The 115,343-nt window shown below is 56.4% G+C and carries 78 protein-coding genes and 1 tRNA gene (2 of these 79 running past the window's edge); 44 read left to right on the top strand and 35 right to left on the bottom strand.

Annotated elements, in window-relative coordinates:
• Positions 1 to 23 carry the beginning of a polysaccharide biosynthesis/export family protein gene (locus ACR0JA_RS10800; protein WP_480573993.1) on the bottom strand. The gene continues 577 nt to the left of window position 1, outside the view, so only the first 23 of its 600 coding nucleotides appear in the window; it begins with the start codon at positions 21 to 23; its stop codon lies beyond the left edge, outside the window.
• Between the two features lie 578 nt (positions 24 to 601).
• Positions 602 to 1,474 (bottom strand): hypothetical protein, encoded by an 873-nt coding sequence (locus ACR0JA_RS10795; RefSeq protein WP_480573990.1) that lies wholly within the window; start codon positions 1,472 to 1,474, stop codon positions 602 to 604.
• A 618-nt stretch (positions 1,475 to 2,092) separates the two neighbouring features.
• On the opposite strand from ACR0JA_RS10795, the gene ACR0JA_RS10790 reads away from it, so the two are divergent.
• The 6 genes from ACR0JA_RS10790 (at position 2,093) to ACR0JA_RS10765 (ending at position 10,190) form a co-directional block, all read left to right on the top strand.
• Complete coding sequence (locus tag ACR0JA_RS10790) at positions 2,093 to 3,103, top strand: NAD-dependent epimerase/dehydratase family protein (protein WP_480573987.1); 1,011 nt, start codon at positions 2,093 to 2,095, stop codon at positions 3,101 to 3,103.
• Positions 3,100 to 4,359: a glycosyltransferase gene (locus ACR0JA_RS10785; protein ID WP_480573984.1), complete on the top strand. Its 1,260-nt coding sequence runs from the start codon at positions 3,100 to 3,102 to the stop codon at positions 4,357 to 4,359. The genes ACR0JA_RS10790 and ACR0JA_RS10785 overlap by 4 nt, the downstream gene beginning before the upstream one ends.
• Positions 4,346 to 5,338, top strand: a complete 993-nt coding sequence (locus tag ACR0JA_RS10780; RefSeq protein WP_480573982.1) for a glycosyltransferase family 2 protein — start codon at positions 4,346 to 4,348, stop codon at positions 5,336 to 5,338. Before ACR0JA_RS10785 ends, ACR0JA_RS10780 begins: the two co-directional genes overlap by 14 nt.
• Before the next feature lie 17 nt (positions 5,339 to 5,355).
• Positions 5,356 to 7,464 carry an NAD-dependent epimerase/dehydratase family protein gene (locus ACR0JA_RS10775; protein ID WP_480573979.1) on the top strand — a complete coding sequence of 703 codons (2,109 nt, stop codon included), beginning with the start codon at positions 5,356 to 5,358 and terminating at the stop codon, positions 7,462 to 7,464.
• Between the two features lie 43 nt (positions 7,465 to 7,507).
• On the top strand, positions 7,508 to 8,905 hold the full coding sequence (locus ACR0JA_RS10770) for an oligosaccharide flippase family protein (RefSeq protein ID WP_480573976.1): 1,398 nt from the start codon (positions 7,508 to 7,510) through the stop codon (positions 8,903 to 8,905).
• A gap of 67 nt (positions 8,906 to 8,972) precedes the next feature.
• Positions 8,973 to 10,190 carry a glycosyltransferase family 4 protein gene (locus tag ACR0JA_RS10765; RefSeq protein ID WP_480573973.1) on the top strand — a complete coding sequence of 406 codons (1,218 nt, stop codon included), beginning with the start codon at positions 8,973 to 8,975 and terminating at the stop codon, positions 10,188 to 10,190.
• Positions 10,191 to 10,198: 8 nt separating this feature from the next.
• Here the strand turns inward: ACR0JA_RS10765 and ACR0JA_RS10760 are convergent, their stop codons facing one another.
• From ACR0JA_RS10760 to ACR0JA_RS10740, 5 genes are read right to left on the bottom strand one after another with little or no spacing between them, the layout of a single operon-like run.
• Positions 10,199 to 10,972, bottom strand: coding sequence for an SDR family oxidoreductase (locus tag ACR0JA_RS10760; RefSeq protein WP_480573970.1), 774 nt, complete (start codon positions 10,970 to 10,972; stop codon positions 10,199 to 10,201).
• On the bottom strand, positions 10,965 to 12,566 hold the full coding sequence (locus tag ACR0JA_RS10755; RefSeq protein ID WP_480573967.1) for a GMC oxidoreductase: 1,602 nt from the start codon (positions 12,564 to 12,566) through the stop codon (positions 10,965 to 10,967). The genes ACR0JA_RS10760 and ACR0JA_RS10755 overlap by 8 nt, the downstream gene beginning before the upstream one ends.
• Entirely contained in the window at positions 12,566 to 14,578 is a 2,013-nt protein-coding gene (locus ACR0JA_RS10750) for an acyltransferase family protein (RefSeq protein ID WP_480573964.1), read from the bottom strand. Before ACR0JA_RS10750 ends, ACR0JA_RS10755 begins: the two co-directional genes overlap by 1 nt.
• 40 nt (positions 14,579 to 14,618) lie before the next feature.
• The gene (locus ACR0JA_RS10745; protein WP_480573961.1) at positions 14,619 to 15,443 is read right to left on the bottom strand and encodes a glycosyltransferase family 2 protein; all 825 of its coding nucleotides are present in this window, start codon (positions 15,441 to 15,443) and stop codon (positions 14,619 to 14,621) included.
• Positions 15,444 to 15,447: 4 nt separating this feature from the next.
• A complete protein-coding gene (locus tag ACR0JA_RS10740) occupies positions 15,448 to 16,581 on the bottom strand; it encodes a Gfo/Idh/MocA family protein (protein WP_480573959.1) in 1,134 nt (377 codons plus the stop codon).
• 392 nt (positions 16,582 to 16,973) lie between these two features.
• On the opposite strand from ACR0JA_RS10740, the gene ACR0JA_RS10735 reads away from it, so the two are divergent.
• Positions 16,974 to 17,813 carry a 2OG-Fe(II) oxygenase gene (locus ACR0JA_RS10735; protein WP_480573956.1) on the top strand — a complete coding sequence of 280 codons (840 nt, stop codon included), beginning with the start codon at positions 16,974 to 16,976 and terminating at the stop codon, positions 17,811 to 17,813.
• A 23-nt stretch (positions 17,814 to 17,836) separates the two neighbouring features.
• Positions 17,837 to 18,373 carry a serine acetyltransferase gene (locus ACR0JA_RS10730; protein WP_480573953.1) on the top strand — a complete coding sequence of 179 codons (537 nt, stop codon included), beginning with the start codon at positions 17,837 to 17,839 and terminating at the stop codon, positions 18,371 to 18,373.
• A gap of 21 nt (positions 18,374 to 18,394) precedes the next feature.
• Here ACR0JA_RS10730 and ACR0JA_RS10725 read toward each other — a convergent pair whose 3' ends face one another.
• From ACR0JA_RS10725 to ACR0JA_RS10700, 6 genes are all read right to left on the bottom strand, one after another.
• Positions 18,395 to 19,876 (bottom strand): hypothetical protein, encoded by a 1,482-nt coding sequence (locus ACR0JA_RS10725; RefSeq protein WP_480573950.1) that lies wholly within the window; start codon positions 19,874 to 19,876, stop codon positions 18,395 to 18,397.
• Positions 19,877 to 20,047: 171 nt separating this feature from the next.
• A complete protein-coding gene (locus ACR0JA_RS10720; protein WP_480573947.1) occupies positions 20,048 to 20,998 on the bottom strand; it encodes a hypothetical protein in 951 nt (316 codons plus the stop codon).
• Between the two features lie 160 nt (positions 20,999 to 21,158).
• Complete coding sequence (locus tag ACR0JA_RS10715) at positions 21,159 to 25,778, bottom strand: MupA/Atu3671 family FMN-dependent luciferase-like monooxygenase (protein ID WP_480573944.1); 4,620 nt, start codon at positions 25,776 to 25,778, stop codon at positions 21,159 to 21,161.
• Positions 25,779 to 25,780: 2 nt separating this feature from the next.
• The gene (locus tag ACR0JA_RS10710) at positions 25,781 to 26,791 is read right to left on the bottom strand and encodes a glycosyltransferase family 2 protein (RefSeq protein WP_480573941.1); all 1,011 of its coding nucleotides are present in this window, start codon (positions 26,789 to 26,791) and stop codon (positions 25,781 to 25,783) included.
• 2 nt (positions 26,792 to 26,793) lie between these two features.
• A complete protein-coding gene (locus tag ACR0JA_RS10705) occupies positions 26,794 to 33,237 on the bottom strand; it encodes a type I polyketide synthase (protein ID WP_480573938.1) in 6,444 nt (2,147 codons plus the stop codon).
• A gap of 429 nt (positions 33,238 to 33,666) precedes the next feature.
• Positions 33,667 to 34,359: a sugar transferase gene (locus ACR0JA_RS10700; RefSeq protein WP_480573935.1), complete on the bottom strand. Its 693-nt coding sequence runs from the start codon at positions 34,357 to 34,359 to the stop codon at positions 33,667 to 33,669.
• Positions 34,360 to 35,157: 798 nt separating this feature from the next.
• On the opposite strand from ACR0JA_RS10700, the gene ACR0JA_RS10695 reads away from it, so the two are divergent.
• Positions 35,158 to 36,156, top strand: a complete 999-nt coding sequence (locus tag ACR0JA_RS10695) for a hypothetical protein (protein WP_480573933.1) — start codon at positions 35,158 to 35,160, stop codon at positions 36,154 to 36,156.
• 201 nt (positions 36,157 to 36,357) lie between these two features.
• On the top strand, positions 36,358 to 37,419 hold the full coding sequence (locus ACR0JA_RS10690; protein ID WP_480573931.1) for a DegT/DnrJ/EryC1/StrS family aminotransferase: 1,062 nt from the start codon (positions 36,358 to 36,360) through the stop codon (positions 37,417 to 37,419).
• A gap of 116 nt (positions 37,420 to 37,535) precedes the next feature.
• Here the strand turns inward: ACR0JA_RS10690 and ACR0JA_RS10685 are convergent, their stop codons facing one another.
• From ACR0JA_RS10685 to rfbC, 5 genes are all read right to left on the bottom strand, one after another.
• A complete protein-coding gene (locus ACR0JA_RS10685; RefSeq protein WP_480573929.1) occupies positions 37,536 to 38,138 on the bottom strand; it encodes a glycosyltransferase in 603 nt (200 codons plus the stop codon).
• Positions 38,139 to 38,845: 707 nt separating this feature from the next.
• The gene (gene rfbA / locus ACR0JA_RS10680; protein WP_480573926.1) at positions 38,846 to 39,712 is read right to left on the bottom strand and encodes a glucose-1-phosphate thymidylyltransferase RfbA; all 867 of its coding nucleotides are present in this window, start codon (positions 39,710 to 39,712) and stop codon (positions 38,846 to 38,848) included.
• 19 nt (positions 39,713 to 39,731) lie between these two features.
• Positions 39,732 to 40,595: a dTDP-4-dehydrorhamnose reductase gene (gene rfbD, locus ACR0JA_RS10675; protein WP_480573923.1), complete on the bottom strand. Its 864-nt coding sequence runs from the start codon at positions 40,593 to 40,595 to the stop codon at positions 39,732 to 39,734.
• Entirely contained in the window at positions 40,592 to 41,632 is a 1,041-nt protein-coding gene (gene rfbB / locus ACR0JA_RS10670; RefSeq protein ID WP_480573920.1) for a dTDP-glucose 4,6-dehydratase, read from the bottom strand. The genes rfbD and rfbB overlap by 4 nt, the downstream gene beginning before the upstream one ends.
• Positions 41,629 to 42,198, bottom strand: a complete 570-nt coding sequence (gene rfbC / locus ACR0JA_RS10665) for a dTDP-4-dehydrorhamnose 3,5-epimerase (protein ID WP_480573917.1) — start codon at positions 42,196 to 42,198, stop codon at positions 41,629 to 41,631. The genes rfbB and rfbC overlap by 4 nt, the downstream gene beginning before the upstream one ends.
• 790 nt (positions 42,199 to 42,988) lie before the next feature.
• On the opposite strand from rfbC, the gene ACR0JA_RS10660 reads away from it, so the two are divergent.
• From ACR0JA_RS10660 to ACR0JA_RS10635, 6 genes are all read left to right on the top strand, one after another.
• Complete coding sequence (locus tag ACR0JA_RS10660; RefSeq protein ID WP_480573914.1) at positions 42,989 to 43,606, top strand: TetR/AcrR family transcriptional regulator; 618 nt, start codon at positions 42,989 to 42,991, stop codon at positions 43,604 to 43,606.
• Between the two features lie 261 nt (positions 43,607 to 43,867).
• Positions 43,868 to 45,286: a UbiA family prenyltransferase gene (locus tag ACR0JA_RS10655; RefSeq protein ID WP_480573911.1), complete on the top strand. Its 1,419-nt coding sequence runs from the start codon at positions 43,868 to 43,870 to the stop codon at positions 45,284 to 45,286.
• The gene (locus tag ACR0JA_RS10650) at positions 45,283 to 45,705 is read left to right on the top strand and encodes a GtrA family protein (RefSeq protein WP_480573908.1); all 423 of its coding nucleotides are present in this window, start codon (positions 45,283 to 45,285) and stop codon (positions 45,703 to 45,705) included. The genes ACR0JA_RS10655 and ACR0JA_RS10650 overlap by 4 nt, the downstream gene beginning before the upstream one ends.
• Positions 45,702 to 47,027: an FAD-binding oxidoreductase gene (locus ACR0JA_RS10645; protein WP_480573905.1), complete on the top strand. Its 1,326-nt coding sequence runs from the start codon at positions 45,702 to 45,704 to the stop codon at positions 47,025 to 47,027. The genes ACR0JA_RS10650 and ACR0JA_RS10645 overlap by 4 nt, the downstream gene beginning before the upstream one ends.
• Positions 47,024 to 47,761 (top strand): SDR family oxidoreductase, encoded by a 738-nt coding sequence (locus tag ACR0JA_RS10640; protein WP_480573902.1) that lies wholly within the window; start codon positions 47,024 to 47,026, stop codon positions 47,759 to 47,761. The genes ACR0JA_RS10645 and ACR0JA_RS10640 overlap by 4 nt, the downstream gene beginning before the upstream one ends.
• Before the next feature lie 257 nt (positions 47,762 to 48,018).
• Entirely contained in the window at positions 48,019 to 49,563 is a 1,545-nt protein-coding gene (locus tag ACR0JA_RS10635) for a hypothetical protein (protein WP_480573899.1), read from the top strand.
• A 61-nt stretch (positions 49,564 to 49,624) separates the two neighbouring features.
• Here the strand turns inward: ACR0JA_RS10635 and ACR0JA_RS10630 are convergent.
• Positions 49,625 to 49,709: transfer RNA gene (locus ACR0JA_RS10630), tRNA-Leu, on the bottom strand.
• 675 nt (positions 49,710 to 50,384) lie between these two features.
• Between ACR0JA_RS10630 and ACR0JA_RS10625 the strand changes: the two genes are divergently transcribed.
• From ACR0JA_RS10625 to ACR0JA_RS10570, 12 genes are all read left to right on the top strand, one after another.
• The gene (locus tag ACR0JA_RS10625) at positions 50,385 to 50,867 is read left to right on the top strand and encodes a hypothetical protein (protein ID WP_480573896.1); all 483 of its coding nucleotides are present in this window, start codon (positions 50,385 to 50,387) and stop codon (positions 50,865 to 50,867) included.
• 2 nt (positions 50,868 to 50,869) lie between these two features.
• Positions 50,870 to 52,882 carry a dynamin family protein gene (locus tag ACR0JA_RS10620; RefSeq protein ID WP_480573893.1) on the top strand — a complete coding sequence of 671 codons (2,013 nt, stop codon included), beginning with the start codon at positions 50,870 to 50,872 and terminating at the stop codon, positions 52,880 to 52,882.
• An 8-nt stretch (positions 52,883 to 52,890) separates the two neighbouring features.
• A complete protein-coding gene (locus ACR0JA_RS10615; RefSeq protein ID WP_480573890.1) occupies positions 52,891 to 54,510 on the top strand; it encodes a dynamin family protein in 1,620 nt (539 codons plus the stop codon).
• Positions 54,511 to 54,565: 55 nt separating this feature from the next.
• Positions 54,566 to 54,967: a hypothetical protein gene (locus ACR0JA_RS10610; protein ID WP_480573887.1), complete on the top strand. Its 402-nt coding sequence runs from the start codon at positions 54,566 to 54,568 to the stop codon at positions 54,965 to 54,967.
• Positions 54,968 to 54,990: 23 nt separating this feature from the next.
• Positions 54,991 to 55,824: a hypothetical protein gene (locus tag ACR0JA_RS10605; RefSeq protein WP_480573884.1), complete on the top strand. Its 834-nt coding sequence runs from the start codon at positions 54,991 to 54,993 to the stop codon at positions 55,822 to 55,824.
• A gap of 69 nt (positions 55,825 to 55,893) precedes the next feature.
• Complete coding sequence (locus ACR0JA_RS10600) at positions 55,894 to 57,936, top strand: dynamin family protein (RefSeq protein WP_480573881.1); 2,043 nt, start codon at positions 55,894 to 55,896, stop codon at positions 57,934 to 57,936.
• A complete protein-coding gene (locus tag ACR0JA_RS10595) occupies positions 57,933 to 59,228 on the top strand; it encodes a dynamin family protein (protein WP_480573878.1) in 1,296 nt (431 codons plus the stop codon). Before ACR0JA_RS10600 ends, ACR0JA_RS10595 begins: the two co-directional genes overlap by 4 nt.
• Before the next feature lie 339 nt (positions 59,229 to 59,567).
• Complete coding sequence (locus ACR0JA_RS10590) at positions 59,568 to 61,736, top strand: protein kinase domain-containing protein (protein ID WP_480573875.1); 2,169 nt, start codon at positions 59,568 to 59,570, stop codon at positions 61,734 to 61,736.
• Between the two features lie 203 nt (positions 61,737 to 61,939).
• The gene (locus tag ACR0JA_RS10585) at positions 61,940 to 63,055 is read left to right on the top strand and encodes an FHA domain-containing protein (protein ID WP_480573872.1); all 1,116 of its coding nucleotides are present in this window, start codon (positions 61,940 to 61,942) and stop codon (positions 63,053 to 63,055) included.
• Positions 63,055 to 63,834 (top strand): PP2C family protein-serine/threonine phosphatase, encoded by a 780-nt coding sequence (locus tag ACR0JA_RS10580; protein ID WP_480573869.1) that lies wholly within the window; start codon positions 63,055 to 63,057, stop codon positions 63,832 to 63,834. Before ACR0JA_RS10585 ends, ACR0JA_RS10580 begins: the two co-directional genes overlap by 1 nt.
• Positions 63,835 to 63,857: 23 nt before the next feature.
• On the top strand, positions 63,858 to 65,120 hold the full coding sequence (locus tag ACR0JA_RS10575) for a substrate-binding periplasmic protein (RefSeq protein WP_480573866.1): 1,263 nt from the start codon (positions 63,858 to 63,860) through the stop codon (positions 65,118 to 65,120).
• A 44-nt stretch (positions 65,121 to 65,164) separates the two neighbouring features.
• Positions 65,165 to 66,271, top strand: a complete 1,107-nt coding sequence (locus ACR0JA_RS10570) for a peptidoglycan-binding protein LysM (protein WP_480573863.1) — start codon at positions 65,165 to 65,167, stop codon at positions 66,269 to 66,271.
• Positions 66,272 to 66,641: 370 nt separating this feature from the next.
• On the opposite strand, the gene ACR0JA_RS10565 is transcribed toward ACR0JA_RS10570, so the two are convergent.
• The 5 genes from ACR0JA_RS10565 to ACR0JA_RS10545 form a co-directional block, all read right to left on the bottom strand.
• Entirely contained in the window at positions 66,642 to 68,855 is a 2,214-nt protein-coding gene (locus tag ACR0JA_RS10565) for an NADP-dependent isocitrate dehydrogenase (RefSeq protein WP_480573860.1), read from the bottom strand.
• Between the two features lie 232 nt (positions 68,856 to 69,087).
• Positions 69,088 to 70,206, bottom strand: coding sequence for a tetratricopeptide repeat protein (locus ACR0JA_RS10560; RefSeq protein WP_480573857.1), 1,119 nt, complete (start codon positions 70,204 to 70,206; stop codon positions 69,088 to 69,090).
• A 74-nt stretch (positions 70,207 to 70,280) separates the two neighbouring features.
• Positions 70,281 to 71,243 (bottom strand): sensor histidine kinase, encoded by a 963-nt coding sequence (locus ACR0JA_RS10555; protein WP_480573854.1) that lies wholly within the window; start codon positions 71,241 to 71,243, stop codon positions 70,281 to 70,283.
• A complete protein-coding gene (locus ACR0JA_RS10550; protein ID WP_480573851.1) occupies positions 71,231 to 71,908 on the bottom strand; it encodes a response regulator transcription factor in 678 nt (225 codons plus the stop codon). Before ACR0JA_RS10550 ends, ACR0JA_RS10555 begins: the two co-directional genes overlap by 13 nt.
• A complete protein-coding gene (locus ACR0JA_RS10545; RefSeq protein ID WP_480573848.1) occupies positions 71,886 to 73,352 on the bottom strand; it encodes a DUF4153 domain-containing protein in 1,467 nt (488 codons plus the stop codon). Before ACR0JA_RS10545 ends, ACR0JA_RS10550 begins: the two co-directional genes overlap by 23 nt.
• Positions 73,353 to 73,581: 229 nt before the next feature.
• Between ACR0JA_RS10545 and ACR0JA_RS10540 the strand changes: the two genes are divergently transcribed.
• The gene (locus ACR0JA_RS10540; RefSeq protein ID WP_480573845.1) at positions 73,582 to 75,873 is read left to right on the top strand and encodes a Tex family protein; all 2,292 of its coding nucleotides are present in this window, start codon (positions 73,582 to 73,584) and stop codon (positions 75,871 to 75,873) included.
• On the opposite strand, the gene ACR0JA_RS10535 is transcribed toward ACR0JA_RS10540, so the two are convergent.
• Positions 75,862 to 76,653 (bottom strand): DeoR/GlpR family DNA-binding transcription regulator, encoded by a 792-nt coding sequence (locus tag ACR0JA_RS10535; protein ID WP_480573842.1) that lies wholly within the window; start codon positions 76,651 to 76,653, stop codon positions 75,862 to 75,864. The genes ACR0JA_RS10540 and ACR0JA_RS10535 overlap by 12 nt on opposite strands.
• Before the next feature lie 247 nt (positions 76,654 to 76,900).
• On the opposite strand from ACR0JA_RS10535, the gene glpD reads away from it, so the two are divergent.
• Positions 76,901 to 78,472: a glycerol-3-phosphate dehydrogenase gene (glpD, locus tag ACR0JA_RS10530; RefSeq protein WP_480573838.1), complete on the top strand. Its 1,572-nt coding sequence runs from the start codon at positions 76,901 to 76,903 to the stop codon at positions 78,470 to 78,472.
• A 10-nt stretch (positions 78,473 to 78,482) separates the two neighbouring features.
• Here the strand turns inward: glpD and gap are convergent, their stop codons facing one another.
• A complete protein-coding gene (gap, locus tag ACR0JA_RS10525) occupies positions 78,483 to 79,484 on the bottom strand; it encodes a type I glyceraldehyde-3-phosphate dehydrogenase (protein ID WP_480573835.1) in 1,002 nt (333 codons plus the stop codon).
• Between the two features lie 217 nt (positions 79,485 to 79,701).
• A complete protein-coding gene (locus ACR0JA_RS10520) occupies positions 79,702 to 80,958 on the bottom strand; it encodes a glycerate kinase type-2 family protein (RefSeq protein ID WP_480573832.1) in 1,257 nt (418 codons plus the stop codon).
• A 264-nt stretch (positions 80,959 to 81,222) separates the two neighbouring features.
• Between ACR0JA_RS10520 and ACR0JA_RS10515 the strand changes: the two genes are divergently transcribed.
• The gene (locus ACR0JA_RS10515; protein WP_480573829.1) at positions 81,223 to 82,176 is read left to right on the top strand and encodes a GlxA family transcriptional regulator; all 954 of its coding nucleotides are present in this window, start codon (positions 81,223 to 81,225) and stop codon (positions 82,174 to 82,176) included.
• On the opposite strand, the gene ACR0JA_RS10510 is transcribed toward ACR0JA_RS10515, so the two are convergent.
• Positions 82,173 to 83,096, bottom strand: coding sequence for a GlxA family transcriptional regulator (locus tag ACR0JA_RS10510; RefSeq protein ID WP_480573826.1), 924 nt, complete (start codon positions 83,094 to 83,096; stop codon positions 82,173 to 82,175). The two genes, ACR0JA_RS10515 and ACR0JA_RS10510, sit on opposite strands and share 4 nt — an antisense overlap.
• Positions 83,097 to 83,193: 97 nt before the next feature.
• Between ACR0JA_RS10510 and ACR0JA_RS10505 the strand changes: the two genes are divergently transcribed.
• The 4 genes from ACR0JA_RS10505 to aspT all read left to right on the top strand — a co-directional run bounded on the left by ACR0JA_RS10505 (position 83,194) and on the right by aspT (position 89,072).
• Positions 83,194 to 84,354, top strand: coding sequence for an acyl-CoA dehydrogenase family protein (locus ACR0JA_RS10505; RefSeq protein ID WP_480573823.1), 1,161 nt, complete (start codon positions 83,194 to 83,196; stop codon positions 84,352 to 84,354).
• A 3-nt stretch (positions 84,355 to 84,357) separates the two neighbouring features.
• Positions 84,358 to 86,373, top strand: a complete 2,016-nt coding sequence (locus tag ACR0JA_RS10500; protein ID WP_480573820.1) for an acetate--CoA ligase family protein — start codon at positions 84,358 to 84,360, stop codon at positions 86,371 to 86,373.
• A gap of 3 nt (positions 86,374 to 86,376) precedes the next feature.
• Positions 86,377 to 87,156 (top strand): carnitinyl-CoA dehydratase, encoded by a 780-nt coding sequence (locus ACR0JA_RS10495; RefSeq protein ID WP_480573817.1) that lies wholly within the window; start codon positions 86,377 to 86,379, stop codon positions 87,154 to 87,156.
• Positions 87,157 to 87,371: 215 nt separating this feature from the next.
• Positions 87,372 to 89,072: an aspartate-alanine antiporter gene (gene aspT, locus ACR0JA_RS10490; protein WP_480573814.1), complete on the top strand. Its 1,701-nt coding sequence runs from the start codon at positions 87,372 to 87,374 to the stop codon at positions 89,070 to 89,072.
• 4 nt (positions 89,073 to 89,076) lie between these two features.
• On the opposite strand, the gene ACR0JA_RS10485 is transcribed toward aspT, so the two are convergent.
• Together ACR0JA_RS10485 and ACR0JA_RS10480 are read right to left on the bottom strand one after the other, a co-directional pair.
• Positions 89,077 to 90,783: an aspartate:alanine exchanger family transporter gene (locus ACR0JA_RS10485; protein ID WP_480573811.1), complete on the bottom strand. Its 1,707-nt coding sequence runs from the start codon at positions 90,781 to 90,783 to the stop codon at positions 89,077 to 89,079.
• Positions 90,780 to 92,411, bottom strand: a complete 1,632-nt coding sequence (locus tag ACR0JA_RS10480; RefSeq protein ID WP_480573808.1) for a bifunctional aspartate transaminase/aspartate 4-decarboxylase — start codon at positions 92,409 to 92,411, stop codon at positions 90,780 to 90,782. Before ACR0JA_RS10480 ends, ACR0JA_RS10485 begins: the two co-directional genes overlap by 4 nt.
• 292 nt (positions 92,412 to 92,703) lie before the next feature.
• On the opposite strand from ACR0JA_RS10480, the gene iolG reads away from it, so the two are divergent.
• The gene (gene iolG / locus ACR0JA_RS10475) at positions 92,704 to 93,705 is read left to right on the top strand and encodes an inositol 2-dehydrogenase (RefSeq protein WP_480573805.1); all 1,002 of its coding nucleotides are present in this window, start codon (positions 92,704 to 92,706) and stop codon (positions 93,703 to 93,705) included.
• A gap of 32 nt (positions 93,706 to 93,737) precedes the next feature.
• Here the strand turns inward: iolG and ACR0JA_RS10470 are convergent, their stop codons facing one another.
• Both ACR0JA_RS10470 and ACR0JA_RS10465 read right to left on the bottom strand, forming a co-directional pair.
• On the bottom strand, positions 93,738 to 95,372 hold the full coding sequence (locus ACR0JA_RS10470; protein ID WP_480573802.1) for an FAD-binding oxidoreductase: 1,635 nt from the start codon (positions 95,370 to 95,372) through the stop codon (positions 93,738 to 93,740).
• A 53-nt stretch (positions 95,373 to 95,425) separates the two neighbouring features.
• Complete coding sequence (locus ACR0JA_RS10465; protein ID WP_480573799.1) at positions 95,426 to 96,049, bottom strand: glutathione S-transferase family protein; 624 nt, start codon at positions 96,047 to 96,049, stop codon at positions 95,426 to 95,428.
• Positions 96,050 to 96,238: 189 nt separating this feature from the next.
• Here ACR0JA_RS10465 and ACR0JA_RS10460 point away from each other — a divergent pair, with 189 nt between their 5' ends.
• The 4 genes from ACR0JA_RS10460 (at position 96,239) to ACR0JA_RS10445 (ending at position 102,409) form a co-directional block, all read left to right on the top strand.
• Entirely contained in the window at positions 96,239 to 97,135 is an 897-nt protein-coding gene (locus ACR0JA_RS10460; protein ID WP_480573797.1) for a LysR family transcriptional regulator, read from the top strand.
• A 168-nt stretch (positions 97,136 to 97,303) separates the two neighbouring features.
• Positions 97,304 to 99,160 (top strand): SLC13 family permease, encoded by a 1,857-nt coding sequence (locus ACR0JA_RS10455; protein WP_480574222.1) that lies wholly within the window; start codon positions 97,304 to 97,306, stop codon positions 99,158 to 99,160.
• A 220-nt stretch (positions 99,161 to 99,380) separates the two neighbouring features.
• Positions 99,381 to 101,102: a type I secretion system permease/ATPase gene (locus tag ACR0JA_RS10450; protein ID WP_480573795.1), complete on the top strand. Its 1,722-nt coding sequence runs from the start codon at positions 99,381 to 99,383 to the stop codon at positions 101,100 to 101,102.
• Positions 101,102 to 102,409, top strand: a complete 1,308-nt coding sequence (locus ACR0JA_RS10445) for an HlyD family type I secretion periplasmic adaptor subunit (protein ID WP_480573793.1) — start codon at positions 101,102 to 101,104, stop codon at positions 102,407 to 102,409. The genes ACR0JA_RS10450 and ACR0JA_RS10445 overlap by 1 nt, the downstream gene beginning before the upstream one ends.
• 22 nt (positions 102,410 to 102,431) lie before the next feature.
• Here the strand turns inward: ACR0JA_RS10445 and ACR0JA_RS10440 are convergent, their stop codons facing one another.
• Complete coding sequence (locus ACR0JA_RS10440; RefSeq protein ID WP_480573790.1) at positions 102,432 to 104,468, bottom strand: dockerin type I domain-containing protein; 2,037 nt, start codon at positions 104,466 to 104,468, stop codon at positions 102,432 to 102,434.
• Positions 104,469 to 104,679: 211 nt separating this feature from the next.
• Here ACR0JA_RS10440 and ACR0JA_RS10435 point away from each other — a divergent pair, with 211 nt between their 5' ends.
• The 4 genes from ACR0JA_RS10435 (at position 104,680) to ACR0JA_RS10420 (ending at position 112,933) form a co-directional block, all read left to right on the top strand.
• Positions 104,680 to 108,549 (top strand): Ig-like domain-containing protein, encoded by a 3,870-nt coding sequence (locus tag ACR0JA_RS10435; RefSeq protein WP_480573787.1) that lies wholly within the window; start codon positions 104,680 to 104,682, stop codon positions 108,547 to 108,549.
• Positions 108,550 to 108,609: 60 nt separating this feature from the next.
• Complete coding sequence (locus tag ACR0JA_RS10430; protein WP_480573784.1) at positions 108,610 to 109,410, top strand: SapC family protein; 801 nt, start codon at positions 108,610 to 108,612, stop codon at positions 109,408 to 109,410.
• A 96-nt stretch (positions 109,411 to 109,506) separates the two neighbouring features.
• Positions 109,507 to 111,639 (top strand): type I secretion system permease/ATPase, encoded by a 2,133-nt coding sequence (locus tag ACR0JA_RS10425; RefSeq protein ID WP_480573781.1) that lies wholly within the window; start codon positions 109,507 to 109,509, stop codon positions 111,637 to 111,639.
• Entirely contained in the window at positions 111,623 to 112,933 is a 1,311-nt protein-coding gene (locus tag ACR0JA_RS10420; protein WP_480573778.1) for an HlyD family type I secretion periplasmic adaptor subunit, read from the top strand. The genes ACR0JA_RS10425 and ACR0JA_RS10420 overlap by 17 nt, the downstream gene beginning before the upstream one ends.
• A 3-nt stretch (positions 112,934 to 112,936) precedes the next feature.
• Here ACR0JA_RS10420 and ACR0JA_RS10415 read toward each other — a convergent pair whose 3' ends face one another.
• Both ACR0JA_RS10415 and ACR0JA_RS10410 read right to left on the bottom strand, forming a co-directional pair.
• A complete protein-coding gene (locus ACR0JA_RS10415; protein ID WP_480573775.1) occupies positions 112,937 to 113,638 on the bottom strand; it encodes a response regulator transcription factor in 702 nt (233 codons plus the stop codon).
• Positions 113,638 to 115,343, bottom strand: the 3' portion of a protein-coding gene (locus ACR0JA_RS10410; protein WP_480573772.1) for a hybrid sensor histidine kinase/response regulator. It continues 190 nt past the right edge of the window; only the last 1,706 of its 1,896 coding nucleotides appear in the window; its start codon lies off the right edge, out of view; its stop codon occupies positions 113,638 to 113,640. Before ACR0JA_RS10410 ends, ACR0JA_RS10415 begins: the two co-directional genes overlap by 1 nt.

Genomic DNA, 115,343 nt, shown 5'->3' with positions numbered 1-115,343 from the left:
AACAGTACAAAAATAGGCTTCATATTCTGACTCTTCCATCCCTACCTTGGGTCGATTTCGGTATTCTTGCGTGACCGAACTTCTGCTTTCACTCGCATATTGCCCGGCTTTTGACCGAGTTTCCACGCTTTCTTGCTTTGCGCTTCGAAGTTACGCGCCAACTGTGCCTTGCCGGCTTCTTTGGCGCGCCCTGGGGTGACGTATTTTTTGACATTTTTGGCGCCACAATTCTGATCTTAACCGATCTTAAGACCGCAGAAGAGTTTCTTGGCTGTCTTGGGGCTAGAAGCACAATGGTTGCTGGACTGGTATTGCTGGAAATGATCTTGGGAACCGTCTGTGGTGTTGTGGCTATTTTGTTGGGAACGCCGATCTTGATATATGCTTTCGCGGGCACTTTCTCGGTATTGGGTGCAGGGGCCTTCCGGCGAACCGGAACGAATTTTTTGGTTCCTCGTGGTGCGGAACAGATGGCGTAGCAGTCTTATAACTGACGCGAGCCTCTCCGCAGGGGAATGACGGCGTGTTGCATCGAAACTGCTGAGCAGACATTCGGCGGCCTTCGAAGGGCCAGATCAGGCCGGAGCCAGTTGGTCGAAACTCAACTGACGCGCAGTTCCTTGGAAATCCAACGAACAATGTCCTTGTAGTTTTTTCTGACCGTCGGATGAATGGAGCGTGGAACTGCAAAATCCGCCGGTGGTGGCGATTGGTACAGCCCTGCATAGGTGATCAGGCTCGCAAGAAAATACAGGGTCGGCGTTCCATGCGGTGCGTCGTCGTAATAGAGATCCGTCACCGGAATACCAGATAGCAAAGATGTTTCGGTCAACATCTTAGCGATGGTTGGCCCCACAGGGATCGACTTGATATTCACGCCCGGTCGCGCGCTGGACAGAGCTTTTTCATAGTCGCCCCACCAGTCTTGGAACGCGCCCAGAGTGTAGGCATTGTATTCATCGAACTCGGCTTGTGTTGGTGGAAACTGATTATCTTGAAGGTAGACCGACATGTCGGGCCAATTTTCATAAATGTAGATGTCGACGCCAGGTTCTTGCGCGGTGACCCAGTCTATGACCTCCAGAGTGTATCCGACCGGAGAGTTGCTTGCTCCGGTGTCCACGATCGTAGGGGCCTGCCACTGGATGAAATTGGCGGGCGTTAGCAATACCGAATTGAAATTGGCTGCGCTAAAGCTCTGCAAATCGTGGTTCCAGAAGCTGGGTGCGCCTTCGAATTGCCACTGTGCCACTGGCGGCAAATATTTGCTGTGTTCCCACATGAAGCCGTATTGCCCAGCGTAGTTGAAGCGCTTTTTGTCGGCACGCGCCAGCAAAGTCAGCCAGTAAGGGACCGCCGATGGCCCTGAGTTGTTGTTTATCAGGCTGTGACCAAAGATATAGGTCCTCAGCTCAGTGTTGGCGCGTGCAGAGTTAATGGCGCCGAACAAACTGATGATCGCAATTGCCGCCATGACAAGTGTTCGGATTTGTCTGGGGCGAAAGCTCGATGATGCGAATGTCTTCATCTCAAGGGTACCTTTTAAATCAACAACTAACGGATGACGCACGCGTCAAGCTGGCAGGGCAGAACGAAGATTTGATAGAACAATAGGTGTAGAGCACCATAAATGACAATCCACTGTTTCCCACGTTGATTTTAGTTTAGATCGCCCCTTTGGTTAAACAAAATACCCACGCGCTTTGCGGATGTGCGGAATATGAAAGCTGCGACACGATCTTCAGATTGTCTTTAGGTTAGTGGCTCGATTTAGAGCAAAAAAATGATGAAGTTTCTTTTGTGGATTAGCATTGCGCTATCTGCATGCAGCATGGTGCGAGGCAGTTGACCGAATAGAACTAGGTCGAGAAAAGGTGCAGGGCAGGACTTCCCTTTCCGTCGCAGAACGCGGAATTTGACTAGAGGGATTCTCGAACTTGTATAGACTACTCACGCAGATTTCGCAGAAAGGACAAAGATTCAAAATTTTCTGATCCCTGAAGTTGTTTTTTGTAAGGTTTATAAGTGAAGTGCAGTTACAGACGCGTTCAAGACGGTTTCGCCATGCGAGCACTTGGTTGGTGATAACATCATGGCAAATATGAAAATATTGGTTACGGGCGCGGGTGGATTTGTCGGCCGTCATGTGGTCGCGTCCGCACGAGATAGTGGGCATGATGTGGTCGCTATTGTCCGTGATCCAAATTCGACCCCTTCAGCCTGGACGGACGATTCCGGTATCACGGTCGTCGGTTTGGACCTGACCGCGGCCGATGCAAAACGCCGTTTGACGAAACTATGTTCCGAAGTCGACGCGATTATTCACGCTGCGGCGATAGTGTCCGGAGACGCTGACCGTCAATTTCGTGAAACGGTGGAGACGACTGAAACAGTATTGACAGCAATGCCACAAGATCGGACGGCTCCTCGGGTGGTACTGGTCAGTTCGATGTCGGTATATGACGGTCAGGCGCTTGAAGAGGGGGAAACTCTGACCGAGGACAGTCTGTTGGAACGTACGCCTAGTCTTCGCGATGCGTATTGTCGGGCGAAACTCGACCAAGAGCGTCGCGCGCGAGCCGCAGCCGAGAAAATGGGATTCGAACTGTGGATCATTCGACCAGGGGCTATCTTTGGGGCGGGTCGGTTGTGGAATGGTCATCTTGGCCATCCAATAGGTCCGATTCTCGTGCAGTTTGAGCAGCGCGGAGAGCTTCCTGTCAGCTATGTCGAGCACACTGCAAATGCTTTGATTCTGGCGGCGACAACCAAAGCCACTGGCGTCGAAGTTGTTAATGTGGTCGATGACGACCGGCCAGATCGCGCTGCATATCTGGCGGCCCTGCGGCAAGGTGGATGGCCAAGAATTGTGTGGAAGATCAACTGGCGCGTTTTTTCGGCGCTCGGCAGAGTACTGCAAAGAATTCCTTGGTTGGGCCGAAGACTTCCGGGTTTGTTGGTGCCAGCCACTTTGCACGCGAGAATGAAGCCTATCAAGTACGATAACACTCGTTTGCACGCGCGGCTGGATATTCCGCCCTGGCCACCTTTTGCACAGGTGATGTCAGTGGCGATGATGCAGGAAAGAAGCAGTCAGCCATGAGTTCAACAAGCGTACAGGACCCAATCGCGTATTTGACGGGCGAATATCCCCGCGCGACCGACACGTTCATTCAGCGTGAGATCATGGCATTGCGCACACAGGGGACTAAGGTTGAAACCTGTTCGATCCGCAAGACCGGATCGGAACATCACGTTGGCCCGGAACAGCGTAGCGAGTACAAAAACACGTTCTATGTTCTTGCGGCGGCGATATCTCCGATCCGCCTGTTACGGTGTCATCTGCAGGCATTGGCACGGTCACCCGGGCGATACTTTGGGGCTCTCCGATTGGCGATGGCGACGCGACCGGCGGGGTTGAAAGGTTTGGTTTATCAGTTGATCTACTTTGCCGAGGCCGCGGTTTTGGCGGATCATCTGACGCAGCGGAATGTCCGTCATCTGCACAACCATATTGCGACGGCAACATGTACCGTCGCCATGTTGACGAGCAAAATCAGTGGCATACCTTTCAGTTTCACGATCCACGGACCGGACATTTTCTTTGAACCGAAACACTGGCGCATCGACGCAAAGATCGCCGAGGCCCGTTTTGTTGCCTGTATTAGCGACTTTTGTCGTAGCCAATGCATGATCTTTTCGGATCAGGAACATTGGGACAAACTAAATATCATTCACTGCGGCGTTGATCCGAAAAAATATCAGGCTGAAACGACCCGAAATTCGACCGCCCCGCATCTGGTGTTCGTGGGGCGTCTGGCGGGTGTCAAAGGTGTACCGGTTCTACTATCCGCCCTCGCGCGATTGAAAAGCGATATCCCAGGGGTTCGGGTGACGATGATCGGCGATGGCCCAGAACGTCCCGATCTTGAAGAACGCGCTCAAAAGATGGGACTTGGCCCAATTGTTGAGTTCGCGGGGTACAAATCACAGGACGAGGTGGCGAAGACGCTCGCTGAAGCAGATGTTTTGGTGCTTCCAAGCTTTGCTGAAGGCGTACCCGTGACGCTGATGGAGGCGATGGCCAGCGGCTTGCCGGTGCTCGCTACGCGGGTAGGTGGGATATCAGAACTGGTCGAGGATGGAGTGAGCGGTTTTCTCGTTCCACCCGGTAATGTGGATGAACTTACAGCGCGATTGCGCGATTTGTTGTCCGACCCACAGCTGAGAGAGAATATGGGTAAAGCGGGCAGGGACAAGGTTGTAGCAGATTTCAACCAGCAGACCGAAGCCGGTCGTCTGGCACATCTGATCAATTCATCCGAAGCGACCGACCGGGGGCTGCATGGTACAAAGTGACACCGCGACCGGCAAAATCGGATTGGTTCTGATTGGTCGAAACGAAGGCGAAAGACTGGTACGCTGTCTTGCGTCGATACCCGAAGACGTGGACGCGGTGGTCTACGTGGATTCAAACTCATCCGACAACAGCGTCGAGGAGGCGCGCTTGGCCGGGGCCCATGTCGTAGAGTTGGATTTGTCGAAACCATTTACAGCAGCAAGGGCGCGCAACGCGGGATATGATGCCCTGAGGTCCATGGGTCAACCCTTTGACTATGTCCAATTCATCGATGGCGACTGCGCGATCGTAGCGGGTTGGATAACGTCTGCGGCTGAAGCACTCGCCAAAGACGAGTCACTTGGCATCATCACTGGATGGCGGTCCGAGATCTACCCGGACGCTAGTGTCTACAACGCGATGTGCGACTTTGAGTGGCACCGGCCGGCAGGTGAGATCCTGACTTGTGGTGGTGACATGATGGTTCGTACCAAAGCATTCGAGAGTGTCGGAGGGTTCGATGACACAGTCATCGCAGCAGAAGATGATGAGCTGTGTGTAAGGATCCGAAAAGCCGGTTGGAAAATCGAACGTCTACCGCTGAAGATGACCCTTCATGACGCAGATATGACGAGATTTTCTCAATGGTGGCGGCGTGCGGTTCGTACGGGGCATGGGTTCGCCCAAGTCGGCGCGCTGCACCCGGACTATTTTACACGCGAGCGCAAACGGGTCTGGTTCTATGGGGCCGCTCTACCAATCGTCGCTGTAATTGGGTTGTTCTTGACGTCTTGGTTTACGCTTGCTGCGTTGCTTGTATATGTCCTGTCATATTTGCGGACGACACAAGGATTGATGAACAATGGACTGCAAAAGGCCTCGGCCGCTAAGCAAGCCTTTTTCCTGACCCTGTCCAAGCTGCCCAATGTGATCGGTATGCTGACTTATTTTTGGCGGCGCCAGAGGGCTGCCCCTATGAAAATCATCGAGTATAAATAACCATTAGTGATTGCACCATGTCTCAAAAACCTGTTCGAGTCGGCCTTATAGGCGCCGGATACATCGCAACCTGGCACGCCAACGCGCTTCGCGCGACCAAAGGTGTTGAGTTGACGGCAATCTGCGATGTCTCACCTGCCGCAGCGTCGGATTTCGCCAGCACCTATGGGCTCGAAGCCTTCAATTCGATCGAGGAAATGGCAGCGGCTGGAGTGTGCGACGCTGTTCACATCCTAACCCCGCCGCATATTCATTCGAACCTTGCACAGCAGTGTCTGGAAGCGGGCCTTCACGTCATGGTGGAGAAACCGTTCGCCCTGTCGCAAGCCGATTGCTTAGCTGTCGAAGAGACTGCGGCTTCAACGGGTTGCAAGGCGGCCGTATGCCACAACTTTTTGGGCGTACCGTCCTATGCACGTTTAAAAAACGCCATCCGGTCAGGTGCATTGGGTCGGGTTGATAGCGCCGAATTCAACTGGCGGTTCCCACTTGCGCCATTGCGTTCGGGCCCATACGGGCTGTGGATGTTGCAGGAAACAAGGAACCTATTGTTCGAACTTGGTCCGCACCTTTTCGCATTTGCAGTCGATCTGTTTGGTCACATTCAGGATTTTCGGCTGGAAGTCAGTAAACCTGTCACTTTGCAGGGTGGACAGATCAGACCCCAAGGCTGGACAATCCGAGCGCGCGCAGGCGAGGTCGATCTGGCATTCAGTCTTGAACTCGTCGAAACCATGGATGACCGTTCGGTCGTCGTACACGGGTCCTCTGCAATGGCCCGGCTTGATTACGCCTCGGATGTTTTGACTGTCCGGCGCGAAAACACATCCGACATCGTGATAAATCCGTTTCGTCAGCAAATGGGCCTGGCCGGGCAGCACCTACGCGAAGGATTGGTTAATGGTGCCCGTCAGCTTGCCTCACTCAACCGTAAGTCGCCTTACGCGCTGAGCTTTCTGGGAGCTTTTGAAGAGTTCTACGATGCGGTTCGGAGTAACAACAAGGTCGACGCGCGTTTCTCTGTCGGTTCCGCCAAGGCGGTCATCGGCGCGATTGAGCAAATCTGCGAATTGATACCCGAAAACTATGTAAATCAGCCAGCGCCGGTTGCCCCTGCTCAACCCTTGAAGCCAACGGTCATGGTGATCGGCGGAACCGGCTTTATCGGTCGGCACCTGACGCGATCGCTTGTCAAAAGCGGCCGTCAAGTTCGCGTTCTAAGCCGGGGCAGGCATGGCCCTTTCGCGGACATTGCCGATCAGGTCGAGACAGTTGCGGTGTCCCTGCGCGACAAGGAAGCGCTGATTGCGGCTATGAATGGAATTGACGTGGTCTACAACTTGGCAAAATCAATGGACAACACATGGGAAGGCTGTCTTGAGAATGATGTCGGTGTTGCGGTCCGCGTGGCCGAGGCCGCGTTGGAAGCAGGGGTAAAGCGTCTGGTCTATACTGGGACGATCGCCTCTTATGATATGTCTGATCCGTCCCGGACGATCACCGAAGAGACCGGTTTTGGTGACGATATGAGCGTTCGAAACCTCTATGCGCGATCCAAGGCAGAATGTGAAAAGCGCCTGCTCGAGATGCACAAGACCAAAGGCTTGCCACTGGTGATCGCACGTCCTGGTATTGTGATTGGCGAAGGTGGACCACTGCAACACTGGGGCATTGGGCGTTGGCATGGCGCTGGAGCGGTCCGAATTTGGGGCAACGGTCGGAATATCCTTCCATTTGTGCTGATTGAAGATATTTCGGACGCTTTGATCGCAATGATCGACAATGACGACGCGGTAGGCCAGTCCTTCAACTTGATTGGTGAACCGATGATGAGCGCGCGCGACTATTTTGACGCCATTCACGCGGCTCTTGGTGCGCGGATCGACGTCAAGAAGGGCGCGTTTTGGACATTCTACCTGTCCGGAAGCATAAAATACCTGCTCAAACGTTACGTTGTGGGACTAAAGGATTTGAAAAACCAATCCTACAGCGATTGGAAGTCACGAGGACATCTTTCTCCGTTTAGCAACGCTCATACCAAGCAGCTTCTTGGGTGGAACCCGGAATCTGACCGAGATGCCTTTATCCGCAAAGGGATCACGCAAGCCAACTTGTTCGGGTACTGATCGTGAAATCTGAACGGGCAATAACAATCTCGGCGGTCATGCGATGAATTTTCTGCGCCGTCGCATATCAAATTTACTTTCCGACCGCGACAGCCTGAGGCGAAAGATCGTCGCCTCGGCTGCTCTGTCGACGATGGTATTTGCTGTTCAGGTTCTTGCAAGAATAGTCTCGACAGTAGTCCTGACACGCATTCTGACACCAGAAATTTTTGGTGTCTTTGCGGTGGTTATGACGTTCATCTTCATATTGGAGATGTTCTCCGACCTGGGTGTTCGCTCGTTGATACTGACGCGAGAAGGCGAACTGGAGGATGGATTCCTGCGCTCGTGCTGGACAGCACAGGTTTTGCGTGGATTGCTGATTTTCTTGGTGTGCTGCTTGTTGGCGCAAGGCATTGCCTGGGGGCAGGGGGCTCAGATTTTCCCGGCCAACTCAAGCTATTTTGACACTGCATTACCTTTGGCAATCGCCGCTATTGGTGGCGTTTCGGTTTTCGAGGGTTTTGCCTCGCCCGCGAAATTCGCATACGAGCGCGAGATGAAATTTCGTCAGGTGGCCAAAGAAACCCTGATTACTGTTATCCTGACGACGACTATCACCATTTTGTTGGCGCTTTGGCTGGAAAATATCTGGGCGCTGGTTTTTGGAAACCTCGCAGGCGCTTTCATAACAGTGGTTCTCAGCTACACAATGTATGTGGGTCCCTCGATGCGCTTCAGGTGGAGCGCATCGGATTTCCGAGTGATTATCGAGCGCGGAAAATGGATCGTCGGGCACTCTGCGCTTTCTGCGGTGACAATAATGGCTGATCGTTTCATTCTTGGGTTTGCCATGTCAGCGAGCTCATTTGGCTTTTATTATATCGCCCGGCAAATCGTCGACATGATCGAGATGTTTCTGAACGCCGTTCATGCTCAAATGGGTCTGCAAGTTTTCAAAGCACTTCAGGAAAATGGCGAGTCGTCGGCACTGCGGCAGCGTTACTATCGTTATCGCATCCTGTTTGATGGATTGGCGATGTTTGGCTCTGGTGCGCTGATCACCTTTGCTCCGACCCTGGTGAATATCATCTACGATGATCGATATGCGGATGTCGCAGGGATGATCCAGATACTTGCCATCGGACTTATCCTGATCGGCCCCCGGCTATTGCGCGAAGCGTACAGCGCACAAAGGCGTTTCAGCGAAATGACCAAGCTTAGCCTCGTGAGTGCGGCAACAATCTGGATTGGGCTGTCAATTGCGATTTGGGTATTTGGATCGACAACCGGGGCACTGTTTGTCGTTGCGCTTTATCGCATCCCGGAAGTTCTCATTCTGTTGATAATGGGTCGTCGCGAAGGCTGGATATCGTTGCTTCATGAAATTCGGTTGACGCCACTGGTATTGGTGGGCGCTGCTGTCGGTTGGGGCATGGCCGAAGCATGGGCTGCGATTTGAAGGCGATCATCGGAGTTTGCATGTGCCGATTTTGGGCGGTTAACTTGGATCACGGGTTCGAAAAGCAATGAAAGCTGCAATTTATGTTTCTTCGTGGCCGCCCGGGCAAGAGGCATCGGGCATTATCACCTATTGCGCGGAACTTGTATCGTCGCTGCGCGCCAGAGGACATGAGGTCTATGTTGTCACTCCATCACTGAAGAAAAGAGACCCCTATTCAATTGAAATTGAAGAGCTCAAGGATGGGGTGCTTCGACGCGTTCTCCGGCGATTGCAGGCCAAGCTAACGTCTGTTCCCTTGGCCAGTATCGAGCACTCCAACGGTATCTATAGGACTGTTCGCGATCTCGTCGCGGACAAGGGTGTCGAAGTCTTTGAAATGGAAGAAGCCTTTGGTTGGAGCGCGCAAATCGCAAAGGCAAATATTGTGCCAGTTGTCGTACGTCTGCACGGACCGTTCATTGACACTGGCCGTTTCAACGACGCGGATTCGTATCAACCCGTGCAAAACAAACGCGCCGAACAAGAGGGGAAGGGCATTTCAGCAGCACACTTTGTGATGGCCTCCAGCTCTGTTGTACTGAATACGGTGAAGGACCATTACGGTCTGGACCTGTCAAAAAACGCGATCATCCCGTTGCCGATCGATGCCGCGTCACCGCACGATACTTGGCGCGCTGGCGGCTGCGACAAAAACAGCATCCTGTACATCGGACGATTTGACAGCATCAAGGGCGGAGATCTGGCCCTGAAGGCTTTTGCCAAACTTGCTGCCAGGAACCCAGAGCTCAGACTTACCTTTGTCGGGCCCGATCAGGGGTTGAAGACCGAAGGCGAACCTTTGCGTTTTGAAGAATTTGTACGTCAGAACTTTGACGAAGCTATAAGGTCGCGCATCGATTACAGAGGTCAGATGGCGCATCCTGACCTGATGGCACTTCGTACCAGTCACTACCTCACGCTTGTTGCGTCGCAATACGAAACGATGGGCTATATGCTTTTGGAAGCCATGTCGCTTGGGTGCCCAATTGTATCAACCGCTGTTGGCGGCATACCCGAAGTCATACAAGATGGGTGCAACGGTTTGTTGGTTCCCAGTCAGGATGAAACAGCGATGGTCGCAGCCTGCCAGAGACTGCTGGACGACTCGGAACTGGCGGGCAAGCTGGGTCATCAGGCGTGGCTGGATTGCCAAAAGCTCTACAGCCCGGACACAGTGGTCGACCAAACGCTTGAGGTTTACGAGCAAGCGATAAGCGCTTTCAAAGCGAACAGCAAAAAATGAAGACGCATTCAGGCTAAACGAAGTGGTATCCGCTTTTTGCCCGTTAGCTTGTTGAGGATCTTACGCTTTAGCGAAACAGGTTCCAGAAACTCGGTATCCTGATCAAACAGTCGCCCGGTAAGCATTGGATCATGCCACAATGCCAGACGCACACCCCATTCTGCGGCGACGGCCGGTTCGATACCATCCGGCACGCCCATTCTTGTTTTCAGCGAGCCCGGAATCCAATCGTTGATAACAATATCTGGAAAGCGGTCCCCGAGATCGGCAACCAACGAATTGGTCAGGACGTGAGCCGCACCTTTTGTCACCGAATAGGCTGCCGCCATAGGTGCGGGCGCAATATGCGCAAACGTACTCAGATTGACGATGCGACCGTACCCGCGCGAGACCATTCCGGGCAAAACCGCATGACAGCAATGAAAAACGCCACCCAGATTGATATTGACGGACTGCATGAAGCTATCCGGGGTTTCATCCAGAATATCGCGACGGGGGTACACTGCGGCGTTGTTGATAAGGACCGTCGGCGTTCCGGCCTCGGCTTCAATCGCCAGAAAAGCCCGTTTCACTGCTTCGGCGTCGGCAACGTCGGCTGTAATCGGCGAAAACGCCTCACCCAACTCGTTGCCAAGTTCTTCCAAAGGCTCAGAGCTGCGTCCAATACCTGCCACCCGGACACCCTTGGCAACCAAGTTGCGGCAAAGTTCTTTTCCCAGACCAGCGCCTGCGCCAGTAACGACGGCTATTCCGGCTCGAATTTCCTGACTTACTTCAGTCATGACGCCTCTCTTTGTTTGCCGAAATATCATGCCTGTCGGCGATGACGTCCGCCACTCTTAACGCATTCGCAGCTATTGTCAGGCTTGGGTTGACGCCCATAGATGTCGGCATGAATGAGCCATCTGCGACGTATAAATTGTCCAGGTCATGGGCTTTGCAGTTTGAATCAAGAACAGAAGTCTTCGGGTCATTGCCGAACCGCAATGTGCCCAATGGGTGCCCAACATTAACGATCGGCTTGATGGAAAGAAACATCATCCGCCATCGTCCCAGCGCGCGGCGGATAGCTTTTCGCAGGATGGTCTGACGTGTGAAAACATCCTTTGCAACCGAGTATTCGAACGTAAAAACTTCTGGGTCCTTTGCGTTCACGATCACACGGTTTTTGTGAACGGGGAAATCTTCCATCTGAGCGACAAAGACATCGGCGCTTCCGAACAGTTTTTCCGCGACCAATGCAGGAATATTCAGCAGGCGACTCAATTTTTTGTATTTGGCAAAGCGCGAACGTTCGAATTGAATCAGCAGGAACTGCATGATTGTTCCGTAGTCGGCTTCATACCCCATCGATTGGGTCAATCCCATGCGCTGCCCGTTCACAACGTAGAAATCACGCGTCGAAACCGCCCGACTGTTCCTGATCGGTTTCGCCCCGCGCCGGGGCCAGACTGCAAAGAAGTTGTCAATGTGAAACATTAGGCCGCGACCGACCCAGCCACTGGAATTTGCACAGCCCATTTCGGAATGATCTGTCGACCGCAACAAAATCGTCGGCGAACCGAACGACCCGGCCGCAAGTAGATAGGTTGATGCCTTCAGCGAAAATGACTCACCCTTATGGGTTACGCGGACCCCTGATAGTCGGCCCGAGGTCTCTTCTTCCAGCGCACTAACATCGCAATCGGTCAGTAGCGCAGCGCGGCCGCTGGCCAGCGCAGGTTCCACACCGGCCGAGCGCCCGTCCATCTTACAGGCTCGCGGACATTTCCCGCCAAGACAATTGGCGCAATTCTCCAGCCGTTTTTGGGCTATATGAGAGTGATAGGGATGTAGGCCCAACTCACGAAACTCAGCCATCATTGCTTCTTCTTCGGCCGTAAATTCTGGGGGCGGGCGCAGTTTGACTGAGGGAACCGAAGACAGGGAGTCGTGACCGCCACGCACAAAAAGCAGGTCTTCGGCCTGATCAAAGTAAGGTAGAAACGCGTCGAACCCGACCGGCCAGCCACCCGTTGGATGCGCAAGCCCTGGTGCGGTATCCAAATCGTGAGGCTCGGGGCGCTCAAGCGCCGCTGCATAAAAGACGGATGAGCCTCCAACACCGCTACCAAGTGGAGCAAAGTACCGAGAAACGGACTTGCCGTCATGAGCTTCGACCGGCTTTGGCCAATAACCACGTAACTGTCGAGCCACAGGATCAGCAATATCGGGACTATAGGCTTGTCGTTCGGTCCGGTATCCAGCGGGACCTTTTTCGAGGTAAAGGACAGACAACCCACGTTCGGTCAACCGACGTCCTGCGATACCGCCACCCATACCGGCACCTATGATGATCACATCCCAGGCTCTTTCCTGCGCCTCTTGAGGTTTCACTAGCTGGAGCCTCCGCTGGTTGCCATAAACACCGGATCAAAAACCTGTCGTACGCGACGGGCTGCTGTATTGGTTATGTGGTTGTTATCAAAAAAATTTGAATGATCGTCATGCAATGTTGAGCAGAACTCGGCATTGCAAAACTCCGGCCAAGGGTCGAGAACCACAACGGAACTTTCCAAAGAACTCAAGATGCGATCCGCGTTTGCAGATCGGCTTTCGGCCTCTGCGCGGGAAACTTCGGTCAAATCGTCTGAATTTTCCAGGTAGCCGTGCAATAGTTTCCGCGCAGTCTCGCGCGCGCTATATTGCGCGATCTCAGGGACTTGGCGAAGCACGAAAATTCTTTTGAATCTGGCGGACAGGTTATCGAGACTATGCGCAAAGGCGTCGGCGACAATGTCTGGTTGTGAATTTCCAGTGACCGGGCTGCCTTCGGTCGGAAAAATCTTGACGTTGATATGGCTGTCGAGGCCGACACCGGTTCCATCAGTGTAATATGACCAGCGCCCGATCAATAGCAGGGTCTGAACCGACTCAAGTTCTGACGAGGCCTTCGCGATCTGTTCATTTGCTTGTGCGCAGGCGGCGTTCTGCAAGGGTGTCGCAGTATCTTCTTCCTTGCCGATGCCCAATAGTGGTGGGCATCCTGCGCGCCAGATGATCAGAGCTGGTACATCTGCCTCCGACGCGGCCAATTCCAGCCCTTCTTTAAACGCCCGGACATGGCTGTCGCCCCAGATCAATACACGTGGAGGGCCATCAGGCCCTATCGGGCAAAGCTCTATTCCCTCCCAAGCGCCGTCTTTGGCAACCGTGCAACGGCTGAAATCCTGAAGAAAATCGGCAGTGGCATCGACATGTTTGCGAATTTCAGCCGGGAAGCGACCCGGTGCGCCGTCTTCCAGATAGATCATACCCCCAGTACCCAGGGTAAAGATTGAGGCAGCGGCTGTTCCGCTCAAAAGGGCCTTTCCGCTGATCGCTCCGCGCCGGAATGGCGTTTCGACAAACCGCCACGAAGCCCAGGCCAGAAAAACCGAGAGGCCAATCAGGGCGATCCGCGTCAGCGCGCTTTGATCCCCGTCAGAGACGTATTTTGACAACGTCATTACAGGCCAATGCCACAGATACAAAGAATATGAAATCAGTCCAAAGAAGACCGGAACGGGATGGGACAGGATTCGATTGATCGGGTTGGCATCCTTCCCATTTGCGATCAAAAATACGGTCCCGAGGACCGGTAATATAGCCAAAGCCCCGGGGAATGAACCGCCGGCGGGCATAAACAGAATCGACCCTGCAATCATCGCGACCCCTAGCCAGCTTAGGGCTGGATGAACGGTCCAGGAAAACGAGCGCTGTTGACCGAAGATGGCCAAAAGCACACCCGACAACAACTCCCACGCCCGGAAGGGGAACAGAAAGAAGGTCGTCGTCGGAGATATCCGAGTGACCAAAATGCAGGAAACCAAAGAGACCGCAAAAATCGCCGTTACAACCCAAATCAATGGCTGAGTTCGCTTTGCCAGGACCAGCATGACAAGTGGCAAGAAAATATAGAATTGCTCTTCTACCGATAGCGACCATGTGTGCAGCAAAACCTTGCTGTCGGAGCCAATGTCAAAATATCCCGCTTCGCGGAAATACATGATGTTGGACATATAGACCGTCGAAGAGATCAGTTCCTTGCCGAAAAAGCGATATTCGTAGGGCAGAAGAACTTGGTAGGCGATGAATGAGACCACAAGGATCATAAGAAAATAGGCAGGGGCCAAACGGCGTACCCGACGGAACAGAAATCGGAAATAGTCTATTTTTCCCGTTTCAATCGTCTCAATCCACAGCAACCTTCCGATAAAAAATCCGGAAAGTACAAAAAAGACATCGACGCCGACGAACCCTCCACCAAAACCGGGCGTAGCAAAGTGATAGAGCACTACTGCAATTATCGCGACCGACCGCAAACCGTCCAATTCGCGTCTGTATGTCGAAGGTTGCGCTGGGATCATACCTTAAACCCGCTTGAAAGATGTGAAACGTTACCGATTGTCATCGCCCGCGACTCCAACCTGTGCCATGCTTGAGACCTACGGCCAAACTGACAAGAACATACGTGATCAGTCCGATCGGATCTGTCACGAAAAGCTTTGATACATATCCAAGCGTCAACGGGGGCTTGCCCTCACGTGCCAATATTCCTGGATACAGTCGTTTCAACTCGTCCACGCCGGCATTCTGGCGCCGGCGAACGCGAACCAGGGCAGAAAAACCTTCGACCAGTGGCCAGGAATACGAGGCTGGAACCGGGACGCGTTCGTCCGGGGTGAACTGCAGACGAACAAACGTATCATCTGAAATGATCTCGGGGAAGGCAGCCCATCGAGCGCGCGCGCGCGCATTGACCGCGAACAACCCGGCGCCGGGTACGCCATCGGTCATGAAGGGCAGTCGCGCCCAAATCCTTCCATATGCTCGAGTTACCCAGCTTTTGGCTGAGCTCACGACAAGTTTGCCGCTTGCGTATACAGGTTCCGGGCGGCTCAGGACTTGCGCCAACTGATCCAGCAGCATGGGTGACATGACAACATCGGCGTCCAGATAAATGCGGCAACTTCCGGTAGCTGCGGCGTCGGCACGGTTGAGTGCGGCTGGTTTTCCCCCGATTTCAGAATCCAGAACAATCAGCCGCCACCCCATTTCTTGAAAGCGTTGTGTGTAGCTGCGGGCAATTCCAACGGTCGCGTCGGTGCAGGCATTCGCCGATACGATAACTTCGGCCGAATGTTCCGAAACTTGAGCCAGCAAAGCTTCAAGACATGGGCCGATATAGCCTTCTTCGTTATTTGCCGGGATCAGGATCGATATTGCGTTCATCGCTTCACGCCAGTTTCTCGGCCCATGGCATTGGCATTACCGGTTCAAATCGGGTTTTCATCGCGACAGCGCCCGTGTGTTCACCCGCATTTTGCAGCGCAAGTGTTACCTCATTCATGTGCAACGACAGATCCGATGAAAGGCGGCACGGCCGACCTTCGAGGACAGAGCCGCGCATTTCAGCGATCCCCAGTGCAAAGTTCATTGATGCAGCACCTTTCCGACCAAGCTTTGGATGTGTCGGCTGCTTCAGCTTCAGTCGCCGTGCGATCGGTGCATTCATCAAGCGTCTGCGAACTGTGAACCGCTTGCGAACGCGCACGGGTGCGGCGTTGTTCCAACACTCGTCCATTTCGATCACGCCTCTGTCTCCGATAACCTGAAGTTCATGGTTATGTTTGGCCAGAATAGAACATGTCAGTCGCGCGACTACTCCGCTTTCGAAGAACAATGTGCCGACCGAGAAATCAGGAGCTGCATTTTCCGTCACATCCGATTTGTCGGCCAGCTCTGCCGACGCTGCTACCACTGTACGTACGGGGCCAAATATCGGCAACAACCAGGACAGGTAATAACCAGCATGTTCTAGTGTACAGCCCACCTCGAACTCGTCGATTGCCGGCCACGGGGCGCCGCTCTCTGAGAACCACTTTTGATAGGGCGCTTGTGAGATGAAATCGTCGTCCATCTCGGCGTAAACCAGACGCACTGGGCCGATGGTGTCTGCACGCACTGCGGCCCAGATTGTTTGTGCGGATTCTCCCAGAAAGCTACAAGGCGCTGATGCAAGACGAAGATCCCGAGCATTGGCCATCTCAGTCAGCGCGATGGCCTCGTCCATTTGCATGGCAAGAGGTTTCTCGGAATAGACGTGAAATCCGGCGTCAAGCCCCACGCGCGAGACCTCATAATGTGCAGAGGGATTGGTCAGATTGACCAGAATATCTCCGCTTGAACCCCACGCCAGCAGCGCGTCGAGGCTGTCGGCAGCTGTCAACGACCAATGCGCGCAAAACTGGGTAAGACGCGCAGTATCCCGATCATAACATCCTACGATTTCAATCTCGGGATAGAGTTTCAGCGATCTAAGGTACAGGTCGGCGACATAACCGGTGCCGACAATAAGCAACCTGGGCATAAAGAGAATGACACTTTTGGACTAGTTAAGTTCTACGAAGCACTGGTAGCACCAAATAAGGGCAGAAATAGGATTGCGCCACAATAACTTGCACTCCTTGATTCGCCAATCTTTGCGGTCCAAGCTTGTTTTCATGTAAGTAATTGCAGATCTTGGCGGAATTTCGGGTCGTCCGGCTGGTCTTGGCTGTTGCATACAGTCAAACAATTCGGCCAGCCCGCCGAGATTGTGCGCTGCTTGTGGTTTGTAAGCCGACGATTGATATGTCACATTGCAAAATGACGCGCCAAACGACATTTTTGGTGCAGCGATGATCGATCCTAGATCCCTGTGCCGGAGTTGTGGAGCGATCTAAATGGTAAAAATTGTATTTGTTAGAATGGGAATAAAGCATGGCGGTCTATGAAATTGATCCCGAGCGTTTGAGTATACCAGTAGACAGCGCTCGTGCGGCGGCCGCACCGTTCGCCGAGGAATATCAGAGCGGTCAGCCCTACAATCATATTTGCATCGATAATTTTCTTCCCGAGGAAGTGTTGCGCAAGGTTCAGGCTGATCTGAAGTCGCTCAAGGAAGACGAGGACAGCGACACGTTCGAACGCGCGCAGGAAAACCTGAAGACACAGTATAATCCCGAGCGGTTGCCGACCTACTCGCGCGAATTGTTTCACGCGTTCAACTCTCGTCCATTCATCCTGTTCTTAGAGGAAATGACTGGCATCAAAGGGCTGATCCCGGACCCCTATTATATTGGTGCCGGTATTCATCGCGTTAAAAACGGCGGACATCTGGATATTCACGCCGACTTCAACCTGCACAAGCAGATGGTGGTGGAACGGCGTTTGAATGTTCTGATTTATCTCAACGACGACTGGCGCGAGGAATGGGGCGGGTCCTTCGAGATTTGGAGCAATGACATGAGCACCAAGGTGAAGAGCTTTGTGCCTACGTTCAACCGAATGTGCTGTTTCTCGACCGGGTCCAGCACTTTCCACGGCAACCCTGAGAAGGTAAACCACCCTGATGGTGAGCCGCGTCAGTCGATCGCCCTCTACTATTACACGGCGACATGGGACCCCAGCCGCAAGGCGCATTCGACCATCTTCAAACCGCGCCCAGGCACAGGGGATCAAGAAGACCGTCAGTCAAACCGGCGGGATATGTTGGAAAATTGGCTTCCGCCGGTAGTCTTCCGTCGAGTCTATCCCCGGCTTGCGCGCCTGGGTTTCTGACCGACGGATTCGGTGGCAACACTGTGAACAAAGCCGTAGCACAGGACCAATTAGATTGGGAAACTGATCAGCATCCGGGCGATGACGGACTGATTTCGGCGACCGTGCCGGATTGGTCACGTGAAGAGGTCCGGCAGTTCTGGGATCCAGGCTACAAGTTGTTGCGTTCGATCCGCCGCTATCAGGCCGCAAAGGCGCGGGGCGGGCCGTTGAGTTGGGTGCTGACAAAACACTGGGCGTTGGTGCATCGGTTTTGGTCTGTGATCACACAGTCCGAAATCCATCTGAACACCCATATCGAAGGCGGGCTGCGATTGCCGCATCCCACCGGTATCATTATACATCCAAGCGCCCGAATTGGCCCGAACTGCATGATTTTTCATCAGGTTACGCTGGCTTCGACCGTTGTTTTGGGTGGGCACGTTGATCTGGGCGCCGGAGCCAAAATTATCGGTCCGCTCAAGATTGGTGATCACGTCACCGTCGGGGCAAACAGCGTCGTCACCAAGGAGGTCGAGTCTGGCGCGACCGTCGCCGGTATTCCCGCTAAAAAACTCTGAGCGGATTGAATTCCGATCCACTCACGTCTTTTCCGATCGCTTTTTCCTGTGAAACTTAACCTGCGCTACGTCGATTTCTGGGCGCGGACCTCGCGGTTGACGTTCGTGGCGCCGGGGTTTGGGCGCGAGTTCAAGCGCCGTCTCCTGCTTGTTTTCCTCTTCCGACGGTGAAGTCTGCAGCACATAGCTGAGGAGCATTCCTGCGATCATCCAGGTGAAGTAATTGATGGTCGAATTTGGGATGAGATCCACGATATTTACGGACAACATCAAGGCAATGCCAAGGACGATATGGTCGTCACCCGTTCCTGTGCTTTGCTGTCTCTTCCACCACATTTTGATGAGCGGATAGGTCAACATGCCAAAAACGCATATATACCCGACCCAACCCAACACGCCGATAACAATAACCCAATACCCGTCGGGTACTGTAAGGTCTTGCCCGGTTTCCGGATGGAAGACCCGATTGCGATCCCAATAACCCCATCCCGCAATTGGTTTTTGAGAGGCATGCTCCAATAGTTGTTTTTCGTTCTCGAAGCGATAGCCAAGCGATTGTGCGCGTTCTTCCTGGATCATTGCAGCATAGCTGAGCAATTGATCTATCGGGATCGCCTCGGCGGCACGCAGGACCGGATAGCTCAATACGAATAGGGCGCAGCAAAGGATCGCCCAGCGTTTGATCATAGCTCCGGCAAACAGAACGATGGGCGCAAACAAGCAAACAAAAACAACGGCGCCCACCGTTTTGCACAGTATTAGAACGACGGCCAACCAGGCGATAGAGGCAAGATACCGACCGCGGTTCTCGCCTTTTGAACTGCGCCACAGAACCGCCGCTGAGAATAGCGCCATCATGATGAAGAAGGCGACAACTAGGCCGTGTCCCATGAATACCGTCGGGCGATACCCGCCAAACCGAATTTGTTGTGCGAACAGTTCTGGAAAATACCCGTAGACCCAATAGTTGATTTGCGGGCTGAGCCTGACTTCTAGCAGTATTGGAACGGTATAGATCAATCCCCCAATCATATAGGCGAACAAGAAGCTACGCCTGGACTGTGTCGTGCGCAAAAAATTGAACCCGAGAATGAACGGGATCATTATGATGGCGTGTCCCATTACCTCAGACACGGCGTCACGCATCGACAACCCCGGCAAGAAAACAATTCCCCAGATTACTGGCTCGAGGTTTGTCATGACCGTAAAAAACGGCGATAGGACAAATACTATCATCAACATCGAGATGAAATAAGACTTTGGAAAGAAACGCAGTTTCTGATCGACCATAGTCAGGCACAGGATTAGTGCGGCGATGCTTGGAAGCGTGTATTTGTTGAGCGTCGGAACGAGGGGGAAATCTACATAGACCTCAGGCGGTATCACCATAAATGCGCCTAAGAATGACCAGGTCAGGGCTTGGTCCGGCGAGAGCTTTTTGAACAGTACCACCATGACCAGTGGCCATGACAAAAGCACGAGGTAAGCGATAAGATTGGGCATGGGTCTGTTTAGTGAGCCTGTTATCTGTCGGAAGGTCTTACCACGAATGTGACAACCATGTCGCGAAGAAGCCAAATCGACAAGAGCGAATGATCAAGCTGCCGGATTGTTTGCCTAATCGGGCGATAGGTCGCTCTGCCAAGTCGATACACACATTGTTTTGCGGATCATTCAGTTCTGCTGGGGAACTCCGGTTGCGGGAAAGTGTGTCACGACATCCCAGACGATGTCCTGCATGAGTTTAGCGGCTTCAGCGCCAGGACTGTCGGCCAAGGAACCGTCTGCCTTGGTCAACTCGTAAGGCAACCCGACCGGTGATTGCTGATATATGACCGCATAATGCGCCAGGGCGACCAGATAGGTTCCAACGTCAGTCAGATGAATTTCATCTGAGAACAGGTCATCACGACTGTTGATCGGCCCGACACCCCCGCGGTTTTCGATCTCTCTCACAAACTTCGCCATGATCTGGCCAGCTGGTATCACATAGACAGGTTGCGGTTGATCCTCATAGGCAAGCGCTACGCGCAAGATCCCATCAATCCAATAGCGATCAAGATCTTTGTCCAGACGCTCGAGCCAACCTTCCTCATCGTCCAATGTGTGCCAGGTCTCATAAAAGAATACGCGCATGTCAGGGTTGGATTGCCGACCGAGTTGTATCCACTCGTGCAGGTATTCAGCGCTGTCGTAATACTTGATCGCAGCCAGAATCTCGACCATCTCGGTCAGAACCAAGGTGTTGTATCTTCCCGAAGAAATCGCGTCCTTGGCATCCTTGAATTCGGACGGCATGTTTCGAAGTTCGAACCCGTTGATTGGTTCATCGGGCTCCCAATGTGCCTTCAAAGGGGTGCCCCAACCCATTTGAGTGCTGTAATCATGTCCGTTACCGGCCAGTTGCATCAGCATGACCGGCATGTCCTGACCGACAAGACTGTGTCCTAGGTGCAAGACATTTTGCGGCAGTGAAGGTGCCGGTCCGGGAACGTCATAAAGTGCAGCAAAACGCGCAGCGTCAATTGGTTTGGTTGATCCGAACCGCGCCAGACCGACTACCGCAGCAAGAGCGACCAGCACAAAAGCCGGAACAAAGCGCTTTACTGTCTGACGACTTATCATGAGGTCGACCCCCGGGGACACATGGCGCAGAAGAAAACGACAGAGCGCTCAACCAAGTGCTTCAGCCTTTCCGTAGAGCCTGCAGAGGACATTGACCTGCCCTCGTCAACCTCTGGCGCTTGTCGTGACCAAAATGTGCCGTTCAGAGCAATAGATGCAGTCATGCCGATCTTCTGCGGGCGCGCATTTCACGACGGCGCGCCATTGCGTCGCTGCGGCTGGTGGCCTTTTCTGAGGATGGCTGGGGTGCGCTGGTTTCCGAAGGTTTTGCGCCGGTCTTTTTCTCGATGGTTTCCACCAGTGCCGCCAATGTCGGAAAGCGGAAAATATCCGTGATGCTAAGGCTCGAGACATTCAGCTCCTTGCGAATTTCGCGGTGAGCCTGGACCGCCAGCAAGGAATGTCCACCCAGATCAAAAAAGTTGTCTCGACCACTGATGTCTGCAACGCCCAAAATTTGCGACCAGATCGCAGCAACCTTTTGTGTAACGTTTCCCTCAGAGATCGCTTGCGACGGAGGTGTCTCTACGCGTGGTTTTTGAACCGTCGGCACAGGCAGGGCCTTGCGGTCGACTTTTCGGTTCGGGGTCAGGGGGAAGCTGTCCAGTGTCACGAAATGCGTCGGCACCATATACTCTGGTAGCTGCGTAGACAGTGCCTGTCGCACCGTTTTGTCGTCCACAGGACTATCGGTCGTCATGTAAGCGGCGAGTTGAACAAGACCGGGCGTGTCCTCGCGCGCAATGACAACAGACTGTCGCACGCCAGATTGCGCGTCGATCAGGCTTTCGATCTCGCCCAGCTCGATACGATAACCACGCAGTTTGATTTGGTGATCTGCGCGGCCTAGGAAGTCGAGCCGTCCATCGGTACGCCAGCGCACCAGATCTCCTGTGCGATACAACCGTGCCTCGGCCATGTCCGAGAACGGATCAGGCACAAACCGCTCGGCTGTCAGGTCTTCGCGCTGCCAATAGCCGCGGGTTACGCCAGCGCCGCCGATGTAAAGCTCTCCGGCCATGCCAACGGGGACTGGATTTCTGTCTTCGTCCAGCACGTAGACCTGCGTATTGGCGATCGGGGTCCCAACATTGACGACGCCGTCGGTTGCAGTTGCGGTTTCCGTCGTCGACCAGATGGTCGTTTCCGTGGGCCCGTACATGTTTTCGATATGGGCCGGAGAAAGCTTGTTGATCTGTTTCACCAGCGATCCGGGCAGGGCTTCCCCACCGATCATCATGTGATTGACCTTGGACAGCGCAAACCGCGCCTCGTCATTCATGAGGATCATCTGTGCCATGCTGGGGGTGCATTGCATGTGGCTGACCTTGTGGCGGATGATCTGGGCCGCGATCGAGAAGTCATCCTCGGCCAACCCGACATCCTGATTTGAACGCCGCAGAACCTCGGCCAGAGGTTTCAGCCCCTCCATCACCTGATCCACCGAGATGCCATAGTCGATCAGGCACGCAATCTCATCGACGCCGATCCGTTTCAGTTCCTCCACCCTGTTCAGGCAATCTTCGACCGTACCGAACAGGCCGGAATCCTCGAAATAGCGCAGGAAGGCAAAATCGAGAATCCCTTCCATCTCTTCGTCAGACAGGCTGCCCAGATCCAGTTGGAACGGGTTCGACACGCCCTGCGGTTTCTTGAACGCGGGGAAAGCCCAGGCATATTGCTTGATCAGCCCGGCGGCCGAGCGCAGGTAATCCTTCATCGGCTCACGCGCAATCTCGCGCACCTCTTCGCGATCTTCTCCGACAAAAGTGTGCAGCATCAGAGTGACCTTGTGGTCTTCGGGATCATGGCCTGCCTCGCGCAGGGCGGCATGATAGATGCCGATCTTGTCGGCAACCTCCTGCACGCTTTGGCCCAAAAGGTGGGTCAGAACGTTTGCCCCGATTGCCCCAGCTTCGCGCCATGTATCGGGATTGCCAGCTGTCGTCACCCAGACAGGTAGCGTTTTGGAGACCGGACGCGGTTGCGTGACGACACCATGCATCTCACCGGTTTTGGTAGGGAATTCCACCGTTTCCCCGGCCCAGAGCTGGCGCAGGGTGCCGATAGCCTCCAGCATCGCAGGCTTGTTTTCAGGTGGCGTATTTTCGGGCCGCAGGATGAAGTCATCTGGTTGCCACCCGGACGCGATGGCCAAGGCCGCGCGCCCATTGGTCAGGTTGTCGATCACCGCCCATTCTTCGGCAATGCGCGCCGTATGGTGCAGGGGCGCGACACAGCTACCCGCACGCACACCGATATTCTCGGTCACGGCAGCGACAGCGGCACCGGTGACCGAAGGATTGGGGTAGGGGCCACCAAAGGCATGAAAGTGGCGCTCTGGCGTCCAGACGGCGCAGAACCCGTTCTGGTCGGCGAATTTCGCGCCCTCAAGCAGCAGCTTATACTTGTCCCTGCCAACGCCATCGTCATTGCCCCAATAGAACAGGCTGAATTCCATCCCTTTGCCGGTGATGGATTTTCCGGGGTCAGAGTCACCGGCCACAAGGGCGCGGTTTTCGTCATCGCTGAGAACGATCTTGAAGCCGCGCGCCAGGGTCCAGAACAATTCAAGTACCGAGATATCGAAGGACAGGCTTGTCACCGCCAACCAGACACCCGCAGGGTCATGGCTGATACGGTCATCCATGCCGGTGAAGAAGTTCGACACATTGCGGTGTTCGACCATGACGCCCTTGGGGCGTCCGGTCGAACCGGATGTGTAGATCATATAGGCGAGGTTGGCCGAAGTTACTCCGCTGTCGACATTGCCGGTCGCAGCCGTACCCAGCCGCGGGTCCGTATCCAGCAGCAAAGCCTGTGCGCCATGTTCGGGCAGGCCCGAAACCAGCGCGGATTCCGTCAGAACAACATTTGCGCCGCTATCCTCAAGATACAGCGCGGTCCGATCCGCAGGATAGGCCGGGTCCATCGGAACATAGGCACCGCCCGCCTTCAGAATACCCAAAGCCCCGATCAACAGCAGCGGCGAGCGTTTGACATGCAGCCCAACCAAAGTGTCGGGTCCCACGCCCATCTCGCGCAAGACATGCGCAACCTGATTGGACAGAGCATTCAGCTCTGCGTACGAGAAACTGAGGTTTTCAAAGACCAGCGCCGGAGCATCCGGGGTACGTTCGACTTGGGTCTCGAAATGCTGGTGAACGCAGGTGATCTCGTCATAGGCGACAGAGGTATTGTTCCAGTCCTGCAAGATTTGTGTGCGTTCCGTATCAGGCAGAATGGAAAGCTTGGCGACGGGTAGCCCCGCAACGGTTGGATCAGTCAACGAGGCAAGCAGGCTTTCGAGCCGCGCAGCCAGCAAATTCAGGGCGGATTCCGAGATATGTCCGCTATCGGCAAACAAAACCGCCTGATCGCCGGATGTTGCCAGCGTCAGGCTTGTACCCGGGATCAGGCCGGCTGACACGTCATCGGAGAGCCCTACCATGGGTGTTTGCAATGGCGCAGCGCCGGGCAGGCGCGCGGGAAGATCACAGGCAAACGGACCCAAATCTTGGGCCTGCGCGATTGTTTGGTTCAAACTCTCCCGTGCGTCCAAAAAAGTCTGTTCCGCATCAAAACGCACCGGAACCCAGCTATTGAGATAGGGCGACGTCGCCTTGCGCAGGCGCAGCGCCAGATCAAGGGTGAAGGTATCCCCAAGACGTGCCATGAGGGCAGCCAATGCCGCTTTGGCTGTCTCATCGGCAAGATCAGCCGGCAAATGCAATGGCTGCGACCGCGGCGCACCGGAAGGTGCCGAAGTGTTGACCAGGGTTACCTCAACGGATTGCAAGGTCTCCAGGCGGGTGCGCCATTCCGGCTCAGTTGGCAGAGTATCAGCGATGTCCTGATCGATTGAGGCCGCCTGTTCCGCGACCAGCGGTGGCAAGGCACTGCCGCCATTCAAAATGCCATCCGTTGGCACAGACGCACCCAGACCATTGCGCAGGTCGCTGATCTCAATCGCGCCGTCTCCGGTTGCGATGGTCACGCTCTCGGTGTCGCTTGCAAGAATGGTGCCGGGTGTGGCATCGGTCTGTTGGTCGCTTACCCGGGCCGACCCGACCAGCCAGACCTGACCATCGCGCTCGACCTTCGGGCGACATAGCGGGTTCCAATAGTCACCGTGGTCCAACGCGCGGACCAGCGCGGCCAGCTCTTGCGCGGGTTTTGCGAAATCCAACCGCGCTGCGGCCTGGGGACGGTCGTTTTTGGCGAAATAGCTGCGCTGCGACAAGTCCTGCTGGGCAGGGGGCTGATCCGCCTCAAGCGCTCGGATCACATCGGCAAAACTTTCGATAGCGGCCCCATAGCATTTGGTGTTCAGGGTCAGGGCGGTTTCCGTATCGCTGATATCGAACAGCTTTTGAGCGACAATCCCGCCCTCGTCTACGCCACCCGAGATCATGTGCCAGGTGATCCCGTGCTGCGCCTCACCGTTTAAAATGGCCCAGACCGGCGCGTTCAGACCCGCATAGCGGGGCAGAGGGCCGTCATGGAAATTGACGGCGCCTTTCCGGGCCTTGTCCAAAAGCGCCTGCGGCAACAGGTCGAGGTTGGCGATGCTGAGCAACCAGTCAATCGAAACCCCGTCGATCCGGTCATGCAAATCCCGACCGGGCGCATGGAGGGGTAGGGAATGAGATTTGGCCCAGGCTTCGACATCCGGGTTACGAGTCGCGACACCCTGAATGCCGTGGCCCGCCTCGAGCAGCATCTCCCCACATTGAATGACAAGAGATTCATGGCCGACAAGAAAGGTGCTGAAAGGCATCGTTACTCTCCAATAACAGGCTTTGACAGGCTGTCCTGTTTGGCTTTGCGCGGCGTCGCGCGAAAGCAGGCAGACAGATCATGCCAGGCCAGGGTACGCAAAAAATAAGGGGGCACGCCGCTGTTTCTGCGGGTTATCAAGCAGCGTAGCCAATGCAAAAAACCACCTGCCAAATGCACGCTGGTGGCGCAGGCGGCATAAAACTTGCCGTGGTTCTTGACGAAATAATGCAGGCGGGAGTCAAACCAGTAGGTAGGCACACGTTGCCAGGTCTTCATGCCAGTTGAGACGGACCCGATATGCATAACCTCGCTGGAGCGCACGTAGTCGGTGCGATAGCCCGCCAGCGCAGCGCGCCGACACAGGTCGGTTTCCTCAAAATACAGAAAAAACTGTTCGTCAAAGAGGCCGATCTCATCCAGAACGCTTTGCCGCATCATCAGGCTGGCCCCAGCCAGCCAATCGACAGGGCGGGTCTCAATGGGGATCGGGATTGGAACGGTCCGGTTTTTCAGAATTTTGCTCACCGGGCCAAAGTTGATGCTTCCCTCCAACTCGCTGGCAATTGATGGGAACCGGAAACTGGTCAGGTGCGGTTCACCATCGTCGCCATAGATGTAGCTGCCAGCAAAACCCGCGTCGGGCGTGGATTCCAGATAGTCCAGCAGCAGCCGGATTGCATTCTCGGCCGGAAAGGCGTCGGAATTCAGGATGTAGACATAGTCAGGCTGTGTGCCATCCGACAGGCCCGCCCGGATGCCCACATTGTTGCCCGCGCCAAACCCGCCATTGTGACCCGACTGGACGACCCGAACATGGTTGTTTTCATCCCAGCCCTTCTCCTGAACATGGGCTGTGATCGCCTCGAAAGAGCCATCCTGTGAATCATTGTCCACAACGATGATCTCTCCGGCGATACCTTCCATAGCCTGTCTTGCGGCTTCAATCGACCGCAAGGTCATATCCGGCGTTTTGTAGTTCAGAACAATGGTCAGCAGCTTTGGGTCAGACATGGTCACTCCGCCGCTTGTTGCAGGGTGGGGCGTGGGCGTATGATCTGTCGCTCTGCGTTTTCCAGGCAGGTTTTCATCTGCGCTGCAAGCACTCGCACATTTGGTTCCAGAACCATCGAGTCATGATCTCCGGGCACTTCGAATACTTCGATTTTAGGAGCCCAGGGCGTCCAGTCATTGTCATGGGTCAAATAATAGCGCTCGTGATGCACCAGTTTGCCCGGTCCCAGCTCCCATTTCCCGACCAGAGGCGGACGGAAAAGGGTCAGAGGCCCGTCCCATGGGTTCAAGGGATAGCTGTTGACGCTTTCCATGAAGGCGGCCTCGATCTCGGTGTCGTGGAATTGCTGACCGGTCTCGGATGTTTCTTCCTTGGGCTGGCGTTTTTGAATTTCCCAAGCGATCCGGTTCTTGGCCCATTGAATCGGGTAACTGGCACCTTTGCTGCGCATCTCCTGGAACTGGATCTTCAAACGATCCGCTTTGCTGAGCGGGTGGCGTACCGGCAACGGCGTGTCGAGCATGACCAGCGCCGCGATCTCTTCGCCTGCTTCAGACAGTTGGCGTGCAATTTCATAAGCCGTAATCCCGCCGCCCGAGAATCCGCCGAGCATGTAGTGCCCAGTGGGTTGAACCTGCCGCATTTCAGCGATGTAATCCTTGGCCGCCTCTCGCAGATCGCGGTGCGGTTCTTCATCCCCGTAAAGGCCGCGCGCCTGCAAGCCATAGAAGGGGCGGTCAGTGCCCACCAGATGGGCCAGGTGCCGCAGGTTCAGCACGTTGCCGAACATGCCGGCCACCAGGAAGAACGGCGTTTTTGGCCCGCCCTCGCCAGAATGCATCGGCACCAGATGGGTAAAGCGGCGTTCCGGTGTGGCCGGGGCGGCAGCTTGCGCATCTCCTTCGCCGCCGTCCTTTGGCACGCCCCGGGCGGCGATCAGGTCGGCGCATTTGCGGATGGTCGGAGCCTCGAACAGAACCGAGATCGGGAAGTCCACGTTATAGGCTTTGCGGATCTGCGCGAACAGCCGAACTGCAATCAGGGAGTGACCGCCCAGATCGAAGAAACTGTCTTCGACGCCAATCTCGTCAACGCCCAGCAATTCCTGCCAGAACCCAGCCAAACGGCGTTCGATATCATTCTCCGGCGCGACATAGTCAGAATCCAACTCAGGCCGTTGGAATTTTTGATCCGCACTTTCGGTGGATGCCCCACTATCGGCAGCCTGGGCTATCAACCCATCCAGATCGAGCGAGGACAGGATGATCTGAGACTGCCCGCTGGTCAGCGCCTTGAAGAACAAGGCAGGTCCTTCCGTTGCCGGGATGCCCTGAGACAGGTTGTGCCGCAGGCGTTCCTCTGCCGGGGAAAGGGGTGCTGGGGCATCTACCTCGGAGGTGACAACCGGAGCGCTTTCGGTGATCGCGAAGTCCACCGCGTCTTCCATCCTGCGGATCGAGAAACCTTCGACTTCGATGCAGATCGTGCCGTCCGGGGCAGCAATGGTTACATCAAAGCTGGCGGTTTCACCCTCGGCTCGGTTGTCGCCCGCGTTGCGGACCCAACTGACGATCTGTGCCGGTAAGGGCGCGTAAACCCGAACCGACCGGTACGAGACCGGCACCCAAAGGTGGGACGCCTGATATCCAGAGATCAACTCCATCGCCCAGCCTGTTGCCAGATCCATCAGGGCCGGGTGCAGGTGATAGCCCGCCTCGATATCGGTCTGCAGGCCCTCGGGCAGGGCCAGATGCGCCAGACCTTCATCCTGCCCCAGCGCGGTCGAGGTCAGCACCCGCCAGCGTGGACCGAAATTCAGATGCACCTCCTGGGGTGACCGCAAGCGCCCCGTGCCTTCGGTCTGATGGGCCGGTCCACAACGGGTGGCGATGGCCGCCACATCCAGCGGTGCGGGCGCGATCAGCGGCAGCAGCGACAGGCTGGCCTGCGCATTCAGTTCGAACGCGTCATCCGATCCGCTCTCGACCGTAAGATCATAGCCGACATCGCTGCGTGGCAAGCGCAGGCGGACCTGCTGATCTTCACTGTCGGACACAGCCAGAGGGCGCAGGAAATACAGGTCCCGGATTTCGAACGGGCCGGTTTCGCCCTGTACCCGCAGCGCCTCGGACGCCAGTTCCAGATAGCCGGTGCCGGGCACCAGAGCGTGACCGGCCTTGGTCCGGTGATCGTTCAGGAACCATCGATCATGGGCGTTGTAGGTCGCGCTGAGCAGGCGGTTTCCGGTGTCATCGAATGTTGCCTGATCCAGCATCGGCACATCTGCCGACGTGACCGGCGCGGGCTCAGCGGATCCGGTCCGGGCCTCCATCGCGTCGGCGGCCATGCCAACATCGGCCCAGATGCCCCAATTGACCGACAGAACCTGCGTTTTCCCGCCCGCGCGGGCGCGGGCAAAGGCGTTCAAATAGTCATTGGCGGCCACATAATCGACCTGACCCACCGGCGCTGTTGCCGTCGAGGTGGACGAGAACAGAACCAGCCAATCCAGCGACCCGTCGGGGAAAATCTGGTCGATGACCTGCGTGCCGTGAATCTTGGGCGTAAAGACGTCCTCGATCTCCATCATAGTCTTGGTCATGATCGGTGCGTCATCGATCAGGCCAGCCGCATGGATCACACCTTTGATCTGGCCGAATTCCTGTGCCGCGCTTTCAACGCATCGGCGCATTTCTTCAACGTTGCTGACATCGACCGACATCGGCAGAACTTTACCGCCGCCAGCTTCAAGCTTTTCAATGGCGCGGATGCGGCGGGCAGTTCTGTCTTGCGGGGCCGAATTATTCAACACGTTTTCCCACTGATCGCGCGGCGGCAGTTCACCGCGCGCAAGCAGGACAATGTTCGCGTTCACCTTGGTAATCAGTGCCTCAGCCAGCGTCAGACCAATGCCGCCAAAACCTCCGGTGATCAGATAGGTGCCGCCACCGCGCAATGGCAGGTCATCCAGAGAGGGCTCTGCCAGAACCTGCGGACGGTATCCCTGTTCAAACCGTTTGCCCGCGCGGATCGCCGCCGTGAACGAGGCGGGCGGGGCCATCAGGTCTTCGAGCACCTGATCGGTCAGGTCGTCGGGCAGGGCAGGCGCGCGGCGTTTGCCCGAGCTTTGCGGAAGATCGATATCCAGCAGCGCACAGGTCAGGCCGGGGAATTCGCGCGGGATTACGCGGGTCGGGCCGGTCACGGTGGCTTTTTCCGGGTAAGGCAAAGCCTCATCCCGGACCTGCAACGCGCCCGAGCTGAGGACATGGAGATGCAGAGGCATCGGCAGATCTTCATCCCCGATCGCCTGTGCCAGGAAGAACAGGCTGTAAAAACCCTGCTCCAGATTGCGGTGGAAGAAGCTGCCGCCGGGTCGGAAGTTTTCGGCCTGTGTCAGCAACCAGCCATGCACGATCCGGGTCGGAATACGCTCTTGCGCGACCAGATCGCGGATCAGCGCATCATAGCTTTCGCGCCCGCGTTCGGGGGCCAACTGATAGTGATCCTCGCTGATGCGTGCAAAAGCATCGCCGGGCGTGACCGTCACAACCTTATGACCGGCCTGTTTCAGGCGCTCGGTCAGCTTGTTGCAAAGCCCAGCCTCATCCGCAAAGATCAGCCAGCTTTCTTTTGCCGCCTCCGACAGGTTTCCGGTGACATCGACATCGCAGGCCGCGTATTTCGGCGTCCAGGCGACGCGATAGCCCCAATCACCTGTATCCTCAGTGCGCATCAGCCACTGGCTGGCGGTCTCGGCCTGCGTCTTGCCGGGTTCGATGAAATAGGGCGAGCGCTGGAACGCATAGGTGGGCAGAGGCACCCGGTTGCGACGCGCCTCGCCCCAAATCTGGTCCCAGTCGAAGGTACCGCCCAAAGCCCAAATGCGACCCAGCATGGCCATGAAATAGGCATCGTCAGCCACGTCATCATTCGGGTGGCGCAGGCTGCTGATCACCTGGTTGGCGTCCACCTTGTCATGCTGCCCGGTCAGCGAAGCCAGCGCTTTTCCGGGACCAACCTCGATAAAGATGCGCTCGGGATTTTCAGACAGTGTAGTGATGCAGTCAGCGAAATGCACCGTGTTGCGCAGATGGCCGACCCAGTATTCTGGATCTGTGGCCTCAGCCTCGGTGATCCAGTTGCCGCTGCGGTTCGAGGGGAAGGGGATCTGCGGTGCCTTCAATTCGATCGAGCGCAGATAGTCGCCGAAGTCCTGCAGGATCGGCTCCAGCATTCGCGAATGCGCGGCGATATCAATTGGGATGCGCTGGCAGTCTACGCCCTGATTGCGCAGGCGTTCCTCCAGATCATCCAGCGCCGCTTGAGGTCCGGTTGCGACGCTCAGGCTGGGGGCGTTAACCGCGCCCAGATCAAGTGCGTCTCCCAGCAGCGGCCTCAGATCGTCGGCAGGCAGGGGGACGCTCAACATACCACCGGCAGGAACCGTATCGAACAGGCGCCCGCGCAGATGCACCAGACCGATGCAATCCTCGAATGACATCACACCTGCCACGCAAGCGGCGGTGTTTTCGCCCATCGAATGGCCGACCAGAGCGGCGGGCTGAACACCCCATTCCATCCAGAGCTGTGCCAGCGCATATTCGGTGATCATGATCAGCGGCAGTTGCACCGAGGGTGTTTTCAGACGCTCATCCGCCGCCTCTTCCTGACCCGGTTCAGGCAACCAGATCGCGCGGATATCGTAATCGAGCTTGGCTTGCAGGATATCCAAACCCCGATCCATCCAGTCGGCAAAGACCGGCTCGGTCTCATAGAGGTCCAGTGCCATACCGGCATATTGCGCGCCGCCGCCGGGGAACATGAACACATGCTCGGGCGCGTCCGAGATTACCGTATGCGTGAACACCCGACGGGGATCGTTTTCCTCCAGAATGGCCGCAGCCTCTTCATGGGTTTCAGCGACAATTACACGCCGCTTTTCAAACCCGCGCCGCCCGTTTTTCAGTGTCCAGGCGACATCGGCCAAATCCTGATCGGGATTGGCGCGCAGATGTTCGGCTAGCGCCGCGCTGTTTGCATCCAGCGCCTTTTTGCCCCGCGCCGAAACCGTGAGGATTTGAAACGGCCAGTCCGAAGGCTCTGATGCAGCCCGCTCGGGCGCTTCCTCCAGAATGGCATGCGCGTTCGTCCCGCCGACCCCCAGAGAATTGACCCCAGCGCGGCGCGGCCCCTTGTGCGAGACCCAGTCGGTCAGAGTGTCATTGACCCGGAACGGGCTATTCTCGAAATCGATCGCCGGGTTGGGCTTTTCAAATCCAAGGCTGGGCGGGATCTGCTTGTGGTGCAAAGCCAGCGAGGTCTTGATCAGACTGGCCACCCCGGCTGCCGTATCCAGATGGCCGATATTGGTTTTGACCGAACCCAGCCGGCAAAAGCCGGTCTCTTGTGTGGTTTCCGAAAACGCCTGTGTCAGAGCGGCCACTTCGATCGGGTCACCCAGATAGGTGCCGGTGCCGTGGCATTCGATGTAATCCACCGTATCAGCGCTCACATCGGCCATCACATGCGCCTCGGAAATCGCGGCAGCCTGACCATCAACGGACGGCGCCAAATACCCGGCCTTTGCCGCACCGTCATTGTTGATGGCAGTACCCCGGATCACACCCCAAATATGGTCGCCATCCTCAATGGCATCAGACAGACGGCGCAGGATGACAGCGCCGGCGCCTGAGCCGAAAACAGTACCTTGCGCGCGATGATCGAAGGCATGGCAATGGCCGTCCGGCGAGAGCACTTCGCCTTCTTTGTAAACATAACCCCTATTATGAGGCAGCTCGATCGTGACACCCCCAGCGATCGCCATATCGCACTCACCAGTCAACAAAGCCTGTGTCGCGTAATGCGCGGCAACCAATGAGGTCGAGCATGCCGTTTGCACATTCACACTTGGCCCCTTGAGGTCAAGGATGTGGCTTAGCCGGGTCGACAGAAAGTCCTTGTCATTACCGGTATGGCGCAGCAGGAACATGCCCACATCATCGACCAGATCCCGGTTCGAACAGACGTTGAAATAGAAATAGCTGCCCATACCACACCCGGCGAACACACCGATAGGTCCGGGAAAGTTCTCGGGCGGATGACCGGCATTTTCGAGCGCTTCCCAGGCAGTCTCCAGAAACTGGCGGTGCTGCGGGTCCATGATGGCGGCTTCTTTGGGGGACAGGCCAAAGAACTCGGCATCGAATTCCTCGAACCTGTCCAACGGCGCTGCAAAGGGAACATAGTCTGGCCGTTCAAGCAGATGCGGCGTTTCACCGTTTGCAAGAAGTTGCTCTCGGCTGAGTTTGTGGATGGACTCCACGCCGTCGCGCAGGTTGCGCCAATACGCATCAACAGTCATCGCGCCGGGCAAATGCGCTGCCATGCCAACGATTGCGATATCGCCGTCCCTAGCAGAAGTACTCACTTTTGAACCATCCATAAATTAACCAGATTGAGTTTAAGCGGCATCGCCGTGATTGCCAAATGAAACAAATGTGGAAACGCGCTAACAAGCAGTCTACGAGATCAATTCAAACTGGCCGCCTCGTGGATGTCCACCAGTGATTTTGACGTCAGGTCAATTGATTGTTGCTGAGCATAGAAAGCAGGGACGTTCTTCTTGGCAGCCTAAAATTGACGTTTCTAATTTGAACACAATCTTTGGTAATGCGCAGCATTGGCAGTTCTACGAATGCGATTCTTTTGCAGAATCTTATGCGCGGCATTCTGATTGTGCTGCTGTAAGAGGTGACCCGCTTTACTGGTTCTACCGATCAGGTTGAAGGGTAATCCGCTCACATTCTCATAAAAATCTGCTCATCGCTCAGTTTGTGCAGGCAATGCGTGGCGGTGGTTTGGGCCGGATACTTCAGTATCCAGTGCCCTTGAGCACCACACCAACGGTCGCATAGAGAATTGCGGCATCGGTTTTGAACGTCAGATCATTCGCGTATGACGTATCAAATTCTGCGCGGCTGGCGAAGGTACACGCATTCCGGTCAGATACCTGCCACGATCCGGTCAGACCTGGACGCAGCGTATAATATGCCTTTCCAGGGTACAGATCTTGTTGTTCGGGCATCATCGGGCGCGGCCCAACCAAGCTCATTTCTCCGGTCAGAACATTCCACAACTGCGGCAATTCATCCAACGATGCCTTGCGCAGAATGTTCCCAATCGAAGTGATCCGCGGGTCGTTTTTCAGTTTTTGTGTCTCTTCCCATTCGCGGCGCGCGGCGGGATTGGACGCCAAATAACCGTCGAGCATCGACTTGGCATTCGGGACCATCGAGCGCAGTTTCCACATCCGGAAAATCCGTCCATCGCGGCCAACGCGCTCTTGTCCGTAGAACGGGTTTGCACCGTCACGAGCAATCAGGAGGGCGAGAACCGCAACAATCGGCACTACGATCGGAGATGCCAGGACCACGATCGCAACATCCAAGAGTCGTTTAAAGACCTTCTGGTAAGGAGAGGCCGCTTGAATCCAGGAATTTTCTGATTGGATGCCCGCACCATGGGCGCCGGCCTTTACGGAAATATTCGTATCTTGAACAGACATATTTAACCTTCAAACCTTAAGCCAAAAATATGGCTTCACCTTTAATTCATGCTCTGAAGGGTCAAACCCGGACCCCCAAACACTCAGAGCACACACCACTTACTGAGCAATAATCACACCACTTCTTCCTGAGCCCAGTTTATACATATTTAACCGAGATCTGAAAGACGCAAATGTGTCGAAAGGACATATTTTTGCCTTATTCGTATAACAATTGATCATCTTTCCCACCCATTGTTTATCGACCTGCATCGCTCATCAATCTTGAGTTGAGCGTTGCGCCTTGCTTGTGTCTCTTGTCTTCCTTTTTCTGATTCCATCGCGCTTTTGTCAGTGAACTACGCCACACCTTTCACTAATTTTCGTCAAATTCGCGAAATCTGTTTTTGCTAGGATCGGTCCGTCATAGCTTGATCAGATCTTTCTGACAGCCGCTCAATCGTAGCACCTGAAGCGCCTCACAACGCGTTCATCAAGATTGATCGAACATCGGAGGGCTTGCATCAAGACCGTTGTGTCAGCGTCGATGTTTCGGAGCTTGGCGGACTGCGTGGACCTTGCGGCGTTCAGCGCGCGCTTGAGAACGTTTGAGATGCCGCTTACACTCAATGGTGGATGAAGATCCGGGTTATTAAGATGTAGTTATTTAAAGGTGGGCCTCATATGCTGACAGAGGTTAAGCGTTTTAACACTTTACTTGTTTCATTTGTCTTCCTCGTATCAACACTGCTTTTGTTGCGTCGTTTGGCTTATTTGACCCAAGCCGGCGGAGGTGAGTTCCAGCACGCGGACTGGTTGGTGAACTTCTCAAGTGGGATCGTTCGGCGTGGTATATCCGGTGAGTTTTTTCTGTTTCTGTCAGAACTGTCCAATGTAAGCCCGCTGTTGCTGGTGAGCGCGGTTCAGGCTGGTTTGACCTTGTTGATAATAGCGGCCCTGTTTGTAAAGGGCGTTGCGCTGAGGATGCCGGACATGGTGGTGGTCTTGTTGGTCAGCCCGGCGTTGGTACTTTTCTGGGTCAACGACACGACCGCTGCTTACCGCAAAGAGCTGTTGGGGCTGGCGGCATTCCTGCCGCTGCTTTTTGCAAGAACCAGCGGCACGGCGGGTTTGGTCGCAGCCATATTCCTCTATGGTGTTTCTGTCTTTTTCCACGAAGGTAACTTGGTTCTGGCGCCGGGATTGAGTGCGGCATTCTATTTGCGCCATGGACAACAAAAGGCAATTGCGCCAATCTTGGCCGTTCTGCTGATTTCGTTCTTTGCTGCGGTGTTCTCGGTAATCTACGTCAGCGTACCCGACACGGACGCGATGTGCGCACGTCTTTTGGCCGCCGGTCTGACCGAAGGTTTGTGCGGCGGAATTTTTCCGTGGCTCGTCGATGGTTTTGGCGGCACGACCTCTGCGGTGAAGGTCATCGTGCTGGATCGCGTCAACGTACCAATTGTGGCATTGATGACGGTGCTACTTTTGCTTCCGGGACTGTGGGCCGCAAACCGTGTTTTGCGGGGGTGGTTCGAATGGGCGCTGTTTTTGGCCAGTGCCGGAACCCCGTTCTTACTATACCCGATCGCCACAGACTGGAGCCGTTGGTTGTCGATGCAGGTCTTCGCGATGACATTTCTATTGTTGATTTTGGCGGAAACGCGAATGGAACTAAGCCTGCGAGTGCACAAAATTACATATACGCTGGTGTTGAGCTTTGGGCTGCTGGTCGGGATCAACCAGATTGCGCCCGAGCCAATCGCGGGTTTTGTATTCAATTTGGTACACGCAGCTGGGGTAGTTTTGGGATGAACTCATTAACTGTATTTCTTTCGTAAACAGTACCGGTCAAATAGGCAGAACTATTGCGAATGTTATTGTTGTAACGGCTGGCCGTTCGAATTTTTCTATACATTCTTTTTTCGATCAGGATAGGATCAATAAGCTTTTAGGCTGTGGTGTTTCGCAGTGCATACTCAAAAATTACTATTTGTTGAAGAAAAACAACCGGACATGACACGTGTGTCCGCTTTGCTTGAGGCATGTAGACGCCAAAGCCACTGGGCCAATCAGGGGCCACTCTATCACTACCTGCGCACACTTTGCACTGAATACGTCGGCTTGCCTGAAAACTTGGAAATTGTCCCGATGGCCAATGGTGGGATGGCGTTGGAGGCGTTGGCGGCGCTCCAATCTTGGCGGGCAGGCCGCAGTCTGAAATGGGTGGCTTCGGCGTATACGTTTCAGAACCTGGGGCGTGGCAGGTTCAACGATGTGCTGTTTGTCGACTGTGATGACAGGGGGCTGTTGGACCTGCGAGCACTCGAAGCACTGGATCCTGTCAGCTATGACGGCATCATCGTCACCAACCCTTTTGGGTTGCACAGTGATTTCTCGGATTATGCAAATTTCGCGCGCCGATCAGGCAAACAGCTTTTGCTGGACAATGCGTCGGGCTTTCACACCACGCTTCCGGATGTTCCGTGGCAGGCGATCAGCCTGCACCATACCAAACCTTATGGTCTGGGTGAGGGCGGCTTGGCGGTTCTGCCGAAGGAATTTGCTGACAAATTGGTCGAATTGACCAGCTATGGTCTTGATCTGCCTGACGGTGCTTACTGGGTTGGTAATTGTAAGATCTCAGACGTCGCCTGCGCTTTCCTGATTGACCGTATCGAAAGCGTCAGGTCCTGGGGGCCACCTTCGCTAGAGCAGCGCGAGCGGATCGTTGCCATCGCGTTGAAGCTTGGGTTGCGGCCCTTGCATATCCCGAAAGCGAACATCCCGATGACAAGCATTCCGTTTCTGGCACATGAACATGTACCGTATGAGCAGTTGGCGCATACGCGCCATTTGACCTTGCAAAAATACTATGTTCCAGCTGCCGCACGCCCCAGGGCCACCGATGTTTTCAACCGCGTCTTGAACATTCCCTGCCACAAAGACTTGGCGAAATTGGATGATGTCGTGATTTATGACGATATTCAAAGAGCACTTGGCAAATATAGACCATCGATGACCCATGTGGACCGCGTTGGAAAAATGTACTTTCAAGAGAGCAAGGGGTTTTCGTAAAGCGACTCTTGGCTTTCTTGCGCTTTTTGCCAAGGACCCGGCGATCATTGCCTGAGGCTGCAAGCATTTATCAAGCGGCGGGCCGTTGACGCGCGAAACAAAATCAATCCAACGACTTAAAGCCCCACGGAATGCATCATATGGTCCATTCGACGGGAAAAAGTTGGCTCGAACGCGTGCTTGCGCGCAAATTCCAAACCGCTAGTCATCGAATCCACAATATGTTGGCGATTCCTGTCCAGTTCTGCGACACGCTGCGCCAGCTTTTCAGGACTGCCGATGGGGCTCAGAAAACCGGAACCGGAATGCGAGGCGACCCCGGCGAAAGCTTCGTTTTCATACCCGGCGATTGCCACGCCGCAGGACATCACCTCTGGGTAGGTGCTGGATGGGTCACCTTGTGGATGCGGGCAAATGAATAGGTCGGCCTTTGATTTGAGAAACGGCAACCAGCCGTTCAGAAATTCCATCGGCTCATGAACCGTCACATATTCGGAAAGGGGCGGGGCCGCCATTGCGGACCGCAATTCCTCCGCCTGCGGACCGTCACCGACGATATCAAATGAAAAGTCGACACCTAGATCGAGCAACGCTTTGACGAAGTCAGGTAAATCCCCGACGCCTTTCATGGCGGCCAGACGACCGCCAAAGACCAGCCGAAGGGGTTGTTCGGCCAGTATTTCGGCCGCCTTAGCGGCCAACTCATCGTCCGACAGCAATTGCGCAGTCCGAACCCGATTGTCAAAAAACAAAAGTGCATTGGGCTGCAGAGGCCGATAAAGCTCGTAGGTTGGAGTTCCGCTGCATTGCAACCCAGCCGACTTCGAAAGCATTCGTCTTCGCGCACGCTCCGCGCCTCGCAGCCATAGTTTGCGCCTGGCCCGGACAATGGGATTTCCAACCTCGGCATCGACAATTTGCCGCTCTGTTTTGGGCGCATACTCGCTGACGAATACCATAGGGACGCCGATGTGTGAGCATACTTCCAGAGTTGCTTCTTCCTCAGGCCCCAAAAACGCCAAAGCCCCCGCCGCTTTCCCAAGACGCTTTGCTAACTGGTCACTATCTGGCGGACGTATCTCGATCCCATTGGGTCCATCGCCGACGAATACTTCAGCGGGGTCCAAATCCCGGGTGGGTTCTTCGGTAATACGGGCCAGCGTTGTAACTGGACCAGGCCAAGATTTGGCATATTCATTTGCCCCATCAAGATACTTCTGGGTCAAGAACAGACGCCCATCGGCATCCATGCTGGCCTTTAGTACAGGCAGGAGAATAAGTTCACGCTGGGACATAAATAACAAAACGAATGGAAACGAGATTCAAAAAAAGCTGTGAAAGATGGCTGAATGGGCTCATTTTTGAAAGCTTCGCTTCAGTTTCTGCGCAGTGAGTTGCATTTTGCTGACCCCAAACAAGCAGTCGGTTATTCCAAAAGAGATTGCAGATAGTTGCCATATGTGGACTTGGCGAACAGGCGGGCGCGTTGCGCGAGTGCATCATTGTCTATCCAGCCATTGGTCCAGGCAATCTCTTCAAGGCTCCCGGTCTGCATTCCTTGCCGGTCGGTCAGTGTTCGTACAAAATTTGCTGCATCCAGCAAAGAGCCGTGCGTCCCAGTGTCCAACCAAGCAAACCCGCGTCCCATAGTTTGAACATCCAACAATCCGTCATCGAGATACATCTCGAGCAATGACGTGATTTCCAACTCGCCACGGTCGGACGGTTGAACTTCTCTGGCGCGCGCCGGCGCGTCACCATCAAGGAAATAAAGACCGGTTACGGCGTAACTGGAAGGCGGTTTCTTGGGTTTCTCGACGATCGCGCGCACTTTGGTACCGTCAAAGTCGACAACACCATAGCGTTCGGGGTCGGCGACACGATAGGCAAATACGGTTCCGCCCTGCTGTTGTTCGTCAGCCGCGTGTAGTAGTTCCGGAAGGCCATGTCCGAAGAAAATATTATCCCCCAATATCATGGCGGAAGGCGCGCCCGCCAGAAAATCCTCAGCCAGCGTATACGCCTGCGCCAATCCGTCCGGTGACTCTTGCGTGATCCAGGTTAGTGAAAGCCCATATTGGCTGCCGTCACCCAGTACACGCTGAAACTGCTCCTGATCCTGTGGGGTCGTAATGATTGCAATTTCGCGAATGTTCGACAGCATGAGAACACTCAGCGGATAGAAGATCATCGGCTTGTCATATATCGGCAGCAACTGTTTTGAGACCGCCATCGTTATCGGATAAAGTCGAGTGCCCGAACCCCCGGCCAGAATAATACCTTTGCGATGCATTGATTTACCTTTCAACGATTCACCCACGCTCTGACGACAATTCGGCCAGGACGTTGCGAAGGCCGACGCGCCAGTCAGGCCGACTGATCCCAAAAACGTCGCTAAGTCGCGAACAGTCAAGGCGCGAGTTCAACGGTCTGGCCGCTGGCGTAGGATAATTCTTGGTTGGAATATCCTCGATTTTTACCGTCAAACCGGCTTGCAAAACAATCTCGCGCGCAAAACCGGCCCAGCTTACATCCGGAGCACCAGAAAAATGAAATATCCCACCCTCGGGTCGATGATCTTTTGTCGCCATGGTCAACAACGCATCCGCAATGGCCGCGGCGGGTGTTGGTCCCCCATACTGGTCGGAGACAATAGTCAGAGAGTCGCGATCTTCTGCCAGCCTGAGGATCGTCTTTACAAAATTCTTGCCTTGGGCTGAGAATACCCAACTGGTACGCAAAATAGCGTGCCAGCCTGCGGAATTCAAAACCTGCAGCTCTCCGTCCAATTTGGTTCGTCCGTAGACCCCAAGCGGTCCGGTTGGATCCTGAGGGGACCTCGGCGCATGCCCCGAGCCGTCAAAAACATAGTCGGTTGAGATATGAAAAAACGGTAGCTGTCGTTCTGCCGCTGCGCGGGCCATTGCACCTGGCGCATCAGCGTTGATCAGTTGAACCAGATCTTTTTCTTCCTCAGCTTTGTCAACCGCAGTATTTGCGGCGGCATTGATCACCGCGTCCGCATCGCAATCGCGAACCAGCTCAGCGCAGCCGGTTGGGTTGGTTAAATCAGCCTGCAAGCGGCTCAACGCCTGCACTGTTACGCCATGCGCGTGCGCGCGCTTTGTAAGTTCGGTCGCGACTTGCCCGGTTTTGCCGAAAACAAGCACCTTCATTTCGCAATTCCCAAACGCGCACCGACACCGTCACGCTCTTGAAGGGCGTTCAACCAGTCGCCGTTGTCGAGATACCATTGAACGGTTTGCTCCAGCCCGGTCTCTGGTGTGAAAGATGGGCGCCACTTGAGTTCTTCGCGGATGCGCGCAGGATCGATGGCATAACGGCGGTCATGGCCCGGACGATCGGTTACAAAAGTAATGAGATCGGCATATGGCGCTTTCGCAGGCCTCAATTTGTCGAGGATGCCGCAAAGCACTTTAACAAGGTCGAGATTCGTCATCTCATTTTCGCCGCCAATATTGTAGCTGCGCCCCAGTTCACCCCTTTCAAGCACCACCAGCAGTGCTTTGGCGTGGTCTTCGACATGCAGCCAGTCCCGAATATTGTCGCCTTTCCCATAGATTGGAATCGGCTGCCCGGCCAAGGCGTTAAGGATCACGACCGGGATGAGTTTCTCTGGAAACTGATAGGGACCATAGTTGTTCGAGCAGTTGGTCATGACGACTGGCAAGCCGTATGTTTCATGCCAAGCCCGAACGAGGTGGTCGGATCCCGCTTTAGTCGCGGAATAAGGTGAATTGGGTTGGTATGGGCTATCTTCGGTAAAATGACCCGTTGCACCCAACGACCCGAACACTTCGTCCGTCGAAATATGGTGAAAGCGAAACCCTTCTTTGCGCCCCGTTTTGACCCAATAGGTTCGCGCGGCTTCCAGCAGAACGTATGTTCCGACCAGGTTTGTGTCGACGAAAGCGGCCGGGCCGTCAATCGAACGATCGACATGGCTTTCGGCGGCAAGATGCATGATCGCATCTGGTTGATGCGTACTCAGCACGGCAGCCATTTTGGTTGCATCCCGAATATCTGCGTGTTCGAAGGCATAACCGGCTGCATTGGCAACTGAGGCAACATTGTCCAAACAGGCGGCATAGGTCAAAGCGTCAACGTTAACAACGGAATGACCGTCTGCGATCGCACGTCGAATAACCGCCGAGCCAATAAAGCCGGCCCCGCCCGTGACCATAATTTTCATCCCGCGACCTCAATCTGAAATGGCGTTTCAATATCCCGCAGCAGCGGAGCCATTTCATCTTTTTCAGACAAATGCGGCTCTGCGATGTCCAGCGGCCAGTTTATTCCAATATCGGGATCGTTCCAACGCACGGCCCCTTCGGTTGATTTGGCATAGGTGTCAGAACACTTGTAGATGATCTCGGTATCCGGCTCCAACGTCATGAAGCCATGAGCGAATCCGGCTGGCACCAGCAACATCCTACCGTTCTCAAAACTCAGCTCCTCGCCCACCCATTGACCAAAATTTGGGGACCCTTTGCGAATGTCTACCACGACGTCAAAAAGGCGCCCGCGACCGCAGCGCACCAGTTTTGCCTGGGCCCGAGGGGGGGCTTGAAAATGAAGGCCACGGACAGTTCCCGAGGCAGTCGAGAGCGAATGGTTGTCCTGAACAAATTTCAGGTCGATCCCATGGGCGGAAAAGCTGTCACTGTTATACGTCTCTTCAAAAAAACCGCGGTGATCGCCAAAACGTTTCGGCGTAATCAGTTTCACGTCGGGAATTGAAAGTGAAAGGACTTCCATCGCTACAGACTTCTTCTACTAGATCCCGAGGGCTTAAGATGGTGCGGTGTCCCGGACCGATTGCCTCTTGTTCTTAAGTTACCACCAAAAGCGTTGTATCGATCACCCATTGGCACACCAATTTTTTTCATGGATTGTCCGCGCGCGTGTCAACTAATGGCAATGACCACGTCCCAAAAAGTGGATCATTTTGGCCAATCCCTTGGACATTGGAAGTAAGCGTGACATCCGCGACGCGATATCCGCGGTTGCTTGGTTATACTTCGTTTGTTGCTGGCCAATACCAAGGCGACCGAAGTCGCGGCGCAGGCTTGCGGGAATAATCCAAACACCGCGACAAATCCGAGTTTTGCTTAGGATGTCAGGAACAAAAAAGTCCCTGACCGGACCTACGAAGCGGCGTGTGACTGAAAATCTGTTCAAAGGACGAAATCCTCTGTTTGTAAAAGTTCACTCTATACAACTGGCTAGAATCCATAGCTTAGCACGCAAGAAAACGCTACCAAGTTCTGATGGAATGCGGTCTTGGAAGCCACTTGCGACAACAATGGCGGCATCTGCCGTCCACTGTTGATGTTTCCCAAATTGCCAAGACCTGCTGCCGTTCATTTCGAGAGAGAAGTGCTCAGGAAAGAGACAGTCGCCCCAAAACGAGGGCACGGGGCTGGATGAAAACTTGATCGCGATTGCATAGGCGTCAGGGCTTCACGCGGTATGTACCCAACGAATTGCGTTGAATCTGAACTGAGTGGTTTATAAACTGCGAACGCGCTCAAGCATAGGAGACGATATGCCCCAATCTGCCGCCATTCTTCGCACCGGACGCAAATTCGAGCAGGTTCTGGACGGCGCAAGACAGGTGTTTATGGCGGATGGGTTCGAAGGTGCCAGCGTTGACGATATTGCTCGGTCGGCAGGTGTCTCAAAGGCGACGCTATACAGTTACTTCCCTGACAAACGGCTTTTGTTTGTTGAAGTCGCGGAAACTGAATGCAGCAGGATGGCCGAGCGCGTCATCTCGATGATCGATGAGACCAAGCCATTGCGCGACGTGCTGATGATCACAGCGACTCAATTGGCCAGCTTTCTCGTTTCGGACTTTTCGCTGCAGATTTTTCGTGTCTGTGTGGCGGAACGCGACAGGTTTCCGGAACTTGGCAGGTCGTTTTATGAAGCCGGTCCCAAAAATGGCCAACAACACATGGCAACATATTTGGAAAAAGCCGTCGCGAAAGGCGAATTGGCGATTGATGATGTTCAATTTGCGGCAGCGCAATTTGCAGAACTGTGCAAGGTCCGCATTTGGAATCGCGCCATTTTGGGAATCCAAAATACGTTCACTGAAGCCGAGATCGAACAAGTGGCGACGCATGCTGTCGATACATTCCTCGCACGCTACAGTGTTTGAGGCAAAGTCGGTTGGTTTCAGAGCCAGGTCACGGCATCAGATTTTAGTAGTTTACATGCCCGATCCGTCACGTCGCACGGTACAGCCCAATGACCGGAAATGGTTGTTGCGTGTCAAAAAACGCCATTTGTGAAGCTTTCTATGCACACTCTGACACTGAACTGCGTCATCTGCGCAGTATTTTGGTCGTAGGGGGCGACAAAAGCGGCTTCATCCCCTAAAGCGAAACTAAAACACTCGAGGCTTCTACTGGTAGTTTTCATGCGCGAAGTTCTTGTTGTTGATCTGGACGGTACGCTGCTGAAAAGCGACATGCTTTTCGAAAGTTTCTGGTCAGCATTTGGTCGAGATTGGCGTAGTCCTTTCCGATCTGTGATGGCGCTTATGCAGGGAAAAGCGGCGCTGAAACGCTATCTCGCGCAATCGGCGCAGGTGGATGTCACAACTTTGCCATATGATGCCAATGTCATTTCGCGCATCGAAGCTTGGCGCGAAGCGGGGGGGCGCACGGCCCTGGTTACCGCTTCGGACGACAAAATCGCTCAGGACATTGGGACGCATCTTAAGCTTTTTGACGAAATTTATGGTTCAGACGGCGTCGAGAACCTGAAAGGCGAACGCAAAGCGCGATTTTTGGTCGAAAAGTACGGTGAAAAGCAATTCTCGTATATGGGCGATTCAGATGCCGATCTGGCGATTTGGAAACACACGAAACGGGCGATAACCGTCAATGGGTCCGACGCGACGCAAAAGCGCGCCACGCAATTGGCCGAAGATGTCGAGCATCTCACAACCAATACCCCGAAAGCGAGTTCGTATTTCAGAGCGATCCGACCCCATCAATGGCTGAAGAATGTGCTTGTCTTTCTGCCGATGCTGGCTGCGCATCAAATAGATGGTCTCAGCTTTTTGCTGTCGTTGCTTGCTTTCGTGTCTTTTAGTCTGGTTGCGTCCAGTGTCTATGTTCTGAATGACCTGCTGGATTTGAATGCAGATCGTGCGCACCCACGAAAGCGCTTGCGGCCATTCGCGGCAGGCAACATCCCAATCGCCTACGGCACATGGATGGCGGCTGGCCTTTTGGCGCTAGGTGCCGGTGTCGCAGTTTACTTGGGACCCGTTTTTTTCGGCGTAATGGTTGTGTATTACGCGCTGACCACGGGTTATTCTCTTAATCTCAAGAGGCGCATCGTGGTCGATATCTGTGTCCTGGCCGGGCTCTATACCATGCGAATTGTCGCCGGTGCGGCCGCGACCGGGATTACCCTTTCTGTCTGGCTTCTTGCGTTTTCAATATTCTTTTTCTTGTCTCTGGCAGCGGTCAAACGGCAGGCGGAGCTTGTCGATACGATAAAGCGTGGAAAACTCGAAGCGTCGGGGCGCGGTTATCATGTCGACGATTTGCCCATCATTTCGATGATTTCCATCAGTGCGGGATATGTCGCGGTTCTTGTGATGGCGCTTTACGTAAACTCACCAGCGGTGACCGAGTTGTATGCAAATCCGCAGGTTCTTTGGGGCGTTTGCGCGATCTTGCTCTTTTGGGTCACCCGTACGGTCATGATTGCCCATCGGGGCGAGATGGATGACGACCCCGTGGTCTATGCCGCCAGAGACCGCGTAAGCCAAATCTGTTTCGCGATCATACTGGCCTTCATCTTGGCAGGAGCCGTCCTTTGACCCTGCGAGAGCTAGTGTTCAAGTACTCAGCCTTTGCTGTAATCGCGACCGTCGCAAACCTTGGTGTTCAACGCATGATCCTCATGAATGGAGCGGATGCTACCACATTCGCGTTTGCTGTTGGGGCGGGAACCGTGGTGGGTTTGATCATCAAGTACTTCCTGGACAAACGTTGGATATTTCAGGATCTCGGAACGGGTCTGAAGGAGCATGGCCAGAAATTCACGCTATACACCGTTATGGGCCTGTTCACGACAGCAATTTTCTGGGGTGCAGAAACCGCGTTCTGGCTTATCTGGCGAACAGACGTGATGCGGGAATTGGGTGCGATCGTAGGCTTGTGCATCGGTTACGTCATAAAATACAACCTCGACCGTCGCTTTGTATTCACTGATCGCCGACTGGAGGCAACTGGATGAAGCTGTCGGGGTGGGGGAGATACCCGGTCTTGGAGGCACGCGTTCTTGCCCCCCGTAGCATCGCGGTACTTCGTGACATGGTATTGGCCGAGCCGTCGCTTATTGCCCGCGGAAATGGGCGCGCATACGGTGACAGTGCGATCAATCAAGTTGCCACATTGGAGACGCGTCACCTGAACCGTATGCTGGCCTTCGATCCCGAAACTGGCCACTTGATCGCCGAACCCGGCGTCTTGCTTGGGGATATCATTGCAGCGTTTCTTCCTCGTGGTTGGTTTCCCTTTGTTACACCGGGTACAAAATTCGTCACGCTTGGCGGCGCAATTGCCGCGGACGTACATGGCAAGAACCACCACAAGGAAGGCAGCTTTCGGGCTTGTGTTGACTGGATTGATGTCATGCAATCCAATGGCGAAATTACCCGTTGCAGCCGCGACAATAACGTGGGGCTCTTTGAGCACACTCTGGGTGGTATGGGGCTTACAGGGTTCATCACCCAAGCAGCGATCCGCCTGCGCAGGGTTCAAACCGCGTGGATACGACAAACCACGCGTGCAGCGCCAAACCTGAAATCTGCTATCGAGGCCTTCGAGGCAAACCAGGATTCGACCTATTCCGTGGCCTGGATAGATTGCCTGGCGGGTGGTCGCGATCTTGGGCGTTCGCTGGTTATGTTCGGCGAGCATGCCACTTTGAACGATTTGTCTGATCAACAGCGACAGGCGCCTTTTCAGACGCCAAAGAAGAAACAACGCTCTGTACCGTTCGATCTGCCGAACATGACGCTCAACAACCTCAGCGTACGGGCCTTCAACGCTTTATATTATCGGGCGGGAATGCAGAAAGTTGGGCAGCAACTGGTGGATTGGGACACATATTTCTATCCGCTTGATGCCGTTTTGAACTGGAACCGAGTCTACGGTCGCAAAGGGTTTGCTCAGTTCCAGTGCGTCTTGCCTTTGGAAACATCCCAAGCTGGGCTTACAGCACTGCTCGAGGCGATCTCGGCTTCCGGTCGGGCGTCGTTTCTGGCGGTATTGAAGCGTTTGGGGGCACAGGACGGTGCGTTTTCATTCCCGATGGAGGGCTATACCCTCGCGCTTGATTTTCCCATCGGCGCCAAAACACTCCGGCTCCTTGAAACGCTCGATAGCATCACAATTGCCCACAAAGGGCGCTTCTATCTGGCGAAAGACAGTCGTATGTCTGCAGAGACGCTCACGGCCTCTGACGCACGGGCAGACACATTTCGCAAACGGCGCAAAGACAACAACTGGCAGGGCAAGTTCGCTTCAGCCCAATCCGAAAGGCTATTTCTATGACAAAGCCACCGGTTCTGATCCTTGGTGCGCGCTCGGATATCGGCAAAGCCGTCGCGCATGAGTTCGCATCACTCGGTCATCCCGTTCAACTAGCCGCACGAGGCGTGGGCACCCTTGAGTCAGACAAGTCTGACGTTGCGCTCAGACACGATGTCGCTGTCTCGTTGCACGAATTCGATGCTCTCGATACCCGATCGCATCCAGACTTTGTCGACGAGCTTGGAGAGCTGCCGGAAATCGCGATTTGTGCAGTTGGATTGATGGGGGATCAATCAGAAAGCGAAAGCGACTGTCAGGCGGCTATCCGCGTTATGCGCAGCAATTTTGAAGGCCCGGCCAGCATATTGGGAATACTGGCCAATCGCTTTGAACAACGCGGACACGGGGTACTTATCGGGATCAGCTCGGTCGCTGGGGAAAGGGGGCGTGCGTCGAACTATGTCTATGGGTCTGCAAAGGCGGGGTTCTCGGCATTTCTTTCAGGGCTTCGCAATCGTCTAGCCAAGAAAGGTGTGCATGTAGTGACTGTCCTGCCCGGCTTTGTTGCAACGCAAATGACCGAAGGCATGGACCTGCCGACCAAGCTTACGGCGCAACCCGAAGACGTCGCCAAAAGAATAGCGTTGGCTACGACGAAGAAGCAGAACGTAGTTTTTGTTTTGCCTGTGTGGCGGCTCATAATGGCGATAATCAGAGGCATTCCCGAAGGAATATTCAAAAAAACCAGCATATAGAACCGTCGGTTCCGACGAAGCGATTTCGCCCAATTGAAACTCCACGCTTGGTCAAGCGGTTAGTCGTAAGATCCAGCGCATTCAACGCGGTCGACACCGTTTCATAGAGCTGATTCCCTGACAGCGGCTTGCCTGCCGGGCTGACACTCGGCTACAACCCATTCATGCGCGGACTTCGGGATCCAATACTGTCGGTAAATGCACACACAGTGGAGAATTGGTCCACAAACCATCCGTTGCTTGACCACTCGAAGCAGATGAGCGCATGGGACAGCGCAAGCGGAAATATCGACTGGATGATCGCGAATGGGTATGTCGACAAGACATCTTCGTGGATCGTCGCGGCGAGAATTCCCGGGCGCTTCTGGAAAACCATCGTTGTCGACGCTGGTGACACGTATTTCAACGATAAGCAGTTTCGAATGCAATGGAGCGGCGCCGGCGCAATGCTCGCCCCAGAGGGTTCGATTATCAACAGCAGATCGCCCAATGAGATTGTGTTTACGCTGGGCAATGTTTCGGGGGGATTGTTTCAGGTCAGCGCAGTCACAGGCCCAATCAGCGACCTATCAATCGTAGAGGCGGACAAAACCGAGCGATACGACGCTGGGGAAAGGATAAATCCGGACTATTCGTCGATCCTGTCGAATATGCGACAGATCCGTTTCATGGATTGGAACCACACGAACGCATCAGATCAGAACAGCTGGTCCGGCCGTCCTGTCCCGTCCCAGAACAGTTATGGTGTTGACGGAAATGGTACCGCATTGCATCACAAAGCCGGGGTGCCGCTGGAAGTCATGGTGGAACTGTGCAACCGTGTTAAGGCGGATATGTGGTTCTGTTTTCCCCATGCAGCAACGGACGAATACATCACCGAAGCCGGCACCTTTATTCGCGACAACCTGGATGCGGAATTGGCCTGCACCTATGAGGTGAGCAACGAGGTCTGGAACTTTGGATTCGGTGTCCAGCGCGATTATTTTGAGGCTCTCGGAAAAAATCTTTGGCCCGACGCAGTGGGTGTTGAACCCGCAAACGACATAACCCTTTCGGCCCACGGGTTTCGCACATGGCAGATGGGTGGGTTGATCGACAAGGTTTATGCAAGGAACACCGATCGCAGGCAAATTGCGCTGAATGTTCAGCTTGATTTCCATGCGCTCGGAGAATTCCAATTGGATGCCCCGGTCTGGCGGACTTATGCGAGCAACGGAAATAGTAAATCGGGGACATATCACGCACCTTATTCTCGGTGCACTCATCTGGCGATTACCAGCTATTTTGGCACTGGATTGTTGGCTTCTGGTCGATCCGCGGTGATTGACGCAGCGTATCCCGAAACTTCGGATGAAGTCATAGATGCCTATCTGCGCGAAACCGGGCCAACAGGTGACGAAATTCTGTCACTTGAGGCCGTCAACACGAGTTGGCGAATGTGGAACACCGAGGCTATCAAACGCGGTCTCAAAATGCTGCTCTATGAGGGCGGGCCTCATATGATTTTTCATACTGGGTCGCAGAGTCAGACATCGCGTGATGCTTCGGCTCAGTGGTTAAACGGCGCACTTGGCGCTGCGTTTGCGACAGACATGATCGCGAATTGGGCCTCTCATAGTGAATCCGCGGGCCCATATATGCAATTCCAGGACGTCGGCAGTTGGAGCCAATTTGGGCAGTGGACGTTCCAGGAGTTCATGGGCGACAAGCCCCAGGGATACATGGCCATGCTGTTCACGGAGAACAGCAGCCGCGGAAATTGGTGGTTGGACACGACCGACCACAGTCATGAACCGCTTTGATCTGGAACCGGGCCAACGACAGCGTCGGGACAGAATACTGCTTTTTCCCTTGGAAAAAGACTGGTGCGGGTGGAGGGACTTGAACCCCCACGCCTTGCGGCGCCAGAACCTAAATCTGGTGCGTCTACCAATTTCGCCACACCCGCACTCTGGCGCTTCGCACCAGCATGGCGCGCTGCATAACAAAGCTTGAAAGCAAGTGCGAGGGGAAAAATTGCCGCCTGACGGAAAGTTTTGCAGCTGTTGGCAGCGCGACCGAAACGCGTGTTCAAATGGGTTTGACTAACGTTCGATAAGGGCCTTGCATTTGATGTGCGGCGCAAGTGTCTTCGAGTAAAAGCTGAAGGCAAATTATTTCGATTTCGCGCGCATTTTCATCAATTGGCCATATATGCTCAACAGACAGTTTCCAGTTTACGCACAGTGGCGCGCCTGCGCCCAAAGAACTATTTTACGTTGAGTGAGTTTGAGAAGCCTGTTCAACGCCATCCGGAGAAGAGCGCAGTCGAGGTTGGCTGTCAGATTTTTGATTGCAGCGACGGGGCGTATTGGCAAATGATTGATTTCACGAATATCGTATAAATAACAATGGCATAAAATCAGTTTTGCTTTGCTGGCACAACAGCCTGGATCGATCATGCTATGTCATTTGGCGATTGATGAAGGGTCGCCGTTTCACGTGTGAATATGCCTAAAACACGCATAGGTTGCGACATAAGTATGTGCCCGCGTCTTAATTGCGCCACAATTCAAACGCCAAAATATCCTATTCGCGTCAAAATAACACCGCGGTGATCATCATTGATGTGCGGTGGGAGTTAATGAGTCTTTTCTGCCGCAAGGCACCTTACCAGTACCTGCTCAACTCCAGAATAAGGGTCTTTATCGTGACCGATCAGATTCATTCCGCTGCTGCCGAGCAAGATGTCGTAGACCTTGCTCGTGAAAGCTTTATCGGCGAACTCAAAACCCTCAACAACCAGCATCCTGGTACGGGTTTCGGCATCGCTCTCAAGACTCACGCAGGCAATCGCTACCTGCTTGCAAATGCCCGCATGCCGTTGCCGGAACACAAATCTCAGGATTTTCCAACCGGGCGCCGCGTCGCGTCGCTGGAAAACGGAGAGCACTTTCGCTCGATCGAAATACTGGCCGATTCTCTTGCCTATGAATCGATCTCGCCCAGAACCGAGGCCGCTATTCTCGGCAATGCGCTGGATTTGATCGCACGGATCGACACTCTGGCCAGAACACCCGCGATCGGCGCAAACAAACACATCGCCGCGACAGGCACCGGAGGCTGAATATGGCGCGTAACGACCACCTTTTGTCTGTAGGTAACGAGGCTCTGTCCCCAATGACAGAGGCCATGGCCTCGCTGACGACACAGATCGACCAACTGACAGAGGTGGCGGACGCGCGGTCCTCGGCCCGACTGGCAACGCTCAAGACCCGGATGGAGAACTTCACTGCCAGTGTAACGCTGGTGGGGCAGGTCAAGGCCGGCAAATCCTCGATCGTCAACATTCTTGCCGGTCGGCCCAACCTGTTGCCCTCGGATGTAAACCCGTGGACATCTGTTGTGACCACGCTGAACATCAACACCCGGACCGAAGGGGATACCCGTTCAAAGTTCACCTTCTTTGAACAGGAAGAATGGAACAACCTTATGGTCGGTGGCGGCCGATTGGGTGAACTGGCCAACCGGGCAGGGGCCGATGACGAGATGGATGATATCCGCCGTCAGATCGGTGAAATGAAAGCCAAGTCCGAAGAGAGGCTGGGCAAACATTTCGACCTGATCCTTGGTCAAAGTCACCAATACGACTATTTCGACGAGGAATTGGTCCAGCGTTATGTCTGTCTGGGCGATGAAGATGATCCGGATATCAACCCAAAGACCGGTCGCTTTGCGGATGTGACGAAGTCGGCCGAACTGTACATGGATATCCCGCAATATCCGATTGCACTAAAGCTGTGCGATACACCTGGCGTCAATGATACCTTCATGGTGCGGGAACAGATCACGCTGCGCAGCCTGCGTGGGTCCGAGGTGTGCATTGTGGTGCTTGCGGCCAGCCAGGCATTGACGACCATGGATATGGCTCTGATGCGGATCATCGCTCAGTTCGAAAACCGGCAGATCATTCTGTTCGTCAATCGAATCGACGAATTGTCAGATCCGGTCAATCAGGTGCCCGAGATTCGCGATCGGATTCAGGATACGCTGAAACAGAACAACATCGACACCGAAACCAGCATCGTCTTTGGCAGCGCGCAATGGGCTGAGGCTGCGTTGACCGGCAACCCCGACATTCTGACGGAAGAGTCCCGCGAGGCGCTGAACACCTTTTATCTGGCTGCCGGTTTTGGCGATCAGGCTGCTTCGCTTGACAAGATCTGGGCGCTGTCAGGTCTGCCAGACCTGCTTCTGGCCATGAATGAACGCATCTCCGAAGGGGCAGGGACACGCCTGCTGGATCGTGTGCGCCATCGGGCGCGGAACATCGCGAGCCAAATACGGGCGACATCGGTCGCCAAGACCCTGTCGGGTGGCGAGGGCGTGGTGCGCGATCTCGATGGTGTCGCACCGGAAGAAGCCATTGCCACGGTTTCGGCGGAATACGAAAAGAAAGTCGCAGAACTGACCACCAAACTGCGTGACAAGGTTCTGGAACGTCTGGCCTCGGCCGAGGCCAACTTTGTCAAACGCGCGACAGATTCGCTGATCGCGCATCTGGAACAGAATGGCGAGCAGGGGACCTGGCAATATGATCCGGCTGGCCTGCGCACGTTGCAAAAAGCCGCGTATTTCAGCTTTGGCAGGTCCATGCGCAAAGAGGCAGGCGCGCTGTATAGCGCCGCTGCCGCCGATATGGGCGCGCTTTATCACAAGCTGCTTGGCAACCATTTGGGCGAATTCAATATCGAAGCGCCAATCGTTCCACGGGTTCCGCCACCGCTGGGTATCGGTCGCACCATTGCATTGGACCTGCAAAGCACCTGGTGGCGCCGCTGGTGGCAGAAACGCAAAGGGTTCGAGGCCTACGCTGCCGATTATACGCGTCTGATTGCGTCCGAGGCGAATTCGATCACCAAGGATATCGAGGAAAATCAGATAGCTGCTGTGCTGGAGAACGTACGTGCAGCGATGGCAGACTTTCTGTCCGAACAGAAGGATACGTTGCTCAACATTTCGAAATCGGGTGACAAAACCGCGGCTGACAGCGCGGCACTCATGGCTGGGGTTCAGCCGCAGAAGTCACGCGACGATATCCTGGGTGACATCCTCAAAGACCTTAGCAACGAAGCAGCATAAGAAGAGTTATGGTAAAAAACACAGAACCCCGCTTCGTCTCTCCCAAAGCCTGGAACCGCATCGAGCAGTGGTCCCGCCGCAAACCCGTGTTTGCGCTTATGGGAGAATTCAGCGCCGGCAAATCGACGCTCATGAACTTTCTTTTGCGCACGCAAGCCCTGCCAACGCAGGTCACGGCGACGCAATTGCCGCCGGTTTGGTTCAGTTGGGGTAAACGGTCGGCCTATGTCAAACGGCATGATGGCAGTACGCAGGATATCACGCTGGACGAATTGGAAACGGTCGGCGTCAACGATGCACAATTCGTCCGTATTTTCCTGGAAGCCGATATTCTTGAGGCGGTTGACCTGATCGACACGCCTGGAATCTCGGACCCGAAGATTTCAACAGATGTGTGGCAACGCGCGGTTGGTCAGGCGAACGGTGTCTTGTGGTGCACGCACTCAACCCAGGCCTGGCGCGAAACCGAACGCGCGACCTGGGTCTCGCTTCCAGAACGATTGCAGCACAAGTCGCTGTTGTTGATCACGCGCGCAGATGCGTTGGGTCAAAAAGATCGTCAGAAAGTTCTGCGGCGCGTCAATCGCGAAGCCGGACATCTGTTCAACCGTACGATTCTGTTCTCGGCCCGTGATGCGATCATGGCACGCGACAAAACAGGCGATGCCGAGTTGTGGGCGCGCAGTGGCGGCGGAAAAATGGTCGACAGCTTCCTGGAGATCACCGAACAGATCATGGACGCTCGCGCTGATCAGCTTTCGCGCTATCAGATCGACAAATCGCAATCGGATCAGCCCAGGGTTCGGCCCATCCGTCCGGCCAAACCGGCTGATACTGTCGAAGACCCCGCGCCGCTCAAGTTGGTTGATCCGGTCGCGGACGAGGCCGACGTCGTCACCAATTTCCCCGTGCGCCCTGCCCGGGTCGAACGCAAAACGGAAGAGGCAGAGCGCCCCCGTATCGACGCCGGTGAAGCGGATCGTATGCGTGCCGAGATGGTGCAGGAGGAGGAGGAAAGCTCGAAAGAAGAACTGCGAGCCTTTTTCCGCGATGCCGATGAGGATCCGCTTGACCTGCGCGCGCTGGCGAACCCCGGTCTGGACTTTGATGAGTTCGAGTTTTCGGATGAGGACGACGAGGACAGCGACGAACCCGAGCTGATTGTCATCGGCCAGGATGACGAAGCCTCTGAACCCGAGGTTGACGAGGCGCCCGAGAAGGATATCGAGCAATCGATTTCGTCTATTACCGCTCTACTTGCTGAGCAAAAGCAAAGTAATGACGACGATTACGAACCAGAACCGGATTCGAATGCTCTGACATCGGTCAGTGTCGTTTCGATCGAACCGGATGCGTCGGAGAGCGAAGACGAAGACCCCGCGCCGACTTCCGAGCATCTTCTTACGTCTGAACGTTCTTCGCCGCTCAGCGCGTTGTCCATGTGGCAAGAGATCGTCGCCAGTGAACCGTTGCCGGATGACACCGCCGGATTGAAGAATGCGTTTGCAGCTTTTCTGGCCGAATTCGACCAAATCGCGCTAGAGCAAAGCGAAGAAAGCTCGCGGGATTCTCTTCACCCGGTTCCGAAGGGGCATGACAACACCGGCGCCGAGCGGCATGTATTGTAGCAAGGCAAGCATCTTTGACCGACCGGAAACAGCGGTCGGCAGAACAGGCAGATAGATGTCGATCGAAAACGCGTTGAGCGCTGCAATTGAAACCATACCCGACTGCCTGGCAGCCGGGTATGTTGATATGGAAACGGGTATGTTGTTGGGGTTGAGTTCACCCGACGACACCGACGCCGAGGTATTGGAGAATCTGGCTTTGGCAGTAGCGAACCTTTTTCAGGGACGCGGCGTCACGGCCTTTCAGGAATTGTTGAGGACAGTGGAAACAGAAGAAGAGGAACATCCGGGATTTGGGGAAATCGCGGTGTTTTCGAATGACCGGTTGCATATCTTTCTGCGCACTCGGGAATATCCCGATCACGTGGTTTGTTATATCTGCCGCGACAGCGCAAATATTGGGCTCGCTTTGACAAAATCGCATCTTAGTTTGGGGCCGGTAGCGGCAGCAGTTTAGACGGGACCAGAGGGGGTCACGGCATGATGGATACGGAAATACTGGAGATGCTCGAAGATATCGGGCGCTCTTCGGTTGCGCGCTTGTCTCCGGCGATTTACCTGAGCGGCGAGACCGCACAGGCCCGCCGTGATCAGGTTTTGACCGCGATCCGGCGCACTATTTTGCCGCGAAGGCTGGAATTTGTCGCTGCGGACGAAACATGCCTGGCGATTGAGGTCAGCAGTTCGCGCATAACGGATGTGTTTGAGTGCGGCAGCCCCCCCTTGCCCGATTTCGAAACTGAATCCCGTGAGGATCTGACAGAAAAACTTGCCCGTTTGGTAACGGAAATTGCAGAGGCACCAGGCCCGCTCAAGCTGGCATCGTTGCGACCGGATGCGGCATTGGAGGCCGATGATGTCGGGCTAACCTTCTCTGAGGTCGAAAGCGCTTGCGCAAAGATCAAAATACTTGAGGAACCCCGGATGACGGTGGTGCCCGAGGCGGAGGACGAACTGGTACCGGAACGCGCGGCAGAGGCTTTCTTTGGCGGCGCAGATCGGTTCGCCCTTGGTCGGTTTCTGGTGCCAGAGGCCGTTGATGAGGCCACACAAGCGGATGGGTTGTGCGCCATGGGCCAGCCTGCACATCCGGAAAAAGACCTGTTACTGCGCCTCGCACGCGATCTGTCCGGCTGGCAGAAGGACAGTGATACCGCTGTACCGCAGCTGATTGTCATGCGCCCTTCGGGTGGTCAGGGGGCCGGGCTGGCATTGGTCCACGACGGTCAACAGATTGCCGGAGCCCTTCACGATGCACGGAAACTGGGTGCGGTCGTCAACCTGTGGAAATCATTGAAACCCGCCGCCGAATGACCGCGTTCCCGCCCAATCGAGTCCTTTTTTGAGAGTTTAACGTAAGAAACGAGTTGTCAGGGTAAACTAATGAGTGAATTGAACCGCCACGAACTTATTCGCATCGCGGAAGATATGAATGAGATGAGCAATGACGAAACCCGTCATTTCATCTCGCGTATTGTTGACGATTTGTCGAACCTTAAGCCATCGATTGCATTTGTCGGTCAGATCAAGGCCGGAAAGTCTCGCCTGATCAACGGCTTCACCGGACAGGCCGAATATCTTCCGTCCGACGTGAATCCTTGGACAACCGTGATTACAGACATGCATTTCGGCCATCCCTCGGGCCGCACGGCCGGGGCCGAGTTCCATTTCTTCGATAACCGTCAATGGCAGTCCCTGATCGCCGAAGGCGAAGAACTGCGCAATATGTTCCCCGATGACGAGGACAGCTATAAACGCGAAATGATCGAAGAGCAGGTCGAGGCGATGAAAACGCGCGCCCGTCTGCGCCTCGGCGACAGCTATGAACAACTCTTGGGTCAACATCACGATCTTGACGAGTTGAATTCGGACGATCTGGCCCGCTATGTCTGCGCCGGAGACGATCCGGCTGATGATGAGGCACATGATCCGGGGTCCGATCGCGGCCTTTACAGTGACATTACCCGCAAGGCCGAGGTCTATTTTGACATCGGCCATTTCCCCTATCCGATCACCGTTACCGACACGCCTGGTGTCAACGACCCGCTGCTGATCCGCGAGGAGATTTCGCGCCAATACCTCAAGGAATCCGATTTCTTTGTGGTTGTTCTCTCGGCGCATCAGGCGTTGTCGCGTGCCGACCTCAAACTCTTCCGCCTGATGCAGGCACTGGAATTGGGTCAGATCGTTGTCTTTATCAACCGCGTCGATGAACTTGGGGGAGGCGCGGAAGACGCTGGTAAAGTTCGCGCGGATGTCGTGGATGGCCTGGAAAAAGCGCTGGGTAATTCTGAGATAGATGTCCTGATGGGCAGCGCGCAATGGGCGCACTATGCCTTGACCGGGGACGAGACGGGGGTGGATCACGACCAGATCCTCGCCTGGCTGCGGGCCCATCCCGAGCAGATGAAACAATATCTGTCCGGTGTGGAAGAAATCAAACAAGGTCCCGGTCCGATCAGTCGCGAGGCCATCTTGCGGTTTGCCGCCATGATTGCGTCCGGCCTGCCGGATTTGCGCCGCCATGTGACCCAGGCCCTGACCAACGGTCCACGCCATGAGCAGCTGCGGATGTCTTGGCAGCACCTGAACAGCTTTGCGCAGGGTGAGCTGGAACGCAGCACCGCCAGGTTGCGGGCTCTGGACGATGAGGAAGGCCCGGATGCCGGCGATACCGAAGAAAGCAGCAGCACCCTGACCGAGCTTCGCACCCTGATCGCCGAGAAATCCGAGGCCATCACCAAGGATATGGACGATGTTTTGGCCAACCTGCGCGGCGTGATGGACGATACTGTGGCCGAGGCGGTTTCGGTGGTTGTTCGCGGCCCGGACGGCCAGTCACCTTTGCTGAGCCGAGATGGTGAAACCGAACTGAACTTCACCCCGTTGCGTGATCGGATGCGGGAGCTGGTGCAAGGCGCCACACAGGTCATTCGCCAGCGCATGCTGAGCGAGCTCTATGCGGTGGACATGCAAAGCAACGCGGCTTTGCGCGCCCTGCCCGGTTGGCGCGAACCGATGGACAATCGCATGAACACAAGCGCGGTGCGCTGGTTCCGCCCTGACACGACCGCCCTGACCCGCGGTATTACGGTCGAGTTGCGCGTTACATGGCTGTCCCGTCTGATTTCGCGCCGCAGCGTTCTGAATCGGGCCGAACGGATGATTGTGCAGGAATTCGAGATGATCGGGGACGACCTGATCGACACTGCCCGCAGTGACCTGCTAGAACGGATGCAGACTGTTGTAGATCACTATTTGGCGCTTTTGGCCGGACATTTGGAACATCGTGTCGGATCAGGTGGAAGCAATGCGCGTACCGAAGCGCAGCAAGCCGTGGATCGGGCGCGGCGCATAGCGGATCAGCTGAGTCTCGTACTTGGCCCAGTTCGCGCTGACACTTTGCAGGCTGAGGCAGCAGAATGATTGAATTTCCCGGAACCGAGCAGGACGTGCGGCAACTCGAACGTTTTCTGAACGCTACCGAGGACAAACCGTCCGCGCCGGACCTGGACGACCTGCGGGCGCGGGCCCTGGCTCATGCCGAGCGTTTGTCCAATGCGGTCGCAATCGGTTTCGCGGGTGAGTTTGGCGCAGGTAAATCCAGCCTGGCCAATATGCTGGCCGGTGCCGATATTCTGCCGACCGGCCCGCAACATCTGAAACTGCCTTTGGTGATTGTAGCCTATGCCGACGCTCCGGAAACCACCGTTGGATGGTGGGACAAAGAGCCCAAGACCTATTCCGGCATCGCGTTGGAAAAAGCAGCGGCAGACGCGCCGGATTTCATCTCGGTCGGTCTGAACACTCCGGCACTCAAGGATATCTCGTTGTTTGATCTTCCTGGATCGGGCGCATTGGATGACACCTATAAACAGACACTTTCGCTGCTGGAATATGTCGATTGCGCCATCTGGTGCACCAACGGTACAAATGCGTGGCGCGAAACCGAACGGCATCTGTGGCGGCAAGTGCCTCAAAAACTGCGCGACAGCAGCCTGTTGGCCGTTACCCACGCCGACCTGTTGCCGGATGGAGACGCGCTTGAACGCGTGGTCAAGCGACTGGACAAGGAAAAGGCCGGGATGTTCCAGGCCGTTGTTCCCATTGGCACGCCCGTCGCAGTGCGCGCCATGTCGCAGGAACCAGAGCCCGATTTCGACCTTTGGGAATCCTGTGGTGGGCAGGATTTGGCGGAACAGGTGCTGCATGTTGCGTCGGCGCACCGACAAAGGGACCTTGAAGCTGCGCGCAAGGATTTGAACGATCATTTCCTGCCCTATCTGGCTGAACACATCGGTACCGAATTGACCGAGACCAGCCCACCTGTTGTGGATGGGTCGGTCATTCAGTCCAGCCTTGGTTCGGCGCTACCGCCCCTGAACAATCCGATCCTCGAAGATTGGCTGGCCGCCATAGCCAGCATCTATGACGACCTGCGCGAAACTTCCGATATGGAGCCCGCAGCCTTTCTGCAAAGTTGCCAGGAAATCGTCGAGGACTTTGCTGAACGATTGGAGTCAGGCGCTGAAATCGACCCCGAAGCCGACTGGATTCCGGGCGAGTTCGAAAAGGCGACCGACCTGCTGTTGTTGCTGCAATTCGAAAGCGGTGATGCACCCCTTAAGGATGCGGTGAGCATACTTGCCCAGCTTAGTGACAACCTCGCCTGGGCAGGCAGCACCGTTGCGTCAGCGCCACCAAAGACCGGCACTTAAGAGATTCCCGTTAAAATTGAAAGTCGCGACGCCGATTCGAGGGGCCGAGAATCGGGTGTCTATTGTTTCGAATCCGTATACCAAACAGGCAAATCAGCGATATAACCGTCCATTTTTTTGCTATTGAATTACCATATAGTGTGTATCAGCGAAAGATGACTACCGCATATAGATTTACCACGCAGTCGATCCATAGTGAAGCCATCAGGCGGCCCCAATAAAGTCAAATTTGAACCGTCTAACCGTTCTTAAGTGTACTGCGGTTGTGTTTGGTTGTGAGTTCGCGGGCACCTTGCCCGGTTTATGTTGCCGCAAAACGTAAAGAATGGGCGGGAAGAAATGAGCCACAACCAGGCGGTCGGCGCAACGCACGACGAACCACAACTCGAAGGTCTGCAACCGGGCGCGAAATTATTGCGCGGCCAGTACGAGATCCTCCGTTTTCTCAGCAATGGCGGCTTTGGGATCACCTATCTGGCGCGTGACAGCCTGGACCGGGATGTGGTGATCAAAGAGTGCTATCCGGGCGCATTGTGCCAACGCAACGGAGATCTGGTCGAAGCGGCCAATCCTGATCACAAAGATGACCTGCGCGCGATTATTGACCTGTTCATTCAGGAGGCGCGCAACCACGCGCGGCTGGTACATCCCAATATCGTCGACGTGCATCAAGTGTTCGAAGACAACAACACAGCCTACATCGCGATGGACCTGATCCGTGGCTGCGACCTGCTGGATTATGTTGAGAACCCGGAAAACGAAAGCGGCCCTGACTTTATGGTTCAGGTCACCGAAAAGATGCTGTCAGCGGTGTCCTTCATTCATCAAAGCGGGATGCTGCATCGCGATATCTCGCCCGACAACATTCTGATCGACAATAACGGCGAGCCGATCCTGATTGACTTTGGTGCCGCCCGTGAACAGGCCGCCCACAAGTCGGCTGCTCTGTTGACGCTGCGGGTGATCAAGGATGGGTATTCACCGCATGAATTCTATGTGCGTGGCGCAGAACAGGGTCCCAGCAGCGATCTCTATGTTCTTGCCGCAACGCTCTACCACGCCATCAGCGGCGAGCGTCCGATCGACGGTCAGACCCGACTGAACGCGTTCAACAACGGGCAGCCTGATCCTTTCACGCCGCTTGCCGGGCGTTTCGAAGGCTATCCCGAAGGCTTTTTGGAAGCGATCGACAAGGCAATGGAAGTGCATGCCACTGACCGCTTGCAATCGGCGCTGGATTGGCTGCGCATGTTCCGCGGTCCCGATGTCATGTTCGACACCTTTGCCTATCGTCCGGTGTCGGTCATCGTCGGAATGGATCGCAAGGACCAGCAGGCCGAGAAAGAGCGTATCAAGGCCGAAACCGAAAACGCCGAGGCGGTTGTGACCGCGCTGCTGGCCGGGAATGCTGATCTTGCGTTGGGAAATGAAGAAAAAACCGACGAACAACTGGCCAAGTTCGCACCCAAGGCCGAAGCTGCAACCGCCGTCGATACGGTTGTGAAAAGCGACTCGGGCGGTGGCGGCAAGATGATCGCCGTGTTGGGCGTGGTCCTGGCCGCATTGGCCGGGGGTGCATATTTTGTGATGTCGGGCGAGAAATCAGCGCCCGAAGCGACACCGGTTGCAGCAGGCGTGGAACCGGAACCCGTCGAGCAGATCGCCGTAGCAGAGGCAGAGCCGGAACAGGCCGAAACTGCTGTGGCACCCGTGACAGAGGTGGCTCAAGACCAACCTGTCGAGCAGACAACCGCTGAAATCACGGAACCCGAAGTTGCTGCCGACAGCGATGTCGTCACACCGGCGGAAGAGGAACTGGCCGTTGCGGAGACACCGGTCGAGGATATCAGCGCCGAGGTGCAGCCCGAAGTCGTCGCCCCTGAACCTTCGGTGGCCATTGATCTGGCACAAAACCAGGTGTCTTTCGCCCATTGGGATGTGGAAATTCCGTTCACGATTGCGCGTCGTCGCGCGTCGACCGGAAACATCTTTGCGGTAACAGATGTCGATGCGGGTCAGGATATGTCGGTCGTGGGCGACTGGGTTCAGCGTGGCACCACCATCTTTACGCTCAACGGTGAACCCGTTCGCGCGGATCTGTCTTTTGCTGCGCACATCCTGAATGAATTCTCCGTTGATCCGGACGGCTATATCCGCGCTGCCGCACGCTATCGGACTTTGGGAGAAACCCGGGCACAAAATGGACTACTGGCATTGCCTGCGCACCGCATGGTTGGGCTTGAAAACGGGCTGACATTTGACATTCACAACGCGAATGAGACCGGTTGGCAGACCGTCGTGGCCACTGTTCCGCAGGACAACCCAGGCGATTTGCGCCCCGGAGATGTTTTGGTGCGCGAGGTTAATACCGGAACTGCGATTGACGGCCCGGAAAGCCTGGACGCGGCGTTGGCCGACCTTGTCGCCGAACCCCAATCCGAAGCGAAGTTGACGGTCCTGCGCAATGGCTCGGAAACGAATGTGATCATGCAATTGGCGCAGGAGTAATTGAAACCGGATCGTGTGAAATCCGCCAGCGAGTATGTGCTGAGAGTGGCGAAGTAGTTCAGCCACCCGACGGGGACCGGACCGTCGCGGAAAGTAAGAGTAAACCTGTTTCCCTTCATCAGTCTCACCGTGGTTCACGCGCGGTGATCCTTGGCAGACCTGCGGGACGTGACCCGCTATAGAATGAAAAAGGTGTCGACACCATGTTCAAATACAAAAGCCCTCTGAGCCGGCTTCTAGAAGGTGCCGGCAAAGCCAAAGACGAAACCGCCGAAACCGAAGACGTGGTGGAAGTACAGCCGGAACAGCCTGAGCCAATTGCAGACTTCAACGCTCTCCGCGCCGCACTGGCCGGGGGTAACATGACCTCCGAGAGCTACGAGGAAACGGACGATCTGATGCCGCAAGAGCAGATGCCCGAATTTGAGGGCAACGCCGAAGCGGAGCTTGACGAACCCGCCGAAGACTCTTCGGATACCGGCGCATCTGACACTGAAGAAGACCAGATCGTAACGCTGCATCTGACACCAGCTGACGCGGTGGACACCGAACAGGATGTGCTGGCCGCTGTCACAGATGAGGTAACAGTCGAAGCAGAGGAAATGGTCGAGCCCGCCGTGGCCCCCGAACCGATCTCCGAGCCTGAAACTGCTGAGGAACCGGAGACCATCGCCCAGCCCCAGCCTGTTGCCGAGCCCGAAATCGTGGCCGAGCCGGAAGCGATAACCGCACCAGAACCCGTCGCCGAGGAACCGGCGCCGCAACTTATGGCCGAGGAACCGGCACCCCAGCCCGTGGCTGTTGTTGAACCGGCGTCTGATGCGGAACCCGAGGCATCCGCGCCTGCGCAGGCTGAAGATCGCCGCGGTCGGGTAAAGACAACCTTCCTGGGGTTCGAGCGCGCCGATACGCATGTTCAGGACTTGATCGAGACGTCGGAACCTGTTGCCAAGACCGAGGCGGCGCAGCAGAGCTTTCCTGTCGGCTGGTTGGTCGTGACCAACGGCCCGGGCCGTGGTTCCAGCATTACGCTGACCGAAGGTCTGATGCAGATTGGCCGAAACGACGATCAGGCGATCCAGCTTGACTTCGGCGATACCGGAATTTCGCGCAGCAACCACGCCGTGATTGCTTATGACCCGGAAGACCGCAAATGCTATCTGGGTCATGGCGGCAAGGCCAATCTGGTGCGTCTGAACGGCAAGCCGGTTCTCAGCACCGTTCCGCTTTCAAGCGGGGATCTGATCCGTATCAGCGAAACATCGATCCGCTTTATGGCCTTCTGTGACGAGGGTTTTGACTGGCGGGATGCCGATTGATGCTGGCGACGCCTGCATATGACATCGCTCTGATCCTGGACCAGGGTCGGCGCGATACGCAGGAAGACGCGATTTCCGCGCGGGTTTTTGACTCGTCTGGCGCGGGATATGTCGTGGTTGCCGATGGCATGGGCGGGCATGAGGCAGGTGAAATCGCCTCGGACCTTGTGGTGTCGGCCTGGCGCGACATGATGGATGGTCAACTGGAGGGACCTGACCTGACCGAGGGCGATCTGCTCGACGCCCTGCCCATGGCCGCGATGCAGGCCAACGCGGCCGTGGGTGGTCATGGTGACGTTCACGACGTCAAACTTGGGGCCACTCTGCTGGGCCTTCTGATGTTGGGTCACCGGGTATTCTGGATTTCGATCGGGGACAGCCCGCTCTACCTGTATCGCGAAGGCGCGCTGGCCCAGATTAACGAAGATCATTCCATGGCGCCGCTGATTGATGCGCAGGTGGCCGAGGGGACCCTGACCTTAGATCAAGCGCGGACGCATCCGGACCGCAATCAGTTGACTTCGGTCATCATGGGAGCGGCGATCCCCAAGGTTGACTGCCCTGAACTGCCGCTTGCGCTGGATGGCTCGGATATCCTGATACTTGGCAGCGACGGGCTGCAGTATCTCAGCGACCGCGAGATCGAGGCCTTAATCCGTGTCAACGCAGAGGCACCTGCACGCGACATTGCGGACGCGCTTTTGCAGGCATTGCAAGCCAGGGATCATCCCGACCAGGACAATATATCGATCGCCGTGGTGAAACCGGCAGGACTTTAAACAAGGCAGTGAAACAGGGAAACATGAGAAACCAACTGATCATATCCAGCCTGGCTCTGGCCGCCGTCGCAGGAGCGGCTTCGGCACAAGAGGCGTGCTCGACCTATGAAATTCAGCGCGGCGATAGCCTGCGCGAGCTGGCGTTAGAGGTTTATGCGACCGAAGACTATCGGATTATTTTTGATGCCAACCGCGACGTCATCGGCTCGAACCCCAATATCATCCGCGTGGGTGACACGCTGACCCTGCCCTGTCTGGAAGATGTGGGTCGGGTTGCGTTCGAGCCGCAAACCGAAGCGGAACGGATGGCTGTGGAAATGGCCGCCGAGCTGGTAAAGGCTGCGGAAGAACGGTCAGAAAAGGCAATTGCCGAGGCTGAATCTCGGGTCGCCGCAGCCGAGGCCAAAGCCCAGCAGGCCAATGAAGGTTCTGTTGCCGAAGCGCGCAATGCCGCGCGCGAAGAGATCGAAGCAGCCCGCGCTGAGGCCGCCGCGCTGATACAGAACTCGCGCGAGGGTGAGCGCCCGGAAATCCGCGACCGTCAATTGCTGCTGATCACCGGCGGTAACTACGCCCCCTTCACTGATGAGGCCCTGCCCCATCGTGGTCTTTACACCAACCTCGTCGAAACGGCCTTGCTGCGCGCCGCGCCGGAACAGGCCTACAAGATCCAGTTCGTAAACGACTGGTCGTCGCATCTGGATCTGCTGATGCCGACCCTAGCGTTTGACGGAACATTCCCCTGGTCGCGCCCCAATTGCGAAGAGGCCGAGGCCTTGTCGGAAAGCGATCGCAACCGGTGCGAGACCTATGATTTCTCGAACCCGTTCTACGAGGTTGTAGATACGTTCTTTGCGCGTTCCGGGTCGGGCTATGAAGAAGCGCTGTCTTACGCAGATTTCGCAGATGCAACGATCTGCCGCCCCGAGGGGTGGTCCTTGTCACACATGGACGCGGTCAGCCTGTATGAGCCGGTCATTACACTGATGCGGCCGGTTTCGCCTGACGATTGTTTCCATGCGGTCATGCAGGGCGACGCCGATATTGTCGCCATCGAAGCCCATTTGGCGGTCGAGGCGATTGACCGGCTTGGGTACGAACATCAGCTTGTTGAAAACCCGAACCTGGCGGCGATCAAGTCGCTTAACATTATGACCCACAAAGACAATCCTGATGGGGAAGCGATCCTTGAGACGCTGAACCAGGGACTGGCAATCATGCAGCAATCAGGCGAATGGCGCGACATCGTGTCAACCGCTTTGCGTCATCAAATGGAAAATGGCTAAGGCCCGAACCGGCCTGACAAAACAAACGTCTGGAGGAAGTGGACATGTTGGAATTTAACCTTAAGAAAGCTTTGATGTCGGCGACCGCCGTCACCACCCTGAGTGCCGGAGCCGCCGCCGCGCAGGAGGCTTGTTCGAATTATACCGTCACGGATGGCGACACGATGGCGACCATCGCAATCGCGGCATACGGAACGTCGAACTATCAGCCGATCTTCAACGCAAACAGGAACATAATTTCCAATCCAAACGCTCTTGAGCCCGGATTGGTTCTTGCGCTGCCCTGTGAGGATGGCAGCCTGCCGAATGGCCAATCTGCGCAGGACCTCATCGCCGCTGAAGAAAAGCGCGCAGCCAGTGTAAAGCGCTCGAATGTCTATGCGCCGCCGATCAAGATGGTTGCCGGCAACGGATGGGAGCCCTTCACCACGGAATCGCTGAACGGTGGCGGCATCATGACCCGTCTTGCGACAACCAGCCTTCAGCGTGCCGGTAACAGCCGTGACTACTCGGTCAGCTTCGTCGATGACTGGAGCTCGCATCTTGACACGCTGTTGCCGCTCGGTGCGTTCGACATCTCGATTGCCTGGACCGTTCCGGATTGTACCAACCGCTCTTACGAGTGGTCGGCAGAAACCGAAGCCCGCTGCACGCAGTTCGTTGCTTCGGTTCCAGTATACGACATCGTCGGCGGCTTTTTCACGCTGCCTGAAAGCGAATATGCAAGCGCGACAGATTTCTCCGACCTTGAGGGCTCGACCGTTTGCCGCATGGCAGGCTGGAGCATGGTGGTCCTGGAAGAACAAGGGCTGAACCGCGAAAACACAACCGTGGTCCAACCCAATTCGGCCCGCGAATGTCTTGACGCCGTATTGACCGGAACGGCGGACGTGGCTGCATTCGAAGTCGACCTGTTTGCTTCGACAATGAAGGACATGGGTTTGACCTCGGCTGACATCGTGGAGAACCCATATGTGTCCACTCTGTCCTCCATGAGCTTCCTTGCCCATCGCACCAACCCATTCGCGCGTGAATACATCGCGATGATGAACAAGGGCCTCAACGAGATGCGCGAGTCCGGCGAGTGGTATGCGATCATTTCGGACACCCTGCGCGAGCAGAACCAAAAGCTGAACGCAGCGTCAAACTGATCCCTCGGTTTACGCTTTACTTGGGGCTGGTCTTAGGACCGGCCTCTTTTTTTGGCCAGGCTTCAGCCGTATCGAATCGCGCAAACACGAAACGCGGACCCGCTTATGAATCCTTATGCGCGAACATAAGCAAAAAGAAATTTGGTTTATGATCGTAATTTCGGGCTGCCTACGGGAATCCCCTAATATCCAGAATGATCCAATTAAGTAGGATTAACTTAACTTCACCGGTGGGCATTGGCCCCACCACTCACTCAGAAAGGGCTGGCTATGGGGGCCGGCCCTTTTCTTATTGGCAGCAACAAAAAAAGTCGGCCGCAAGAGGCCGACTTTGATTTCGCGCAGGGGCCAAAGCCCCGAAGCCGACAAATCAATCGATGATCGCGTTCAGCGTCGCGCTGGGGCGCATCACAGCCGCAGCCTTTGCCGGATCAGTGTGGTAGTAGCCACCCAAGTCCGCAGGTGCACCTTGCGCGGCCGCCAACTCGGACAGGATCTGTTCTTCCTTGTCGGCCAGGTCTTTGGCAACGGGCGCAAATACCGATGCGAGCTCGGTATCCTCTGATTGCGCGGCCAGTGCATCTGCCCAGTAACGTGCGAACCAATAATGGCTGTCGCGGTTGTCAGGCTGCCCGACCTTGCGGCTTGGCGAGCGGTTGTTGTCCAGAATTCCCTGCGTTGCGGCTTCGGCGGCTTCGCCCAGGACGCCTGCCTTGGCGTTGCCCTTGCTGTCGGCCAGGAAGTTCAGCGACTCTCCCAGCGCACAGAACTCGCCCATCGAGTCCCAACGCAGATGGTTTTCCTCGACAAGCTGCTGCACGTGTTTCGGGGCCGAGCCCCCCGCCCCTGTTTCAAACAGACCGCCGCCATTCATCAGCTTGACGATGGACAGCATCTTGGCCGAGGTGCCGAGTTCGAGGATCGGGAACAGATCGGTCAGATAGTCGCGCAAAACGTTGCCGGTAATCGCAATGCTGTCCTTGCCCGCCGTGATCGTTTCCAGCGATTGCCGAGTCGCTTCACGCGGCGCCATGATCAAGAATTTGTTAGCCACACCAGCGGCTTCCAGCGCGAGCTTCACATATTGGATTAACTCGGCATCGTGTGCGCGATTTGCGTCCAGCCAGAAGATCGCCTCGGACCCGGTCAGACGCTGACGGTCCATTGCCAGTTGGATCCAATTCTCAATTGGTGCTTTCTTGACCGTGCAGGCGCGCCAGATATCGTCCTTTTCAACTTCGTGCTCGTGCAGCACGTCACCGTTGGCCAAAACGATGCGGATGGTACCGTCGGCAGGCGCCTGGAATGTGGTTGGATGCGAGCCGTACTCCTCGGCCTTCTGCGCCATCAGGCCCACATTGGCGACCGCACCGGCGGTTGCCGGGTCCAGCGCGCCATTGGCTTTGAAGAAGTTGACCGCTTCGTCGTAGACGGGGGCATAACAACGGTCGGGGATTACACAATTGGTATCGCCCTTGGCACCGGATTCGTCCCAACCCTTGCCACCCGCGCGGATCACGGCAGGCATCGATGCGTCGATAATCACATCCGACGGCACGTGCAGGTTGGTGATACCCCGGTCCGAGTCGACCATATACATGGACGGACGATCGCCTTTGATTGCGTCGATGGCGGCAACAATATCAGCGTTGCCCTGAACCCGCTCGAGCAGGTCACCCAGGCCCGAATTCGGGTTTACACCCAGCGCATCCAACTCGGCGCCGAATTTTTCGAACACCGGGGCCAGCCACGCTTTGACCGCATAGCCGAAGATGATCGGGTCGCTGACCTTCATCATCGTTGCTTTCAGGTGCAGCGAGAACATGGTGCCGTCACTTTTGGTGTCCTCAATGGCATCGGCCAGGAACGACGACAACGCCTTGACCGACATGAAAGTCGCGTCAGTCACGGTGCCTTCTGCCAGTGGCCAGCCATCTTTCAGAACAGTGACGCTGCCATCTTTGCCAACAAATTCGATCTTGGCATCGCCTGCCTGCGCGGCGGTGATGGTTGCGGATTTCTCATTGGCGTAAAAGTCGTCGCCCGACATGGACGAGACTTTGGTTTTGCTGTCGGTGGACCATTCACCCATCGAATGCGGGTTCTTCTGGGCATAGTTCTTGACCGCGCGCGCCGCACGACGGTCGCTGTTGCCTTCGCGCAGAACCGGGTTCACAGCCGAACCTTTGATCGCATCATACCGCGCACGGATCGCTTTTTCGTCTTCGGTCGCAGGTTCTTCGGGATAGGCCGGAATATCGTAACCCTGCGCTTGCAGTTCCTCGATGGCCGCCACCAACTGCGGGACCGAAGCCGAGATATTCGGCAGCTTGATCACATTGGCATCGGGCGTCTTAACCAGCTCACCCAAAGCGGCCAGATCGTCACTGATGCGTTGTTCGTCGGTCAGGTTTTCCGGGAAGGTCGCCAGAATGCGGCCCGCCAGAGAAATATCCTTGGTTCCAACGCTGACGCCCGCAGCCGAGGCGAATTTGCGGATGATGGGCAGGAACGACGCGCTGGCCAGCTCCGGCGCTTCGTCTACAATGGTATACAATATATCGAAGTTCGATTTTTCTGCCATATTCCCTTACCTTTTTTAAGCCTTTCGGGGCGTGCGATCCAAGAGTGTGTGCCGAACTGAAACAGGCACCGAGCCGTAACGGAGCAACGATGCCCCACGGGAGACTCTGATTTGACAGGGCCTCCCTTAAATGAGGATTGGCTTGGGATCAATCTTGTTTAGCGGCGCAAATTGACACGGGGGTGCGCACAGCGATGCATTTTCAGATTGATGCCCCGCCAGATGAACGCTCCTATTTACTTTGAGAAAGCCATTCCAGTTTGTCGTGATCGTGGTCCATGTATCGGTCCAATAGCAGATCCAATCTGTTTGAACCTGAAGAATTAGCTGCTACGTCAGTACTTAGGCCATTCTTGAACAATATCCTCTCCATCACGTTCTCGCCGTTCAGTCCCGTTTTTTCAAACAAGCTATGATATTCAGTGCGCGCGAGATCTCGGCGCCCCATGAACTCATATATAAAGGCACGCCCACGATGTTCACTCTCCAGCGTTTGGTTTTCCTTTGTCCAAATATGTCGTGCCAAACGCTTGAGAAAATCCAATTCTGAAACCCGTTGACTTTGAGCGTTACGTAAAAAAACATCGACGAGTCTGATGCCTTCGCTCTCGTCTCCAATCTGCAAATGCACAAGTGCGCGGCTTAGAATGTCCACCTTCGTGTTTGGGGAAATTTCCTGCATCCGCGCTAGAGAACTCAAAGCTTGCGGCGCATTCTTGGTGTGAACGACATGAACTCTCGCTAATTTCCCATGAACCCAAGCCTTCTCGGGCCACCGTTCCGCAGCGCTTGTTGCTGCCGTGAGTGCTTTCTCGTGATCTCTTTCGTCTAGATAAATTCCAATAATTTTCTCTGCGGCATGGTCTGCGTCCGGATCCAGTTCCAGCACTCGCAAGTATCCTTGGAACGCGACTTCGTCCCTGCCCTGCTGATCCAAGTATCGCGCGCGCTTCCAATGGGTGAATGAGGTTTCCGGGGCGATATCCACTGCTCTGTCATAGTCAGCAATCGCAAGTTCATGCTCGCCATCCGCCTCGTGGAGTTGCGCTCGCAAAATCCAAGTTTTGTAGTTGCGCGGCTGCAGTTCCAACGCCAGATCAGTGTCTTGTTTTGCCTCAACCAGCCTATGTTCGGATTTGTAAGCTAACGCCCGTTTGGTCAGAAACAGATGGCGATATTCAGCCGTCATATCCCCAGCTGCAATCAAATTCGAGCACGCATTTATCACCTCGGATCGTGGTTTCTTAGAACTGACACAGATACCGGCCAAGTCCTCGGATTTGAGCGGTTCCGCATACCATAGAAAAGTTGCGGCGCAGGCGGTGATTAGAGCAGCAAGGCGAACCTTCATTCAATCTCCTGAGCATGAATCCACTCATCCATAGGCAGTAACGAGAAGCTAACATTTCAAGTGAAGAACTAGTCTTAACTTATTGGAAACAAAACTTCAAAACGCGCCCCTGCCTCTGAAGGCTCCAACGTTATCCGCGCCCCATGGGCGTTCAGCAGGTTTGCCGCGATTGTCAGACCCATGCCTGTGCCGCCCTGCTCGCGCGCGGTGGTGAAGAACGGGTTGAATATGCGGTTTCGATTGCCGTCGGAAATCCCCGGGCCGTCGTCCTGGACCGACAAACGTCCAGGCTCGGCAATCAGTGTGACGCGCCCTGCCCCGTGACGTCTGGCATTGTCGAGCAGGTGCTGCAGCACGATCCGCAGACCTGAGGAGGCAAGCGGCAGGCATTGGGCCTCGTTCTGAATATCCAGGTTCAGATCGGGAAACACCTTGCGCAGTTCTGGCGACAGCTTGTGCAGATCGGTACTGCCGTGATGTTCTGGAACCCGCGCTGCTGCGACTCGGTTCAACGCGGTCAGATGGGTTTGCATCTGGGTGTTGGCGCCTGCAATCTGCTGAACCAGCTTGTGGTCCTGTTCGGCCAAATCTGCATCCTCAAGCAACTCGGATGCCGCTTGGATGGCGGTGACAGGGGTTTTCAGCTCATGCGTTACGTGGTCGGCGAAACTGCGGATCGATGCTTCGCGCCTTTGCAGCGTATCTGCCATCTCCATTACGGACCCCGCCAGACGCGACAGCTCTTGCGTGCCGAAATGTTCCGGCGGCGCGGCCGCGCGGCCCTGCTGTACCGCGGCCGAATACCGCGCCAGCGCTGCGATCGGGCGCAGTAGCAACCGGACCAGCAAATAGCCCAGACCACATGTCGCCAGACCGATCCCGACAGCCAGAATGGTCGCTGCATTGCGAAACCCGATCTCGGGCCCGAGATAGCGCAGCACGATCAGACCCAACAGTGACAGGGCCAGCGTGCCTGCCAACCCTCCGCCCAGAACGAAGCCCAGCGAGGGGCGCCACTTACGCCTCAGCCCGGCCATGCGCCCATCCGCAAACCGATGCCGTGGACGGTTTCGACCGCCCCGGACCACCCCTGCTCGCCCAGTTTGCGTCGCAGGTTTCTCAGGTGGCTGTCCAACGTACGGTCCGAGACCTGGCTGCCCGTGCCGTAGATCGCGTCGATCAACTGAGGGCGCGAGACGATGGCTTCAGGCGTTTGCATGAGCCGCCGCAAAATCGAAAGCTCCGTCGCCGTCAGCGGCAAGGCCGCGCCGTCCAGACGAACCAGGTGGCTTTGCACATCCAACTCCATTGGGCCGTGACGCAGAATGGCTTGGGTTGCGCTCGCCGTACTGCGTTTCAGGATCGCTTTGATGCGGGCCACCAGCTCTCGCGGGCTGAAAGGCTTGGTCACATAATCATCTGCGCCAAGTTCCAGGCCCAGAATGCGGTCAATCTCGTCATCGCGGGCGGTTAGAAACAGGATCGGCACATCCGAGCGCGCGCGTATGCGTCGGCACACCTCAAGCCCGTCCAGTTCGGGTAGTCCAACATCCAGAACGATGAATTCGGGGCGCTCGCGCAGGGCGCAATTCAGCGCCATTTGCCCGTCGCGCGCGCTGATCACGCTGTACCCCGCACGTTCAAGCGTGATCGAGACCAGTTCGCGTAGTCGCGGGTCGTCATCCACGACGAGAATTTTCATGGTCTTTCTCCGGGCTTGGTTCAACGTTCAGACTACGGATCACGCGATCAGCGCGAAACCCCCATTCGCGCCAGTTGCGAATGACCGGAGGTTGCGCACATGTCCTGAGATGGTGATCCGTGCTCAACTCTGCTGCCGCCATCGATCCCAACTGACAAGCATAGTACATATCGAACCGGGTCGGGTGGTCCAGATTCCAACGGGCGATCAGCGCAGCAAAGTTGACGAAGCAGCAGGCATACAGAACGCCCAGACCCAGGATCACTGTGCGCACAACCAGCCACTGGTTCGATCTCCCCTTCAGAATTTGCCAACCGGTCAGGCACAGACCCAAAGCGACCAGCGCCATCCAGACGGCGGCGTGAACGCGCAGATATGTCAGACCATAGGCCTCGACATAAAGGGACAGTCGCATCAAAGACGAGGCCACCAGCAAGACGTTTTGAGCCAGCCACAGCATCATCCACCCTGTCAGCCCGCGTCGTTCGCCGAGATATGGGCGAGCAGCCAGCGCAAACGCGCCTGCCAGCAACGCGGTCACAAGCAAAGGATAAGCGCCACGATGGGCGTATTCCGCATGGCTCATCCCTTCGGGCAGTTCAGCGTGACCCCAAAGAAATGCAGCATCCATCACCGTTTGCAGCGCCAGCAGCAAGTTGAACAGAATGAGCGCATTTGCCACCGAGCGTACATTCAGACCCAGGCGAGGTGTTGAGCCTTTGCGCCAAGGCCCCATTTTGGGGGCCAGCAAACCCGGCTGCACGGCCACTGCCAGAAACGGCCAGATCATGAACGCCGCGCCAATCCAGAACAGGATGCGGTCCAGTCGCAGATCCATCATCAGGACGTTCTCCAGCCAGTCCGACAGAACCGGGTTGGCCGCGATCATGAGGCCAACAAGCAACAGCGCCCCACCCAATGGGAAACCCCAGTCGCGTAAAAGGTGTCGCGTTGCCTTCCCGGACCCGGTGGATAGGCGCACCTGTTTCACCAGGTTCACCGCTTGCCAGATCGTTATCATGGGAAACAGTCGCAGGAATCGGCGAAACGCTGCTGCTTCGCAACGCCCCTTCAGCGCCCAACACATTGCCACTGTTGATCCGCCGAGAAGAAAGGCCACCGATAGCGCCTGCACATATTCGACAACCGGCAGAAGACTTAGGCCAAACAGAATTGCAGGCCCCATCTGCAGTGTGCGCCGAACGGACAACCACCAGACTGCCCCGGCGAGAATAAGTGCAAAAACCGCCAAAGAAATGCCCGGAGCATATCCCAACATCAGCACATCGGCCAATGCGATCAGAACTGCCAACAGCCCAGTGGCCCGCCGCCAGTTGCGCCCCGCAGTGCCAGCTGCCTCAGTTGGCTCTGGTTTGGGGGTCTCAAGCCACCAACTGTCCTGCAAAACCGAGGGTGGAATGCCCCGTACAACAAACTGTCCCATTTTCTGCTCCGAAGTTTTTGTGAGGGCCTGTTTGACGGACAACGGTGCAGATGGTCACGCAGTGGATGTGCAGAAATTGTGCAGAGGGGATATTCGCACGGCGCACTCTCGTAATGTGTTGTAATCATGAGATTTACCCGTACGCATCTCCGTGCGGGCAAATTCTACTTTCCCTTCCTGACCCTGCTGGCTAGAAAGTTCTCCCAACTCAATTTCAGGAGGTTCCACCTTGGATCGCATCGCCCGCACCATCGCCACGGAAATCAGCGCGCGCGCCGAGCAGGTTCAAGCTGCGGTCGGGCTGCTGGATGATGGGGCCACGGTGCCCTTCGTCGCAAGGTATCGCAAAGAGGTAACCGGCGGGCTCGACGACACGCAGCTTAGGGTCCTTGCGGATCGGTTGGTTTATCTGCGCGAGCTTGAGGCGCGGCGCGACTCGATCCTGAATTCGATCCGGGACCAAGGCAAGCTCACCGAGGACCTGCAGAAATCGATCGCAGGTGCCGATACCAAGGCGCAATTGGAAGACATCTATCTGCCCTACAAACCCAAGCGCCGGACCAAAGCGATGATCGCGCGTGAAAACGGGCTGGAACCGTTGGCGGACGCGATTCTGGCAAACAGGGGCGCTGACCCTGAGATATTGGCGCAGTATTACGTGACCGAGGCCGTGCCCACGACCAAGGACGCGCTGAACGGAGCGCGCGACATCATAACCGAGCGACTGACCGAGAACGCAGGCCTCTTGGGCGAGTTGCGGGCGTTCATGCAGCGCGAGGCGTTGTTGTCGGCCAAGGTGATCGATGGGAAACAACAGGAGGGGGCGAAATTCAGCGATTATTTTGACCACTCCGAGCTGTGGTCCAAAGTACCTTCTCACCGGGCGCTGGCGATGCTTCGAGCCTCGAAAGAGGGGATCGTGACGCTGGACATCGCACCGGATCCGGAAACCGGAGCCGCGCGGGCCGAAAACATCGTGGCGGCCCATCTGGAAACGCGCGGAACGGGATCAGGCGACGCATGGCTGCGCAAGGTGGCGGGCTGGACCTGGCGGGTCAAGCTGTCACTGTCGATGATGGTCGAACTGATGGCTGATCTTCGTGCCCGTGCACAGGAAGAGGCAATTCAGGTCTTCGCGCGCAATCTCAAGGATTTGTTGTTCGCGTCTCCCGCAGGTGCCCGCCCGACGCTGGGGCTGGATCCTGGCATTCGCACAGGTGTCAAAGCAGCTGTAGTAGATGCGACGGGCAAGCTGGTTGCGACGGAAACGTTATACCCGTTTCAACCGAAGAACGATCTGCGTGGGGCTCAAGCCGCGATCCTTAACCTCATCTCGACCCACAAGATCGAATTGATAGCCATCGGAAACGGCACCGCCAGCCGTGAAACCGAGCGATTGGTTGGCGACGCTCTGTCGATGTTGCCCAAAGCGGTGAAAGCCCCGACCAAGGTTGTCGTCTCCGAGGCGGGGGCCTCTGTCTACTCTGCATCGGAACTGGCGGCGCGGGAGTTTCCCGATCTGGACGTTTCGTTGCGGGGCGCGGTGTCCATTGCGCGCCGGTTGCAGGACCCGCTTGCGGAGCTGGTCAAGATCGAGCCCAAGAGCATAGGGGTCGGCCAATATCAGCATGATGTGGATCAGCACCGGCTGTCGCAGTCGCTTGAGGCCGTTATCGAGGACGTGGTGAACGCAGTCGGCGTTGATCTGAACACAGCCTCGGCACCGCTTTTGTCCCATGTCTCGGGTCTGGGGCCGGGTCTGGCCGACGCCATCGTGTCCCATCGCGATCTCAATGGGGCGTTTGCGTCACGCAAGGATTTAATGAAAGTCGCCCGCCTGGGGCCGCGTGCATTTGAGCAATGCGCCGGATTTCTGCGCATTCGCGACGGGTCCGAGCCGCTGGACGCGTCTTCGGTTCACCCCGAAGCCTATGATGTTGCTCGCCGGGTTGTCGCCGCCTGCGGACGCGATATCCGCCAGATCATGGGCCAGGACGGCGCTCTGCGTGGCTTGCGGGCGGAGCAGTTTGTCGATGGCTCTTTCGGTTTGCCGACAGTGCGCGACATATTCGCAGAACTTGAAAAACCCGGTCGCGATCCTCGGCCAAGCTTCGTCACGGCAACGTTCACCGATGGGGTTGAAGAAATTACTGACCTGAAACCGGGTATGATGTTGGAAGGAACCGTGACGAATGTGGCGGCCTTTGGTGCCTTCGTCGACATCGGGGTGCATCAGGACGGGCTCGTGCATGTCAGCCAATTGGCCGATCGGTTCGTCAAGGACCCGCATGACGTCGTTAAGACCGGGCAGGTCGTCAAAGTTCGCGTCGTTGAGGTTGATGTGCCCCGCAAGCGCATCGGGTTGAGCATGCGCAAGGATGGTGGCAAGCCCAATCGCTCGGACACGCCCCGTCAGCGCGGCAAGACACCGGGTTCGAAGAACATGAAAACTGGCGGCTCATCCCGCAATAACGCGATGGGCGACGCGCTTGCGTCCGCCTTCAAATCCTCAGATCGGTGAAGCCCGCTGGGCTCGGGTCGGTGCTGCAATCGAAATCGCGGTTCCGGCCTGGGCGCAGAATGCGGAACATCGCGACGGAGGCGCGCGGTCGGTAACAAACATGTCCACATCTGCAACCGAGGCGATGCAAGCAGGCGCTTTGCGATCGAACTTGGACGCGTCAGCGGCCAGCAAGACGCTGTCACTGCGACGGATGATTTCCTTGCTGATCCCAACTTCGCGCAGATCGAAATCCAGAATATCACCCTCTTCGTGCAGGGCAGAACAACCAATCACGGCGTAATCGAACCGGAATTGCGAGACCACCTGCCGCGTTAGATCGCCGACCATCCCGCCATCCGAGGTGCGCAGGCTGCCTCCGGCAACGACGACCTCGATTTCGGGATGATTGGATAGGATCACCGCGATATTCAGATTGTTCGTCACCACAAGCAGACCACTGTGCCCGCCGAGTTCAGCAGCAACCGCCTCGGTCGTGGTTCCGATATTCAGAAACAACGAGCAGTCGTTTGGGATGTGCTTTACGCATTCCCGCGCAATGTCCACTTTCGCGGCCTGATTCAATTCGCGCCGATCCGCATAACCGATATTGGTCGTGTTCGAAGGCAGGATCGCCCCGCCATGTACGCGCTCTAACTGCCCGGCCTCAGCGAGTTCCGTTAGATCGCGGCGAATGGTCTGTGGCGTGACGTTGAAATGCGCGACCAGCGTGTCAACGGTAACTTTGCCCTCGCGCCGGGCAATGTTGATGATTTCGGGTTTGCGAAGCGTCTGCACCATAGTGTGTTTCTGCGTTGGATCGAACACGCGCACAATAGAGTAAAAGCAAACAGAATCGCAAACAGGGACATTCGTTTCCCCTATCTATAGTATAAATATTGCCCATTTCTCAGGATGAAATCGGTACAATATTAATATTTACAAGAACTTATTGAGATCGAAAAGAAACGAAAATAGACACTTTCCTTTTCCTTGCGATTTTTGCAATTTACCGCCGATAATTGGCGCAAAACGCAGGGGCGAAACGATGACAGACACCTATGATCTGCTTGTGATTGGCGGCGGAATAAACGGTTGCGGTATTGCGCGGGATGCCGCAGGGCGCGGCCTGAAGGTCTGTCTGGTCGAGATGGACGATATCGCCTCGGCCACCTCAAGCGCGTCGACCAAACTGTTTCACGGCGGTCTCAGATATTTGGAATACTTCGAATTTCGGTTGGTTCGGGAATCGCTGATTGAACGGGAAACGCTGTTGCAGGCGATGCCCCATATCTCATGGCCAATGCGGTTTGTGCTGCCCTATCACAACAGCATGCGGTTTGATTCATCGACGCCAACTTCGCGTCTTTTGGGCTTTGTCATGCCTTGGATGAAAGGGCGACGCCCCGCCTGGCTGATCCGGTTTGGCTTGTTCCTGTACGATAATCTGGGCGGACGGAAGATCTTACCGGGTACAACTAGCATAGACCTTAGATCCAGCGCCGAAGGCGCGCGGTTGAAATCGCATTTCGAAAAAGCGTTTGAATACTCGGATTGCTGGGTCGAGGATTCACGGCTTGTGGTCCTGAATGCCCGCGACGCAGAGCAGCGGGGCGCAGAAATTTTGACCAGAGAAAAATGTATCTCGGCCGAGGTCGAAGACGGGATGTGGCATGTGACGACAGAGAACTCCCGAACCGGTGAAACTACCAAACGCACCGCGAAAATGGTGGTAAATGCAGCGGGGCCTTGGGTGGGCGAGGTGTTGCGCGGCACGTTGAAAAGCAACACCGCTGAAGGCGTGCGGTTGGTGCGCGGCAGCCATATCGTCACGCGTCGGCTGTTTGAACACGACAAGAGCTATTTCTTTCAGGGCACCGATGGGCGCATCATCTTTGCAATCCCCTATGAAACGGATTTCACACTGATCGGCACGACGGATGCAGACCATGCGGATGCTGAGATCACACCGGAATGTACGCCGCAGGAACGCGATTACCTCATCAACTTCATCAACCAGTATCTCGAAGCGCCGATCGTACAATCCGATGTGGTCTGGACCTATTCCGGCGTTCGTCCCTTGTATGATGACGGCGCGCGCAGCGCGACGGCGGCGACGCGGGATTATGTGTTGAAACTGGATGCCAGCCGCGGCGCTCCCGCATTGAACGTCTTTGGCGGCAAGATCACCACATATCGGCGTCTGGCGGAAAGCGCGATGGAGGAAATTGGTACGCAATTGCCGAACACATCAGGCCCCTGGACCGCTGGTGTTGCTTTGCCGGGTGGGGATTTTCCCGTCGATGGCGTGCCGGATCTTGTTTCGAGGCTCCGCGACAAACACCAGTTTCTGGATGCACGCTGGGCATTGCGCCTGATCAAGGCTTATGGAACCGATGCATTTCTGATCCTCGACGGTTGCGCCGACATCAAGGACATGGGTCACGACTTTGGTGCGACCCTGACCGAGCGCGAGGTCAACTGGTTGATTGACAAGGAATATGTCTGTCAGGCCGACGACATATTGTGGCGGCGCAGCAAGCTGGGGCTGCGCCTGTCAGACACACAGATCAGCGAGCTTGAGGAGTGGCTGCGCTCGAAGCAGAGCGCAGCTGATTGATCGATTTGCTTTAGTTCGCGCCGGCCATCGCGTGGGCGGTGTCCAGCATGCGGTTCGAAAAGCCCCATTCGTTGTCGTACCAGCTGAGGATGCGCATCATGCCGCCATCTGTCAGGCGGGTCTGTTCCGTGGCGAAAATCGACGAATGCGGGTTGTGGTTGAAATCGGACGAGACCAGAGGCTCGTCAGAAATAGCCAGTACGCCTTTCATTTCGCCTTGGGCAGCAGCGCGGATCGCAGCGTTCACCTCGTCAACCGACGCCGCGCGCTCGGGCATGAAACACAAATCCACCGCTGATACGTTCGGTGTTGGTACGCGGATGGCCGATCCATCCAGACGGCCCTTGAGGTGGGGCAGCACCTCTCCGACCGCGCGGGCCGCACCGGTCGAGGTCGGGATCATCGACATCGCCGCAGCGCGCGCCCGGTACAAATCCTTGTGCATTGTGTCCAACGTCGGCTGATCGCCGGTATAAGAGTGGATCGTGGTCATATAGCCGGTCTCGATCCCGAAAGCGTCGTCAAGCACCTTGGCGACCGGCGACAAGCAGTTGGTTGTGCAGCTTGCGTTCGAGACGATGACGTCCTGACCGCTCAGGCTTGCGTGGTTCACGCCAAACACGATGGTTTTGTCCGCCCCGCTGGCAGGTGCCGAGATCAGAACCTTTTTCGAACCGTTCTCGAGATGCTGAGCAGCTGCATCCCGTTTGGTAAAGATGCCGGTGCATTCCAGGGCAACATCGACATCACCCCAGTCCAGCTTGGACGGGTCACGTTCGGCGCTGACGCGGATTTCGCGCCCACCGACAAGCATCTGGTCACCCTCGACCTTGATCTCGGTGTTCAACGCGCCGTGGACGGTGTCGTATTTTAGCAAATGCGCATTGGTCTCGACCGGTCCAAGATCGTTCACAGCAACGACCGCGATGTCGTTGCGCCCGGCTTCTACCAACGACCGCAAAACGCAGCGGCCAATGCGCCCAAATCCGTTAATGGCAACCTTTACGGTCATGTTTGCCTCCCTTGAGGATAGTCGATGCAGGATCACGTTCAGAGCCCCGGAACACCACCTGATGATGGCACCTCGGTGCTGTTACCGCTAACAATCACAATTACAGGTGTTTTGTCAATAACGCTTGATGCACGAGTGCGGGATTGGCCTTGTTTGGCTGCCGACCGCGGGGCTGGCAGTCAAAGCCGGCGTTCAGATCGGAGGTACGTCCGAGGTCTCAGCGAACCAGAATCGCACGGAAATCGTTTACGTTTGTCCCGGTCGGACCGGGCGAGAACAAATCTCCGACCGACTCGAACGCAGAAAACGCGTCATTCCCGGCCAGATCGGCGGCTGGGTTACGCCCGGCAGCACGCATGCGGGCGCAACTGGTTCCGTCGGCAAAAGCCCCAGCATTGTCTTCCGATCCGTCAATGCCGTCTGTGTCAGCTGCTAGCGCGGAAATGCCGGTGGTTCCGTCCAGTTCCAGCGCGAGAGCCAGCAAAAACTCGGTATTTCGCCCACCGCGACCTTTGCCGCGCAATGTGACCGTTGTTTCGCCTCCGGACAGGATGACCACCGGTTTTTCAAATGGCCGGTTTCGATTGGCGACTTCGCGCGCGATCGCGGCATGGACCCGCCCAACATCGCGCGCTTCGCCTTCGATAGCATCGGACAGGATAACGGCGGGAACGCCTTGCGCCTCTGCCGCCTGGGCGGCAGCATCCAGCGAAATTCCTGCGGATGCGATCACATGAACCTCGTTCCGAGTGAAACGCGGATCATCTGGCAAAGGCGCGTCGGCGGCCGGGTTGCGAATGTGATTCAGGATACTGTCGGGAAGCTCGATGTGGTGGTCGGCGATCAGGTTCAGAGCGTCCTGTCTGCTGACCGCGTCCGGAACCGTGGGGCCAGACGCCACCTGCGCCGGATCATCGCCGGGTACATCCGACACCACGAGTGAAACCACGCGCGCTGGATGGGCCATCGCGGCCAACCGCCCCCCTTTCAGCCCGCTGACATGTTTGCGGATGGCGTTCATGGCCGAGATCGGTGCGCCCGATGCCAACAGCGCGGCGTTCAGCGCCTGCTCATCCTCAAGCGAAAGTCCGTCCGGAGGACAAGGCAGCAAGGACGAACCGCCGCCGCAGATCAGGGCCACGACCAAATCGTCAGGACCCAGATCCGCCACTTCTTGCATCAGGGCTTCGCTTGCCTGCAACCCGGCATCGTCCGGTACGGGATGGGCGGCTTCCAACACCTTGATCCGGTCACATTTGCTGCCATAGCCATACCGCGTTACGACGGTGCCCGACACCGGACCGGGCCAAAGTGTTTCGAAAGCGCGGGCAAGTTGCGCCGCGCCTTTGCCTGCGCCGATGACGACAGTGCGTCCTTTGGGTGGGTCGGGCATATGTCCGGCGAGCGCCTTCAGAGGATCAGCAGCCTGTACCGCTGCATCAAAGAGAGATGTAAGAAATTCAGTGTCCCGCATACCTGTCCATGCCCTTGTTGATCCCGCCATGGTTCGTCACGGTCAGGTCGCCGCCAATGTAAAGGGCCAATTGCCCTGCCATGCAAGCCGTTCCTTTTGGCGGACTTGCGGAAGACCCCCGTTCGACGCAGGCAGGTGCCCCTGAAAAGGTTTTCTCTGGCGCTGCTCGGACCCATTCGGCCCAACGTTCCGTCTGTGTTCTTAGAGCAGAAACCAAAGCGGACTGCTTTCAATTCACCCGCCCCAGCTGTATTATTTTCGCCAATGAGCACTCCTTTTTCGCCAGACACGCCCGAACGGTTCGAGTTTCTGCTGCTCGACGGGTTCTCGAACATGGTTCTGGCCAATGCGCTCGAGCCGTTGCGCGACGTTTTCCTGCGTTCGACGTTTGCGTATCCGGATTGGGAAGTGACAACGCTGGACGGCAAAACGATCCAAAGTTCGTCCAGATTGAAGATCTCACCCGACCGGCAGTTTGATCCGAAGCTGACAAGCGGCACTCTGGTCATCGTGGCGGGTTACCGCGTAAGGGCGCAGGTAACAAAGCAATTGGTGGCTGCAATCCGCGAAGCTGCCCGCAACGCCAAGCGCGTTCTTGCCCTGGACACGGCGGCGTGGCTGTTGGCCGAGACTGGATTGCTGGACGGCCACAGCGCCACGATTCACTGGCAGGAGCTGGATGCCTTCGCCGAAACCTTTCCGCGCGTCGATGTATCGACCGCACGATTTGTTCGGTCGGGCCGGATCATGACATGCGGTGGGGCCAGTACCGCACTGGACCTCATGCTCGAGCTGATACAGGAGTTGTTCGGCCCTGCTGCTGCGTTTGATGCGTCGAACATGTTTCTGTTCGACCCTGTGCGGCAGAAAGAGGCGCAACGCGGCGCCAAGCACCTGATGAACCGTGGGTCGCCCAAGCTGTTGGAGGCCCTGAATGTCATCGCCGAAAATGTCGAACGCCCTTTGACCACTTTTGAGCTTGCAGATCGCGTGTCGATTTCCGAGCGCAGCCTGAACAGGGCTTTTTCGGATGAATTGGGAATGACGCCCGGAAAGTACTATCGCCTGTATCGGCTGCAGCATGCCCGCTATCTGGCACAGGAAACCCGGCTGAGTTCCGAGCAGATTGCGTTGCGCTGCGGGTTTTCCGGTTCATCCTCGCTGGGTCGATCGTTTTTGCGTGAATTCGGCAAACCCATCAGCGCAGTCAGGTCTTAGAGTCCGACGTCAGCCCTGACCGCGCTGGGTGTTTGTCCAAACTCGGCCCGGAAGGCCCGGGTCATGGCGCTTGCGTTGTCATATCCGCAGCGGCTGGCGATTTCAGCCACAGACTGCTGCGTCTCTTCCGCCAACCTTCGCGCAAGGTTCAGTCGCAGGCGTTTATACACCGCTTGCGGCGTGGTTCTGAGTTCAGCCTGAAACAGAAGTTCGATCCGTTTCTGGGAACATCCGATCCTGCGGGCGACGGTTCGGACCGACAGTGGGGTTTCAAGGTGCTCCTGCATTACGCCCAGCGCGCGGTTGACCATAGTATCTTCGGATTTCATCGGCAGAGGGTACCGCGTGCTGACCCCTCGGCTCATCAACAAATGGGCGACTTCCATCGACAACAGCGGGCCGTGATCTCTTTGGATCAGGGCCGACGCGAGATCAAACGCCGCCATCGCGCCCGAGCATGTAAGGCGATCCCCGTCAATTATGAACCGTTCGCGGACCGCGTGGACCGCAGGAAAGCTCTCTTCGAACCGGGTGAGTTCGTCCCAGTGAATGGTTGCTTTGTAGTCGTCCAGCAAACCAGCCCGGGCCAATAACCAGCTTCCGGTGTCCAAACCCGCAAGCTGGGTGTGGTTCTTGGCGGCTGCGAGCAACGCGCGTGTGATCCGGGGCGCGTCCAGATTCAGATAACCATAAGACGGCATGACGACGAGACACGTGCCCTTTTGGTCACCCAATGGCCCATGTGGCGTGATGACCAGATCGCTGGAACTTTGAACAGTTTTCCCGTCCAACGAGCAGAAGCGCCACGCATAGAGTGGTTGGCGCGCCAAGGTATTGGCCGCCCGCAAAGGCTCGACCATGTTGGCAAGACAGTGGTTCGAAAATCCGTCGAAGAGCAGAATGTTGTATTGGTCGGTCAATTTTTCGAACTTTGCATGATATTCGGCTAATTCTGCATGCCATATTGATGCGTGATCGGGTTTCCTGCGTCAATCACCGATCCAAGGAACTCGTGACATGAATTTTGGTCTGACCGACGAACAGGAGATGATCGTTTCGACTGTGCGCAGCTTTGTCGAAAACGAAATTTACCCACACGAAGACGCCGTTGAGCGCACGGGGTCTGTGCCGCTGGAGCTGGGGAATGAGATCAAGCAGAAATGCATCGATCTGGGCTTTTATGCCTGCAACTTTCCCGAAGAGGTCGGCGGCGCCGGACTGTCACACCTTGATTTCACCCTGGTCGAGCGGGAACTGGGGCGCGGGTCGATGGCCCTGACGCATTTCTTCGGTCGCCCACAGAACATCCTGATGGCCTGCGATGATGACCAGCGCGAACGTTATTTGCTGCCTGCCGTGCGCGGAGAAAAGATGGACGCGTTGGCGATGACCGAACCGGACGCGGGTTCGGATGTGCGGGGCATGAAATGCCAGGCCGTGCGCGATGGTGGAGATTGGGTCATCAATGGCTCGAAACATTTCATATCGGGTGCGGAACACGCCGATTTCTTTATCGTTTTTATCGCCACAGGTGTCGATGAGACGCCAAAGGGACCGAAGAAACGCATTACCACTTTCCTTGTGGATCGCGGCACTCCGGGGTTCGAGGTGCGCGATGGGTACAACTCGGTCAGCCACAAAGGGTACAAGAACTGCATCCTGTATTTCGACAATTGCCGCCTGCCGGATGCGCAGGTTCTGGGCGCGGTTGATGGTGGATTCGCGGTCATGAACGAATGGCTTTATGCGACGCGCCTGACGGTCGCTGCCTTTTCGGTCGGGCGTGCCCGACGCTGCTTTGATTATGCACTGAACTATGCCGCCGAACGTAAGCAGTTCGGTCAGCCCATTGGCAAGTTTCAGGGTGTCGGTTTTCAGATCGCCGACATGATCACCGAAATTGACGCTGCCGACTGGCTGACCCTATCCGCCGCCTGGCGTCTGGATCAGAAACTGCCCTCAAATCGCGAGATCGCCTCGGCCAAACTCTATGCCTCCGAGATGCTGGCGCGGGTTACCGACACCACATTGCAGATTTTCGGCGGTATGGGGCTGATGGATGACTTCCCTGTCGAGCGTTTTTGGCGCGACGCCCGCGTCGAGCGCATCTGGGATGGTACCAGCGAGATCCAGCGTCATATCATCAGCCGCGATCTTCTGCGTCCGTTGGGGGCGTAAAAGGTGAGCAAAGACCTTGCCCGGCTGCTACGCCCGAAATCCATCGCCGTCATCGGCGGCGGCGCTTGGTGCCATCAGGTCATTCTGCAATCCGAGCGTATGGGCTATGCCGGGCATATCTGGCCGGTACACCCCAACGCCGCAGAGGTTTCAGGGCACAAAGCCTATGCACTTCTGTCGGACCTTCCTGGACCGCCGGATGCGGTTTTCATCGGCATCAACCGGAACGCGACGGTCGAGGCGGTGCAAACCTTGTCCGACATGGGCGCAGGCGGAGCGGTCTGCTTTGCCTCGGGCTTTTCCGAAGCCTTGGCCGAAGATGATACAGGAGGCGACCTACAAGACCAATTGATCGCTGCAGCAAGCGACATGCCGATTCTTGGCCCGAACTGCTACGGCTTTATCAATGCGCTCGACGGCGCGTTGCTTTGGCCGGATCAACATGGGGCCAAACCGGTCGATCGCGGTGTCGCGATCCTGACGCAAAGTTCGAACATCTCGATCAACCTGACAATGCAGAGACGTGGCTTGCCGATCGCCTATATGGTGGCCTGCGGAAACATGGCGCAGACCAGTCAGGCTGAGATCGCGGCCGCCCTGATCGACGATCCGCGGGTGACGGCAATCGGCCTGCATATCGAAGGCTTCCAGGACATTCGCGAGTGGGAAACACTAGCAGCCAAGGCAGATGACAGGGGCACCCCGCTGGTCGCCTTGAAAGTCGGCGCGTCAGAACAAGCGCAAATGGCGACCATATCGCACACCGCGTCTCTGGCCGGCAGTGATGCCGGGGCGCAGGCGTTGTTGGAGCGTTTGGGTATCCCGCGCCTGTCAGGTCTGCCTGAATTCCTTGAAACGCTGAAGCTGCTGCATTGCTATGGCCCGCTGCCGGGGGGCAACATCGCCTCGATCAGCTGTTCCGGGGGTGAGGCCAGCCTGATCGCAGATATGTCCGTGGGCACTGGCTTGACCTTCCCGCGCCTGACCGACGACAAAAGAGCCCGCTTGCGTACAGCACTCGGGCCGATGGTCGCGCTGAACAATCCGCTGGATTATCACACCTATGTCTGGCGCGATGAAGACGCGATGACGCAGGCGTGGTCAGGTATGACCGGGGACGATATCGACCTGACAGTCTCGATTGTGGATTATCCAACCACCGATCCAACCGATTGGTCCTGTGCAACGCGCGCAGCGATCAGAGCGCGCGCCGAAACCGGTGCGCGGTTCGCCGTTGCGGCGACGCTGCCCGAGCTTTTGCCGGAAGACGTCGCCCAGGAACTTATGAGCGGCGGGGTGGTGCCATTTTTGGGACTGCGCGAGATGCTGTGCGCAACCCGCGCTGCAGGGCAGATCGCTGCGCCCTCATCACTCCCCGTTTTGCTGCCAGGTCCGACATCGGAAAGCCGTACATTGACTGAAGGCGAGTCCAAACAATCGCTCGCTGCATACGGTTTGGGCACTCCGCGAAACTGCACGGTGCGCGGAACAGATAACGCTGCAGTTGCAGTGCAAGGCATGGAGGGCCCCTTTGCCGTCAAAGGCGTTGGTCTTGCGCATAAATCCGAACATTCCGCCGTGCGTCTGGGCGTTCACGTAAAAGACTTGACGCGTATCGCCGCAGAAATCGGAACGGATGAGATTCTGATCGAAGAGATGATCAACGAAACCGTCGCAGAGCTGCTGGTCGGCGTGGTACGCGACCCAGCGCATGGGTTTGTCCTGACACTGGGCGCGGGTGGTGTGCTGACCGAAGTACTTCGCGACACCTCATCCCTGCTGATACCCAGCACGGCCGAGCAGATCCATGCCGCCTTGGGCAAACTGAGAATTGCCCCGCTGCTGTCAGGCTATCGTGGCCAACCGGCGGCTGATATGGATGCTATCATTGCCGCCGTGCAGGCCGTACAGGCCTATGTCATAGAAAACGCCGATACGCTTGACGAGGTCGAGATCAACCCGCTTCTGTGCACGCCGGACAAGGCGGTTGCCGTGGATGCCCTAATCAGAAAGGCCTGAGATATGGACCCAATCAAAACCCGCCGCGATGGGGCGATCCTTGAAGTGACGCTAGATCGACCCAAGGCCAATGCCATTGACCTGATCACAAGCCGCAGAATGGGCGAGGTCTTTGCCGAGTTTCGGGATGACCCTGAACTGCGCGTAGCCATCCTGACTGGTGCAGGTGAGAAGTTCTTTTGCCCCGGCTGGGATCTGAAAGCCGCAGCCGACGGAGATGCGGTTGATGGAGACTATGGCGTCGGAGGGTTCGGCGGTCTGCAAGAGTTGCGCGACCTGAACAAACCCGTCATTGCAGCAGTGAACGGCATCGCCTGTGGTGGAGGGCTGGAGCTGGCGATCTCGGCTGACATGATCCTGGCGGCGGATCATGCGACTTTTGCACTGCCGGAAATCCGCTCGGGCACAGTTGCCGATGCGGCCAGCGTCAAACTGCCCAAGCGCATCCCGTACCATATCGCCATGGAACTGCTGCTGACCGGACGATGGTTTGACGCCGAAGAAGCCAACCGCTGGGGGCTTGTGAACGAAATCGTACCTGCTGATCAATTGATCGACCGCGCTTGGGAACTGGCGCGCCTGCTGGCCTCGGGTCCACCGCTGGTATACGCAGCGATCAAGGAAGTGGTTCGTGATGCCGAAGACAGCAAATTCCAGGACGCTATGAACCGTATCACCAAGCGCCAGTTGCGTTCGGTGGACGTCCTTTATGCAAGCGAGGATCAGTTGGAAGGTGCCCGCGCCTTTGCGGAAAAGCGCGACCCGGTCTGGAAAGGCAAGTAGAGGTTAACGCCGCAGATGAAGCTGGGCGGCTTTGAATGTCAGGGCCATGCCGAGTTTTGTTCCACTTATGCAAATCCTTGCAATTGACAGAAGCAAGGGCGGATGTTTACCTGACACCAACATGGCGCAGGCAACCTAATTTATTTTTATTTTCAGCGTTCTGAGCGACCCACCCAGCGCCAAATCCAACCGACTTGCAACCTGGGGATTTTTCGATGGAGTTGATTGCCGACCAGCTAAGAACCTACCCGATCATGGCCCTGTTCCTGTGTCTGGGCCTGGGATATGGGGTTGGGAAGTTCAAGATTGGTAAGTTCGAACTTGGCGGTATTGCCGGGACATTGCTGGTCGCGGTATTTGTTGGCCAGATTGGCGGGATCAATCTGAGTACCGATGTCCAGAACGTGTTTTTCTCGCTGTTCATCTTCATGGTTGGATACAATGGCGGGCCACAGTTTTTTGCCGCGCTCAATCGAACCGCGCTGACCAAGTTACTGGCTGCGTTCATGATGACGCTTTGGGGATTGTTCTTTGTAATTGCCGTGGCCACCTGGGCTGGGTTGGATAAGGGGCTTGCAGCGGGCCTTGCCGCGGGCGGGCTAACGCAATCCGCGATTATAGGCACGGCAGGTAACGCCATCGACCTGCTGGGTCTGGCTGCGGACGAAGCGGAGAAGCTGAAAACCAATATCGCGGTGGGCTATTCAGTCACCTACATTTTCGGCTCAATCGGACCAATTCTGGCGGTCAGTGTCATTCCGATCATCATGCGCTGGGACCTGCGGCAAGAGGCGATCAAGCTGGCTCAGAAGCTCAGCGGCGGCGGTCGGTCGTTGGAAGAAGGTGAGTTTCTGCCGATGAACCGGTTTGATGCGCGTGCCTATCGGGTCGAGGATGGTGCCCAGGTCGTGGGGAAATCGGTTACAGAAATCGAAGGTGGCTATGACAGTGATGTTTTGGTCGAAAAACTGCTGCGAGATGGCGCGCCTATGGACCCCAAGCCCGATACTGTAATTGTCAGCGGCGACGTGATCGTGGTGTCCGGACTTGTTGGCGCGCTTGCAAAATTTGAAGCCTCCTCGGGCAAGGAGGTCGGAGAATACCCCCCTGCCCTCACCATTGTCGAGGAACGGCGCAACGTGGTTATCACCAACCGCAAACTGACCGGAAAGACGCTGGGCGAACTGCGCACGGCGCTGACCGCCGACCAGCGTCGTGGTGTGCATATTTCGAAAATCACCCGCATGGGGCATGACATACCTGTGCTACAAGATACCGAGATTCACGCAGGCGACGAGGTCAGCATCGTCGGGCATAAGGACGACTTGAACCGGGTGTCAAAAATGGCGGGCTATGTGCCGCCTTCGGCTTCGGTGACGAATTTTATCGCGCTGGGGATTGGCGTGGCCGTCGGATACCTGATCGGCGAGATCAGCTTTGTCATCGCCGGAACAAAGGTTGCCCTTGGATCGGGACTGGGTTGTCTGGTCACCGGCCTGATCATTGGCTACTTGCGCATTCGTCGCCCGAAAATCGGCGGCATCAACCGCGGGGCTGCCAATTTCCTGCAAAGCTTTGGTCTTGCGGTGTTTGTCGGCGTGGTCGGATTGAATGCCGGTCAACCCGCCCTGCAAGCGATTCAAGAATACGGGATCACCTTGCTGTTGCTGGGATTCGTGGTCACTCTGATGCCCATGATTGTGCAATTCCCGATCAACTATATTGCCCTGCGCATCCGCAATCCGGTTGAGGCTTGCGCAGTTGTAACCGGGTCCCGGTCCGGCAATCCCGGTTTTGCGACGCTCTTGGAAAAGACGGGCAACTCAACGCCGACGCCCGCGTTCACGATGACCTATGCTGTGGCGAATATCTTCCTGACGCTTTGGGGTCCGCTGGTTGTCGCCTTCGTGCCCTGACCCGTCAGATCAACAGAAGCACGATGATCGAGCCCCAAAGCGCCAGCAGCACGTTGCCCACGGCATAGCCCAAACCGTAGCCAAGCGTTGGGACCTGGCTTTGGGCGGCTTCCTGAACGGCGGCCAAGCCCGGCGCCGAAGTGCCAGCCCCGCAGCAGGTTCCTGCCAAAACGCCTTCGTTGATGCCAAAAACCTTGCGTCCGACAAGCACTGCCGAGCCATGGGCCAAAAGGACAATAAGCACTGAGCCGATGATCAGCGACGGGCCGCTGTCCAAGACACCTTCGACAAAACTGGTTCCGGACGTGATGCCGACGCAGGCGACAAAGACGCACAGGCCCAATGAATCGAAAATCCACAAGGTTGCTTCGGGCACAAATCCAAACGTTCTGCGGACCGACCGCAACCACCCGGCCACCAGCCCGCCCAGCAAGACACCGACCGACGTGCCCAGACCCAATTCGAGCGCACCGAATTTCAGGGCTGGAATGCCAACAAGCCCGCCCAAAAGAATAAAAAACGCGACGAACACCATATCCGTCTCTTTTGTTTCTCGATCGAGATAGCCAAGTGCGCTTGCGGCATCCTCGATATGGCGGCGCGTTCCCGAGACGGTCAGAACGTCGCCTTTGTGTAGCGTCACGCCGCGAAAGATTGGCAACCGTTCGCCGCTGCGCATGATACCGCGCAGAAAAATGGTTCGGGCCTGCGGATGCTGCGACATCGCACCAAGCGTTTTGTTGACCACTGCGCTATTGGTGACAACGATGTCGCTGGTTTCAACCGGAAGATCCAGCAATTCCGGGTCTTCGATTTCCTCTCCCAACACATGGGCGTGGTCGATCAGGTAAGAGCGCAGTCCGGCGATTGCCGCGATGTCACCGTCTTGCAGGATCATGTCTTTGGACGTTGGTAAAATCTCGTCCCCCCGGCGCACGCGGTCGAAATAGGCGCAAACATGTTGCGGAACCCGGGCTTCAAGTTCGTCTACGCGTTGGCCGGCGAAATCGGGGTTGATGCGGTAGGCGCGCGCCTCAAAATCTCGATGCTGTGAAACAACCGGGTGTTCGTCGCTTTCCAATTCGGCTTCGTATTCGGCGCAGGCGTCTTTCAGCGACCGACCGTATATTCTTGGCGCCACGAGCGTATGAAAAACAATGGTCGCGATCACGCCAACAAAATAGGCCACGGCAAAGCCGGTGGCGATTTCTGCTTCGAAAATTCGTTGGGCAGCAGGGTCCGCGCCGGTTTTGGCAAACGCGTCGATCGCGACCCCGAGAGTTGCACTTTCCGTCACGCCGCCCGCCAACAGACCCGCAGCAATGCCGACGGACAAACTCATCAATGGTGCAAGCAGCGCTGCCGTAATCAAGGCCACGACGCACAAGAGCACTGTGATCGCGATCTGCGGCAACGCGCTGCGATTAAGTGACCGAAAGAACTGTGGGCCGGTCCGATAACCGATCGAAAAGAGAAACAGCAGAAAGAAAGCCTGCTTGACGTCGTCCGACACGACGACGCCGGTCTGGCCAACCAAAACGCCGGCCAACAGGCACCCGGCGACGGAGCCCACCTTGAATGACCCAATTGAAATCTTGCCAAGGGCATACCCCAAGGCAAGGCTGCAAAACAGGGCGAGCTCGGGATGCGCGCCAAAAATCGACCCGATGAACTGCATATCAAAGACCGTCCAGGCCGGTGTTTGGTTCATCCATGCAATGGCAACCCTTTCGATGCGCGATACGCCTGAACATACCCGGTCGCAACGGCCCGAACCGCGCGCCCGATCTGACGGTAAGCGCTGTCGTCTAGGTTGGCAAAGGATACCCGCGCTGACCAGTTCGGCGCGTCGAAACCAGACCCGTTCAGCAAAACGATCCCGTGATCCTGTGCAAGTTTGAACGAGATATCCAGCGGATGCACGTTTTCCTTGATCCAGTCGACAACGTCTTCTCCGATATATTTCCGCAGCCAGAACTCGAAATCAATGATGCCGTAGTATCGATCGAATAGTGGGTTCTCGGGGACATTGATGCCCAAACCTTCGACCAGTTCCGTAAAGCGGTGTTCAAGAATGCCACGGCAAAACGCCTGGTAGGCTTTGTCGTCATCCATCATCTCCACCAACGAGAACAGCGTCATCATCACCTGCTGAGGCAGCGACAACCCGGCGGTGTGGTTCAACGCAACGTCGCGGCTGTCGGCGACGATCCGGTCAATGAACTTCATCTTGGACGGGTCGGGCGACAATGTCGTGTACCGCGCTTCAACCACCTTCTTAACCTCGGCCGGTGCGTCAGCGATCATGCGATCAAATATGTTGTTCTCAGCCACCAGAATCGTGCCCAGACGCCAGCCGGTACAGCCAAAATACTTGGAATAAGAATAAACCCCGATGGTGTTTTCAGGCAGATGGCCCATGACGGATTCGAAATTGGGGACAAATGTTCCATACACGTCATCCGTCAGGACGATCAGATCCGGCCGGCGGGTTTTGACAAAGTTGACCAATCGCGCAAGGGCATCCTTGCTCATCGCGACAGCCGAAGGATTGCCGGGATTAACCATGAACAACGCTTTGACGTTAGGGTCGGCGAGCGCCTCGAGATCTTCGTCGGTCAGCTGAAATTCATCTTCCTCGTCCGAGCACACATGCACGACATTCAGGGCATAATCCTCAAGCTCGGGCATCTCCAGATAGGGCGTAAAGATCGGCGTGGCCAGCGCGATGGTGTCACCAGCGTTCAACAACCGCTGGTTCTTGAGCGACTTGAAGATGTAGCACATCGCGGCAGTCCCGCCCTCGACCGCATAGATATCGAATTTGGCATCAGGTCGATGACCGGCGCACATAGCCCACATGATATATTCGTGCACGATTGCTTCGTTATGTTCGAGACACCGGTCGGGCATCGGATAGTGGTCTCCGACGATGCTGTCGGTCAGCTCCAGCACAAACGTATCCGGGTCGAAGCCGAATTTCTCGATGGCAAAATCCACGGCCGCCGCCAGCGTTTTTGCGCCCGGAGGCACGTTCGGCCCCTCGGAAGCTGCGCAATAGGCCTTTAAGCGCGCATAACATCCCGGCCCCTGCGGCATCCCCGCCAATCCAACCTCGGGCTCATAGCGGTCACGCTGCGCTTCGGTCATCGCGAACTGCCCCAGCAGAAAAAACGCCTCGCGCGCCTTGGTGGCGATCCAATTGGGATTGCCTCTGCCCGCATTCAGATAGGGCAGCGTCGATTTGCGTGATTCCTTCTGTGCAAGCTTGATCAACTCGTCCTTGATCTCGAAAGGGCTGAGGTTCTCGAATTTGTGAAGGTCTATTGGTTGCGACATTGCCGATGTCCTTTTGTCAAAAAATATTCAGAAATTCAGAGGAATAGTAGAAAGAGAGAGATCATTCTGTAAACGGTATAAGGTGCCTATGCGCATTATTTTTCCGAGCTCTATTATTGGCGTTACCGTTCCTTCAAGTTTCTTGCTGTTTGGGTGCGGGATGGGTCCCAGAAAAGAATGTGCTTTCAAAAACTCGACAGACAGGCTTAAACCATTTTTGCCGGGTCGACCCGGACTTTGAACAACTCCCATGCCTCGGATGTCGCGTGGGCAGAACTGAGGATGACACGTCGTGACAATTTCCATCGCACTTCTCGGCGCTGGCCGGATTGGCAAAGTACATGCGCAAGCGATCTCTCGTGATCCCGATGCTGTACTGGGTGCCGTGAACGACGCGTTTCCGCAGGCGGCTCAGGCCATAGCAGACCAATATGGATGCCCGGTTCGCTCGATCGACGAAATTGCAGCGGATGACGCGATAGATGCGGTGGTGATCTGCACACCGACCAATACGCATGCCGATCTGATCGAATCCTTTGCCCGTTCCGGCAAGAAGATTTTCTGCGAAAAGCCGATCGACCTGGATCTGAAGCGGGTGAAATCCTGCCTGAATGTGGTCAAGCAAACAGGTGCGCAGCTGATGCTGGGGTTCAATCGGCGGTTCGATCCCCATTTTGCGGGTATCAAACAGCGGATCGACAGCGGAATCTTGGGCGAGGTCGAGCAAGTCACGATCATCTCTCGCGATCCGGGGCTGCCGCCTTTCGAATATATCGATGTCTCTGGTGGCATCTTTCGGGACATGACGATCCACGACTTCGACATGGCACGCTTTTTGCTTGAGGATGAAGTCACAAGCGTTCAGGCCACCGCCTCAGTGCTGGTCGATGCCAAAGTGGCCGATCATGGCGACTACGACACCGCCTCAGTCCTGATGACGACCCGTAGCGGCAAGCAATGCACGATCACCAATTCTCGCCGAGCGAGCTATGGCTACGACCAGCGGATCGAGGTTTTTGGCGCCCTCGGAGCGTGTTCGGCCGAAAACCAGCGTCCGGTTGCCATCGAAGTGGCAACTGCAGAAGGGTATCTGCGCCCGCCGCTGCATGACTTTTTTATGACCCGCTATACCGAGGCCTACGCGGCCGAAATCGCGGCCTTTGTCGCTGCGATCCGGGACCAGTCGGCCCCACAACCGTCGGGGCAGGACGGGTTGCAGGCGCTGATTCTGGCCGAAGCGGCGTTGAAATCTGTCGCCGAAGGCCGCGCTGTCGATCCTGCAGAAATCGTTTGATTTAGGTTCGGTCGCCGCGACCGCTCGGTTTGCTACGCACCAAACACTTCAGCCTGAATATTGGTGGCAGGAACACCTGATGCCTCCAGCCCCTGACAGATATCCGACAGGAACGGCACCGGACCGCACAGCAAGTACTGGGCCGCGGCACCTGCGCTCAGATCAAGCAGATGCTGAGAAGAAATGCGCCCCGTTTGGTGATAATTTACACCCAGCTTATCCCGCTCGTCGGGATTGCTGTAGAACACCAGCTGCCGCGCGTTAGGCAATCGCGACACAAGGCGCGTTACCTCATCGTGCATGGCATGTCGTGACCCATCGCGAGCGCCGTGGACGAACCAGAGCGGCCTGGGGTCCTGCAACGCCGCGAGGCTATGCAGCATCGACACCATAGGGGTCAGCCCGACGCCCGCGCTGACCAGAACAAGCGGCGCATCGCCTTGTGGGATCAGAAACGTACCGGAGGGTTCAGAGGCCCTGATCCGGGTTCCCACATGTAACGACTGATGAAAGTGCTGCGAGACCACGCCCTTCGGCTCGCGTTTGATGGTTAGGCGATATTGCTGTGTATCTTGTGGATCGCCAGACAAAGTATAACTGCGCTGGACGGGCGCGGTGTAACCGGGGATTTCGACTTCGATCGGCAAGTGCTGACCCGCCCTGAAACGAGGCAAGTCGGCGTTTTCCGGCGACTGCAAATAAAATGAGGTGATGTCCTGCGCTTCCTCCACGCGTCGCACTATGCTCAGCGATTGGGTGCGGTTGTCGGTGCGGCGCCAGCGCAAATGCAAAGCGCCGGGGCGCTCGATCACCGCCTCGACCGTTACGTTAATCATGCGCCGTGCATCTGAGTCATGGGTATTCTGCGGTTCCCAATCGATGCTCGCCCGGCCGGAGATTTGCAGCAGCCCGCCGGTGTCGAAATCAACAAAGGTGACGCCTATTCTTGGGTCGGAGATTAGGTTTCCAATCGTGTTGAAAAAATTGTTGCCAGCATAGTCCGGAATGCGCAGCAGGTTCGGGCTTTCAACTTTCACAAATCCGGGTGCTCCGCCCCGATGCGAGGCGTCATACCCGCGCGACGGCGCATCACCGCCCTGCATGTGACCGGACCCAAGAAACAGGGTATCAGCCCTTGAAATCAGCGTGATTTGTCGCGGACTAAGGCTAGCTGCATGCTGCGCGGGCGCGTGATCGATACGTTCAACGCGATGCCAGTGGCGTTCATGGATATATTGAGGACAATTCCCGAAAGTCTGACGCACATCGATCTCGTATCCAGTGTCGAGCTTGCGGAAAAACCCGCTCAGCCGGTTGCGCCGGCGTGAGGCCAGTTCAATCCCCAGGACGCCGATATCTGTCCCGGCGTCCAGCGTTGTGAACAGTGGGTCTTGCGGGTCCAACTGCGTCGCGATCTCCAGAGTTTGGGGATCAGGTGAACGGATGAACCCTTCGGGGCCATCAATCAATGTCACCCATGTACGGTCAGTTTCGTCGGAACCAGACAAGACCAGAAAAGGCAGCGCGCTGTGAAAGACACGATGCTGTTCAGGCAAGTGGTCGCGGATAAACCCGCCTGCCCAAGCAGCGACATCACCGGCACCCGCGCGCAATTGCGCCGAGCGCTCGCCGGCGTGAAACGGGTTTTCTGCGCTGTTCAAAGTCATGTCCGGCTCCTTCTTGATTTATAGGGCCAGCAAGCCTGTGCTGACCCAGTTGCTCAGGCCAATTCCGGGATCGGCGAAGTTGCCATTCCGACAAAGCCCGGTTGCGCTTCGATCCTGGCAAGCCAACGACGGATGCTCGGGTAGGGTTCTAGATCCACTCCACCTTCGGGCGCGTGTGCGATGTAGCTATAGCCGGCGATGTCTGCGGTGGTGATCGTATCGGCGGCCAACCACTCGCGGTCCTTCAGATGCACTTCCATGACCTTGAACAATGTGTGCGCCTTGGCGACTGCGGCGTCATGGTCCAGCGGTGCGCCAAAGACCTTGACCAGACGTGCTGCGCAGGGGCCGGAATAGACGTTGTCCGCTGCCACCGTCAGCCAGCGCTGGACTTCGGCGGCGGTCTTGGCGTCGTCGGGAAGCCAGTGCGAGCCCTTTGCGTAGCTCTGCACCAGATAGACCAAAATCGCGTTGGAATCCGCCAGAGTGAATCCTGAATCGTCGATTGCAGGCACCAGGCCAAATGGGCTGATCTTGAGATAGTCGGGCGATTTGTGCTCGCCATTGGCCATATCCAGATCAATGGTCTCGTAAGGCAGTCCCAGCAGCGCCAGCATCAGTTCGACGCGGTGGCAATGGCCAGATTTCGGGTTTCGGTAGAGTTTGATCGGTGTCATGAGTCAGTCCTTTTGCAATCAATGTCCGAATTCGCGCGGGGTCGAGTTCGATGTTCTGTCCGGTTTGACGCAGTCAGCCAGTGCAGCTGCTGCGTGTTCAAAGCAGATAATTTGCATCACAAATTGAATGAATATACTAAATATGAAATGTATTATTTTGCGATAAGGTAGTAATTCGAGGCAACTCAATTGGATCGCTTGAGAACACTGGAAGTATTTGTCGCCGTCGCGGAAGCAGAGAGTTTTGCCGGCGGTGCACGTAGCCTAGGCCTGAGCGCTCCTTCCACCACACGCGGTGTCAACGCGCTGGAGGATCGGCTTGGTGTGCGCCTGTTTACGCGGACAACCCGTCGTGTGCGCCTGACCGATGCGGGGCAGACCTATCTCGAGGATGCGCGGCACATTCTGGCGCAGCTACAGGCTGCAGATGATGCCGCCAAGGGAACTGCGACGAACCCTGTTGGACTATTGCGGCTGACCTGCCCGCATGAGTTCGGCCGCATCTATGTAACGCCAATTCTGACGGAGTTTCTGGATGCCCATCCGGGCATGAGCGCTGACGCCGTCATGCTCGACCGCGTTGTCAATCTGGTCGAAGAGGGCTTTGATCTGGCTGTCAGGATCGGGCATTTGCCCTCTTCGGGATTATCAGCCGTTCGGGTTGGGCAGGTTCGACGTGTCCTATGCGCAGCACCGGGATATCTGGCGAAACATGGGGTTCCCAAATCACCGACAGACTTGCAGTTGCACCAGACCGTGTCCGCCGAGTCCGTCAACTCGGTGACCGAATGGCGATTTGGGCACGAATTGCAAACCGTTGTTCGGGTGAAACCGCGCCTGTGCATTGGCAGCGTTGCTGCCAGCATCGCAGTCGCGCGAAACGGCTGGGGCATATGTCAGGCTTTGTCCTATCAGGTGGCACCTGACATCGAAGACGGAACTTTGGTGCCAATTCTGCAGGAGTTCGAACCCGCGCCATTGCCCATTCACCTTGTACATGCCGAGGGTCGGCGCGCACCCGCCAAAATCCGGGCTTTTGTCGAGCTCGCAAAGCACAGGCTCAAGCGGATGCGGGGGTTGCGATGACGCCCGAAGCTTCAGATGCGCGCTGACAGCGAAAGCAATATTATTCCACAAAGCGACGTCATTTCGAAAGTTAATGACAACCATGTGTGTTTGGCTTAAGTATCTCCATTACTCATTCCATGCCGTAACTAGGTGGTTTTAGTGGAGCAATTGGCGTTTACCTTCGAGATGGGCGTGGTTTGCGCTCTCTTGGCCTTCACCGTATTTCTGTTTGTATCCGAAGTTGTCCGAATAGACTTATCAGCCATTTTGGTCTTGGTCCTTATTGGCTTGCTCAGCTATGCGCCGGGGCTTGGAAATCTTGCGAATGTTCCGAACCTGTTTGATGGCTTTGCGTCGAATGCGGTGATCTCAATCATCGCTGTGATGATTGTCGGGGCGGGATTGGACAAGACCGGCATCATGAACAAGGTGGCGGCGGTCATCCTCAAATATGGGGGCAAATCGGAGAACCGGGTGCTGCCCATCGTGTCGGGCACGGTTGGGGTGATCTCGTCCTTCATGCAAAATGTCGGGGCAGCCGCGCTGTTCCTGCCGGTGGTCAGCCGCATCTCATCGCGCTCGGGCATTCCGTTGTCGCGCCTGCTGATGCCAATGGGGTTTTGTGCGATCTTGGGCGGCACGATGACGATGGTCGGCTCATCGCCGCTGATCCTTTTGAATGACCTGATCCAGACAGCCAATGACGGCCTGCCCGAAGGCCAGAAGATGGAGCCGTTCGGCCTGTTTTCGGTCACGCCGATTGGTGCGGTTCTGATCCTGACGGGGATCGGTTATTTCCTGCTGCTGGGCCGGTGGGTTCTACCCGGAGACACCGGATCGGATAGCACCGGCTCAAGCCAAGGCACTCAGGAATATCTTCAACGTGTATACGGCTTGAAGGCGGATGTGTTTGAGGTGATCGTGCCCGCCGACAGCCCGCTGGTGGGGCAGATACTGGCAGAGATCAATCACGAAAATCACCTGTATATCATTTCGACCTTCTATCGCGGCAAGACCTCGATGGTTCAGGTTCTGACCGCCGAAATCGCCGCGCCTTGCCGATTGGCGATCATTGGCAGGCGTTGGGTGGTTGAAGAGTTTGCCCAGAAGTTCGGGTTGAAAGTCCTGCCGGAACTTGATGTTTTCGTGGAAGAATTTGCGCCGACAAATGCCGGGATCGCCGAAGTGGTTGTCACGCCTGACAGCAAACTAATCGGAAAGTGCCCGCGCGAGCTTTTGTTCCGCAAAACCTATGGCATGTCCCTGCTGGCCATTCATCGCGGCGAAGAAACGCTGAGCCATGTCGAAACCGACACGCACGAATCCACGCAGATCGGGCTGGAAGAGTTTCATGCCGGGGACATGCTTGTGGCACACACCCGGTGGGACAATCTGATGCGCATCAAGCGCGATCCGGACTTTGTCGTCGTGACAACGGATTTCCCGCAAGACGAATTGCGACCACAAAAGGTTGGCTGGGCTCTGGCGTTCTTTGCAATCTCGCTGTCCCTGATCCTGTTTACGGATGTGCGCCTGTCGCTTTGCCTTCTGACAGGTGCAGCAGGCATGATGCTGACCAAGGTGCTGAGCGTGGATGAGGCTTATCGGGCCGTCGGTTGGAATACCGTGTTTCTGCTGGCCTGTCTGATCCCGCTGGGTCAGGCGGTGCAGAACACCGGAACTGCGGCCTGGATTGCGCAGCAGATCATGATCCTACTGAATGGCTGGCCAATCTGGTCACTTCAAGCCGGGGTGGCGATCCTGGCGACCGCGTTCTCGCTAGTGATGTCAAATGTGGGCGCAACCGTCCTTCTGGTCCCGCTGGCGGTCTCGATCGCTGTGGCTGCCGGCGCCAACCCGTCGCTGTTTGCGCTGACGGTGGCGATCTCGACCTCGAACAGTTTTATTATTCCGACGCATCAGGTGAACGCACTGATCATGGGACCTGCGGGATATAAGGTGATGGATTTTGTGCGCTCTGGCGGGATGATGACCGTACTGTTTCTGGTTGTTTCGCTGGTGATGCTGAATCTGTTGTACTGAGCTCCTGCATTCGGCATGTTCCCGCCTGTCGCGGGTGACAACAGGTGCCAAAGGGTGCCGATGCAGAAAAAACGCCCGTTGTTCAAATTTTAACCGATAGATATAAACTCTGGTCAAAAGGGGGCTGCTGCCGGGTATCGATTCATACCCGGCTGGCTTTTGTCTGTGCCCCATCTGGTGACTGAACTGAGGGCGACAGCTCGTGAAATCCAAGAATAGAATGTCCGCGCCACCGATGAGCGAGCTGCGTAAGGCAAGAAATCAGGGCCTGAGCTTTATAGGCCTCGCGTTCCTTTTCAGCGTGTTTGTGAACCTGCTGATGCTGACCGGTCCGTTATTCATGTTGCAGGTCTATGACCGTGTACTCGGATCCCGTTCGGTCGAGACCTTGTCGGCCCTGTTCTTGTTGGTGGCCCTGCTTTACGCGCTGATGGCGATGCTGGACTATGCCCGAGGTCGGATCGTCGCCCGGTTCGGCGCACGCTTTCAATCGTCCCTGGACGAGCGTGTGTTCGAGGCCACTATGCGCCGCGCCTTGTTTCCGCAAATCCGCTCGGCACCGGCAACCGCGTTGCGCGATCTGGAATCGATCCGAGGGCTTTGCGCGTCGCCAGTGTTGCTGGCCGTAATGGATATTCCATGGACGCCGATCTTTATCGCCGCGATCTTCCTGTTCCACCCGTTGCTGGGCTGGTTGGCGGTTGCCGGGGGTACCGTTCTTGTCGTCATCGCGCTGCTGAACCAGGCATTGACCCACCGGAAAGTGGCCGAGGCTCAGGCTGCATCGGCACGGGCAAACTCATTCTCCGAACATGCTCGGCAAGCGGCCGAAGTCGTGCGGTCGCAGGGCATGCAGGAAGACGTGTCCAGCCGTTGGTTAAAGCAACGGACCGAGGCTTTGGCGCAGACCATTTCCGCCAGTGACTGGACCGGTAGTTTTTCGTCTCTTACCAAATCATTACGGCTGTTTCTTCAATCTGCCATGTTGGCGCTGGGTGCCTTGCTGGTGCTTCGCAACGAAATGACTGCTGGTGCGATGATCGCAGGTACGATCCTGCTGGGACGAGCGTTGGCCCCGATCGAAATGGCTGTTGGTCAATGGTCGATGATCGAACGTGCGCGCACCGCCTGGACCAGCCTGAACAAATTCCTCGACAACACTCCTCCTGAACAAAAGCGCACCAGATTGCCAATTCCGAAAGCGCATCTTGAGGCCAAGTCGCTGACTGTCATTCCACCTGGTATCTCGACGCCGACCCTGCGCAATGCGTCGATGAAGCTGGAGCCGGGCAAGGCGCTGGGAGTGATCGGCAAAAGCGGCTCGGGCAAGACGACACTGGCCAAGGCTTTGCTTGGGCTTTGGTCCCCGGCGGCGGGTGAAATCCGGCTGGGGGGCGCGACTCTGGACCAGTATGATCCGGACGCGTTGGGCCAGCATATCGGGTACCTGCCGCAGCAGGTGACCCTTTTTAATGGCACTGTCGCTGAAAATATCGCCCGGATGTCGGAAACCCCTGACCCCGACGCAGTTGTGGCCGCTGCCAAAACGGCAAACGCGCACGAGCTTATCCTCGGCCTTGAAAAGGGGTACGACACGTTCCTTGAAGGCAATGATAGCCAACTGTCAGGCGGCCAAAAGCAACGGATTGCTTTGGCACGTGCCCTTTATGGCAATCCGGTTCTGCTGATCCTGGATGAGCCGAATTCGGCCCTTGATGCGGATGGAACCCTGGCGCTGAACAATGCGGTGCGCGAGTTCAAGTCGGTCGGTAAGTCGGTGATTATCATGACCCACAGGCCACAGGCCATTTCCGAATGCGATGACCTTGTTGTTGTCGAAAAGGGTCAGATCGTGAAGACCGGCAGCCGTGATGAGGTTTTGAACACGATGGTGCAAAACGCAAACGTCATCAAACGGCACCTGAACAAGGTGGGTGATTAATGGCCAAGTCTGTCAAGAAACCGGCGTGGAGCATCAAGGTTCCTGCAGCCGTGGGCATCTTAGCACTGGGCGTTCTGGTCCTGGGTCTTGGGGTGTGGAGTGTACGGACCGAACTGGCCGGAGCGATCATCTCGCAAGGTGTGGTCGAAGTGCAAAGCAATCGTCAGGTGGTCGAGCATCCGGATGGTGGCGTTGTCGGCGAGATATTCGTGCGCGATGGCGATGCTGTCGCCCGTGGCGATATGCTGTTGCGACTGGATGACACATTCCTGGCCTCGGAAAAAACCATCGTGGAATCTCAGCTGTTCGAACTGCTGGCCCGAATGGTCCGACTTGAGGCGGAACGCGATGGGGTCGACGCCGCAGAATTGGGCAACCGCCTGCAAGAATTGCAAAGCCGAGAAGGTATCTCCGCTGATCTTTTGGCCGGTCAAGAGCGCCTGTTCAATGCGCGCGTTGACACGTTGAAGCAACAGACCGAGCAGCTTAGCAAACAAAAAACCCAGATCGAAAATGAGATCGAAGGGAATCAGGCGCAATTGATCTCGTTGCGGACCCAGGTTGAACTGATCCAAAGCGAGTTGGTAGATCAGGAAGGTCTGTTAGAGCGCGGCCTGACGCAAGCCAGCCGGGTCTCTGCCCTGCAACGGGAAGAGGCCAGCTTGTTGGGCGAAATCGGGCGTCTGGAATCCTCGGTCGCGCGTTTGGAAGGTGAGATTTCGAGCACTGAGATTCGAATCGTCGAACTGAAGGCGACTCGGCGTGAAGAGGCGATCTCGCAATTGCGGGATGTTCAGGCCCGGGTTGTCGAATTGGCGGAACGGCGCTTGTCGTTGAATGAGCGCCTGTCGCGTCTCGATATCCGTGCACCGGTTGCGGGAACGGTCTATGACAGCCAGGTCTTTGCGCTTCAGTCCGTTATTCAGCCGGGCGAGCCGATGCTGTACGTGGTACCTCAGGATACGCCTTTGCTGGTGGCGGCAAGGGTGGACGCCTTACATGTCGACCAACTACATCGCGGGCAAGAGGTTGCGCTGCGCTTTCCAGCCTTCAATCAGCGCGAAACGCCTGAGTTGAACGGGCAAGTCAGGAACGTCTCGGCAGACACGTATACCGACGAAGGCACCGGATTCACCTTTTATCGGGCTGAGGTTATTCCGGATGACGGTCAGATTGAGTTGCTGAACGGGCAGGAATTGTTGCCGGGCATGCCGGTTGAGGCGATGATAAAGACCGATGAGCGCACTCCCCTGAGCTATCTGGTCAAACCGCTTGCGGATTATTTCTATCGGGCGTTCCGAGAATAGGCCGGACAGTATTCATCGCTCTTCAGACAGCTTCAATATTGCCCAGCAGGATTGAGGTCATGTCGGTCGCAAATTCGCCGTCCACGACGGTCACCGGTGCCCCAGTGTTGTAAGAGACATTGGTTCTGGTGATTGCCGATAGATCGACGCTATCATCCAGAAACACCCATTCCGCCGGGTGCTGAGCCGTTTGCCCCACCGCATTCTGAAGAACGTTCAGCGCGTCCAGCGCGCTGACAGTACCATCCCGGTTGATATCTGCCGCGATCAGGTTTTCGGGCGCAGCCGGGCCGAAGGTCGGATCCAACCCGATTGCCATCCGTAAGACTTGCAAGGCATCCAATGCCGAAATCTGATTGCTGGCCGTGGAATAGGATTTGACGATCTCCAGCTCGCCTGAGAACGTGCCGTCGGGCATCTCGAGGTCAAACTCTCCCTGTGCATTTGCTTGCGCTACGATCGCGCCCTCGCCAGATGGTGTGAACCGAATCTCAGCCCCCGAAAGCGCCGGATCGGCGGTGGTCGAGTCTATACTCACAGCACCCAGAACGCCCGGACCGGCATTGCTGTCTGGCCCGTTGCTGATGATGACCGGGACGTGGTCGGGCCCGTTGAACCCTGATCCGAAGATGTCGGTGCTGCTCAGCGCTGCGCCATCCGAGGACGCAAGCGATATCGTCTGTCCACGGTACTGTATCTGCGCGCCGTCCGAGGTTGTTGAGATATCCAGTTGCGCGGGCGTTCGCAGCAACCAGAAGTCGGACAGATCGAGCGAATCTGTGCCGCGTTCGAAGTCAGTGATCGTGGTGTGGCCGCTGCCGTGACGCACAAAGAACACATCCGCGCCTGAGCCGCCTGTCAGAGTGGTAGTGCTTGTCCCGGTAATCAAGATGTCGTCCCCCGCCCCACCGATTAGTGCGGAATCGAGAATTCCGCCTCGCAGCATGTCGCCTCCGGACGTCCCGTTGATTGTGCCGAACCCCTGCCGGACCACCCCAAGATCCGCCACTGACACAGTAAGCTGTGTTATCCCGGCATCCTGTTGTGATGCCGCCAGAATTTGCAGTTCATCCCCGACATGAGCCATGCTCAGCGCTTCGACATTCTGTAAGCCACTGGCCAGGGTGTCGGCAAAACTGTCCAGGTAAATCAACTGTCCGTCCTGCGTCATTGTGAACAGAGTGATCCCGTCATCTCCCCCGCCCGCTGCAACAAAAACGCGGCCATCGAAGTCGACGACGGCCAGATCCTGGACCGATTCAAACCGGGTATGGAGCGAATCCAGAACATGATCCGTCGGCGTCAGCCGCCCGTCGCTGCCCAGTTCCATGACGCTCAGCGAGTTGCTGCCGGCACCCGCGACGACGACCCAGGACTTGCCATAGACCTGCACCACTTCGATTGCCGTCGGCGCGTTTATGCCCAACGTCTGGGTTGCGGTGTTTTCGGCGACCTCGGCGAGTGCACCGGTGCCCTGATCGACGCTGAAAGTTGTGAGCGTGCTGTTAATCGTATCTGCGGCAACGATGAAATGCCCCGAACCGGACTGCATTGATTGCAACACATCCGCGCGTGCCAATACCGTTCCGGCAACGCCCAACGATCCATCCGGGTTGATGGTATAGGTCGCGATTCGACCTGCGTCAGCATGAGCGAGCGTCAACAAGCTGCCCGAGATTTGTGCCGCCGCAGAAATATCACCGCTGTATGTTAAAGCACCGGTTTCCTGAAGATCACCAATCTGTCCGGCAGCACCGAGATCATAGCTGACAAGCCCGGTGGCAGTATTAACATCCAGAGCCAGATGGTCTTGTGCGCCCAAAGTGATCGGAACGCCGCTGCGGCCGACCTGATTGCTGATGGTGACACCGTAATGTTGCTGGTCCACCAGTAGCGGACCTGCGCCTTCGGTCAATCGCCAGGACGTGATGCCGCCGCCGACACCCGTCATCGTGTAGAGGAACGTATCGCCGTTAAACGTTTTTAAAGCGATATCGCCGATACCTGAATCGAGCGCTGCGGTCCCCGTTGCAACCACTCTTTCGAACTGAAGTCTCATCGTCACTCACCCCCGTGCCACCCCTGGCACCGAGATCAGAATGATCTGAGGCCCAGACCGGAACCGGAACACGAATGTGGTGAAAACAAGGATTTCAGCTTCAGTTTAAATCGAATTTTCAGGATCGCCCGCATGAGACATCCGGTTACAGAGCCAAAGACAGAGCACCGCTCTGGCCGGATGGCGACGGGCACCACTTATGAGGGGCGAAATGACCAAAGAACCCGTTTCCAATGAAAGCGTGACCCTGGACAACTCGTCTGAGGCCGGGCGCGCGCGGCATGTGCGAAATTGGATCGACCGCAAGCTGCAACGATGGGTCGGACGTGGTCTGGCCGGTGGGCTGGGTTCAACATTGTTGGCCCTGCCTGCCCTGGCGCAGGCCACGTCCGAGCAGCTGGAGTCATTTCAATTTGCCGAAGCGATCCCGGGTGTGCGCTCTGCAAGGATCCTGTCGAACGGCGATGTCCAATTGCGGTTGGAGGACGGCCGCACTCTGGTCGTCTCATCCGAAGATGTGCAAGTCCTTGAAAATGGCGCGATTATGGTTGCCGATGAAATGGCGGGTCAGATCGCACAGTTCGCAGCGGTCGCCGAAGCGGGTGCGGCTGCTGCGACCGCTGGTGGGGTCAGCGGTACGGGCCTGGCGCTGGGGGGACTCGGCGTTGCAGGTGCCGCAGCTGCTGCAGGTGGCGGCGGTGGAAGCGGGGGTGACGATGATGACGACCCCGAACCCCGGCCCGAGGTTACACCCCCCCCGCCGACAGTTACGCCGCCTCCGCCACTGCCAAGCCTGAACCTGGCCGAATTGCAGGCGGATGCGCTGAACAGCACCAGCACGGGAACCTTGGCGGGGGCCGATGCGGCGATGGTTGAGGTTTCAATCGGCTCGATCACAAAAACTGTGGCACCCGACGCCGATGGAAGCTGGCGCGTGTCCCTATCCCAAGCTGAGGCAGCTGCGCTCCCTCAGGGTCATTCTGACGTCACTGTCCGAACGCTGGATGCGGACGGGGAAGAAATTTCCTCGACAACGTCACAATTTGACGTCGATACGATCCCACCAACGCTCGCAATCTCGCCGATTTCTGAAGACAACGTCCTTAATGCCGCCGAACAGGGAATGGATTTGACCGTCAGCGGCAACACCGATGCCGAGAACGGACAAACGGTGACTGTTGGACTGAACGGACAGATCTATACGGGCACCATTTCGGGCGGAAACTGGAGCGTTACCGTACCTGCAGCGGATCTGGCGGCTTTGACGGATGGCGCCACGATCGCGGTTACTGCCGATGTCTATGATGAAGCGGGAAACCCGGCACCACAGGCTAGCGGCAGTTTCCACGCTGACTTTACCGCACCGACCGTAACGCTGGACCCGGTTGCAGGGGGATCAATTGACCTTGTCGATGTCGGTGGTGACCTGACGTTGACAGGCACGACGACCGCAGAAGATGGACAGGAAGTCCAAGTGACGTTCGAAGCTCGTGACTACACCGGAATCGTCGCGGGCGGCGGTTGGAGCGTGAACATCCTGCAAGCCGATCTGGCAGGTTTGTCCACCGGTACACCCGTAGAGGTAAGCGTTGCTGTCAGCGACTTGGGGGGAAACCCCGCGACGCTTGCCACAGCAACCGTTCCCGTTGATCTGACAGGCCCATCAATCTCGATCGCGCCATTGTCGGTTGGCGCTGTTTTGAATGCGGCCGAGGCCGGTTCTGCTCTGACCGTTACCGGAACAACGGGGAATGTGTCCGATGGCCAGTTGGTGACCGTTGAGCTGAATGGGCAGACCTATTCCGGCGCGGTCTCAGCTAACGGTTGGAGCGTCACGATCCCTGCCACCGACTTGGGCGCACTGGCAGACGGGGGGGACTATACTCTGACGGCTGACGTGTCCGACAGCGACGGGCTGGATGCGCCTCAGGCCGATGTGATGCTTTCGAAAGATGTCACTGCCCCGACACTCACAATTGACAGCTTTTCGCATGGCGCGGTGTTGAATGCGGCCGAGCGTGGGTCGGATTTGACAATTTCGGGCACGACCAATGCGGAAGATGGGCAAGAGGTCTCGGTGTCAGTGAACGGGCAGACCTACACAGGCGCAGCGCTCGGTGGCAACTGGTTTGTGACCGTGTCTGCAACTGATCTCGCTGCGCTGCCGGATGGCGCACCCACTTCGGTTAGCGCTGATATCTCGGACACGGCGGGCAACCCGGCGGTGCAGGCCTCTGGCTCGTTCAGCACGGATTTCACCGCACCTTCCCTGACCATTGACCCTCTGGCGGACGGGCTTGTGATGAACGCCTCGGAACGCGCAACGGATTTTGTTGTCACCGGCAGTTCTGACGCTGCAAACGGAACGGTTGTATCGGTCGAAATCGTTCGGGCGGACAACACGGTAGATATCGCTGGCACCGCTACGGTCAGCGGCGGGTCGTGGACCTTTACCGCCTCTTCGGCCAGCCTGAGCGGTTTGCAGGACGCCGAGACCTACAGCGTGAACGCGACCGTGACTGATCTCGCGGGCAACCAATCTTTGGCGTCAACCAGTATCGGAACGGATTTCACCGCGCCGAGCCTCGCGATGAACCCGCTTCCCGTGGGGGCAGTTCTTGATGTGATCGAGCGCGGCTCTGACCTGACTGTTTCGGGAACCACCTCGGCAGCAGACAGCCAGACAGTTTCAGTGACCTTGAATGGCCAAACCTACAACGCTGCAGTTTCAGGCGGCGTTTGGAGTGTCGATGTCCCATCGGCCAGCCTTGCGGCCCTTTCAGATGGCGGGAGCTACACCGTGACCGCCGCGGTTCAGGATGCCAATGGCAACGCCGCAACCGATGCGACCGAAAGCTTTACCACAGATTTCAGGCCTGTCCTGAGTCTCGACCCGGCAGGAGCAAACAATGCCGTCACACTGGGCGACGCGCAGAGCGGTGGACTAACGGTCTCTGGTGGCTCAGTCGGCCTGACCTTGGGCCAAACGATCAGCGTAACGTTGAACGGCTCCCCCGCGGGAAGCGCGACGGTGGCGGCTGATGGTTCCTGGAGCGCGAACATTCCGAGTTCAGAGTTTTCGGGAATTTCGGCAGGTGACGCGTTGGATTTCGCGGCGCAGGCGACTGTTTCGGGCGGACCGGACCCGCTACCGGTTTCGGATCAGGCATTTGCCTATATCGCAGCGCCCTATGCGGTAACTGAAATCGGGCGCAGCGGATCGACCGTCACATTTGCTGTTTATGCGGACCCTGATCGGGATGTTTCCAGCGGGTTGGATTTCGATGTCGATCTGGGTTTCGATCCGCTGGTCGTCTCGTTCAATTCGGGATCAGATGTTGAGCACGACGACTTCACGATCTTTTCGGTCAACGACAGCGGCAATCCCGTCAGATTTGGGGGGGCAGCGCTCAGCATCAGCGACCTGACGCAACCGCTTGTAACGTTTGAGCTGACGGTTCTGGATAGCAGTCAACCGATCGAGCTGGATCTCACGTCCTTGCAGGGTGGCCCGCTGCATGTCTCATTTGGCACCGGTGACGCCGATACCCTCTCGGGTACCAACAGCGATGATATTGTTCGCGGCGGTGCGGGTGATGACATGATCGATCTGTCGGGTGCAGGGCGAGACATCGTCATGCTCGAAGCCAGCGCCACTGATAACGGAATCGATACGATTACCGGCTTTAGCCTGGGACCGGAGGCGGACGTGTCCGACGCGCTCATGTTCAGCGGCCTTGATACCAGCACATTGCGCGGAAGCGGCACAGTTGTCGAAGCCCTTGGCGTGGGCGACAGCATCGGTGCAAATACCGGATTTGTGGGTTTGAACACTCAGTTGGCAGATTTGAACGACGACACAATCGCAAACGCAGCCGAAACACTTTTGGGGGTTCAGGCGGGGGATGAAATCTATTTTCTTGCGACCGACGGAACCAACAGTGCTTTGGTCAAGGTCGACTATTCGGCTCCGAACAACGCCAGCGTTGAAAAAATGGCCCAGTTCGAGGGGTTGTCTGATCTGAGTGCATTTGATGCTGACAATGTGCTTCTGACCGACCCGACCGGGGCATCGGCCTGAGCGGCACGAAAACGGTGTTGCGTCCTAAGACGCAACATCCCTTTGTAGCAGGGGGATGAAATGGAACAGAATGGTCTTTTCCCAGTAAGCCTGTCGCGGCATGGCGATCGATATTGGCAACGTTTCACGTCATACCGCTTTGCGGCAGAGGCGCAGGACTACCCCATAACCGCAAATGAAGTCCTGCCCGCAGCGGCTTCATTTCCTGTCGTTTTTCGGAATCGTCGCGACCAATTCGAGCCCGTCATATTGCTTTCTTTGCAACCGGGTCAAAGAACACCTTTTGTGTCAGATGACGGCCGATGGCTGGGATTTCACATCCCGACCGGAATGCGCTGCTATCCGTTTCTGGCAGGAAATGGTTACGACTCGTCCGAAAGGTCGCTGTTGATGGTCAACGAAGCATCTGGCCTGGTCACCGATGATCCTGCGGATGAGCCGTTTTTTGTTGATGGTGAGCAATTGACGCCGGATCTCTGCGCAGTTCGGGCGTTCCTGCAATCGCGCCTGGCGGCTGTATCTGAGACTCGACAGCTTTGCCGGAAAATTGCCAATCAGGATCTTTTTGTTCCGATCAAACACCATAACGGAATTCCGATGCCCGAAGGGGTTTTCGGTATCGAGGCTGGGCGACTGCTGCGGTTATCCCAAAACCAGATTGCGACTTTGATGAACAGCGGCGCGCTCAAACTAATCCACGCCCATCAAGTATCCATGTCGCATTGCGGCTGGTTGCACCGTGTCCAGCATCAAACCCCTGTTTCTGCAAAGATCAGCGAAAGCGCGGGCGCGCTTATCGAGGCTATGGGCCGCGAAAACCACCCCTGCTCAACTTCAGAGGCGCTTTATGTTTCAGGGTGATGATGTCGACGAACCATCAATTCGAGAAGATGCCGAGGCGTATTGCCCCGAAGGGCGCCAAGCGGCCTTAAGAGGACAGCCCAGAGGTGAGACGTAATGAAGGAAAAGTCCCTTGAACCGAGCGGGCTGGAAGCCTGTATGTTACATGTGGGCAAATCCCTCGAAAGACCGCTAACCCGGGCTGCGCTGCAGGATGCACAATCCGGCGAGGCGGGTGGATTGACTGTCCGAGATGCGATCCTGGCAGGGCGCCGCGCCGGTATGCAGGTTGGGTTTGGCGCTCATAAGCTGAGTGCACTCGATGCCACACTGGCTCCGGCGATATTGGTATTGGAGAGTGGCCAAGCGCTTGTCTATCACGGGCGTTCCGTAAATGGCGACCTCAGAATTTTCGACCCCGATCTGGGGGACGGTATCGGTGAGATGAGCGAAAAATCTCTGGGCGAGGTCTATTCCGGTTATCTGCTGTTGTTTCGGCGTGCCAGTCGGAATGACAACACGGCTGCAGCCAGGGATTCCAGCGGGCATTGGTTCTGGTCAGCGTTGATCGCGAACCGGTGGTCCTATAGCCAGGTTGCGCTGGCGGCGGCCCTGACGAACATCCTTGGGCTGTCCACCTCGGTGTTCATCATGATCGTCTACGATCGGGTTCTGCCGAACGAGGCAACGTCTTCCCTGATCGCCCTGACCGGGGGTGTTTGCCTAGCGCTGGTGTTCGACTTTGTCCTAAAAATCCTGCGCGCAGGTTTCATAGATCGCGCGGGCCAAAAGGCAGACAGGGTCATGGGGCGGCGGATCTTTGACCAGTTGCTGAATATTCGTATGACTGCGCGGCAAGGTTCCACCGGTGCTACCGCCAGCACAGTTCGGGAATTTGAGACGCTTCGGGAATTCTTCACTTCCGCGACCCTTGTCGCGGTGGTCGATCTGCCATTCATCATGGTCTTTGTGCTGACGATTTACCTGGTAGGAGGTCCTCTGGCCCTAATCCCGGCGCTTGCGGTTCCCAAAGTCCTCTTGACCGGTCTGGCAATACAGCCAATTTTGTCCCGCCTTGCCGAGCGAAGCTTTTCCGACGGGCAATCGAAGCACTCTGTCCTTGTTGAAACTGTGTCCGGTCTTGAGACTATCAAGACCACCGCCGCCGCGCGTCTGATGCGCAATCGCTGGGAACAGGCGATCGAACGTCAGTCCGAGCATGGGACCCGTAGTCGAGCCGTGACGCAATTGGCGTTGAACCTGACCGGCTTCACCCAACAAGGCGCGCAGGTTCTCATTGTTTTTTACGGCGTCTTTCTGATCATGGAAGGGCAGACCAGCATGGGAGCGCTTGTGGCCTCGGTCATGTTGACCGGCCGCGCACTCGCACCCCTTGGGCAATTGGCTCAGACGCTGACACGAGTGAACCAGGCGCGTAGTGCCTATCGGAATCTGAACGCGCTGATGCAGGCTGAAAGTGAGCGGCCCCTTGGCAAAAGCTGGATCAGCCGGCCATCATTCGACGGGCGCATCACCTTCAACAACGTCCACTTCGCTTATCAGGATCAGGCCGAGGATGCATTAAAGGGTGTGTCCTTTGACATCAGCCCGGGTGAAAAAGTCGCCATTTTGGGACAGATCGGATCGGGAAAGAGCACAATAGCCCGTTTGATGTTGGGACTCTACCAACCACGGACCGGGTCAGTGATGCTGGATGGTCTGGATATTCGGCAGGTGGATCCCGGTGATTTGCGGCGTAACATCGGCTCGGTTCTTCAAGATGTCTGGCTGTTTTCTGGCTCTGTGCGCGACAATATTGCCAGCGGATCGACCGAGCCCAGTGATGCCGACTTGATCAGGGCCGGGCGTATCGCAGGGGTCGAGGATTTTGTTGCGCGGCACCCATCGGGGTATGACCTTGGTTTGGCAGAGCAGGGTGAGGGTTTGTCCGGCGGTCAAAAACAGGCCATTTCGCTAGCAAGGGCGTTAATCGGGCGTTCCCCTGTGTTGCTGATGGACGAACCGACCAGTTCAATGGATGTCAAAACCGAAGCCAAAGTCATTCAGCGACTCAAAGCAGCAACGCAGGACACGACCCTTGTTCTTGTCACGCATCGCAGCAGCCTCTTGGAACTGGTCGACCGGGTTATCGTGATTGAAGACGGCAAGATTGGCGCTGACGGACCCAAATCCCTGCTGACGCAATACGCTGCCAACGGCAGGAGACACCTCAATGTCGCGGCATCCTGATCTGGAGACTCTGGCGCGCGAAATGCGCGGTCGGGCACCGCTGCGGGGTTCGCTGTTGTTGCTGGTCATTTTGATCTGTCTGACGACTGCAGTGGTTTGGGCGGCGCATACAGAGCTGGATGACGTTGTCCGTGTTGATGGGCGTATCGTTCCCTCGGGCGATATTCAGGTGATCGAGGCAACGGAACCCGGCGTGGTTCAGGCTCTGCACGTAAGCGAAGGTCAGGTGGTAGATCAGGGGTCGGTTCTGATGGTTTTGGATTCATCCCAGATCGCCAGTGAGTTAAGCCAGGAACAACAGCGTGCCTTTGGCTTGATGGCCCGAGCGCAGCGTCTTGAGGCCGAAATCTCGGGGTCTGAACTGTTTTTTGCCCCGAATTTGATCAACGAAGCGCCGGAGGTTGTACGCTCGGAAACTGCTTTGTTTCAAGGGCGGCAAACTGAAGTTGCGGCTGAAATTGCCATTCTCAACCGGCAGCGCGAACAGCGGCAGCGAGAATACCAAGAGGGTCTGGTCGATCGGGTGACCGCTGAAGAAACGCTTGCGGTATTGGCCGAGGAGCGCGCGATGATGGAGCCTCTGGTCGAACAGCGCATGGAACCCGCCACCACGTTATTGACCCTCAGGCGTAGCGAGGCGGAATGGCGCGGGCGACAAACCCGGGCCGAAGCGGTCGTGCATCGGCTTCAGACCGGCTTGGACGAAATCGATGACAGAATCAGGGCTGCGCACAGTCGGTTTCGCAGTGCCGCTCTGACCGATCTGGCGACTGTCACAGCAGAGCTGGCCGCCTTGCAGCCCGTCCTGCCCGCCTTACGGGATCGCGCAGCGCGCGCGCAAATTCGCGCACCCGTTCGGGGCGTCGTCAACCGAATCCACCGCACGACCATTGGCGGCCTAGCGCGAGCTGGTGAGGAACTGATCGAACTTGTGCCGTTGGATGACTCCTTGCTGGTCGAAGCCTATGTGCGGCCAAAAGACATCGCTTTCCTGCACGCCGGACAGCCGGTCAAAGTCAAGATCACGGCCTATGATTTTCTACGGTACGGCAGTCTTGACGGGCAGATCACCCGGATCGGGGCCGATACGGTCACACGGTCCGAGCAGAGCGAGGAAGAGGTCTTTGTCGTTGAAATCCGAACGACAAACACGATGCTGGATGCGGATGGTATCGCGGTCGAAATCATTCCCGGGATGATTACCGAAGTCGATATCCTTTCAGGGCGCAAATCTGTTCTTGATTACGTGATTCAACCGGTGCTGAAGGTTAAGGACGAGGCCCTGCGCGAGTGACAATCACAGCCATTCAACATCACCCAGAAAGATATACCCGGCGCCATAGATCGTTTTGATGAGGCGTGGGTTCTTCGGGTCTTCTGCCAGTTTCGTCCGCAAACGCGAGATGCGAACATCCATCGCGCGATCAAAGCTGTCCCCTGCCCCTCCGCCCAGCATTTCTTGCATGCGGCCTCGGCTGATCAGGCGTTTTGGACTTTCCAGAAACAAACGCAGAACCTCACCTTCAGCGTGGCTGAATTGGGTTTCGGCACCGGTGGCGTCCACCAGAATGTAGCGATCGAAATGTGCCGTCCAACCGTTGAAACGCGCGATCTCGGAACTGGGTGTTGCAGGTCGCGACGATCGCAGGCGCGCCCGAATGCGCGCAACAACCTCGGTGGGGTCGAACGGCTTTGTGATATAGTCGTCCGCGCCAAGCTCCAGCCCGGTGACGCGGTCCTGCACCTGCGCGCGGCCCGAGATGATTATCACTGCGGCCCCTTGTTCCAGCGCCAGACGATGGACCAGCGCAAGACCATCGGTATCTGGCAACGACAGGTCCACCAAACACACATCGGGTGTCACACGATTCAGCGCAGCCTCAAACTCGCGGGCGCGGGCAAAGCTCTGGGTTCGGAACCCGGCTTCTTCCAGAGTATCCGTCAGGATTCGGCGGATTTCGGGCTCGTCATCAAGGATTGTGACCAGCGGTTTTGTCATCAGGCAGCCTCGGCGCGGATCAGAGCGGACAATTGCGCCCGCGAGAACGGTTTGCGCAAAACCGGCGCCAGTGCAAGCGCCTGCCTGTGCAACGGGTCGGAATATGGCAATGAGGTCATTAGGATACAGGCCAGTCCCGGCCGGATTGAGGTCATGACATCCAACCCGGTACCGCGCCCTTCCAACCGGATGTCGGACAGCACCAAAACAATCTCGTCAACATCAGTTGCCAATGCCAGAGCTTCTTCCGCCGAGGTCGCCTCGATCACGGAAAAGCCCAGATCGACGAGCATTTCCCGAAACTGGCTGCGCAGCTCGTCGCTGTCTTCGACCAATAGAACCAGACCTTCCTGTGCGGGCGGCGCGGGCCGGTATGGAAGGCGCAGTACAACCGAGGCGCCGGAAGGCGTGTTGCGAAGGCTCAAGTCTCCGCCAGCGAGTTTGACGGTGTCATAAACCATCGGCAGCCCAAGCCCGGACCCTTCGCTACCTTTAGTGGTAAAGAAAGGGTTAAGCGCCTTGTCCAAAGCCTCGGGTGAAAACCCGGGTCCGGTGTCCGAGACGGTGATTTCAGTCCAAATTGACCCGATTGTATGAGCGCTGATAGTGATCTGACCCGAGTTGCCGCAGGCATCGCGTGCGTTCAACACCAAATTCAACAAAGCATCCTGCACCATTCCCGGATCCAGCATTACCGGCTGGTCGGGCAGCGTATTCACAACCGAAAGGCCAACCCCGCGCGGCAGCGAGGGAGAGGCAAGAACCCGCAAATCTTCCAATAGCCCGCGCATGTCGGTGGCTTTGGGATGCGGGGTCCGGTTGCCGGTCATGTCGGCGATCCTGTTCAATAGCTGGCCGCCGCGTCGCGCGGTGCTTTGCGTTGCAGTCACAAGCTCGCGGGCGCTGTCGGGCAGGTCCATTTTCTCCAACCGCGCCTGCATACCCAAAATGATCGTCAAAAGGTTCGAAAAGTCATGCGCCATACCGCTGGTCATCTGTGCTGCCATCGCGCGCCGGCGCGACTGTTGCAAAGCGACACGTGCCTGCGTCTCTTCGGTGATGTCGACGGACATGACATAGACCCCACCCTGCCCGTCCGGGGTGAACGATACACGCAACCGGCGGGCGTCGCGATCTTCGGTAAACTCGAAGACTGATGTATTGCCCTCATAGGCGCGCTGCAGATGCGCCTCAACCCGTTGGAAAGCTGTATTTCCAAGGGCTTCGGAGATGTGCAATCCCAAAATGTCGGACGGGCGGCCGGGCATGACCGAACTGAGACGGCGGTTCGAATAGTCATACCGACCATCCGCATCCAGATGCGCGATATGGGCTGGCATCATCTCGGCGGTCAGGCGCGTGCGGGCTTCGATCTCGGTCAGTTGACGCTTGGCCTCTTCCAACGCGGTAATGGTTGCGGCGAGTTTCCGGTTTGAGGCCGAAAGCTCCTCGGCTCGCCCCAGAAGTTGTTCCGACAGTTCCTCGGACCGGGCGCGCAACAGATCCTCGTCCTGCTTGGTGCGGGTTATGTCCGTATAAACCGCCACCCAGCCACCAGTAGGCAAAGGTGCCCCTTCGACCGAAATCACCTGCCCGTTTGGGCGGACCCGCTCCATGTAATGTGGCTCGAATGCCAGCGCCTGTTCGACGCGCTGGCGAACCATTTCATCGACCTGATCCACGGTTCCATATTCCCCACGGCTGG

The sequence above is a fragment of the Ruegeria sp. AM4 genome, from assembly GCF_056540665.1.
Note: the sequence above shows the minus strand (reverse complement) of the source record. Positions and strands in the feature narration are given on the sequence as shown.

Excerpts from the sequence above, each read along its gene's own strand:
- ACR0JA_RS10635 (WP_480573899.1), top strand. The coding sequence starts at position 48,019 with ATGAGCGCATGGGACAGCGCAAGCGGAAATATCGACTGGATGATCGCG.
- gap (WP_480573835.1), bottom strand. The coding sequence starts at position 79,484 with ATGACCGTAAAGGTTGCCATTAACGGATTTGGGCGCATTGGCCGCTGC.
- ACR0JA_RS10445 (WP_480573793.1), top strand. The coding sequence starts at position 101,102 with ATGGCCAAGTCTGTCAAGAAACCGGCGTGGAGCATCAAGGTTCCTGCA.
- ACR0JA_RS10595 (WP_480573878.1), top strand. The coding sequence starts at position 57,933 with ATGATTGAATTTCCCGGAACCGAGCAGGACGTGCGGCAACTCGAACGT.
- ACR0JA_RS10430 (WP_480573784.1), top strand. The coding sequence starts at position 108,610 with ATGGAACAGAATGGTCTTTTCCCAGTAAGCCTGTCGCGGCATGGCGAT.
- ACR0JA_RS10660 (WP_480573914.1), top strand. The coding sequence starts at position 42,989 with ATGCCCCAATCTGCCGCCATTCTTCGCACCGGACGCAAATTCGAGCAG.
- ACR0JA_RS10590 (WP_480573875.1), top strand. The coding sequence starts at position 59,568 with ATGAGCCACAACCAGGCGGTCGGCGCAACGCACGACGAACCACAACTC.
- ACR0JA_RS10655 (WP_480573911.1), top strand. The coding sequence starts at position 43,868 with ATGCGCGAAGTTCTTGTTGTTGATCTGGACGGTACGCTGCTGAAAAGC.
- ACR0JA_RS10715 (WP_480573944.1), bottom strand. The coding sequence starts at position 25,778 with ATGCCTTTCAGCACCTTTCTTGTCGGCCATGAATCTCTTGTCATTCAA.
- ACR0JA_RS10570 (WP_480573863.1), top strand. The coding sequence starts at position 65,165 with ATGTTGGAATTTAACCTTAAGAAAGCTTTGATGTCGGCGACCGCCGTC.
- ACR0JA_RS10420 (WP_480573778.1), top strand. The coding sequence starts at position 111,623 with ATGTCGCGGCATCCTGATCTGGAGACTCTGGCGCGCGAAATGCGCGGT.
- rfbB (WP_480573920.1), bottom strand. The coding sequence starts at position 41,632 with ATGAAAATTATGGTCACGGGCGGGGCCGGCTTTATTGGCTCGGCGGTT.
- ACR0JA_RS10770 (WP_480573976.1), top strand. The coding sequence starts at position 7,508 with ATGAATTTTCTGCGCCGTCGCATATCAAATTTACTTTCCGACCGCGAC.
- ACR0JA_RS10550 (WP_480573851.1), bottom strand. The coding sequence starts at position 71,908 with ATGAAAATTCTCGTCGTGGATGACGACCCGCGACTACGCGAACTGGTC.
- aspT (WP_480573814.1), top strand. The coding sequence starts at position 87,372 with ATGGAGTTGATTGCCGACCAGCTAAGAACCTACCCGATCATGGCCCTG.
- ACR0JA_RS10415 (WP_480573775.1), bottom strand. The coding sequence starts at position 113,638 with ATGACAAAACCGCTGGTCACAATCCTTGATGACGAGCCCGAAATCCGC.
- ACR0JA_RS10710 (WP_480573941.1), bottom strand. The coding sequence starts at position 26,791 with ATGTCTGACCCAAAGCTGCTGACCATTGTTCTGAACTACAAAACGCCG.
- ACR0JA_RS10600 (WP_480573881.1), top strand. The coding sequence starts at position 55,894 with ATGAGTGAATTGAACCGCCACGAACTTATTCGCATCGCGGAAGATATG.
- ACR0JA_RS10615 (WP_480573890.1), top strand. The coding sequence starts at position 52,891 with ATGGTAAAAAACACAGAACCCCGCTTCGTCTCTCCCAAAGCCTGGAAC.
- ACR0JA_RS10560 (WP_480573857.1), bottom strand. The coding sequence starts at position 70,206 with ATGAAGGTTCGCCTTGCTGCTCTAATCACCGCCTGCGCCGCAACTTTT.
- ACR0JA_RS10470 (WP_480573802.1), bottom strand. The coding sequence starts at position 95,372 with ATGACTTTGAACAGCGCAGAAAACCCGTTTCACGCCGGCGAGCGCTCG.
- ACR0JA_RS10555 (WP_480573854.1), bottom strand. The coding sequence starts at position 71,243 with ATGGCCGGGCTGAGGCGTAAGTGGCGCCCCTCGCTGGGCTTCGTTCTG.
- ACR0JA_RS10790 (WP_480573987.1), top strand. The coding sequence starts at position 2,093 with ATGGCAAATATGAAAATATTGGTTACGGGCGCGGGTGGATTTGTCGGC.
- ACR0JA_RS10605 (WP_480573884.1), top strand. The coding sequence starts at position 54,991 with ATGATGGATACGGAAATACTGGAGATGCTCGAAGATATCGGGCGCTCT.
- ACR0JA_RS10580 (WP_480573869.1), top strand. The coding sequence starts at position 63,055 with ATGCTGGCGACGCCTGCATATGACATCGCTCTGATCCTGGACCAGGGT.
- ACR0JA_RS10610 (WP_480573887.1), top strand. The coding sequence starts at position 54,566 with ATGTCGATCGAAAACGCGTTGAGCGCTGCAATTGAAACCATACCCGAC.
- rfbC (WP_480573917.1), bottom strand. The coding sequence starts at position 42,198 with ATGGAAGTCCTTTCACTTTCAATTCCCGACGTGAAACTGATTACGCCG.
- ACR0JA_RS10455 (WP_480574222.1), top strand. The coding sequence starts at position 97,304 with ATGGGCGTGGTTTGCGCTCTCTTGGCCTTCACCGTATTTCTGTTTGTA.
- rfbD (WP_480573923.1), bottom strand. The coding sequence starts at position 40,595 with ATGAAGGTGCTTGTTTTCGGCAAAACCGGGCAAGTCGCGACCGAACTT.
- ACR0JA_RS10495 (WP_480573817.1), top strand. The coding sequence starts at position 86,377 with ATGGACCCAATCAAAACCCGCCGCGATGGGGCGATCCTTGAAGTGACG.
- ACR0JA_RS10645 (WP_480573905.1), top strand. The coding sequence starts at position 45,702 with ATGAAGCTGTCGGGGTGGGGGAGATACCCGGTCTTGGAGGCACGCGTT.
- ACR0JA_RS10625 (WP_480573896.1), top strand. The coding sequence starts at position 50,385 with ATGAGTCTTTTCTGCCGCAAGGCACCTTACCAGTACCTGCTCAACTCC.
- glpD (WP_480573838.1), top strand. The coding sequence starts at position 76,901 with ATGACAGACACCTATGATCTGCTTGTGATTGGCGGCGGAATAAACGGT.
- ACR0JA_RS10575 (WP_480573866.1), top strand. The coding sequence starts at position 63,858 with ATGAGAAACCAACTGATCATATCCAGCCTGGCTCTGGCCGCCGTCGCA.
- ACR0JA_RS10740 (WP_480573959.1), bottom strand. The coding sequence starts at position 16,581 with ATGCCCAGGTTGCTTATTGTCGGCACCGGTTATGTCGCCGACCTGTAC.
- ACR0JA_RS10465 (WP_480573799.1), bottom strand. The coding sequence starts at position 96,049 with ATGACACCGATCAAACTCTACCGAAACCCGAAATCTGGCCATTGCCAC.
- ACR0JA_RS10765 (WP_480573973.1), top strand. The coding sequence starts at position 8,973 with ATGAAAGCTGCAATTTATGTTTCTTCGTGGCCGCCCGGGCAAGAGGCA.
- ACR0JA_RS10425 (WP_480573781.1), top strand. The coding sequence starts at position 109,507 with ATGAAGGAAAAGTCCCTTGAACCGAGCGGGCTGGAAGCCTGTATGTTA.
- ACR0JA_RS10545 (WP_480573848.1), bottom strand. The coding sequence starts at position 73,352 with ATGGGACAGTTTGTTGTACGGGGCATTCCACCCTCGGTTTTGCAGGAC.
- ACR0JA_RS10750 (WP_480573964.1), bottom strand. The coding sequence starts at position 14,578 with ATGATCCCAGCGCAACCTTCGACATACAGACGCGAATTGGACGGTTTG.
- ACR0JA_RS10745 (WP_480573961.1), bottom strand. The coding sequence starts at position 15,443 with ATGAACGCAATATCGATCCTGATCCCGGCAAATAACGAAGAAGGCTAT.
- ACR0JA_RS10505 (WP_480573823.1), top strand. The coding sequence starts at position 83,194 with ATGAATTTTGGTCTGACCGACGAACAGGAGATGATCGTTTCGACTGTG.
- ACR0JA_RS10720 (WP_480573947.1), bottom strand. The coding sequence starts at position 20,998 with ATGATAAGTCGTCAGACAGTAAAGCGCTTTGTTCCGGCTTTTGTGCTG.
- ACR0JA_RS10515 (WP_480573829.1), top strand. The coding sequence starts at position 81,223 with ATGAGCACTCCTTTTTCGCCAGACACGCCCGAACGGTTCGAGTTTCTG.
- ACR0JA_RS10785 (WP_480573984.1), top strand. The coding sequence starts at position 3,100 with ATGAGTTCAACAAGCGTACAGGACCCAATCGCGTATTTGACGGGCGAA.
- ACR0JA_RS10700 (WP_480573935.1), bottom strand. The coding sequence starts at position 34,359 with ATGTCTGTTCAAGATACGAATATTTCCGTAAAGGCCGGCGCCCATGGT.
- ACR0JA_RS10735 (WP_480573956.1), top strand. The coding sequence starts at position 16,974 with ATGGCGGTCTATGAAATTGATCCCGAGCGTTTGAGTATACCAGTAGAC.
- ACR0JA_RS10435 (WP_480573787.1), top strand. The coding sequence starts at position 104,680 with ATGACCAAAGAACCCGTTTCCAATGAAAGCGTGACCCTGGACAACTCG.
- ACR0JA_RS10620 (WP_480573893.1), top strand. The coding sequence starts at position 50,870 with ATGGCGCGTAACGACCACCTTTTGTCTGTAGGTAACGAGGCTCTGTCC.
- ACR0JA_RS10450 (WP_480573795.1), top strand. The coding sequence starts at position 99,381 with ATGTCCGCGCCACCGATGAGCGAGCTGCGTAAGGCAAGAAATCAGGGC.
- ACR0JA_RS10565 (WP_480573860.1), bottom strand. The coding sequence starts at position 68,855 with ATGGCAGAAAAATCGAACTTCGATATATTGTATACCATTGTAGACGAA.
- ACR0JA_RS10775 (WP_480573979.1), top strand. The coding sequence starts at position 5,356 with ATGTCTCAAAAACCTGTTCGAGTCGGCCTTATAGGCGCCGGATACATC.
- ACR0JA_RS10485 (WP_480573811.1), bottom strand. The coding sequence starts at position 90,783 with ATGAACCAAACACCGGCCTGGACGGTCTTTGATATGCAGTTCATCGGG.
- ACR0JA_RS10640 (WP_480573902.1), top strand. The coding sequence starts at position 47,024 with ATGACAAAGCCACCGGTTCTGATCCTTGGTGCGCGCTCGGATATCGGC.
- ACR0JA_RS10780 (WP_480573982.1), top strand. The coding sequence starts at position 4,346 with ATGGTACAAAGTGACACCGCGACCGGCAAAATCGGATTGGTTCTGATT.
- ACR0JA_RS10760 (WP_480573970.1), bottom strand. The coding sequence starts at position 10,972 with ATGACTGAAGTAAGTCAGGAAATTCGAGCCGGAATAGCCGTCGTTACT.
- ACR0JA_RS10585 (WP_480573872.1), top strand. The coding sequence starts at position 61,940 with ATGTTCAAATACAAAAGCCCTCTGAGCCGGCTTCTAGAAGGTGCCGGC.
- ACR0JA_RS10705 (WP_480573938.1), bottom strand. The coding sequence starts at position 33,237 with ATGGATGGTTCAAAAGTGAGTACTTCTGCTAGGGACGGCGATATCGCA.
- ACR0JA_RS10690 (WP_480573931.1), top strand. The coding sequence starts at position 36,358 with ATGACACGTGTGTCCGCTTTGCTTGAGGCATGTAGACGCCAAAGCCAC.
- ACR0JA_RS10725 (WP_480573950.1), bottom strand. The coding sequence starts at position 19,876 with ATGCCCAATCTTATCGCTTACCTCGTGCTTTTGTCATGGCCACTGGTC.
- ACR0JA_RS10520 (WP_480573832.1), bottom strand. The coding sequence starts at position 80,958 with ATGCGGGACACTGAATTTCTTACATCTCTCTTTGATGCAGCGGTACAG.
- rfbA (WP_480573926.1), bottom strand. The coding sequence starts at position 39,712 with ATGCATCGCAAAGGTATTATTCTGGCCGGGGGTTCGGGCACTCGACTT.
- ACR0JA_RS10535 (WP_480573842.1), bottom strand. The coding sequence starts at position 76,653 with ATGGTGCAGACGCTTCGCAAACCCGAAATCATCAACATTGCCCGGCGC.
- ACR0JA_RS10480 (WP_480573808.1), bottom strand. The coding sequence starts at position 92,411 with ATGTCGCAACCAATAGACCTTCACAAATTCGAGAACCTCAGCCCTTTC.
- ACR0JA_RS10795 (WP_480573990.1), bottom strand. The coding sequence starts at position 1,474 with ATGGCGGCAATTGCGATCATCAGTTTGTTCGGCGCCATTAACTCTGCA.
- ACR0JA_RS10440 (WP_480573790.1), bottom strand. The coding sequence starts at position 104,468 with ATGAGACTTCAGTTCGAAAGAGTGGTTGCAACGGGGACCGCAGCGCTC.